We start from the raw sequence: 111386 nt of genomic DNA, 5'->3' as shown, positions 1-111386 counted from the left end.
TCAGAGACAGTACCCCGACGACTTGACCCCCCCGAACGGCATCTGCGCCTCATCGTGCACCGTCGGCCCGTTGACATGGCAGATCCCCGCTTCGATGCGCTGCGCCACGTTCCATGCGCGCGCCACGTCGCGGCCGAACACGGCGGACGACAAACCGAACTCGTTGTCGTTGGCCACGGCCACGGCCTCTTCGACGCCGTTCACGCGCACGACGGCCTTCACCGGGCCGAAGGATTCCTCGCGGTAGATGTCCATCGCGGGCGTGACGTGGTCGAGCACGGTGGCGGGCATCAGCGTGTTCTGCGCCTTGCCGCCGCACACGAGCACGGCGCCCTTGGCGAGGGCGTCGTCGATCAGCGCGTTGCAGCGCTTCACGGTGCTCATGTCGACGACCGAACCGAGCACCACGGGGCCTTCGCGCGGGTCGCCCAGCGGCAGGGCCTGCGCGCGGGCGGCGAACTTCGAAACGAATTCGTCGGCGACGGCGTTGTCGACCACGAGGCGCTCGGTCGACATGCAGATCTGCCCCGAGTTCGCGAACGAGCCGAAGATGGCCGCGTTCACGGCCGCGTCGATGTCGGCGTCGTCGAGCACCACGAAGGGTGCCTTGCCGCCGAGTTCGAGCACGGCGGGCTTCAGGTGGGTGGCGCAGGTCTGCGCGATGAGGCGACCGACGCGCGTGGAGCCCGTGAAGTTGACGCGCCGCACGGCGGGGTGCGCGACCATGGCCTCGACCACGGCGCCCGCATCGGCCGGCGCGTTGGTCACGAAGTTGACGGTGCCCTTGGGCAGGCCGGCCTCGGCCAGCGACTCGATGATGAGCGCATGTGTCTCGGGGCACAGCTCGGAGCCCTTGAGCACGACGGTGTTGCCGCAGGCCAGTGGCGTGGCGATGGCGCGGGTGGCGAGGATCACGGGCGCGTTCCAGGGCGCGATGCCCAGCACGACGCCTGCGGCCTGCCGCACGCCCATGGCGAGGCTGCCGGGCACGTCGGACGGAATGACCTCTCCGGCGATCTGCGTGGTGAGCGACGCGGCTTCGGTGAGGATGCCGGCCGCCAAGTGCACGTTGAAGCCGGCCCACAGCGCCGAGGCGCCGGTCTCGCGCGCCATGGCCTGCACGAAGGCGTCGGCGCGCGCCTCGAGCGCGTGCGCAGCCTTCAGCAGCAGCGCGCGGCGTTCGTTGGGGCCGGTTTTCGACCAGGTGGCGAAGGCGCGCTGTGCGGCCTCGACAGCGGCGACGGCGTCGGCCGGCGTGGCGGCGGGGGCGCGTGTCGCGATGCCGCCGTCCAGCGGGTTGCGGCGCTCGAAGGTGGCGCCGCCGGTGGCGGCGCGGCGTTCGCCGTCGATGAGCATGGAGATGTCGGTCATGGGTGTCCTTTGCAAGGAAGAAAAGAGGAGGAGGTGTGTGTTCAGGCCACGCCCAGGTAGGCCTGGCGCACGGCGTCGGAATGCAGCAGCGCCTGCGCCTCGCCCGAGGCGACCACGCGTCCGCGTTCGAGCACGTAGCCGCGATCGGCGGCTTGCAGGGCCTTGCGCACGTTCTGTTCGACCATGAGCACGGTCACGCCCTGCGATGCGATGCGGCGCACGATGGCGAGCAGTTCGTCGACCATGCGTGGTGCGAGGCCGAGCGAGGGTTCGTCGAGCATCAGCAGGCGCGGGCCGCTCATCAGGGCGCGCGCCACCGCGACCATCTGCTGCTCGCCGCCGCTCATGGTGCCGGCGAGTTGCGCGGCGCGTTCCTTCAAGCGCGGAAAGTCGTCGAAGGCGCGCGCGAGGCGCTCGGCGCGCAGCCTGGCGGGAATGAGCCAGCCGCCGAGTTCAAGGTTCTCGGTGACGGTCATCTGAGGGAAGAGCTGGCGCCCTTCGGCGACGAGTGCCAGGCCGCGCCGCACGCAGGCGGTGGCGTCGCCCGAGGGCAGCGGCGCGCCGTCGAGCGTGACCTCGCCGGTGCGCGGCAGCAGCCCGGCGAGCGCCTTGAGCAGCGTGGTCTTGCCCGCGCCGTTGGGGCCGAGCACGACGGTCACGCCGGGTGTCACGTCGAGGTCCAGCCCCTGGATGACCTGGAAGCCGTGGTAGCCGGCCGAGAGGCCGCGCACATTCAGTTGCGTGCCGCTCATGCCGTGGCCTCCATCTCGTCGCCCAGGTAGGCCTCGACCACCTCGGCATTGCGCACGACCTCGGCGGGTGTGCCATCGGCGATCTTGCGGCCCTGGTGCAGCACCAGCACGCGTTCGACGTACTTCAGCAGCGTGGCCACGGCGTGCTCGATCCACACGACTGTGAGGCCGTGCTCGTCGCGCAGGCGGCGGATGCGCCGTGCCATGACGTCGACCTCCGCCTCGGTCAGGCCGGCGGCCACTTCGTCGAGCAGCAGCACGCGCGGCCGCGTGCCCAGCGCCATGCCGATCTCCAGCAGCCGCTGCTGCGAGGGCGTGACGTCGGCCGCGATGTGCGTCGCGAGCGCACCCAGGCCCAGCATGTCGAGGATCTCGCCGGTCGTGCCGAGTCCGGGAATGGGCGCACGGTGGCGCCCTGCGAACTGCATGCCGAAGCGCACGTTGTCTTCGAGCGTCATGTCGGCCATCACGCGCGGCGTCTGGAAGGTGCGTGCGATGCCGTGGGCGGCGTACAGGTGGGGGCCGCGCCGCGTGAGATCGATGCCGTTCTCGACGCGCAGCGTGCCCGAGGTCGGCATCACCACGCCGGAGATGGCGTTGAAGAAGGTGGTCTTGCCCGCGCCGTTGGGGCCGATGATGCCGACGATCTCGCCCGCATGCAGCGTGGCGCTGACCGCATCGACCGCGGTGAGGCCGCCGAAGCGCACGGTGAGCTCGCGCGCCTCCAGCAGCAGGGCGCCGGTGGTGTGTGGCGTGCTCATGGCCGCGCGCCTCCCGTCTTCTTGCGCTGCCACAGCGACGCGAGGCCGTTGGGCAGGTACATCACGCACAGGATCAGCAGCAGGCCCAGCACCATCATGTAGCCGTAGGGCAACTGCAGCCGCAGGGTTTCCGACAGCAGGCTGAACACGATGGCCGCGGCCACCGGGCCGCCGATGCTGGCGGCGCCGCCGATCATCGCGATCAGCACGGTCTGGAAGCCGATGAAGGGGCTGAACATGGCAGCGGGTTCGATGTAGGTCCAGCGCACGGCCATCGCTGCGCCCACTGCGCCAGCGAAGGCGGCGGTGAGCGCGAAGCCGGCGATCTTCACGCGGCGCGTGTCCACGCCCAGCGTCTGCGCGCGCTGCTCGTCGGCGCCGATGCCGGACAGCGCGAGGCCGAAGCGGCTGCGCTTCACCAGCAGTGCGGTGGCGATGGCTGCGCCCGCGATCGCCAGCACCGTGAGGTACACCGTCTCGTTCGAGGGCACGACCGTGAGCACGCGGCCCACCGTGCCCGAGACCTGCTTCTCGACGAAGGTCACGGCATGGCGGATCAGCTCGGTCATGCCGAAGGTCAGCACCGCGAAGTAGGTGCCGCGCAGATGCAGCACGGCCGCGCCCATCAGCACCGCCACCGCGCTCGCGATGGCCGCGCCGCAGAGGATGACCAACGGCCAGGGCAGCACTTCGAGCAGCGTGGCGCTCGCATACGCGCCCAGGCCGAAGAAGGCCGAGGTCGCGAGCGAGAGGTAGCGCGTGGCGCCGCAGAACAGCGACCAGCTCGTGGCCAGCGCGATGTACATCAGGCAGCCGAGCGCGACCGAGGCGATGAAGTCGCTCGCGATCCACGGCACGGCGGCGGCCAGCGCGAGGCCGATGCACAGAGCCCACCACGGCTTGTTGTGAGAAAGGGAATTCATTTGCGGGAGAACAGTCCGTTGGGCCGCCAGATCAGCACGCCGATGAACACGGCATACGACAGCAGCATCTTGAGCGAGGGGCTCGTGTAGTGCATGCCCAGCGCTTCGACCACGCCCAGCAGCAGGCCGCCGACCAGGCTGCCCGCGATGCTGCCGAAGCCGCCTAGGGTGATGACGATCAGCGCCGTCACGGTGTAGGGCTCGCCCATCGAGGGCGAGATCTCGTAGGTCATCGACAGCAGCGCACCGGCCACGCCCGAGAGGCCGAGGCCGATGCCGAACATCAGCGGATGCAGCCGCTTGGTGTTGATGCCGACCAGTTGCGCGCCGGTGGGCGACTGCATCAGCGCGCGCACCGCCTTGCCCAGCAGCGTGAGCTTGAGCAGCGCGATGAGCACGAGGCTCAGCGCCAGCGCCACGCCGAACAGCATCAGCTTGTTGGCCGTAAAGCGCATCTCGCCCAGTTGCACCGGGTCGGCCAGGTAGTCGTAGCCGCGCAGGTCGCCGCCCCACACGAGCAGGGCGGTGTTCTGCACGAAGAACATCAGGCCGAAGCCGACCATGAGGCTGCGTGCCTCGAACACGTCGACGTTCGGCGCGCGCGCCGCCACCTGCCGGAAGCACAGCCAGTGCACCGCCATGCCCAGCGCCATCAGCACCGCGAAGGCCACCGGCATGAACAAGAGCGGCGAGATGCCCCAGGTGGTATGCGCCCACCACGTCGCGAAGGCGCCGAGCATCAGGAACTCGCCGTGCGAGATGTTCATGATGCGCATCAGCCCGTACTGCAGGTTCAGGCCGATGGCGACCAGCGCATAGATGCCGCCCGTGATCAATCCGCCGGCCAGAAGCTCGGCCCATCCAGAGAACGACACGTTGTTATTTCCAGGCCGGCTTGGGCATCAGTTGCGCGGTGGCGCGGTCTTTCGGCCACACCACTTCGAAGTCGCTGCCTTGCCACTGCGACACGGTGCCGGGGATCGACGCGTTCTCGCTGCCCTCGAAGCGGATCGGCCCGAGGATGGTCTTGAACTCGTTCTTCGCGATCTGCTCGCGCAGCGCCTTGCGGTCCAGCCCCACCTTTTCCACCGCCTGCTGCAGGATCTGCAGGCCCGCCCACGCATGGCCGCTGGCCCAACGGTCGGGCTCCTTGCCGAACTTCTTCGTGTGCGCGTCGAAGTAGGCCTTGGCCTCGGGGCTGGTCTTGCCGTTCCACGAGCCCATGCCGATCACGCCTTCGGTGTTGGCCGCCATCACGTTCTTGTAGAGCTGGAAGGCCGTGCCCACCGAGGCGTAGAAGTACTTCGGGTTGAAGCCCACCTCGCGCGCCTGGCGGCTCGCGAGGATGGTGTCCGGCGGGTAGGTGATGCCGATGAAGGCGTCGGGGCTCAGGTCCTTCATGGTGCGCAGCACGGGCGCGAGGTCCTTCACGCCGAGCGGGTAGCTCTTGCGGTCGAGCACCTGGATTTGCGTCTTCTTCAGTGCGTTGTTCAGCGCGGCGAAGTTCTCCAGGCCGAACAGGTCGTCCATGTAGACGATGGTGATGGTCTTCACGTTCTGCGCCACCAGCATGTCGACCACCGCGCCCATCATCTTGTCGGGCTGCTGCAGCAGCGAGAAGAAGAAGGGCAGGCGCATGTCGATCAGCTTGCGCGAGAGCGCCGTGGGCGCCAGCAGCGGGTAGCCGAAGCGGTTGGCCAGCGGCGCGACCGCGAAGTTGGCGCCCGACCCCCACGGCGGCAGCACGAGGTCGACCTTGTCGCTGCCCATGAGCTTCTCGAAGGTGCGCACGCAGGTTTCGGTCTCGCTGCGATCGTCGTAGCCGATCAGCTCGATGGGGCGTTTGGTGCCCTTCACCGAGAGCCCGCCCGCGGCGTTGACCTGCTCGGCCCACAGCAGGTAGTTGGGCTCCTGACTCACCTGCGCGCCCGCGGCCCAGGGGCCGGTGCGGGCGATGGCGTAGCCGATGCGTACGGGGGCGGCTTGCGCGAATAGTTGCGGTGCGACGGCGGCCGCGCCCAGCGCGGTGGCCGTGCCCTGGATCCAGTGGCGGCGAGTCGGGTGAAGCATGAGGGTCTCCTTCCGGGCATTGGTATGCGCCCGCTGACCGGGATCGTAGAAACGGACGCCTTTGGCCGCTGTGCCTGCCGCGCACAAAGCACTTGACGCAGCGTGCAGGCGCCTAGTGGTTAACCCGCAAATCCGAGGGCCTTCCGGGCACTCCACAATGCGCGGCACCGCGGCTGTGTGCTGCAATCTTTCGTCTTCACCGCTTTCGCTTCATGACCGCGTCCCTGCTCCTGTCCACCGACGAGATCCCGCCGAAGGAGCGCGGGCCGCTGTGGTGCGAGTGGGTGTGGCGCCACTTCGGCGGGCTGGGTTCCGACCTGTATGGCGACAGCGATTTCGACGGCCACCTCGCGGCCTCGCATGCGGGCGACGTGATCCTCACGCGGCTGGAGGCCAACCGGCATCGTGTCCTGCGCACCTCGGAGATGGCGCGCCTGAGCGATGCGGCCTACCTGAAGATCGTCGCGCCCTGGCAGGGCTCGGCCGAGGTCACGCAGCGTGGGCGCGCGGCGGCGGTGCGCGCGGGCGGCTGGACGCTGTACGACACCACGCTCGACTACACGGTGGCCAATCCCGAGCGCAGCGACCACCTCATCGTGATGCTGCCGAAAGACCAGATCGCCTCGCCCGCGCTGCCGCTGGGCGACCTCGTGGCGCGGCGCATCGGCGGCGACAGCGGCATCTCGCGCGTGGCCCTGGAGACCATGCGCAACACCTACCTGGAGCTGCCGAACATGAGCGAGGCGGCGGCGCGCGGCGCGGGCGAGCTGTTGATCCAACTCGTGCGTTTGTCGCTCATGGAGCTCGCGGGCCAGAGCACCGCGCAGACCCAGCGCGAGGCGCTGAAAGACCGCATCCACCGCCACGTGGCGCAGAACCTGCGCGACCCGGCGCTGTCGATCGACGGCATGGCGCTCGCACTGCGATGCAGCAAGCGCCTTTTGCACCAGGCTTTCGAGGGCGACGACGACACCCTCACCGGCTACATCCAGCACCAGCGGCTGGCCGCCAGCATCCGTGACCTGATCGACCCCGCGAACGCCGCGCGCTCGATCACCGACATCGCACTGGGCGCAGGCTTCGGCAACCTCTCGCACTTCAGCCGCGTGTTCCGCGCGCACACGGGCGGCAGCCCGAGCGAGTTCAGGCGGCAGGCGACGCTGCCGCGCTGACGACGCGCGCATGCGCGATATGCGCCGCGCCGGCGGGCCGCAGGCCGTTGCGTCCGACGGGGTCGTAGCGCGCCAGAGCTGCATGGCCGTCGAGGTCTTCGAGCAGGTCGAGTCCGGTGCCGCGCAGCAGCGCCGGCAGCGCTTGCGGATCGAAACCCGACAGGAACTCTTCACCCACGGCGGCCACGTCGCTGCGCAGTTTCTGGAAAGCCTCCGCGCCCTCAGACCCGGGGCGCAGCGCGGCCTCGTCGATGTAGGTGAAGACCAGTTCGCTGCCTGGTGCCGTGTGGGCGGTGCAGCTGGTGATGTCGCGTAGCGCGGCGAGGTTGGCCTCGCGCGTCAGGTACACCGTGACGCCGAGCCACGAGAAGAAGGTCGGCCGCGCGGCGTCGAAAGAGGAGCGCGCGAGCGCCGCGCCCAGGCTTTCCGTCGACAGGTCGGCCTCGACGAAATGCACCGATGCGGACGGCGGCACGCCGCAGGCCGCGAGGCACTGGCGCTTCAACTGCTGCGTAGCGGGGTGATCGACCTCGTAGATGTCCAGTCGATGTGCCCAGGCGGGGACACGGCACACGAAGCTGTCGAAGCCTGCGCCGATGAGCACATATTGCGCGATGCCGCGTGCGACCGCATCTTTCAGCGCGTCTTCCGTGTAGCGCGAGCGCAGGATCACGTCGGCATACGCGGCATTGGCGCGCATCGCGGCATCGAGCACGGCGTCCGGCGGCAGCGTGGCTGCCGCGGGGCCCAGCCGTTCCAGCGCGCGCTGGCGGAAGGCGGCACGCACGGTGTCGGGCACGAGGCGGTCGCCCCAGGTGTCGTCCAGCAGCGGGGCGGGATCGGCGCGCGAATGGACGGCGCGCATCAGCGAGGTGGCGAGGGCGGTGCGGCTGGCTTGCGAAGGATTCACGTATCGGGCTCCGGTGTGGCGGGACGCGAAGTGTCGGGCTGCGCGAGGCCTCTGTACAGTGCTGTTCGCGGGCCAAAGCCCTTTGCTGAAGACCGTGAAAAGCCGGGCGCGGCGATTGCGTTCGGTAGACTGGCGGCCAGATGTCCTCCTCCGAGCCTCCCAGTAGGTCGCTGGCCTGCGCCAGCTTTCCTTCGCCGCGTTGCGTCACGCATCCCGTCTTCGCCACGCACCGCCCTCCCGCTTTCTTCCCGTCGCCCGACATGGCTTGCCCCATGCCGGGCCGCACGCGCTTGCGCGCCTTCCTCCCATGATGGAACTGCTCACCGACCCGGCCGCCTGGATCGGTCTCCTGACGCTGGTCGTCCTGGAGATCGTGCTGGGCATTGACAACCTCATCTTCATCGCGATCCTTGCGGAGAAGCTGCCTCCGCACCAGCGCGACAAGGCGCGGCTCATCGGCCTGAGCCTGGCGCTGCTGATGCGGCTGGCGCTGCTGTCGATCGTCTCGTGGCTGGTCACGCTGACCACGCCGCTGTTCAGCGTGTTCGGCCAGGGTTTCTCGGGGCGCGACCTGATCCTGCTGCTGGGTGGCCTGTTCCTGCTGTTCAAGGCCACGGCCGAGCTGCACGAGCGGCTGGAGGGGGTGACGCACACACCGAGCGGCTCGACGGTCTACGCGAGCTTCGGGCTGGTCGTCGCGCAGATCGTGGTGCTCGACGCCGTGTTCTCGCTCGACGCGGTCATCACCGCCGTGGGCATGGTCGACGACCTGCCGGTGATGATGGCGGCCGTCATCATCTCCATCGTCATCATGCTGTGGGCCTCGAAGCCGCTCACGCGCTTCGTCAACGCGCACCCGACGGTGGTGGTGCTGTGCCTGAGCTTCCTGCTGATGATCGGCCTGAGCCTCGTGGCCGAGGGCCTGGGCTTCCACATTCCCAAGGGCTACCTGTACGGCGCCATCGGCTTCTCCGTGATGATCGAGGCGCTGAACCAGTGGGCCAAGCGCAATGCGCTGCGCCACGAGGCGCGCCGGCCGCTGCGCGAGCGCACGGCCGAGTCGGTGCTGCGGCTGCTCGGCGGCCGGGCCCCCGGGGAGCCGCTTCCTGCGGGTGACGCGGCTGGCGATACGCAGGCGGTGCCGGCCTTCGCCCTCGAGGAGCGCAACATGGTGAGCGGCGTGCTGTCGCTGGCCGAGCGCAACGTGCGCTCGGTGATGACGCCGCGCGCCGACATCTCGTGGGTCGACCTGAACGACGATCCCGAGGCCGTGCGCGAGCAACTGCTCGACACGCCGCACGGCATCTTCCCCGTGTGCCGTGGCTCGCTCGACGAGGTGGTCGGCGTGGCGCGCGCCAAGGACCTGCTGGGCCAGCTGCTGCGCCACGGCCGCATCGACGAGAGCGGCGGCCTGCGCGCGCCGATCTACGTGCCCGAATCGACCACGGCCATCCGCCTCATCGACACGCTGCGCGGTGCACGCGGGCAGCTCGCGCTGGTGAACGACGAGCACGGCACGCTCACCGGCGTGGTCACGCCCATCGACGTACTGGAGGCCATCGCGGGCGAGTTCCCCGACGAGGATGAGACGCTGGAGATCCAGCAGACCGCGCCCGACGCCTGGACCGTGTCCGGCAGTGCCGACCTGCACCTGCTGGAGCAGGCACTGCAGACTGACGGACTCGTGAGCGACGACGACAGCTACACCTCGGTGGCGGGCTTTCTGCTGGCGCGTTTCGGCGGGTTGCCGCCCGCGCAGGCGGCCTGGGTGCACGACGGGTACGATTTCGTCGTGACCGATGTCGATGCGCAGCGCATCCGCACGGTCGAAGTCCGTCGCCGTCCCGTGGACGAACCCGAAACCTGATCGAACGGTCTCTCCTCATGAACAACGCATCGCACCGCCGGCCCGTGCCGCTCGAGAAGGCCTACCGTCTGATGAACCACGGCCCGACCGTGCTCGTGAGCGCCGCGCACGACGGCCGGCGCAACATCATGGCCGCCGCCTGGGCGATGCCGCTGGATTTCGCGCCGCCCAAGGTGGCGGTCGTGCTCGACAAGAGCACCTGGACGCGCGTGCTGCTCGAAGGCGCGGGCAGCTTCGCGTTGCAGGTGCCCACGCGCGCGCAGCTCGACCTGACCGAGGCGCTGGGCAACAGCTCGGGCCGCGAGATCGCCGAGCGCGACGGCAGCGACAAGTTCGCCGCCTACGGCCTCTCGACCTTCGCAGGCGAGGCCACCGGTGCGCCGCTGCTCGAAGGCTGCGCGGCCTGGCTCGAATGCCGGCTGCTGCCCGAGGCGCACATCCAGGAACGCTACGACCTGTTCCTGGGCGAGGTGATCGCGGCGCAGGCCGATGCACGCGTGTTCTCGAGCGGGCGCTGGCACTTCGAGGGCCACGACGAGCTGCGCACGCTGCATCATGTGGCGGGCGGGCACTTCATCGTGGATGGCGACGCGGTCGATGCGCAGCCGCTGCCGCTGATGCACCAGAAGCCGCATGCCTGACCTGATGCAGATCTTCACCGTCGTGGGCTTCGGCCTCATGGGGCTGATGGCGGCGACGATGGTGTCGCTGGGCCTTGCCGCACTATGGACGTGGCGCGACTGGCCCGGTGCCGACTGGCTGACCGACCTCGCCGCGCGGCTGGCGATCCTGCAATGGGCGGTGGGGGGCTGCGTGCTGATCGCCGGCGGGCTCTTCGTGCTCGGGCTGGCCTTCTGGATGACCTTCCTCAGTGCCAAGCCGCTGCCGGGCACATGGGCCGGACTGGCTGGCTACGTGGCCATGCGGCTCTTCATGCTGGTGTTCGCGGGCTTCGTGATCTTCAAGGGCTGGAGCGTGCTGGCGGCCTGGCGGGGTGCGCAGAAGGAGACCGGGGCGGCGCCCGACGCCGGGCCCGGCGCTACAGCACGAAAGGAATGAAGCGCCGCGTGCCGCGCATGTACGCGCGGTAGTCGTCGCCGAAGTGCGCGATGCATTCCTTCTCGTCGCGCAGCGCCGTCAGGAACAGAAACAGCGTGGCCGCGAGCACCAGCGCGAGTGTGACCCAAGTGAACTGCTTGAGGAACGCGCCCCAGGCCAGCAGCATGAGCGCGGTGTACATCGGGTGGCGGATGTAGCGGAAGGCGCCGGTGGTCACCAGTGCCGAGGTCTTTTCGAAACCATAGAGCGCCGGGTCGTCGTTGCGCGCGTCGCTCGGCTTGCCCTGCGCCTTGAGCAGCCGCACCGCATGGATGGGCAGCCAGATCGACAGCGCCAGCAGCACGCACGAGATCAGCTGCGTGGCCGAGAGCGGATCGACATGCCACACCGGCAGGTTCAGCACGATCAGCACCAGCATGCATTCCCACGCGAAGAAGCGGTAGAAGCCGTGGGAGCCGGGCTGGCTCAGCGGGCCGCGCGACACGTACAGCAGCGCGGCCGTGCCGGCGACGAAGAGAAAGAGCTGGAACCAGAGGAGCATGGCGGCCGAATTTACACGGCCCGCGTGGCTCAGCCGGAGATCGAAAACCCGCCGTCGACCGGGATGGCGGTGCCGGTCACGTAGTCCGATGCGGGGCTTGCCAGGAACACGGCAGTGCCCGCGATGTCCGAGGGCTGGCCCCAGCGGCCGGCGGCGGCGCGGGCTTTCACGCGCTCGTACAGGCCCGGGATCTGGTTGCGCGCGCCGTCGGTCAGCTCGGTCTCGAACCAGCCGGGAAGGATGGCGTTGACCTGGATGTGGTCGGCTGCCCACGAGAGCGCGGTCGACTTGGTGAGCTGCACGATGCCGGCCTTGCTCGCCGCGTAGGCCGGCGCGTAGGGCGCGCCGAAGATCGACATCATCGAGCCGATGTTGATGATCTTGCCGCCGCCCGCGGCCTTCAGGTGCGGGTGCGCGGCGCGGCTGCACAGGAAGGCGCTGGTGAGGTTGGTGTCCATCACCTGGTGCCACTCGGCCAGCGCGAGCTGGTCGACCGGCTTGCGCACCGTGGTGCCGGCGTTGTTGACGAGGATGTCGAGCCGGCCGCAACGCGCCACGACCTCGTCGAAGGCCTGCTGCACCGAGGCTTCGTCGGTCACATCGAGCGCGAGGGCAAAGCTGTCGCTGCCCAAGGCCTTCAGCGATTCGACCGCGGCGGCCGATTTCTGTGCGTTGCGCGCCGCGACGATGACGCGGGCACCGGCTTTCGCCAGGCCCTGTGCCATGCCGAGGCCGATGCCGCCGTTGCCGCCGGTGACGAGTGCGACTTTGCCTGTGAGATCGAACATCAGGGTGTGGTGGGTTTCTTGGAGACGAGCGTCAGGATATCGTAGCTCGCGACCAGTTCGCCGAGCTGGTTCGTCACCTCCACGTCCCAGGCCACCACGCCCTGGCCCTGGCCGCTGGCGTCCTTCTTGTTTCGGTCGATCTTGCGCTTGCAGGTCAGGCGCGCCTGGATGGTGTCGCCGATGCCCACGGGCTTCACGAAGCGCAGCGTGTCCAGGCCGTAGTTGGCCAGCACCGGGCCGGGCGAGGGCGAGACGAACAGGCCCGCGGCGGCCGACAGCACGAAGTAGCCGTGCGCGATGCGCTTGCCGAAGGGCGATGCCTTGGCCGCCTCTTCGTCGAAGTGCATGTAGAAGTAGTCGCCCGAGATGCCGCCGAAGGCGACGATGTCGGCCTCGCCCACGGTGCGGCGGTGCGTGAGCAGCGAATCGCCGATCTGCAGTTCCTCGAAGTAACGGCGGAAGGGATGCACCTCGCTCTCGCGCAGCGCGGCGCCGCGCACGTGCTCACCGGTGACGGCCGCGAGCATGGTGGGCGAACCCTGCAGTGCGGCGCGCTGCAGGTAGTGCTTCACGGCGCGCAAGCCGCCGAGTTCTTCGCCGCCGCCCGCGCGGCCCGGGCCGCCGTGCTTCAGCGGCGGCAGCGGCGAGCCGTGGCCGGTCGATTCGGCGGCGGCCTCACGGTCGAGCACCAGCAGGCGGCCGTGCCATGCGGCGGCGACGGGGATCGCCTTGGCGGCGATGGCCGGATCGCGCGTGACGAGCGTGCCCACGAGGCTGCCCTTGCCGCGCGCGGCGAGCGCCAGCGCCTCGTCGATGCCGTCGTAGGGCATCAGCGTGCTGACGGGACCGAAGGCCTCGACGTCGTGCGCTGCATCGTGTTCGAGCGGCTTGCGGCTCAAGAGCAGCGTGGGCGCGAAGAACGCGCCGTCGGCCACGCCGTCGCCCACGGGCGAGAAGCCGTCGCGCGCGCCGTACACCAGCTCGGCGCCCTGCAGCAGCGTGGCGACGCGCTCGGCCACGTCGGCCTGCTGGTCGCGCGAGGCGAGGGCGCCCATGCGCACGTCTTCACGCAAGGGGTCACCGATGACGGTCTTGGCGAGGCGTGCGCGCAGCTTCTCGGCCACGGCATCGAGGTGCTGGCGCGGCACGATCGCGCGGCGGATCGCCGTGCACTTCTGGCCGGCCTTGATGGTCATCTCGCGCGCCACTTCCTTCACGAAGAGGTCGAACTCCTCGTCGTCGGGCGTGACGTCGGGCGCTAGGATCGCGCAGTTGAGCGAGTCGGCTTCGGCATTGAACGGGATCGACTGGCGCACGAGGTTCGGGTGCACGCGCAGCTTGGCAGCCGTGTCGGCCGAGCCGGTGAAGGTGACGACGTCGGGGCCTTCGAGGCGGTCGAGCAGGTCGCCCGTGCTGCCGATCACCAGCTGCAGCGCGCCCTCGGGCAGGATGCCAGACTGCACGATGAGCCGCACGGCCGCTTCGGTGAGGTAGCTGGTGGCCGTGGCCGGCTTGCCGATGCAGGGCATGCCGGCGAGGAAGCTGGGCGCGAACTTCTCGAGCAGGCCCCACACCGGGAAGTTGAAGGCGTTGATGTGCACCGCCACGCCGCCGCGCGGCACCAGGATGTGCGTGCCCGCGAAGCCGCCCTTCTTGCCGAGCGGGAAGGCCGGGCCTTCATGCACGAGGTTGCCCGAGGGCAGTTCGTTGGTGCCGATGCCGGCGTAGGCGCTGAGCGTGCCGGCGCCTCCTTCGATGTCGATCCAGCTGTCGGCGCGCGTGGCGCCGGTGTGGGCGGAGATCGCGTAGAGCGTCTCCTTGTTCGCCGCGAGGAACTTGGCCAGCGCCTTCAGCCGCTCGGCGCGCTGCTGGAAGTCGAGCTTCATCAGCGCCGGGATGCCGACGCGGCGCGCATGGGCCAGCGCCTCGGCGAAGTCGATGGCCTCGGCGTGCGTGCTCGCAACGGCCTGGCCGTTGACGGCGCTGCGCAGTTGCTGCGCGGCCTGCTGGCCGATCCAGCGGCCGGCGATGTAGCTTTGAAGGGTGGTCATGGCGCGTGTCCTTTGAAGAGGGAAGGCGCAGCGGCGAGGAGCGCGCGCTGCGCGGGAGTCATTTCTTGTTCCCGATGCCCAGGTAGGTATCGATGATTCGTTGGTCGTGCAGCAGCTCGCCGGCATCGCCTTCGAGCGCCACCGCGCCCATCTCGAGCACGTAGGCGCGGTCGGCCACCTGCAACGCGGCGCGGGCGTTCTGTTCCACCAGCAGCACCGACACGCCGTGCTTGCGCAGTTGCGACACCACGCGCAGCACCTCGCGCACCACCAGCGGGGCGAGGCCGAGCGAGGGCTCGTCGAGCATCAAGAGGCGCGGGCGCGCCATCAGCGCGCGACCGATGGCCAGCATCTGGCGCTCGCCGCCCGAGAGCGTGGAGGCCATCTGCGGACGGCGTTCCTTCAGGCGCGGGAAGATCTCGAAGATTTCATCCATGCGCGCGCGCTGGTCGCGCTTGCCCTTGCGCCATTGGTAGAAGCCGCCGAGCAGCAGGTTGTCTTCGACCGACATCTCGCCGAACAGCTCGCGCCGCTCGGGCACCAGCGCCACGCCGCGCGCCACCATGGTCTCGACGCCGGGGCGCGCGATGCGCTCGCCGTCGAGCGACAGCTTGCCGGTCGACACCAGCAGGCCCATGGCCGCGCACAGCAGCGTGGTCTTGCCTGCGCCGTTGGGGCCGATGACGGTGACGATCTCGCCTTCGTTCACGTGCAGGCGCACGCTGTGCACCGCCTCGACGGTGCGGTAGGCGACGCAGAAGTCTTCCAGTTGAAGGATGGGGTGGCTCATGACTTGGCGTCTTCCAGCAGTTCGTCGTCGGCGCCGCCGAGGTAGGCCTCGAGCACGCGTGGGTTGGCCTGCACTTCGGCCGGCGTGCCGGTGGCGATCACGGTGCCGAATTCGAGCACGGTGATGCGGTCGGCGAGGTTCATCACGAACTCCATGTCGTGCTCCACCACGAGGATGCCCAGGCCTTCGGCGCGCAGCTGGCCGAGCAGCTCGGAGAGCGCGCGCTTTTCCAGATGGCGCAGGCCGGCGGCGGGTTCGTCGAGCAGCAGCACCGAGGGCTGGCCGGCGAGCGCGCGTGCGATCTCGACCACGCGCTGCTGGCCCAGCGACAGCGAGGCGGCCGGCGTATCGGCATGCGCGCCGAGGCCGCAGCGCTCGATCTGCCTGCGTGCCTCGGCCATCAGCGCAGCTTCTTCGGCGCGGTCCAGCCGCAGCATCGCCGCGAGCCAGCCGCGCTTGGCGCGCAGGTGGGCACCCAGCGCCACGTTCTCGACCACGCTGCGCTGTCCCAGCAGGCGCACATGCTGGAAGGTGCGGCCCAGGCCGTGCGCCGCGAAGGCGCGCGAGGGGCGACCCGACATGACGTCGCCTTCGAGCCGCACATCGCCTGAAGTGGGGTCGTCCACGCCCGAGATCATGTTGAAGAAAGTGCTCTTGCCGGCGCCGTTGGGGCCGATCAGCGCGTGGATCTCGCCGGCCTTCAGCGTCATCGAGATCTCGTTGTTGGCGATGAGGCCGCCGAAGCGTTTGCTCACGGCGTCGGCCTGCAAGAGCAGCGTGCCCGCTGCCGGCAGCACGCGCTGGGCGAGCTGCGCTGTCGGGGCGGCTGCCGACGCTGCCGCGGGCGCCTTCGCCACCGGCCGCACCCAGCGGCTCACCAGCCGCGCCAGCGTCGGCCACAGGCCGTCGGCAAAGCGCTGCAGCACGAACAGCATCAGGAGGCCGAACACCACCACCTCGAAGTTGCCGCTGGTGCCCAGCAGCGCGGGCAGGATGTCCTGCAGCTTCTCTTTCAGCAGCGTGATCAGCGTGGCGCCGAGCACCGCGCCCCACAGATGGCCCGCGCCGCCGACCACCGCCATGAACAGCATCTCGATGCCGATGTTCAGGTTGAAGGGCGTCGGGTTCACGAAGCGCTGCATGTGCGCGTAGAGCCAGCCCGACACCGCCGCCAGCAGCGCGGCCAGCACGAACAGCTTGATGCGGTGGCGCGCCGTGTCGACGCCCATCGACTCGGCCATCAGCCGGCCGCCCTTGAGCGCGCGGATGGCGCGGCCTTCGCGCGAGTCGAGCAGGTTGTGCAGCGCCCACAGCGCCAGCAGCAGCACGGCCCAGATCACCACGCCGAGTGCGCGCGGCGAAGCCAGCGAGATGCCCGCGATCACCAGCGGCGGCACGCCCGTGATGCCGGTCTGGCCGCCCAGGAATTCCATGTTGCCGAGCAGGAAGTACAGGCTCAGGCCCCAGGCGATGGTGCACAGCGGCAGATAGTGGCCCGACAGCTTCAGCGTGACCGCGCCGAGCGCCCAGGCCAGCGCGAAGGTCAGCACCAGCCCGAGCAGCAGGCCGAGCCACGGCACCAGCGCCGAGCCTGCGATGCCGCCGAGCCAGCCCGCGGCCGTGGGCGAGGTGCAGATCCATGCGGTGGCGTACGCGCCCATGCCGACGAACGCGGCTTGGCCGAAGGAGGTCATGCCGCCCACGCCGGTCAGCATGACCAGACCAGCGGCCACCAGCGCATAGAGGCCGATGTTGCTGAGCACCGCGACCGTGAAGTCGGGCAGCCAGCCCCAGGCCAGCGCGAGCACGACGATGCACGCCAGCGTGAGCACGCGCGGCGTGACCAGCGGACGGCCCGTGTGTACGGTGGTGGTCGATGAAGTCGACGGCGCGCTCATTCCTCGTCCTCCACGTGGTGGCTGCGCAGCGAACGCCACCACAGCACCGGAATGATCAATGTGAAGACCAGCACTTCCTTGTACGCGCTGGCCCAGAACGAAGAGAAGGCCTCCAGCAGGCCGACCAGCAGTGCACCCGCAAGCGCCAGCGGATAGCTCGCGAGCCCGCCGACGATGGCGGCCACGAAACCCTTGAGGCCGATGAGAAAACCGGTGTCGTAATAGACCGTGGTGATCGGCGCGATCAGCAGGCCCGACACCGCGCCGATGAGCGCCGCGAGCGCAAAGCTCAGATCGCCCGACAGCTCGGTGGGAATGCCCGACAGGCGCGCGCCCACGCGGTTGATGGCCGTGGCGCGCAGCGCCTTGCCGACCATGGAGCGGCCGAAGAACCAGAACATCGCAACCACCAGCAGCAAGGTGACGCCCACGACGACGAGCGACTGGCCGCTCACGGGGATGCCGCCGATGTCGAAGCGCACGTCGGAGAACGGCGTGGTGCGCGAACCCTCGGCACCGAAGAAGAACAGGCCCAGGCCGACCAGCACGCCGTGCAGCGCGACCGAGACGATCAGCAGCATCAGCACCGTGGCATCGGCCAGCGGGCGATAGGCCAGGCGATAGAGCAGCGGACCCAGCGGCGCGATCAGCACCAGCGTGGTGACGGCCTGCATGGCCATCGAGGTGGGCTTGAAGCCCAGCACCAGCACCGCAGCGAGGGCGGGGAAGGCGACGCACCATGTGAAGGCCGAGCGCCAGTCGATCGTGGCGCCGCGCTTCCAGCGCCACACCTCGACCACCAGCGCCATGACGCCCAGCGCCACCAGCAGCCACAGCGTGGCCGGCGTGCGACCGCCCTGCAGCGCTGCCATCGAGAGCGCGCCGAAGGCGACGAACTCGCCCTGCGGGATGAAGATCACGCGCGTGACCGAAAACACCAGCACCAGCGCGAGCGCCATCAGTCCGTAGACCGCGCCGTTCACGATGCCGTCCTGCCCCAGCAACAGGGCAATCTGCAAGTCCATATGAAAACCTTCGGGCGTCGCCCGTGACTCAGTTCAGGAACACCGAGGAACCGGCTTTGCCGGGCCTCAGGTGTTGCCCCCGGTAGGGGGTGGGAGAAGCGACACGAAGTGCGCGGAGCCTGGGGGCGAGCTTAGGGTTGGTACTTCCAGGCGCCGTTTTCGATCTTCACCATCACGCGCGCGCGCTGGTCCAGGCCCAGGTGATCGGCCGCCGTCATGTTGAACACGCCGTGCGCGCCCGACACTTCCTTGGTCTGCTCCAGCGCATCGCGCAGTGCGGCGCGGAACTCGGGCGTGCCCGGCTGGGCCTTCTTCAGCGCGACCGGAACGGCCGAGCTCATCAGCAGGCCCGCGTCCCAGGCGTGCGCGCCGAAGGTCGAGACCGTGCCCTTGCCGTAGGCGGCTTCATAGGCGGCGACGTACGCGAGCGCGGACTTCTTCACCGGGTTGCTGGCAGGCAGCTGGTCGGCCACGAGCACCGGGCCGGCCGGCAGGAAGGTGCCTTCGACGTCCTTGCCGCCCACGCGCAGGAAGTCGGCATTGGCCACGCCGTGCGTCTGGTACATCTTGCCGGTGTAGCCGCGCTCCTTGAGCGTCTTCTGCGGCAGCGCGGCCGGCGTGCCGGAGCCGGCGACCAGCACCGCGTCGGGCTTGGCCGACATGAGCTTCAGGGCCTGGCCGGTGACCGAGGTGTCCGAGCGCGCATAGCGTTCGTTGGCCACGATCTTGATCTTCTTCAGGTCGGCGGCCTTCGCAAACTCTTGCGACCAGCCTTCGCCGTACGCGTCGGAGAAGCCGATGAAGCCCACGGTCTTCACGCCGTTGGCGGCCATGTGCTCGGCGATGGCCAGCGACATCATGATGTCGTTCTGCGGCGTCTTGAAGACCCACTTCTTCTTGGCGTCCATCGGCTCGATGATGCGCGCCGAGGCGGCCACCGAGATCATCGGCGTCTGCGCTTCGCTGGCCACGTCGATCATCGCGAGCGAGGCCGGCGTGGTGGTCGAGCCCAGGATCACGTCGACCTTGTTCTCGGCGATCAGCTTGCGCGTGTTGTTCACGGCGGCCGTGGTGTCGGAGGCATCGTCCAGCACGATGTAGTTGATCTTCTGCCCGCCGATGGTCTTGGGCATCAGCGAGATGGTGTTCTTCTCGGGGATGCCGAGCGAAGCCGCCGGTCCGGTGGCCGAGATGGTCACGCCGACGTTGACGTCGGCCCAGGCCGAGAGGGCCGTGGCGCACAGGGCGGCGATCAGCAGGGGCTTGAAGAATTTCATGGTTGGTTTGTCTCCGGGTTGAAATGAAAGCCGAGGGAAATGTCGTGCGCTCAACGCTCGTCGAAGGACAGCGTGACGCGGTCGGTCAGGGGGTGGGCCTGGCAAGTCAGCACGAATCCCGCGGCCACTTCATTCTTGTCGAGCGCGAAGTTTCTTTCCATGCGGACTTCCCCGTCCACGCACTTCGCGCGGCAGGTGCCGCACACGCCCGAGGTGCACGAGAACGGCACTTCGAGCCCGGCCGCCGAGGCCGCGTCGAGGATGCTGGGCTGACCTTCGGTGAAGGTGATCTCGCGCTGCAGGCCGTCGCGCACGATGGTCACGCGCGCCTGCTTGGCATCGCCCGGCTGCGCCTCGTGCACCACGGCGCCGACCTGGTTGGCGGAAGTGGCCGAGGGCAGCGCGACGCCGAAGCGCTCGATGTGGATGCGCTCCTCGGGCACGCCCGCGGCCAGCAGTGCGGCCTCGGCTTCGTCGTTCATCTGGAACGGGCCGCACACGTACACATGGTCGATCTGCGCGGCGGGCACCACCGAGGCCAGGAACTCGCCGATCTTCTCGCGGTTCATCACGCCGAAGCCCAGCGGCGAATCGGTGTGCTCGTCGGAGAACACATGCTGCAGCACGAGGCGCGTCATGTAGCGGTTCTTCAGGTCCTCGATTTCTTCCTTGAACATCGTGGACTGCAACTGGCGGTTGCCGTAGATCAGCGTGAAGCGGCTGTGCGGTTCGCGCGCGAGCACGGTCTTCATGATCGACAGGATCGGCGTGATGCCGCTACCGCCCGCGATGCCCACATGGTGGCGCGCGGACGCCGGCTCGATGGGCACGAAGAAGCGGCCTTGCGGCGCCATCACCTGCAGGCTGTCGCCGGGTTGCAGGTGCGCGTTGATCCAGTTGGAGAACACGCCGCCGCGCACCTTGCGCACGCCCACGCGCAGTTCGCCGTCGTCGATGCCGGCGCAGATCGAATAGGAGCGGCGCAGGTCCTGGCCGTCGATGTCATGGCGCAGCGTGAGGTACTGGCCCTGCGTGAAGCCGAAGACTTCCTGCAGGTCGGTCGGTACCTCGAACGAGACGATGACGGCCTCGTGCGTGTCGGGCTCGATGGCCTTCACGCGCAGGGGGTGGAAGAGGGTGCTCATCGTGGGTGTGCCTCAAATGGGCTTGAAATGTTCGAAAGGCTCGCGGCATGCGAGGCAGCGGTACAGCGCCTTGCATGCGGTGGAGCCGAAGGCCGAGAGCCGCTCGGTGCGCTCGCTGGCGCAGCGCGGGCAGGCGATGCGTTCGCCGGCGATGCGGCCGAAGAGCTTGATCGGCATGGCGGTGGTCGCGGCCTGCTCGGGCGTGAGGTGCGCGGGCGGTGCAATGCCGTAGGCCTTCAGCTTGGCGCGGCCTTCATCGCTGATCCAGTCGCTGGTCCAGGCGGGCGCGCGGCGCAGCGTGGCGCGGGCGCGGCCGAGGCCGGCGTTCTCGATGGCGGCCAGCACGTCGTGCTCGATGGCTTCGGTCGCGGGGCAGCCGGAGTAGGTCGGCGTGAGCACGACCTCCAGGCCGTCGTCGTGCTCGATCACCTCGCGCACGATGCCCAGGTCGCAGACCGACACGGCCGGCACCTCGGGGTCGGGCACGGTGTGCAGCACCGCCCAGGCCGCATCGACGCGCGAGGCCGTCACGGCGTCGGAGGTCACCACACGCCCCCGGGGAAGCTGCGCTGCAGGTGCTGCATCTCGGCCAGGATGTAGCCCATGTGCTCGCTGTGAACACCCTGCTTGCCGGTGCTGCGGAACGCGGCTTCCTTCGGCATGGCGAGGCCGGCGGCGTCGAGCACCTGCTGCATCTCGTCCATCCAGGCCTCGCGCAGTTCGCTCCAGGCCGGGCCGAGGCCGCTGGCGCTGGCTTGCGTTTCGACGTCGTCGCTCTCGAACAGCTCGGGCATGTAGAGCCACAGCTGCTTGAGCGCCTTCTCGGTGCGGCGGCGCGACTCGTCGGTGCCGTCGCCCAGTCGCACGACCCAGTCGGCCGAATGCTGCTGGTGGTAGCGCGCTTCCTTCAGCGCCTTGCCGGCGATGGCGGCCACCTCGGCGTCGCTCGATGCGGCCAGACGCTGCCACAGCAGCTTGAGCAGCGTGGCGACCATGGTGTTGCGCAGCACGGCGAAGGCGAAGTCGCCGCGCGGCAGTTCGACCAGCGTGAGGTTGAAGTAGTCGCGCTCTTCGCGCAGGTAGGCGAGCTGGTCTTCGTCGTGCGCGCGGTCGGCGCCTTCGAGCTGGCCGGCGTGCGTGAGCAGCGCGCGGGCCTGGCCGACGAGGTCGAGCGCGATGTTGGCCATCGCGATGTCTTCTTCGAGCACCGGTGCGTGGCCACACCATTCGCCCAGGCGCTGCGCGAGCACCAGGCAGGTGTCGCCGATGCGCAGCAGGTATTGCACGGCGGGCGTGCGGTTCAGTTCGATCGAGGCTTGCATGGCGCGGTGCTCACATGTGGTCGACGGACTTGGGCAGCTCGTAGAAGGTCGGATGGCGGTAGACCTTGTCTTCCGCCGGGTCGAAGAACATGTCCTTGTCGCCCGGGTCGCTGGCCACGATCTGGTCGGAGCGCACCACCCAGATGCTGCTGCCTTCCTGGCGGCGGGTGTAGACGTCGCGCGCCATCTGGATCGCCATCTTCGGATCGGCCGCGTGCAGGCTGCCGCAGTGCTTGTGGTCCAGGCCCGCCTTGCTGCGCACGAACACTTCCCACAGGGGCCACTCTTGTTTCACTTCGGTGCTCATGCTGCTTCCTTCAAAGGTTGTTTGTTGGCGTGGGCCATTGCGGCTTCGCGCACCCAGGCGCCGTCGTCCCAGGCGTCGACGCGGGCCTGCAGGCGTTCGCGGTTGCAGGGGCCGTCGCCGCCGATCACGCGCCAGAATTCGCTCCAGTCGATGACGCCGAAGTCATGCGCCTGGCGCTCTTCGTTCCACTTCAGGTCGGGGTCGGGCAGGGTCACGCCCAGGATCGCGGCTTGCTCGACGGTGGCGTCGATGAACTTCTGGCGCAGCTCGTCGTTGCTGAAGCGCTTGATGCCCCAGCGCATCGATTGCGCGGAGTTGGGCGACTGGTCGTCCGGCGGGCCGAACATCATGATCGAGGGCCACCACCAGCGGTTGACGGCGTCCTGCACCATGGCCTTCTGCGCGTCGGTGCCTTGTTTCATCATCGTCAGCAGAGCTTCGTAGCCCTGGCGCTGGTGGAAGCTCTCTTCGCGGCAGATGCGGATCATGGCGCGCGCATACGGCGCGTACGAGCAGCGGCAGATCGGCACCTGGTTCATGATGGCCGCGCCGTCGACCAGCCAGCCGATGGTGCCCATGTCGGCCCAGGTCAGCGTGGGGTAGTTGAAGATCGAGCTGTACTTGGCCTTGCCCGTGTGCAGCGCGTCGAACATCTGGTCGCGCGAGGTGCCCAGCGTCTCGGCGGCGGCGTACAGGTACAGGCCGTGCCCGCCTTCGTCCTGCACCTTGGCCAGCAGGATGGCCTTGCGCTTGAGCGTGGGCGCGCGGCTGATCCAGTTGCCTTCGGGCAGCATGCCGACGATTTCCGAGTGCGCGTGCTGGCTGATCTGGCGCACGAGCGTCTTGCGGTAGTGCTCGGGCATCCAGTCTTTCGCCTCGATGAAGTCGCCGGCGTCGATGCGGGCGTCGAAGCGTTCCTCGAGACGCATCTCGTCGGCGGAGCGCACGGCCTTCTGCTTGCCGTCGCCTGCGTCCTTGCCCATCGTGTCCATGGCCTGGGTGTACATGTGCGTGTCCTTTCGGTGCGATGTGTGGGGCGGGGCGGCTCAGCGCGGGCGCGTGTCGATCACGCGGCGGGCCTTGCCGGTCTGGGTGCGTTCCATCTCGTCGGGGCCGTGCACGACGACGCGCGTGGAGATGCCGATGAGCGTCTTGACGCGGTGCTGCACCCAGTCGGAGATGGCCGTGCGGTCGGCCGCGGCGGCCTCGTGCGGCGTGAGCTCGCAGTGGATCTCGACCTGGTCGAGCTTGTCGGCGCGGCTCACGTGCACCTGGTACAGGCCCGAGAGCGCCTGGTGCGCGAGCACGATCTCTTCCACCTGCGTGGGGAAGACGTTGACGCCGCGGATGATCATCATGTCGTCGCTGCGACCGACGATCTTGCCCATGCGGCGGAACGCGCGCGAGGTGGGCGGCAACAGGCGCGTGAGGTCGCGCGTGCGGTAGCGCACGATCGGCATCGCCTCCTTGCTCAGCGAGGTGAAGACGAGCTCGCCCTCTTCGCCGTCGGCCTTCAGCTCACCGGTCTCGGGGTCGATGATCTCGGGGTAGAAGTGGTCTTCCCAGATGACGGGGCCGTCCTTGCTCTCGACGCATTCGCTGGCGACGCCCGGGCCCATCACTTCGGACAGGCCGTAGATGTCGACCGCGTCGATGCCGGCCTTGGCCTCGATGTCGCGGCGCATGGCTTCGGTCCACGGCTCGGCGCCGAAGATGCCGACCTTGAGCGAGCTGTCCTTCGCGTCCAGGCCCTGGCGCTCGAACTGCTCGATGATCACCTGCATGTAGCTGGGCGTGACCATGATGATGTTCGGCTTGAAGTCCTGGATGAGCTGCACCTGCTTCTCGGTCTGACCGCCGGACATCGGGATGACGGTGCAGCCCGCGCGCTCGGCGCCGTAGTGCGCGCCCAGGCCGCCGGTGAAGAGGCCGTAGCCGTAGGCCACGTGGATCATGTCGCCGGGTCGCCCGCCCGCCGCGCGGATCGAGCGCGCGACCAAGTCGGCCCAGGTGTCGATGTCGTTCTTCGTGTAGCCCACCACGGTCGGCTTGCCGGTGGTGCCCGACGATGCATGGATGCGCGCGACCTTCTCGCGCGGCACCGCGAACATGCCGAAGGGGTAGTTGTCGCGCAGGTCGGTCTTCACCGTGAAGGGGAACTTCGACAGGTCGGCCAGCGACTTCAGGTCGTCGGGGTGCACGCCCTTGGCATCGAAGGCCTGGCGGTAGTGCGGCACGTTGTCGTAGGCATTGCGCAGCGTGGCGCGCAGGCGCGTGAGCTGCAGCGCCGCGATCTCGTCGCGGCTGGCGGTTTCGATGGGGTCGAGGTCGCCGGGGGCGGGGTGTTTCACGGTCATGGTGGGGTGTCTCCTCAAGCCGGGACGGCCGGGCGGCCCTTGGCTGTGTACGAGCGGCCGCGGAACATCGCGATGCGCTCGCCGCGCTGGTTGGTGATTTCGGTGTCGTACACGCCGGTGCGTCCGGCCTTGGAGACTTCATGGCAGCGCGCGGTCAGCACGTCGCCTTCGCGCGCCGGAGCGATGAAGTCGATGGCGAAGCCCGAGGCCACGGTCAGCTCGTTGTACGAGTTGCAGGCGAAGGCGAAAGTGGAGTCGGCCAGCGTGGCCATGAAGCCGCCGTGGCAGATGGCGTGGCCGTTGAGCATGTCGGGGCGCACGCGCATTTCGAGCGTGGCCTGGCCGGGGCCGACCTCGACGATGCGCATGCCCAGGCCCTTGCTGGCGTTGTCGTTGGCGAACATGCCGTCGCGCACGAACTCGGCGGTCTGTTGCGGGGAGCGGGAAATCTCGGTCATGGCTCAGCGGTCCTTGAAGACGGGAGCGCGCTTGGCGCGGAAAGCCTCGACGCCTTCGCGGTAGTCGTCGGCGTTGCCCATGTCGCGTTGGATGCGTGCTTCCTCGGCAAGTGCCGCACCGAGGTCGAGGTTCTGCGCGGCGGCCATGGCCTCGCGGGTGGCGACCAGCGCGCGCGTGGGCATGCCGGCCAGGCGCGTGGCCAGCGCGGCGGCGGTGTCGGCCAGCGCCGCGTCGTCCACGCACTGCCAGATCAGGCCGATGCGCGCGGCTTCCTCGGCGGGCAGCTTGTCGCCCAGCATCGCGATGCCCAGTGCGCGCGCCGGACCCACGAGACGCGGCAGCAGCCAGGTGCCGCCGGTGTCGGGCACGAGGCCGATCTTGGTGAAGGCCTGGATGAAGCTGGCCGAGCGGCCGGCCACGACGAGGTCGCAGCACAGTGCGAGGTTGGCGCCCGCTCCGGCGGCAACCCCGTTCACGGCTGCGACCACCGGCACCGGCATCGAGCGCAGGCGGGCGACCAGCGGGCCGTAGTAGGCAGAGATGACATGGCCCAGGTCCTTGGGCGCGGCGCCCGGCGTGGGGTCGGGTGCGACCGACGGGTCGGCCAGGTCCTGCCCCGCGCAGAAGGCACGGCCCGCGCCGGTGAGCACCACGCAGCGCACGCTGTCGTCGGCGGCGGCCGACTCGAGGGCCGCCAGCAGCTCGGCGTGCAATTCCGTCGTGAAGCTGTTGAGCGCCGCGGGGCGGTTCAGGCTCAGCGTGCGGACGGCGCCAGCATTGCTGATGAGTACCAAAGGCTCAGTCATGCGTGTCTCTTTCATCCTTTGTGGGGGCGGTTCGGCATGCAAACACTATTGACCGACCGTTCGGTTGATTTTAGGATCGACCTCGATTCCGGCACAAGCGGGCTGTATTCAGGGCAAACCCTGAGATCCCCCAAAAGCCAGCCGAACCAGGACAAGGAGACATACCGAATGCCCAGCTATTCCATCGACGGCGTGATCCCCGTCGTCGACCCCAGCGCCTATGTGCATCCCACGGCCGTGCTGATTGGCGACGTCATCGTCGGCCCGCACTGTTACGTGGGCCCCTGCGCCAGCCTGCGCGGCGACTTCGGCCGCATCGTGCTGCAGGAAGGCTCGAACGTGCAGGACCACTGCTGCATCCATGGCTTTCCCGACAACGACACGGTGGTGGAGGTCAACGGCCACATCGGCCACGGCGCGATCCTGCACAGCTGCATCGTGCGGCGCGACGCGCTCGTGGGCATGAACGCGGTGGTGATGGACGAGGCCGAGGTGGGCGAGAAGGCCATCGTCGCGGCCTGCGCCTTCGTGCCCGCCGGCATGAAGGTGCCCGCGCGGTCGCTCGCGGCGGGCATTCCGGCCAAGGTGCGGCGCGAGCTCAGCGACGAGGAGATCGCCTGGAAGCTCGAAGGCACGCAGACCTACCAGGCGCTCACCGTGCGCAGCCTGGCCAGTCTGCACGAGGTGACGCCGCTGGCGCAGCCCGAAGCCGACCGGCCGCGCCTGCCTGCCACCGACGTGCGCTCGCTCATCGCCACCCGCCGCGGATAGCCCTGCGGCTTCGTGCAAGATCGCGGCTGCTTTTTTCTTGAAGCAACCGACAGACAACCCAGGAAGAAGACCCGATGCCGCGAGGAAGATCCGCCACCTATGACGACCAGCGCGAACTGATCCTCGCGCAGGCGGCCCAGCTGTTCGCCCGCCGTGGCTACCCCGCGACCTCGATGAACCAGGTCGCGGAGGCCTGCAACCTCTCGAAGGCCACGCTCTACCACTACTACAAGGACAAGAGCAGCCTGCTGATCAGCATCGCCGAGACGCACGTCTCCAAGCTCGCGGCGCTGGTGGCCGAGGAAGAGGCCAACCCCCACACCGACGAGGAGCGGCTGCGCCGCTTCATCTACCGCATCGTCGAGGAATACGCCGGCGCGCAGGACGCCCACCGCGTGCTGACCGACGATGTGCGCTTTCTCGAAGACGAAGATCGCGAGCGCGTGCTCGACCAGGAGCGCGCCGTGGTCGCGGGCTTTGCGCGCGCGGTGTCGGCGCTGCGCCCCGGCTCGCCGAGCGACGAACTCGCCAAGCCGCTGACCATGCTGCTGTTCGGCATGATCAACTGGATGTTCACCTGGATGAAGCCCGGTGGCCGGCTCGACCACGCGGCCATCGCGCCGATCGTGGCCGACCTGTTCCTGGGCGGCGTCGCGGCGGTGAAGCTGCCGCCCGCGCCGGCCAGTGCGGCGAGTGCCGGCGCTAAAGAATCCGGTTGAACCAGAGCAGCGAGAGCCCCGCCGATAGCAGCGTGAGCACCGCGGCGCCCAGCGCGAACAGCGCCGAGATTTCGGTTTCCTTCTTCTCCACGGTGAGCTTGGAGCTCAGCGTTTCGTAGACCTTCTTCAGGTCGCTCGCGGTGCCGGCGTAGAAGTACTCGGCCTGCGTCTTGTTGGCGATGGCCTTGAGCGTTTCCTCGTCGAGCCGCACGCGCATCGACCAGCCTTCGAAGCCGATGGTTTCGCCGTCCACCGTGCCCACGCCCACCGTGTAGATGCGCACGCCGCGGTCGGCCGCGGCCTTGGCCGCGTCGAGCGGGTCGACGCCGGTGGTGCGCTGGCCGTCGGTCAGCATGATGACGGCGGCCGAGGTGAACGAGCCGGGCGCCACGGGCGTGAACTCCTTGAGCTGCTTCTCGTTCTGGTCGATCGGGATGCCGCGCTGGCGGCTCGGCGCGCTGAACTGCGAGATGTCGATGCCCGCATCGGGGAACAGCGTGGCCAGCGACACCACGATGGCGTTGCCCGTGGCCGTGGCGCGCTGCAGCTGGAAGCTGTCGATGGCCGTCACGAGGTCGTCGTGGTTGGTGGTCGGCAACTGCGCCACCTGCGCGCTGCCCGCGAAGGCGACGATGCCCACCTTCACGTGGCGCGGCAGGTCCTTGATGAAGCTCTTGGCCGCCTCCTGCGCCGCCACGAGGCGGTTGGGCAGCACGTCGGCCGCGCGCATGCTGCCCGACACATCCATTGCCAGGATGATGGTCTGCTGGTTCGACGGCAGCACGACCACCGCCATCGGCCGCGCCGCCGCCACGAGCATGGCGGCCATCGCCAGCAGGAACAGCAGCGGCGGGATGTGGCGCCGCAGGCTCTGGCCCGGGCCCATGGCCTCGCGCACGATCGACAGGCTGGCGTAGCGCACCGCCATCTTCTTCTTGCGGCGGATCAGCCAGACATACAGGAGCACCAGCAGCGGCAAGGCCGCCAGCAGCCAGAGGAATTGAGGCCAGAGGAATGTCATGCCGCCACCATCGCCTTCCCGCCACCCGCCGCGACGCCCCGGACCCGGCGCTTGCGCAGGTCCGCGAATCGCACGATGGCTTCGACCAGGTCGTCGCTGGTCGAGAGTTCGAGGGCGTCGACGCCGGCCCGTGCCAGCGTGGCGCGCAGGGTGGTCTCGCGCTCGGCGGCCAGCCGCGCGAAGCGTTTGCGGAACCCCGCGTCATGGGTGTCGACCCACAGCTGCTCGCCGGTCTCGGCGTCGCGCAGCGGCACCAGGCCCAGGTCGGGCAGCTCGAGTTCGAGCGGATCGAAAAGACGCACTGCGACCACCTCGTGCCGCTGCACCAGCTGGCCCAGCGGGCGCTCCCAGCCGGGCTCGCTGAGAAAGTCGGACACCACGAACACGGTGGAGCGGCGCGGCATCAGCGCGGCGGCCGAGTTCAATAGGTCGGCCAGCCGCGTCATGCCTTTCTGCGCGGGCGTAGCCTTGGCTTCAGCCTGGTGGGCGCGCCTTTCCATCGCATGCAGCAGGTGCAGCACATGGCGGCGTCCGGTGCGCGGCGGGATCACGGCTTCGAGGTCGTGGCCGTAGACCAGCGCCCCGACGCGGTTGCCGTGCCGCGTGAGCAGCCGCGCGATCACGCCGACGAAGCCGGCCGAGATTTCGCGCTTGGCCTTCAGGCCCGAGCCGAAGTCGACCGAGCGGCTCAGGTCGAGCACGAACCACGCGGACATCTCGCGGTCTTCGGTGAACACGCGCACGTGCGGCGTCTGCAGCCGCGCGGTGACGTTCCAGTCGATGTGGCGCACGTCGTCGTGGTGCTGGTACTCGCGCAGGTCGGCCAGGTCCAGGCCACTGCCGCGCATCAGCGTGCGGTAGTCGCCCTGCAGCAGGCCGTCGAGCCGGCGGATCACGGTCCATTCGAGCCGGCGCAGCGCGCGTTCGGCCCCGCCGGCTTCGATGGCGAGCCGGTCGTCGTTCGCGGCCTCGGGGGCCTTACGCCACCAGCTTTTCATGTTCGAGGGGCTTGGGAGGAGCGGGCACGGCCTTCATGATCTTCTCGATCAGCCCGTCGGGCGTGAGCCCTTCGGACAGGCCTTCGTAGGACAGCGTCACGCGGTGGCGCAGCACGTCGGGCACCAGCGCGCTCATGTCTTCGGGCAGCGCGTAGCTGCGGCCGCGCAGCAATGCCAGGGCGCGCGCACCCTCGGTGAGGCTGATGCTCGCGCGCGGGCTGGCGCCGAAGGTGATGAAGCGGCGCAGGTCCTTCAGCCCGTGCTTCTCGGGCGTGCGCGTGGCCGACACCAGCTTCACCGCGTACTGGATCAGCGAGGGGTCGACGTACACGCGCCGCGCCTCGGCCTGCAGCTCGGCGAGCTGTTCGGTGGTGGCGACCGGCGTGGCCGAGACGGCCGGGCCGATCACGCGCTGCACGATGACGAACTCTTCCTCGTCGCTCGGGTAGTCGACCATCACCTTCATCATGAAGCGATCGACCTGCGCCTCGGGCAGCGGGTAGGTGCCCTCGGTTTCGATGGGGTTCTGCGTCGCCATCACGAGGAAGGGACGCGGCACCTTGTGCGTCTCGCCGGCGATGGTGACCTGGCGTTCCTGCATCACTTCGAGCAGCGCGCTCTGCACCTTGGCTGGCGCGCGGTTGATTTCGTCGGCCAGCAGCAGGTTGGCGAACACCGGGCCCAGCGAGGTGCTGAACTCGCCCGTCTTCTGGTTGTAGATGCGCGTGCCCACGAGGTCGGCCGGCACGAGGTCGGGCGTGAACTGGATGCGCTTGAACTGGCCGCGCACGGTGTCGGCCAGCGTCTTGATGGTGAGCGTCTTGGCCAGCCCCGGCACGCCCTCGACCAGCAGGTGGCCGCCCGCGAGCATCGCGACCATCACGCGCTCGAGGAAGCGGTCCTGGCCCACGACCACGCGCTTCACCTCGTAGAGGATCTGCTCCATCAGCTCGGCGGTGGCGGGGGCTGTCGAAAAGGTCGAAGGGGTCGGGTTCTCTGTGCTCATGCGAAGGGCTTTCGAAGAAGTCAGAAAGGTCAGAACGGTGGCGAGCCTGCCGCCGAGGCCGCGTTCTCGATCGGCACCGCGAAGCCGATGCCGATGAAGGTGCGCTGTTGCGTCGGGTTGAGGATGGCGGTGACGATGCCCAGCACCTCGCCGTCCATGTTGATGAGCGGACCGCCCGAGTTGCCGGGGTTGGCGGCGGCGTCGAACTGGATCAGGTTACCCAGTTCCTGCTTGCCCTCGGGCGAACGGAAGGAGCGCTTCAGGCCCGACACCACGCCCGACGACACCGAGGGCCCGATGCCGAACGGAAAGCCCACGGCGGCCACGGCATCGCCGGAGCGCAGGTCGGCGGTGGAGCGCATCACGGCGGGGATCAGGTCGTCGGGAATCTTCTGTGCCTGCAGCACCGCGAGGTCGTTCTCGGGCTGCACGCCGGTGATGACGGCCACCGCTTCGAGGCCGTCGGCGAAGGTGACCTTGATCTTCTCGGCGCCGGCGACCACGTGCAGGTTGGTGAGGATCACGCCCTTGTCGACGATCACCACGCCCGTGCCCACGCCACGCTCGACCTCGCCCGGCGTGCCGCCGTCGGCGGGCGCCTCGGGCGGCTTGCCCTTGGCCATGTTGCGGCCGCGCTTCTGGGTCTTGGCCTCGGGCGTGGTCTTCTCGGGGCCGTAGCCGACCACGCGCACGACGGAAGGCCGCACGATGTCGGCGGCCTTGGCGGCGGGCGAGGGCAGGGTGGCGGTCTGCAACGTGCGCAGCACGGCGGCGTCGATGTCCTTCTGCGTGAGCGCCTTGGCGCCGTGGCGCGGCGCCCAGTAGGCGCCCCCGGCGGCGATGGCGATGCAGGTGACGGTCAGCAGCGCGAAGGCGCGGCGCCCGGGTTGCCAGCGCGCGCGCGGTGCGGGAGCGGTGGCTTGCACAGTGTCGGCTTCGGGCACAGCCGCGGCATCCGCCGGCGACCCGGCCGCCGGTTCTGCGGCCGGCGGCAGCGTGCGGGGCGAGCGGCTGTAGAAGGCGGGCCTGCGCATCGAAGCACCTCCGGCAAAAAGGACGCTAGAAGGAGTTCACAGTAGCACGCTTTCCGCGCCTGTGCATCCCTTCGGGCATCATCGCGCGATGGCTGCGTTTGTCGATACCCACTGTCACCTCGATGCGCCCGAATTCGGTGCGGAGATGCCTGCGATCCGGGCCCGCGCGGCCGCGCGGGGCGTGTCGATGTGCGTCATCCCGGCGGTGGCGGCCTTCAATTTCGCGACCGTGCGCGAGCTGGCCCACGCGCAGGGCGACGCTTACGCGCTGGGCATCCACCCGCTGTGCACGGGCGAGGCGAGCGATGCCGACCTGGCAACGCTCGATGCCGAACTGGCCGCGCGACGCGGCGACCCGCGCCTGGTGGCGGTCGGCGAGATCGGGCTCGACTACTTCGTCGAAGGCCTGGACGCGGACAAACAGGAACGCTTCTTTCACACTCAGTTGCAACTGGCGCGCAAGCACGGGCTGCCCGTGCTCATCCATGTGCGCCGCTCGGTCGACAAGGTGCTCAAGCACCTGCGACAGACGGCGGGTGGCAGGCCGTGGCACGGCATTGCCCACGCGTTCAACGGCAGCGAGCAGCAGGCGCAGGCGTGCATCGACCTCGGACTCAAGCTGGGCTTCGGCGGTGCCGTGACCTTCGAGCGTGCGTTGCAGTTGCGCCGTCTTGCGACCACGTTGCCGATGGAGGCGCTGGTGATGGAAACCGATGCGCCCGACATCCAGCCGCACTGGCTCTACCGCACGCAGGCGCAGCGCGACGCCGGACAGGCGCAGGGCCGCAACGAGCCTGGCGAGTTGCCGCGCATCGCCGAGGTGGTGGCGCAATTGCGGGGCATCGACATCGAGTCGCTGGCTGAAAACACCACGCGCAATGCGGTGGCAGCGCTGCCGAAGCTCCAAAGTCTGCTGAACGTGTCGGAAGGGCGTCCGCCTCCCGCGTAGGTCAAGTTCCCGAGTTGCGCCAGCGCAGGCCATGGGGCCGTTTTTGATGTCATCCTTGAAGTTCGAAGTGACGTTGGTTGTCCAGTGGCACTGTCGTCACTCCGCACTTCACTCAAAAAAGGAGTCTTTCATGACCACATCTTTTGTTCGCACCCTGCCCGTCGCGCTCGCATTGGCGCTGGCCTCCATCGGTGTGTCGGCCGTTGCGCAAACCACTGCCGAGCCCACCACCACCGAGAAGGTGAAGGAAGCCGGCAAGGATGCCGTGAACGCCACCGAGCGCGGCGCCGAGAAGGCGTGGGACGCCACCAAGAGCACGACCAAGAAGGCCGTGAACGCCACCGAGAGTGGCGCAGAGAAGGCCTGGGATGCCACCAAGAGCGGCACCAAGAAGGCAGCCAACGCCACCGAGCGCGGCACCAAGAAGGCCTGGAACGCGACCAAGAACACCACGAAGAAGGCCACCAACGCCACCAAGAAGGCGGCCGTGAAGACCGGCGACGCAGTTGAAAACGCCGGCCACAAGACGGCCGACGGCATGCGCAGCGCCGGCAAGGCGATCGGCGAGAAGGTGCCGGGCACGGCCGAGAACGAAGCCGCGAAGAAGCCCTAAGCGGGCGCCGAACCCGACATGAAAAACCCGCTTCGGCGGGTTTTTTTATGGGAAGCGTCGTCGCCTTTAACGGCCTGCCTGTTCTGTAGCGCGCAGCAATTCGATCACCTGGTCCGCGAGCGCATCGGGGGACGCATGGGCGCCGTCGAGGCGTAGCTCCGGCCGTTCCGGTGCTTCATAGGGGGAGTCGATGCCCGTGAAGTCGGCGATCTCGCCTCGCCTTGCCTTCCGATACAGGGATTTCGGATCGCGCGCTTCCGCGATCTCGATCGGTGTATCGACATGAATCTCGAAAAATGCGCCCGCTGGAACGAGCGAGCGGGCCATCGCGCGAGCGCTGCGAAACGGCGAGATGAGCGCCACGATGACGGTCAGGCCCGCCGCGCGCATCAGTGCCGCGACCTCGGCAACCCGCCGGGTGCTTTCCATGCGGTCCGCATCGGTGAAGCCGAGGTCGCGGTTCAGGCCGCGCCGCATGTCATCGCCATCCAGCAGGACCGTGTGCCTGCCCAGCGCGTGAAGCCGGGTCTCGACCTTGCGCGCCACGGTCGACTTGCCCGCACCGGAGATGCCGGTGAGCCAGACGACGCAGGGCGTTGCGTCCTTCAGGCGCGCGTGTCCGGCGTTGTCCATGGCGGGCGGGTGTCGTGGTGCAGCGGAATGCGGGCGAGCACGCCATCGCCGTAAGCGGGGTAGAAGTCGAGGTCCCGGCGATGCACGTAGCCGATGAAGCAGTCGCACTTGAACCGGCTGCAAGGTCGCTCCTCCAGCATGCCGTCGAGGTCGTCGGCATAGAGGTTGCCCAGTCGCCGCGGGATGAAGTGGCACCTTTGCACTTCGCCGGAGCCATCGACGACGATGGCTTCGGAACCTGCGCGGCAGGCCTTTCCGCGTGACGGCCCGGGCGAGTGCTCGTGGACGAACCGGGGGTCGAGGGCATCGAGCCACTGCAGGTCCTGGGCCGCGTAGTAGCCCGGGCCACGCCTGTCGTAGGCGTTGAGCCAGAAGGGCGTCGTTTCAGGCAGTGCTGATTTCAGGGCGCGAATGGCCTCGTAGTGCTCGTGTCGGGCGACGACACCGACCGAATGGCCGATGCCCAGCATGGAAAGCTGCCGGGTCCGCTCGAGGAAGCGCTCCATGCGCGTCTGGTCGGGGTGATAGGTGCACCACAGGGAGATCTTGCCGGCCGGTGCCTCGGCAAGCCACGACAGCGGCCCCGCGAGGTTGGTCTGCAAGGCCACCTGGGACACATGCGGCATCGCCGCGAGCGTCAGCATCGCGTGGCGGTAATGGCGTCGCACCATGGCCTCGCCCCAGGGCGTGAACAGGACACGCAGAGGGCGGCTCTGCCCGCCCGCCCAGTCGACGAAGCGTGCCACCTCGGCGGCATCCCGCGCCAGCGTGGCGCGGGAGTCCCGCCGCTTGGCGAACGGGCAATAGCTGCAGCTGTAGTTGCAGCTCGACAGGCTTCCTCGGTAGAGAACGGTCAGCATGGCGCGTCCGGCATCAGGCGGCGCACGGCTGCCGATGCGAGCCAGGGGCCGATGGTGTCCGAATAGGAAACGCCCTGCGCGTTCAGCTGGAAAAGGCCCGCCTCATCCGTCGCGAGTTCCAGCGTCGTCAGTTCCTGCAGTTGCGGCAGGTCTTCGAGCACGGAGGCGCCGAAGCGCTGCGTGTAGGCGGCGTGCGACAGGCCGGGGTCTGTGAGCAGCGACTGGATCACGAAGCGCCGGCGTTGCTCGTCGCTGTCGAGTTCGAACCCGTAGCCGGCCTGCGCGAACTGTTCCTCGTCGCAGGCGATGAAGTCCTCGATGATGCTGCGCGTCGCGCTGCGCTGCACGGCGTAGCTGGACGAATAGTGAAAGCCGCGGGTGTAGGAGCGGGCACCGGCACCGAACCCCACCATGCCGTCGTCCTGGCAGCAGTAGACCGGGCCGCTGTCCCGGGGGGCATGTGGCGCGCGAAACATGCGCATCGAGACCTGCGTGTAGCCCGCGTCCAGCAGGCGTGCCCGTGCCGCGGCGTACAGCGCCTGCCGGAAATCCGCACCCTGGTCGGCCTTGCGGATCGCCATCTTCCCGAGCCCGGTCTGCTCGCGCACATAGAGCGGGTAGAGGTAGAGCTCTTCCGGCGCGAACGACAGCGCGCTCTCGATGGAGGACAGCCAGCTTTCCACCGTCTGGCCGTCGATGCCGTAGATCAGGTCAAGGTTCAGGACCGGAAAACCCGCCTCCCGGATCTGGCGGATGGCCTCGACGACCACGGCGTTCTGCTGCGGACGTGCCAGCGCGCGCACCTCGTGCTGCGCAAAGCTCTGGATACCCATGCTCACGCGTTGCACGCCCATCGTCCGGCACACGCGCATGCGGTCCGGCGTCACCGTCTCGGGCGAGACCTCGATGCCCGACGGTGTGGCCTGCAGGTCGATGCCGAGGATGCGCTCGGCAGCGACATACAGCCGTTCGAGCAGCGCGGCCGGGAGGTAGCTGGGCGTGCCGCCACCCACCGCCAGCCGTGCGAACCGGCGCTCGCCGAGGGCGCGGTCCATGGCCTGCATCTGCCGCACGACGGCATCGACATAGGACTCGACGAGCGTCTCGGCGGGCTGCGCCATCGCGAAGAGGTTGCAGAAGCCGCACCGCATCGTGCAGAAGGGCACGTGGATGTAGGCAAAGAGCGCGGAGCGATCTTCCGTGGCCCAGGCTGCGCGCAACGACCGGGAGGGCAACGCGCGGTAGGCGCTCTTGTGCGGGTAGCTGTACGAGTAGGCCTGGTAGGGCCCCTGCTGCAGCCATTCGGCGAGTGAGGCGGCTTTCAGCACGACGTCCCCAGGAAGAAGTGCGCGTACGGAACGGTCCACACGCACTCGTGGCCGATGCGGTGGCCGTGGAACCCGTCGTCGCCATAGGCCGTGCCGTGGTCGGAGCAGACGATCACGAAGGTGGGCCCGCGCGACGCGCATGCATCGAACAAGGGGGCCAGCGCGCCGTCCACGTAGCGCAATGCGGCGGCATGGGTCTCGATGGAGTCCTCGGCATGACCAGGGAGGTAGGCGCGATTCGGTGTATGGATCGACGACACGTTGATGAAGAGAAACACACGCTGCGCATCGGCACGCAGCCGCTGCACGGCCAGGTCCACCTGGCGCTCCGTGGACCGGCGATGCCCCACGCCCAGCGCGGGATTCCAATGGCTCTCGGCGAACATCCCGGGGAAGACGTTGCCCAGCGCGTTCTGCTTGTTGAAGAAACCCACGCCGCCGATGCAGACCGTGCGGTATCCGCGTGCGCCCAGGCCCTTGGGGATGTTTTCTTCGTCGAAGACGAAGGTGGTGCGCGCCGTGGTTTCGCTGCCGCGAAAGGCGGTGGCGAACAGCCGGGGGTGCGATCCCGGCGTGGCGGGCGTCGGCAGGTAGCCGGCAAAGAATGCGTGGTGGGCTGCGTAGGTGAAGTTGCCCGGCGTGTGGCGCTTCTCCCAGCCTTGCGGAGGCAGGTGCCGCGAGAGCACCGGCAGCTCGCCGCGCTCGAAGGCCGTTTGCGCCACGTCGTAGCGCAAGGTGTCGAGCGTGATCAGCACGATGTCGTGGGTGCCGACCACTTGGTTCATGTCGACGGTCCCGCTCATCGCATCGCGCCGTCGCCGAAGGCGGTGGCGTAGGTGTCCTTGCCTTGCCACAGCCAGCCCGGCAGCAGGTCGCCGAAGGCGTTGGCCTCCAGGACCCGCGCCTGCCCCTGGCGCACGACGAGATCGAACCCGATGACGTTGCTGTGCGGAAACACGCTCGCGGCGCGTTCGGCTGTGGCGGCGAGCGCCGTCTGGTCTTCGGGGGCGAGCACGCGGTCGGGATCGACGCGCTCGCTGTCCAGGTGGAGATTGGTCATCGGCCGTTGTCCCAGGCGCGCAACGCGATGCGCGACGCGGCCGCCGAAGGTCACCGCGCGCAGGTCGAAATGCCCCGCGCCGTGGCGCGGCTTGGGCAGCCAGGCCTCCGCGTAGGCGCCCTGGGCGCACACGAGGTCGACCACGCGGCGCACCTCGTCGTGCCGCGTGTAGCAGGACATGCGCTTGACGTTGAACAATCGCCCGTCCTCGTGAAGTTGCGCGGTCGTGGCGGCCTGCTGCTGCCCGCGGCGATTGCGCCGGAATGCGATCACACCGGACGCGGATGAACCGTAGCGGGCTTTCAGGAAAACGCGATCCAGGTCGCCCTGGTTCATCAGGGCCACCAGATGTTCGTAGTCACGCACCAGACCCAGCAGGGGCGCGGTCGGCACGGATCGCGACTGGAGTTGCTGCTGGCAATCCAGCTTGTCGGTCATCGCCAGGATCTCCGCGGGCGCGTTGACCGCCTGCACATGAGGCATCGCCGCGAGCATGTGCCCGAGGCGATGCATCGCCACGCTGAACCCTTCGAACCACGCATCCGCGTGCGCCAGCTCGCCCCGTTCGATGGGGACACAAGGTGCTCGGCCGAGGCGCTTGCACCCGATGTTCACGAGCGTCATGTGCACCCGTGCATCGTCCCCGGGCGGTTCGATCTTGAAGCGGCAGGGTTGCTGGAGGCGGTCTTCCAGCGCGTGCGCATCGGCCAGCCATTCGCGCCATTCGACAAGCCGTACGGCGGCGCCCGTCTCCCGGGCAGCGGCGAGCAAGCCTTGCGTGCGCTTGCTCGTCGCAACGCCCAGCACCACCCACGGGAGCATCGCCGGACGCCTACTCGCCAACCGCCACGTACCGGTAGCCTTCGTCGGGCTCCTGCGGATCGTCCAGGACGACTCCGGGGATGGCCGCGCGCAGTTGGGCCTGAACCGGTGCGCCGATGTAGTGGTGCGACAGGTCGAGGCGTTTGAGCGACGCGACATGAGGGCTCGCGAGCAAGGCCTTGGCGCCTTCGTCGCCGAGCGTGCCGAGCGACAGGTCGAGGGTTTCGAGGTCTGCGACCCAGCTTTCGGTCGCCAGCCAGGCAGCCACCTGGTCGGCGATCTCGGCATCGCGAAGCCCGAGGTGGCGCAGCTTGGGCGTGCGAAGTTTCTGCAGCAGGCGACGGAACAGATCGACGTCGCCCTCGAAGCCGTATTCGTCGGTGCCCAGCCACAGTTCGAGGCGCTCGAGCGATGGGAGCGTGGATTGCGCCAGGCCCTCGCTCACCTCGCGCGGCAAGCCGCCGGATTCGATCGTGAGCTCACGCAGCGCGGAATGGCTGAACGCGGGCAGCTGCAACGAGGTCGCACCGCGGATGCGCAGCACCTCGAGCTGGGGAAAGGCCTGCAGGAGGCGCTGGTAGTTCCCCTGGATGATCCAGGAAATCTCGCAGTCCTCGAAGGTCATGTCGCCGACGAAAAGCGCCTTGAGGTTCGCCAGTTCGGACGCCTGCTTGATCAGGACCTCGAACGCGTCGTCTGGGCCGGTGTCGTGGGGCTCGGACCAGGGCCCGAGGATCAGGGCGTCGAGGGAGGTCTTGTCGACCCTGGACAGGTATTCCTCGAGCAGGGCGCCCATCGAGCGGCCGTCGTCGTAGTCGAGGCACAGGCGGTGGACGATGCCGGCGCCGCCGGCCACGTCGCCACCTTGATAGTCCTGAACACTCTTGCCGAAAAACGTCTCGGTGCGTTCCGAGATGGTCATGCTTGCTCCCTCCGCCAGGATGTGTCGATGAAGCGCGGAGAATACCTGACGGGTCGGGCCGGCCCATGACGATTCGGTGGCTGTTTCCGGCGAAGTTGCCGGTCTTTCTTTCGGTGGGAGTGGTGCTGCTTTCGCCCCCTCGCTCGTCGAAGGTCGGGCAGGGTCAAGGCCCGCGGCTTCATGACGGTGGGCGGCGACGGTGCCAAGATGCAGCCCATGAATCCATCCGCCGCACCCGGCAGCCCGGTGCTCACAGGCCTCGCCCCCATCGTCGGCCCTTGCACCGCCGTGCTCATCCTCGGCAGCTTCCCCGGCGTCAAGTCGCTCGAGCGGCAGCAGTACTATGCGCATCCCCAAAATCAGTTCTGGAAGATCTTGCAAGCCCTCTGGCCCGACCCCCCGCTTCCGACGGGTGCAGACAGCTACCGCGCGCGCTGCGACTGGCTGCTTGATCGCGGCCTCGGCGTGTGGGACGTGTACGGCGCCTGCGAGCGCGAGGGCAGCCTCGACACGGCGATCCGTTCGGCGGTCGTGAACGACATCGCCGGCCTGCAACTGCCGAAGCTCGCGGCCATCGCCCACAACGGCGGCGAGAGCTTCAAGCACGCACGCCACACGCGCACCCTCGGGGTGCCTGTCTACTCGCTGCCTTCCACCAGCCCCGCCAATGCGTCGTGGTCCTTCGAGCGCAAGCTCGCGGCCTGGCGCGAGGTTTTCGTCGCCCACCACCTTCTCTGATGGCTTCTTCCGCTTCTTCTTCCAAGAAAACCCTCGTCCTGCCCGAAGTCAATTTTTCCGACTGGGGCGACATCCGCTACCTGCACCTGGGCACCGAATGGGTCCAGGGCTCGATGAAGCTCGACGCGCCGTTCGAGATCGAGCTCGAGTACGTGCAGCGGATGATGGCCTGGCTGCTGTTCGTCGACGGCAAGGGCGTGGGCAACCGCCACGCGATGCAGCTCGGCCTGGGCGCGGCCACGCTCACCAAGTTCAGCCGCAAGACGCTGCGCATGCGCACCACCGCCATCGAGCTGAACCCGCAGGTGGTCTCGGCCTGCCGCGGCTGGTTCAAGTTGCCGGCCGACGACCTGAAGCTGCGCGTGGTGATCGCCGATGCGGCCGAGGAAATCCGCAAGTCCGAATGGCACGGCACGGTCGATGCGCTGCAGGTCGACCTGTACGACCACGAAGCAGCCGCGCCGGTGCTCGACAGCGAAGACTTCTACGCCGACTGCCGCGCGCTGCTCACCGAAGATGGTTGCATGACGGTCAACCTCTTCGGCCGCTCGTCGAGCTACGAACGCAGCCTCGAGAAAATCGCCGCCGCCTTCGGTGCCGATGCCGTCTGGGCCTTCAAGCCGACGCGTGAAGGCAACACGGTGGTGCTGGCCCAGCGCACGCCGTCCCGCCCGAAGCGCGAGGTGCTTGCCGAGCGCGCCCAAACCATCCAGACTCGCTGGGGCCTGCCCGCGCCGAAGTGGTTGCGGGTCTTCAAGCCGATGACGCTTTCCCTCACCACCTGATCACCTGACCTCCGGTTCATGAGCGCTGTACCCGCCGCTGCTTCCGCCTCCGCCGCCCGCCACGAAGGGCCGCTCGACCTGCGTCGCCTGATCGAATGGCTCGCCACCGACGGCGTGATCTCGCCGATGGAGGCCAAGCGCACCATCGCGCGCTGTGCCCAGGCCGAGAGCCGGCAGGCGCCGCTGGTGCGCCTGGCCAACGTGGCCATGACACGCGAGGCCGACGGCAAGCCGCTCGACCTCGAATCGCTCACGCAGTGGCTCGCCGGCCGCGCCGGCCTGACCTACCTGCGCATCGATCCGCTCAAGGTCGACGTGGGCAAGGTGGCCGACACCATGAGCGCCGCTTACGCCGAGCGCCACAAGGTGCTGCCGGTGCAGGTGCTGGGCGGCGAGGTGGTGGTGGCCACGGCCGAGCCCTTTCTCACCGACTGGATCGCGGAAGTCGAGCGCCAGTCCAAGCGCACCGTGCGCCGCGTGGTCGCCAACCCGGCCGACATCCAGCGCTACACGGCGGAATTCTTCGCGCTCGCCAAGTCGGTGCGCGCGGCGCAGAAAGCCGGCGGCAACACCGGCGGTGCGAGCTTCGAGCAGCTGGTGGAGCTCGGCAAGAGCAACAAGCAGCTCGATGCCAACGACCAGAGCGTGGTGCAGGTGGTCGACTGGCTGTGGCAGTACGCCTTCGACCAGCGCGCCAGCGACATTCACCTGGAGCCCCGGCGCGAGCAGGGCGTGATCCGCTTTCGCATCGACGGCATCCTGCATCCCGCGTATCAAATGCCGATGGGCGTGATGAACGCGATGGTCGCGCGCATCAAGCTGCTGGGCCGCATGGACGTGGTCGAGAAGCGCCGCCCGCTCGACGGCCGCATCAAGACCCGCAACATGCGCGGCGACGAAGTCGAAATGCGCCTGTCGACCTTGCCGACCGCCTTCGGCGAGAAGATGGTGATGCGCATCTTCGACCCCGACACGGCCGTGAAGGACCTCGACGCGCTGGGCTTCGCGCAGCACGACGCGCAGCGCTGGGAGCAGCTCGTCACGCGGCCCAACGGCATCATCCTGGTGACCGGACCCACAGGCTCGGGCAAGACCACCACGTTGTACTCCACGCTCAAGCGCGTGGCGACCGAAGAGGTCAACGTGAGCACGGTGGAAGACCCGATCGAAATGATCGAGCCGTCGTTCAACCAGACGCAGGTGCAACCGCAGCTCGATTTCGGTTTCACCGAGGGCCTGCGCGCGCTGATGCGGCAGGACCCGGACATCATCATGGTCGGCGAAATCCGCGACCTCGCCACCGCCGAAATGGCGGTGCAGGCCGCGCTCACCGGCCACCTCGTGTTCAGCACGCTGCACACCAACGATGCGCCCAGCGCCATCACGCGGCTGATGGAACTGGGCGTGCCCTCGTACCTGATCACCGCGGTGATGCTGGGCGTGCTCGCGCAGCGGCTGGTGCGCACGCTGTGCCCGCATTGCAAGCAGCCCGACGACGCGGTCACGCGTGAAAGCCTCGAGGCCATCGTCAAGCCCTGGCAGATCACCGGCCCGGTGCGCGCCTACAAGCCGGTGGGCTGCGTCGATTGCCGCATGACGGGCTACATGGGGCGCATGGGCCTGTACGAACTGCTGAGCGTGACCGAGCCGTTCAAGGAGCAGGTCACCAAGGAGCCCAACCTCACGGGCCTGCGGCGCCAGGCCGTGATCGACGGCATGCGGCCGCTGCGCCTGGCCGGCGCGCTGCGCGTGGCCGAAGGTGTGACAACCATCGAAGAAGTGCTCAGCGCCACGCCTCCGCTCGAGTGACGCGATGAAGGCGCGCACAGCGCGCCGTCCTTTCTTTCCAGAAACGCCGTGGAACCGGCTTGGCCGGGCCACTGGTGTTGCCCCCTGCAAGGGGGTTGGCGAAGCGACACGAAGTGCGCGCAGCCTGGGGGTTAGGCATGAACTATTTCGGGTTATCCCTAGCCCTGCGGTTAGTGGAATCCACATCAGCCTGACCGGAGGCTGACTCGACAATCCCGCATCGAAATTGTTCGAGGAGACTGTTCGTGAAAATCAAAAGTCAGAAAGACTTTTTCTCGGGACTGATGTTCACCGTCGTGGGCGTGGCGTTCGCATGGGGCGCCACCACCTACAGCGTGGGCAGCGGCGCCCGCATGGGCCCGGGGTACTTCCCGCTGATGCTCGGCATCCTGATGGCCCTCATCGGCCTGGGGATCATGTTCAGCGGCCTGACCGTTGAAACGACCGACGGCGAAAAGATCGGCAAGTGGGCCTGGAAGCAGGTGGTGTTCATCCTGGGCGCCAACCTCGCATTCGGCATCCTGCTGGGCGGCCTGCCGAGCTTCGGCATTCCGGCCATGGGCATGATCATCGCGATCTACGCGCTCGTGATCATCTCGAGCCTCGCCGGCCACGAGTTCAAGCTGCCCACCGTGCTGGTGCTTGCCACCATCCTGGCCGTTGGCAGCTACGTCGCATTCATCTGGGCGCTCAAGCTGCAGATCCAGGTCTGGCCGACCTTCATCACCGGTTGAGAAGAAGAAAGCTGCTCACACCATGGAACTGTTTGAACACCTCTCGCTGGGTTTTGGCGTTGCCTTCACCTTCACGAACCTGCTGTACTGCCTGGTCGGCTGTATCCTGGGCACGCTGATCGGCGTGCTGCCGGGCATCGGCCCCGTCGCGACGATCGCGATGCTGCTGCCCGCCACGTACGCGCTGCCGCCTGTGTCGGCGCTGATCATGCTGGCCGGCATCTACTACGGCGCGCAATACGGTGGCTCGACCACCGCGATTCTGGTGAACCTGCCGGGCGAATCGTCGTCGGTGGTGACCGTGATCGACGGCTACCAGATGGCGCGCAAGGGCCGCGCAGGTCCGGCGCTCGCCGCGGCCGGCCTGGGCTCGTTCTTCGCAGGTTGCGTCGGCACCTTGATTCTTGCGGCCTTCGCGCCGCCGCTGACCGAACTGGCCTTCAAGTTCGGCCCCGCCGAATACTTCTCGCTGATGATCCTGGGCCTGATCGGCGCCGTGGTGCTGGCTTCGGGTTCGCTGCTCAAGGCGATCGCGATGATCGTGCTGGGCCTGCTGCTGGGTCTGGTGGGCACCGACGTGAACTCGGGCGTGGCGCGCTTCAGCTTCGACGTGCCTGAACTCACCGACGGCATCGGCTTCGTGGCCATCGCCATGGGCGTGTTCGGTTACGGCGAAATCATTGCCAACCTGTCGCGTCCGGACGAAGAGCGCGAAATCTTCACCGCCAAGGTCTCGGGCCTGTTCCCGACCAAGGAAGACTTCAAGCGCATGCTGCCCGCCGTGCTGCGCGGCACCGCGCTGGGTTCGTCGCTGGGCATCCTGCCCGGTGGCGGCGCGCTGCTGTCGGCCTTCGCGGCCTACACCATCGAGAAGAAGACCAAGCTGCATCCGGGCGAAGTGCCCTTCGGCAAGGGCAACATCCGCGGCGTGGCCGCGCCTGAAGCTGCCAACAACGCCGGTGCGCAGACCTCCTTCATTCCGCTGCTGACGCTGGGCATTCCGCCCAACGCGGTGATGGCGCTGATGGTGGGTGCGATGACGATCCACAACATCCAGCCCGGCCCGCAGGTGATGACCAGCAACCCGGAGCTCTTCTGGGGCCTGATCGCCTCGATGTGGCTCGGCAACGCGATGCTGGTGATCCTGAACCTGCCGCTGATCGGCATGTGGATCAAGCTGCTGTCGGTGCCCTACAAGTTCCTGTTCCCGGCGATCGTGCTGTTCTGCGCGATCGGCGTGTACTCGACCAACAACAACACCTGGGACATCTGGATGGTGGGCGTGTTCGGCTTCGTGGGCTACACCTTCTTCAAGCTCGGCTGCGAACCCGCGCCGTTGCTGCTGGGCTTTATCCTGGGGCCGATGATGGAAGAGAACCTGCGCCGTTCGCTGCTGCTGTCGCGCGGCGACTGGAGCGTGTTCGTCACGCGTCCGATCTCGGCCGGCCTGCTGATCGCTGCAGCGCTGCTGCTGATCATCGTGCTGCTTCCTGCCGTGAAGTCCAAGCGCGAAGAGGCCTTCGTCGAAGACTGATCGACGGCCCTGGCCTGCAAGTAGAAACGGCGCCCTCGGGCGCCGTTTTTCTTTGGAGGGATGCCTGGCCCTTATTTGCTGGCCAACGCGCTGAGCACCGCGACGGTCATCGCATGCACGCCGGTCTTGATCGACGGCTCCGGCACGGGTGCGAAGAAAGGCGAATGGTTGCGCGCGAGCGGCTTGCCGCCGGGCTGGGCGGAGGCCGCGATGTCGCGCGCATCGAGCACGCCGATCGTGAAATACATCGACGGCACGCCGGCGTTGATGAAGGCCGAGAAGTCTTCGCTGCCTGTCGATGGCGCAGTGGTCTGGACGACGTGCGCCGCGCCCAGCGCCTGCTTGAGGGCGGTGGCTGCGCGGGTCACGACGGCTTCGTCGTTGACCAGGGCTTCTCCGCCCGGCACCAGCTTGACCACGGGTTCGGGCGCGCCGCTCGTGGTGGCGGCGGCCATCGCCATGCGGCGCACGCCGTCCAGCAGCTTGTCGCGCACCTGCGGCTTGTAGGAGCGGATGGTGCCGCGCAGTGTGACCGTGTCGGGAATGATGTTGCCGGCGGTGCCGCCCTGGATGGCGCCGATGGTCACGACGCCGAACTCGGCCGGGTCTTTTTCGCGGCTCACCACGGTCTGCACGTCCGTCACGAAACGCGCGGCGATCACGATCGGGTCGATGGTCGTGTGCGGCCGCGAGCCGTGGCCGCCGCGTCCCCTGAAGACGATCTCCAGCGCATCGGAGTTGGAACTGCTGATGCCGATGCCGTAGCCGACGGTGCCGTGCGGCGTGGGTGCCGTGTGCAGCGCGAACGCGGCGTCGGGCTTGGGAAACCGCGTGAACAGTCCGTCCGCGAGCATCGCCTTGGCGCCCGACACGGTTTCTTCGGCGGGCTGGCCGATGAACATCAGCGTGCCCTTCCATTGGTCCTTGAGCGCGACCAGTGCGCGTGCGGTGCCGAGCCAACTGGCCATGTGGATGTCGTGGCCACAGCTGTGGGCCACGAAGCTGTCCCGACCGCCCCAGTCGGTGCGGGCCTGGCTGGCGTAGGGCAGACCGGTCTTCTCTTCCATCGGCAGGCCGTCCATGTCGGTGCGCACCATGACGACCGGTCCGGGGCCGTTGCGGTAGAGCGCGACGACGCCCGTGCCGCCGACCTTCTCGGTCACCTCGAAGCCGATGGCGCGCATCTCGGCGGCCAGCTTGGCGGCGGTGCGCGTTTCCTTGAATGCGAGTTCGGGGTGGGCGTGCAGGTCCTTGTAGAGGGTGTCGAGCCGGGGGTACATGCTCTCGACGAGCGACATGATTGCCGGGGCCTGCGCCGACGCGACGGGTTGGGCCTGCGCGCCAGCGCCGAAGGCGAGGAATGCGGCCGCGGCCAATGAGCGAAGGGCAAGGGTGGGTGCGTGGGTCAACATGGAATGAAGGCAGGGATGGGGAACCAGGGTCAGAAGATGTGCCGGATGCCGAAGTCGTAGCCCATGGCACTGCGCGGGCGCCAGCCGCTGGCAGCCAGGTAGCCTGGATAGGGCGCGTCGCTGCCGCTCGTCACGGAGCCGATGGCCTTGTCGTTCTGCCCGTTCTTGATGCGAACGCGCGCGAACGTGGCGTACAGCGCCGTGCGGCGGGACAGGTGGTGCACATAACCCAGCGCCCATTGGCTGGCGCTGGCACTCTGCGCCGCGTCGCTTGGCAGGCCGGTGTCGTCGGCCCGGTACTTCACGCGACCGAAAGAGGCGCGAATGAGCCCGGCGCCCACGGGCACCGTGGCGCCCACGAGGTAGCCGTTGTATTTGTCGGTGCGCTCCGGTGCCCAGGGCTGTGCCTGCGCGCGCCGGTGCCGCAGCTGCGACAGCTCGCCCAGCAGCTTGACCGGGCCGAAGTCGTAGGTGGCGCTCAGGCTGACGGTCTTCAGCCGGTCGTCGCCACCGGCATCGAGGGGCGGCTTGGCCGTGGCACCCGAGGGCAGGCGGTCCTTGTTGTCTTCGCCGAGTGCCAGTGCCACGTTGAGCGGTCCCTTCGCGTAGCCGAAGCGGCCACCCATGTAGCGCCCGCGTTCGTTCGTCGGCGTGAGGTCCGGGCTGTAGCGGATGTTCTCGGGCAAGGCGTACTGGACCTGCCCGTAGAAGCCGCCGAGATCCGGCGGCAGGAAGTAGCCGATGCTGTTGCTGGCACGCGCGTAGTTGTCGCCGGCGGCGACGCCGGCCGGTGCACCGCCGAGCAGGGTGGAGGAGGCGCTTTGAACCCGAGCCATCACCGAGAGGCCGACGCCCTGGATGGCGAACGGGTCGGCCAGCGAGTCGTTGCGGAAGATCGGCGTGTAGTCGCGGCCCAGCCGCACTTCGCCGAAGCCACCCGACAGACTCACCGTGGAGCGCTTGGCAAAAGCCGCAAGGCCTGTCTTGCCGTCGTCGTTGCTGATGTTCGACTCCAGCCAGAAGCTCGCTGCCAGGCCGCCGCCCAGGTCCTCCGTGCCCCGAAAGCCCAGGCTGCTGCCGCGGTAGCCGCCGCGTGACAGCGTGGTCTGGCTTTGCGTCACCCTCGGCACGGCGGCCGCAAGCCAGGCGGCGGAAGGGCGTCGCGGATCGAACGTCGGGCGGTATTCGCTGACGGTCTCGAAGTGACTGACGCCCGCGTCCACCACGCCGAAAAGCGTCACCGAGGACTGCGCCGACGCCGCGCCGGCAATGGCCAGCATGGCGAGGGCGAGCGGGTGCCGCTTCATCCGCATCGCGCGCGAGTCGAAGCCTGGGGCGCTGACATGAGCGCCCCCGAAGGGAAAGAAATTCAAGGGGAGGTCTCCTGTGCGCCACTTCTGTGTTCGAGTGGACTGGCGCGACTATCGAGCGGCAGGCCGCCCGGGAGGAAATACCGTTTGCTGATGCGAAGCCATCGCTATTTCTGATGGGCGGCGCGCGACGCGCTGCGCCGCGCGATGGCCGTGGCACGATTGATGCGATGGATTCATATATCTATCCGATAAATCCATTTCCCTTTTCAATGCCCCGCGTGTCCAATCCTGCGGCCACGTCGGACAAGGCGCGCTCCCGACACACCACCTCGCACACAATGAATTTCATGAAACGAACCACCCGCGCCGCGCTTGCCGCGGCTGCGCTGGTGCTGGCCGCGGCGCCCGCACTGGCCCAGAACTATCCGAACCGTCCGATCCGCCTGATCGTGCCGTTCCCGGCGGCCGGTGCCACCGACCTCTTCGCCCGCACGCTGGGGCAGAAGATGAGCGAGAAGCTCGGCGGCACGCTGGTGGTGGACAACAAGCCTGGTGCTGGCGGTGCCATCGGCTCCGACCTCGCGGCCAAGGCGCCGCCCGACGGCTACACGCTGTTGCTCGCGACCACGAGCACGCACGCCATCGGCCCGGCCATCACGCCGAAGCTGCCCTACGACACGGTGCGCGACTTCGCGCCCATCGCCCACGTGGGCGATGCGCCGAGCATCATGCTGGTGCCGGTCAACTCCCCCGCCAAGACGGTGCGCGAGTGGATCGACCACGCGAAGAAGAACCCCGGCAAGCTCAACTACGCATCGAGCGGCAACGGCACCATCGTGCAGCTCACGGCCGAGCTGTTCAAGGCGCAGGCCGGCGTGTTCGTCACGCACATTCCCTACCGCGGCACGGCGCTCGCGGTGCCCGATCTCATCAGCGGCAAGGTCGACGTGCTGTTCGACTCGCTGCCCACCGGTATGCCGCACGTGCGTGACGGCCGGCTGCGCGCACTGGGCGTGACTTCGCTCAAGCGCAGCCCGCTGGCTCCCGAGCTGCCGGCCATCGCCGACACGCTGCCGGGTTTCGAGTCGACCACCTGGTTCGGCTTCTACGGACCGAAGGGCCTGTCGCCGGACATCGTGGCGCGCGTGAACAAGGCCGCCAACGAGGCGCTGGCTGACCCCGAAGTGAAGGACAAGCTCGCCCGCCTGGGCATCGAGCCGGCGAACGCGGGCACGCCCGAGCAGTTCGCAAAGATGGTGGCCGTGGACGCCGCCAAGTGGAAAAAGATCGTCGTAGATCGCAAGATCACGAATGACTGATTAGGCTCGCCCCCAGGCTGCGCGCACTTCGTGTCGCTTCGCCAACCCCCTGCCGGGGGCAACACCTGCGGCCCGGCAAAGCCGGTTCCGCGGTGTTCTTGAATGGTTCACGTCGCCCTGAAAGCACTGTATGAAGTTTGATTACGCCAACCCCTACCTCTCGACCCGCCTGCCCGTCTTCGCGCGCAACGTGGTGGCCACCTCGCATCCGCTGGCCGCGCAGGCGGGCCTGCGCATCCTGCAGCAGGGCGGCAACGCGGTCGATGCGGCCATTGCCACGGCCGCCGTGATGACGCTGGTCGAGCCGGTGAGCAACGGCCTGGGCAGCGACGCCTTCTGCATCCTGTGGGACGGCAAGGAGCTGCACGGCCTTAACGCCTCGGGCCCCGCGCCCCAGGCCTGGACGCCCGAGTACTTCAAGGCCAAGTACGGCGCCGACGCCGCCACGCCGCCGATGCGCGGCATCGATTCGGTCACGGTGCCGGGCGCGGTGCGCGGCTGGGTCGCGATGAGCGACCGCTTCGGCAAGCTGCCCTTCGCCGACCTGATGGCACCTGCCATCGACATCGCCGAGCGCGGCTACCTCGTGCCGCCGGTGGTGCAGGGCAAGTGGGCGGCGGCCACGCCGATCCTGAAGTCGCAGCCGGGCTTTGCCCAGGCCTTCCTGCCCTGGGGCCGCGCGCCCGAGATCGGCGAGCTGTTCCGCTTCACCGCGGCGGCACGCGCGCTCAAGGCCATCGCCCGCACCAAGGGCGAGGCCTACTACAACGGCGAGATCGCCGAGGCGCTCGCGAAGTTCTCGAAGGAGCAGGGCGGTGCGCTCACCGTGGCCGACATGGCGGCCTACCAGCCCGAGTGGGTCACGCCGATCTCGCGCGACTACCGCGGCCACACGCTGCACGAGATTCCGCCGAACGGCCAGGGCATCGCGGCGCTGATCGCGCTGGGCATCCTCGAGAAGTTCGACATCGCCTCGCTGCCGGTCGACTCGGTGCAGTCGCAGCACCTGCAGATCGAGGCCATGAAGCTGGCCTTCGCCGACGTGTACCGCTACGTGTCCGAGCGCAAGACCATGGAAGTGACGACCGAGCAGATGCTCGACGACGCCTACCTGGCCTCGCGCGCGCGCCTGATCGACCTCAAGAAGGCGCAGGACTTCAAGGCCGGCAACCCGGTCAAGGGCGGCACCATCTACCTCACCGCGGCGGACGAGAGCGGCATGATGGTGAGCTTCATCCAGAGCAACTACATGGGCTTCGGCTCGGGCTGCGTCGAACCCGAGTTCGGCATCAGCCTGCAGAACCGCGGCCACGGCTTCAGCCTCAAGGCCGAGAGCCCGAACGTGGTGGCGCCGGGCAAGCGCCCGTTCCACACCATCATCCCGGCCTTCCTCACGAAGGACGGCCAGCCGGTGATGAGCTTCGGCGTGATGGGCGGCAACATGCAGCCGCAGGGCCACATGCAGACGCTGGTGCGCATGCTCGACTACGGCCAGGCGCCGCAGACCGCGTGTGACGCGCCGCGCTGGCGCTTCAACGCGGGGCTCGAGATCAACGTCGAGGCCGCGATGAAGGCCGAGACGGTACAGGGCCTGCGCGACCTCGGCCACCACCTCGAGGTGATCAACGACTCCTACCAGGACTTCGGTGCCGGCCAGTTCATCTGGCGCGCGGGCGAGCCCTCGGTGAAAGGCTACGTGGCCGCGAGCGACCCGCGCCGCGACGGCCTCGCTGCAGGCTATTGAGGATCAAGGGATGATCGGGGGATGAACAAAGCAGCCGCATCGGTCGGCATCCCCCCATCCGGACACGAGGGCGCGCGCAAGGGCTACGCCACCGGCCTCGTCCTTGCCACGCTGGGCGCCATCGCGTTCAGCGGCAAGGCCATCATCGTCAAGCTCGCGTACCGCTATGGCGTCGACGCCATCACGCTCATCATGCTGCGCATGCTCTTCGCGCTGCCGCTGTTCGCGGTGATGGCGTGGTGGGCCGGTCGGGGCAAGCCCTCGCTCACCACGCGCGACTGGCTCGGCATTCTCGGGCTCGGTTTCTCGGGCTACTACCTCGCGAGCTTTCTCGACTTTGCAGGGCTGGCCTACATCTCGGCCAGCTTCGAGCGGCTGATCCTGTACCTCAACCCCACGCTGGTGCTGTTCTTCGGCTGGCTGCTGTACCGGCGCCGCCCGACGCGTCCGCAGGTGATCGGCATGGTCGTGAGCTATGCCGGCGTGCTGCTGGTGTTCGGTCACGAGCTCTGGACCGGCGGCGACGGCAAGGGCGGCGGCGCGGCGGCATGGGGCGCGTTCCTCGTGTTCCTGAGCGCGGTGAGCTACGCGGGCTACCTTGTCTACAGCGGCGAGTTCGTCAAGCGGCTCGGGTCGCTGCGGCTCGTGGGCCTGGCCACCACCGTGGCTTGCGTGCTGTGCATCCTGCAGTTCGTGCTCACGCGGCCGGTGAGCGCTGCACTGACGGTCGCCCCCGAGGTGATCTGGCTGTCGGTGCTCAACGCCACGCTGTGCACGGCGGTGCCTGTCCTCATGGTGATGATGGCCATCGAGCGCATCGGCCCCGCCATTGCGGCGCAAACCGGCATGATCGGGCCCCTGTCGACCATCCTCATGGGGGTGGTCATACTGGGTGAGCCGTTCACCGCGTGGATCGCGGCCGGCACGGTGCTCGTCATCGCGGGCATCTTCGTTTTCACACGCAAGGGACGGTAGGTGTGGTGTCCCGCACATAGCTGCGCATGAAATCGCGCCTTTCACGCCAGGGCGGCGTTGCAAATCCTCGCGATACCTACGGGTATCGCTGCGGTTTGCGCCTTGCCCTGACGCGAAACGCATCGATTTCATTCTGCGCAGCTATGTGCGGGACACCACACCAGCCGTCCTTGCAGCATCGATCGATCGGTCGACTGGAGCAAACACATGGATCTGGGCATTGCAGGCAAGACCGCGCTGGTGTGCGGCGCGAGCAAGGGATTGGGCTACGGCTGCGCCGAGGCGCTGGTGCGCGAGGGCGTCAACGTGGTGATCGTGGCGCGCGGCGCCGAGGCGCTCGACGCGGCGGCCAAGCAACTGGCCGCCGTGGCCGGAAGTGCCGGCCCGTTCGTGAAGCATGTGGCCGCCGACATCACCACCGAAGCCGGCCGCGCGGCCGTGTTCGCACTGGGCCACGACTTCGACATCGTCGTCACCAACGCCGGCGGCCCGCCGCCCGGCGACTTCCGCAACTGGGACCGCGAAGCGTGGATCAAGGCGGTCGACGCCAACATGCTCACGCCGATCGAGCTCATCAAGGCCACGGTCGACGGCATGGCCCAGCGCGGCTTCGGTCGCATCGTCAACATCACGTCGAGCTCGGTGAAGTCGCCGATCGACATCCTGGGTTTGTCGAATGGCGCACGCAGCGGCCTCACGGGCTTCGTGGCCGGCGTGGCGCGCACCTCGGTGGCGGCGCAGGGCGTGACCATCAACAACCTGCTGCCGGGTTCCTTCGAGACCGACCGCCTCAAGGGCACGATGGCCGGCGCGGCGCAGAAGACGGGCCAGGATTTCGACACCGTGTGGGAAGCACGCAAGAAGAACATTCCGGCCAAGCGCTTCGGCACGCCGGCGGAGTTCGGCGCGATCTGCGCGTTCCTGTGCAGCATGCAGGCCGGCTACATGACCGGCCAGAACGTCCTGGCGGACGGCGGCGCCTACCCGGGCACCTATTGAGCTCACCCCCAGGCTTCGCGCACTTCGTGTCGCTTCGCCAACCCCCTGCCGGGGGCAACACCTGAGGCCCGGCAAAGCCGGTTCCTCGGTGTTCGCTTGAAGGGGCCGCTTCGTCCTCAGCGCCGCGACGACACCACGATCCCGCCGACGATCAGCACGAAGGCGGCGCCGTGGTACCAGTGCGGCGCCTCGCCCAGGAAGGCCGCCGACAGCACCGCCGCGAACAGCGGCGTGAGGTTCATGAAGATGCTCGCCGCCTGCGGGCCCGCGCGTTGCACGCCGGTGCCCCAGCAGCGGTAGGCCAGCACGGCGGGGCCGATGCCGATGAACAGCAGCGCGGCCACGAGGGGCCAGCCCAGGTCGATGTGGGCGTCGGTGAGCGTCCATTCGCCGGCGGCCAGCGCGGCCGACCACGCGAGTCCGAACACCAGCTGCGCCATCAGGAAGGCGGCCCAGTCGCTGCGCACGTTGGCCGGCTCGTGCGTGCGCGCCAGCAACCAGCTGTAGAAGGCCCAGGCGATGGTGCCCGCGATCATGTAGAGATCGCCCGGCACCAGCCGCAGCGCGAGCAGCTGCTGCCACTCGCCGCGGCTCAGGACCAGCAGCACGCCGAGCATCGACAGCAGCGCACCACCCACCGTGCGCCGGCTGGCGCGCGCGCCGAAGCACAGCGTGCCCACGGCCAGCATCCACAGCGGCAGGCTCGAGCCCACCAGCGTGACGTTGATCGGCGTGGAGGTCTGCAGCGCCAGGTACTGGAAGGCGTTGTACAGGCCGATGCCCAGCAGGCCCAGCAGCGCGTAATTGCGCCAGTGCGCCCACAGCGGGCTGCCGCGCCGCAGCACCCAGGCCGCCAGCGGCAGCAGCAGCACGAACGCGATCACCCAGCGCACGAAGTTCAGCGTCAGTGGCGACACCAGCGCGCGCACCAGCCGGCCGACCACCGCATTGCCGGCCCACAGCAGCGGCGGCACGGTGAGGAGCAGGGCGGTGAGGGGCGTGAGGCGGTGGTGCGATGCGGACGACATGGCCGCCGACTCTACCGGGCCCGCGCAGTGTCCGCTCTTCGCCCGTTCCGCCCGTTCCTCGTCGCGAAAAGGCCAAACGTGGCACGATGCCCATCCTTTCCCTTTTCCCCCTGCGTGGAGACAGCAACGATGTTGAGCAAAGCCGTCCGTATCGATCGCCATGGCGGTCCCGAGGAACTGAAGGTCGTCGAGGTCGAGGTGGGCGAGCCCGGCCCCGGCGAGATCCGCATCCGCCACAAGGCCGTGGGCCTGAACTTCATCGACACCTACCAGCGCACCGGCCTATACCCGTTCCAGATGCCGCTGCAGCTCGGCATGGAAGCCTCGGGCATCGTCGAGGCGGTGGGCGAGGGCGTGACGCACCTGAAGGCCGGCGACCGCGCCGCCTACGCGAGCCAGCCGCCTGGTGCCTACTGCGAGCTGCGCGTGATGCCTGCCAAGTGCGTGTGCAGGCTGCCCGACGACATCTCCTTCGAGACCGGCGCGGCCATGATGCTCAAGGGCCTCACCACCCAGTACCTGCTGAAGAAGACGCTGCCGGCCGAAGGCCTGCAACCCGGCGACTTCGTGCTGTTCCACGCGGCGGCCGGCGGTGTCGGCCTCATCGCCTGCCAGTGGGCCAAGGCGCTCGGCCTGCAGCTCATCGGCACCGCGGGCAGCGATGCCAAGTGCAAGCTCGCGCTGGCGCATGGCGCGGCGCACGCCATCAACTACAGCACCGAGAACTTCGCGGCGCGCGTGAAGGAGATCACCGGCGGCAAGGGCGTGAAGGTGGTGTACGACTCGGTCGGCAAGGACACCTTCGAAGGCTCCGTCGACAGCCTGCGCCCCTTCGGGCTGCTGGCGATCTTCGGCAACGGCTCGGGTCCGGTGCCGCCGGTCAACCTCGGCCTGCTGGCTTCGAAGGGTTCGCTGTACGTGACGCGCCCGACGCTGTTCACGCACATCGCCACGCGCGAGAGCACGCAGGCCATGGCCGACGATCTGTTCGCGGTGGTGCAAAGCGGCGCGGTGACGATCCCGATCGAGCAGCGCTACGCGCTGGCCGACGTGCAGCAGGCGCACCGCGACCTCGAGGCGCGCAAGACCACGGGCTGCACCATCCTCACGCTCTGAGCCCGACGGGGCGGGCCAGCGGGTGATGTCCTACGCGCGGTGGGGTGTCACACCTTCGACTTGTGGCGGGCGCAATTTGTAGCCTGCATCAGTGACCTCCACACCGTCCGCCATGACCACCGTCCGCGCCTTCATCGTCGAAGACAACCCCGCCCAGCGCGCCAGCCTGGCGGGCACGCTGCGCGAGATGGCGCGGGTCGATCCGGTCGGCCAGGCCGAGTCGGAGGCCGAGGGCACGCGCTGGCTTACGCACAACCCGGCGCTGTGGGACCTGGCCATCGTCGACCTGTTCCTGGGCGACGGCACCGGCTTTCAGGTGCTCGAGGCCTGCCGCAACCGCGACCCGATGCAGAAGATCGTCGTGCTGAGCAACCACGCCACGCCCGAGACGCGCCGCAAGTGCGCGCAACTCGGCGCCGACGCGGTGTTCGACAAGGCCACCGAGGTCGAGGACCTGATCGACTTCTGCGTGCGCGAGCGGCAGGAGCGCTTCTTCAGCGCGTTGCTGCCGGCGAAGCCGGCGGCGCCTCACTGAGCGCGGCCGTCTCGCGCACCATGCGCCAGACCCGCTGCGCGAGCGGCGACAGTTCGCGGTTGCGGCGCCGGATCAGCATGATCGCGCGCTGCACATTCGGCACCAGCGGACGCACCACCAGCCGCGCCAGTCCCTCGGGCGGCAGCGACAGGCCCGGCATCACGCTGATGCCGATGCCGGCCTCGACCATGCGGAACACGGTGGTCGCGTGGCCCAGCTGCTGCTTCACGTCGCAGCGTGCGCCGTGCCGCTCCAGCGCCTGGTCGATGAGGCGCCGGCTGCCCGAGGCGTGATCGAGCAGGACGAGCGGCTGACCGTCGAGCGCGGACCAGTTCACCGCGGCCTTCTGCGCCAGCCGGTGGCTGGGCAGCGTCACCACCATGAAGGGGTCGTCGAGGATCGACTCGCAGTGCAGGTCGTCGGCTTCGGAGGGCTCGATCACCACGCCGAAATCGACCTCGCCGCTGCGCACGCTGTCCATCACGTCCTGCTGGATGCGGTCGAGCAGCAGGAACTGGATGCCCGGCGCCTGCACCGCGCAGGCTGCGATGCAGTCGGGCATGAGGTTGGCCGAGAGCGTGGGGCTGCTCGCCACGCGCACCTTGCCGCCGCGTGCGCTGGCCAGGCCCGCCACGTCCTGCAGCGTCTGGTCGAGCTCGTCGAGCACCCGGTCGAGCCGGGCCGCGAACGACTGGCCGGCGTCGGTCAGCACCACCTCGCGCGTGGTGCGGTCGAGCAGCTTGAGGCCGAGCTGGGCTTCGAGCTCCGAGATCGACCGGCTCACCGCCGGCTGGCTCAGGCCCACCTGGTCACCGGCGCGGCTGAAGTTGCGGCCCTCGGCCACCGAGCGGAAGACGCGGAGTTGGCGAAGCGTGACGTTCATGCGTTCAAATCATATATCCATCCGATAAATCCATTTCTCTTTTGAATGGGCGGAAGGTCCAATGCAGGCCATGGCACGTTCACGCTTTCTCCCCGACAACTTCACGCTCACGCTCGTCGCGGTCGTCACCCTGGCCAGCCTGCTGCCCGCCAGCGGCCGCGTGGCGCATTTCTTCGAGGGCCTGACCACGGTCGCGATCGGGCTGCTGTTCTTCCTGCACGGCGCCAAGCTGTCGCGCGAGGCGATCCTGGCGGGCATCACGCATTGGCGGCTGCACCTGCTGGTGTTCGCCGCGACCTTCATCCTCTTCCCTCTGCTGGGGCTCGCGCTGCGGCCCGCACTGTCGCTGCTGGTGACGCCGCAGCTGTACACGGGTGTGCTGTTCCTTTGCGTGCTGCCGGCGACGGTGCAATCGGCCATTGCCTTCACGGCCATGGCGCGGGGGAACATGCCGGCTGCGATCTGCAGTGCGTCGGCTTCGACCCTGCTGGGCGTGTTCATCACGCCGGTGCTGGTGAGTCTTGTTGTCTTGCCTGAGGGTGGGGCGGTGGCGTCGTCTTCATCGCTCGATGCGATCGGGCGCATCTTGCTGCAGCTGCTGGTGCCGTTTGTGATCGGCCACCTGTCGCGTCCTTTGATTGGGAAGTGGATTCAGAAGCGCGCTGCGGTGCTGAAGTTCGTGGACCAGGGGTCGATTCTGTTGGTGGTCTATACGGCGTTCAGCGCGGCTGTGATTGAAGGGCTTTGGAAGCAGATTCCTGTGAGTGCGTTGTTGGGGTTGCTGTTGGTGTGTGGGGTGTTGCTGGCGTTGGCGTTGGGGGTGACGACGTTCCTGGCGCGGCGCTTCGGGTTCAATGTGGAGGACGAGATCACGATCGTTTTCTGTGGCTCGAAGAAGAGTCTGGCCAGTGGGATTCCTATGGCGAAGGTGTTGTTTGCTTCGCATGCCGTCGGGGCGATTGTTCTGCCTTTGATGTTGTTTCATCAGATGCAGTTGATGGTTTGTGCTGTGTTGGCGCAGCGGTATGCGCGTAGAGCTGTTGCAACGACTGCGGCTGGCTTGCAAGGGGCTAAGTAGGTTTGGTTTCCGGGGCCGGGTCTCGCCCCGGCGGGCGACTTACTTTCTTTTGCTTCGCCAAAAGAAAGTAAGCAAAGAAAAGGCGACCCCACTGTCTGCGACCCCTTCGCGTTGCTACGGGGCAACCTGCGGTGCTCGCGTTTCGCGGGGTCTCGCAGAACTCGCTTCGCTCAAACAGCTGCGATCCCTGATCCGCGAAACGCTGCGCTCCTCGGCGCAGCCAGAGGGGAGGGGGAGGGGACGGCCCATCGCTGCGCTCGGGCCGGTAGGGCCATCGCGTTGCTCGGCCCTGGACGATTCTTTGGGGGAGGCCCCAGGCCAAGCGAAGCGAAGGCCCGTGAGGTGTTGGAAGCCGAGCGAAGCGATGGCGAGTCCGGTTCCCCAATCCCTTCTGTATGCGCCGAGGAGCGCAGCGTTTCGCGGATCAGGGCTCGCCCTTGTTTGAGCGAAGCGAGTTTGGGCGAGACCCCGCGAAATGCGAGCACCGCAGGTTGCCCGTAGCGCAGCGAAGGGACGCAGACAGCAGGGTCGCCTTTCTTTTGCCTACTTTTCTTTGGCGAAGCAAAGAAAAGTAGGTCGGCCGCCGGGCCGAGACCCGGCCCCGGAAAGCAAACCGACTCAGCCCTCAATCTTCCCCAACCGCGATTCACGAAGCCGACTAGGCGCCAACGCCCCCGCCGACTCCAGAATCGGATAAGCAATAGAACAGATATGCGAATTGATCCGCTTCAAATCGCTGATCAAGTCGATGTGCAGCGAGCTCGTCTCAATGCTCAAGGTTGTCTGATCCGACAACCGATCCAGGTGAGTCGTCGCATAAGCCCGCTCCAGGTCCCGGAACCGCGCCTTCTCTTCCAGAAGCTTCTGCGCATCCCGCACATTCCCATTCAGGAACACGCTCATGCTCAACCGCAGGTTGGCAATGAGCCGCCCATGCAGCTCCACGATCTCCGCCATCCCCGCGGCTGAGAAGTTGCGCTGCGGCTTGATCTTCTTGTCCTCGATGTCGATGATCACGCGCTCGATGATGTCGCCGATCTGCTCCATGTTGATCGTGAAGCTGATGATGTCCGTCCAGCGCCGGCTTTCCTCTTCGCCCAGCGCCTCGCGCGAGATGCGCGTCATGTAGTACTTGATGGCCGAGTACAGCTCGTCCACCGTGTCGTCCAGCTGCCGCAGCTCCTGCGCCAGCCGCAGGTCGTTGTTGCGGATCACGTCGAGCGTGCCGATGAGCATGGTCTCGACGATGTCGGCCTGGTGCAGGGCCTCGCGCGCGGCATTCGAAATGGCGAGCGAGGGTGTCGACAGCGCCGAGGGGTCGAGGTGGTGCGGACGGCTGGTGCCCACGGGCTGCGGCGGCACGGGCAGCATGCGTGTCACGAGCTTGGCAACCCACTGCGTGAGGCCGATGAAGCCGATGCTGATCACGATGTTGAACGCCAGGTGGAACAGCACCACGCCGTGCGTCTGGTTGGGCAGCTCGGGCTGCACGTAGCGGATCCACAGGCCGACAAAGGGCGTGACCAGCGCGACGCCCAACGCCTTGAACAGCAGGTTGCCGACCGTGACCTGGCGCACCGACACCGCCGAGCGTGCGGTGGTCAGCACCGCCAGCAGGCCGCTGCCGAGGTTGGCACCGAGCACCAGGCCCAGGGCCACATCGAGCGGCACCACGTTCGAACTCGCCATGGCCGCCACCAGCAGCACCACCGCCAGGCTGGAGTACGCCACGATGGCCAGGGCGGCGCCGAGGGTGATCTCGAGCAGCACGTCGCTGGTGATGGACGCGAGCAGCGCGCGCACGGCCGGCGACGAGAAGAGCGGCTCGGTGGCCGCGACCACCAGCTGCAGCGCCAGCAGCATCAGCCCGAGCCCGATCAGCACCCGCCCCACCCGGCCCGCCACGGTGGCCGAGCGCGTGATGAACAGCACCACCCCCACGAAGATGAACATCGGCGAGAGCCAGGACAGGTCGGCCGAGAACAGCACCGAGATCAGCGCCGTGCCGATGTCGGCGCCCCGCATCACCGCCAGCGCGGCCGGCAGCGTGACCAGGCCCTGCCCGACGAAGGAGGAGGTCATCAGCGACGTGGCCGTGCTCGACTGCACGAGCGCCGTGACGCCGATGCCCGAGAGCGCGGCCGTGAAGCGGTTGCGCATGCTCTGCACGAGGATCTTGCGCAGGTTGGCGCCGAACACGCGCAGCACGCCGGTGCGCACGAGGTGCGTGCCCCACACCAGCAGGGCGACTGCCGCAAGCAGATTCAGGAGGTGCTTCATGGAGGGCGGATTCTGACCTTTCTCTTGTTTTCGTTTTGGTTCGTTTCGGCCCCATTCTGCACAAGTAGACGCTTCAGTCGATCAGGGCCCCGTTGTCGTGGAAAGGATAAGGGCCTTCGAAGGCGCCGGAGGCGGCCAGATGGGTGACGAGCCGGCCTCCTGCCGGGGACCAGGCATGCACCCGGAAGGCGGGCGGTTCCAGCGTCCAGGCCGAGGCGGCGTCGGGCGCCAGGTCGAGGCAGACCTGGTGGGCCTGCGCCGGCGAGGTCGAGGCGATGGTGCCGCCGAAGCGCACGTCGATGGCGCGGTGCAGGTGGCCGCAGATCACGCGCTCGACGTTCGTGTAGCGGCGCAGCAGGGCTTCGAGCGCGTCGGCGCCTTCCAGCAGGCCGATCTCGTCCATGTGGCCGATCAGCGTCTGGAAGGGCGGGTGGTGCATGGCGACGACCACGGGTTCGTGGCGGCAGGCATCGAGCTGGGCTTCGAGCCAGGCCAGGCGCCGCTCGCACAGCGTGCCGTGGCTGGCGCCGGGCACGCAGGTGTCGAGCGTGAGCAGCCGCAGCGCGCCGACGCGCACCGAGTACTGGACGAAACCGTGCGTGTCGGCACCCGTGCCCAGGTAGGCGTGGCCGGGGAAGCTGCGGCGCAGCTGGTCGCGGTCGTCGTGGTTGCCGGGCAGCAGGTAGACGGGCATCGTCAGCGGCGCCAGCAGGCGGGCCAGGTGCTCGTACTCGGCGGCGCGGCCGAAGTCGGTCAGGTCGCCGGTGATCACCACCGCGTCGGGCGGCTGGCGCAGCGCGAGCACCGATTGCACCGCGCGCGCGAGGTAGGGCGCGGTGTCGATGCGGCCGTAGGCCAGCCGGCCCGGTTCGCGGATGTGCAGGTCGGTCAGCTGGACCAGGAAGGTCGTGGGGTTGGTTGTGGTCGTCATGCGCGGGTCTCCTGCGACGTCATCAGGCGGTCGGCGGGGATGCGCAGGCCCACCGCGTCGCCCGGTCCGAAGGGGGTGTCGCGTCCCACGTCGGCCACCAGCACGGGCTGGTCCTGCACGCGCAGATGCAACTGCACGCGGTCACCGAGGAAGGTACGGCGTTCGACGGTGGCGTGTCCCCATCCGGTCGCGTCACCTGGAGGGGGCGCGCCGACCTCGATGTCTTCGGGCCGCACCAGCAGCGTCGCATGCTGCTGCCAGGGCGCGGGGCAGGGCAGGAACGAGCCTCCGAGTCGGACAACGCCCTGCGAGATGGCGTCGGCGCCGCGTTCGAGCCGGTTGACCCGGCCCAGGAACTCGGCCACGAAGGGATGCGCGGGCGAACGGTACAGGTCTTCGCCGCGGCCCACCTGCACGATGCGCCCGGCGCGCATCACCGCGAGCCGGTCGGCGATGGCCAGCGCTTCCTGCTGGTCGTGCGTGACGTGGATGGCCGTGATGTGCAGGCGGCGCAGCAGCTCGGCGAGTTCGTCGCGCAGCGACTCCTTGAGCTTGGCGTCGAGCGCGGCCAGCGGCTCGTCGAGCAGCAGCACGCGCGGGCGCACGGCCACGGCGCGCGCCAGGGCCACGCGCTGGCGCTGGCCGCCCGAGAGTTCGGCGGGACGCTTGCTCTCCAGCCCGCCCAGGCGCACGAGATCGACCAGCTCGCCCACGGCGCGCTTTTCTTCATCGGGCGACACGCCGCGGATGCGCAGGCCGTAGCCGATGTTGGCCGCCACCGTCATCTGCGGAAAGAGGGCGTAGCTCTGGAACACCATGCCCACGCCGCGGTGTTCGACCGGGCGCTGCGTGACGTCCTGGTCGCCGAACACGATGCGGCTGCCGGCGTCGGGCGCTTCCAGTCCCGCGATGAGGCGCAGCAGCGTGGTCTTGCCGCAGCCCGAGGGGCCGAGCAGCGCGAGCACTTCGCCGGCCTCCACGCGCAGGTCGGTGGAGTGCAGGCCGCGCGTGCCGTCGGCATAGGTCTTCGCGCAGTTCGAGATGTCGACGGGGATGCGTTCAAGTTCCATGGCGCTTTTGAATCAGATTGGCAAGGTACTGCAGACTCCACAGCACGGGAAGGATGACGGCGAAGAAGACCAGCGTGTAGGCCGAGCCGATCTCGATGCGCATCGAGGCGTAGCTGTCGGCCAGGCCCACGGGCAGCGTGCGCGTGAGCGGCGTGTGCAGCATCCAGGTGAGGTTGAACTCGCCCACGGAGAGCGTGAACACCATCAGGCTGCCGGCCACGATGGCGGGGAACACGGCGGGCACGAGGATGCCCATGAAGCGCTGGCGGAAGTTCGCGCCCAGCGAGCGCGCAGCCTCTTCCAGCGCGAGCAGGTCGTCGCGTTGGAAGGCCGAACTCACGGTGCGCACCATGAAGGGCAGCGTGAAGACGATGTGGCCCACGAGGATGAAGGCGAAGCTCTGGCGGAAGGCCGTGAGCTGGCCGTAGGCGAGGATCAGCGCGAGTGCCGTCGCCAGTCCCGGCACAGCGACCGGCAGCGTGAGCAACTCTTCGAAGATGCGCGCCGCGCGCGAACGGCTGCGCGCCAGTGCATAGGCGCAGGGCACGCCGAGCAGCACGGTGCACACGACGCAGGCCACGGCCAGCGCGAGCGACCAGCCGACGGTGCCGCCGTAGTTCTCCCACACCTCGCCGAGCCAGCGCAGCGTGAGGCCGCTCTTCAGTCCGGCGCTGTAGTTGTTGACGAGGCCCGCCATCACCGACAGCAGCATCGGCGCGATCATGAAGAGGCTCACGAGCACCGTGACGGCGAGCAGGAACGGGGCCCGGGGTTGCGAGGGTGTCTTCATCATCGGGCGATCGGGTTCGCGCCGAAGCGGCGTGCCACGAAGAGCACCAGCCAGGTCACGACGCCCAGCGAAATCGACAGCGACGCGGCGAGCGCGAAGTTGGCGTAGTTGGTGAACTCGTTGTAGATGGTGATCGGGATCACCTCGAACTTGCTGGCCAGCGTGAAGGCCGTGCCGAAGGCGCCCATCGAGGTGGCGAAAAGAATGGCGCCGCAGGCCAGTGTGGTGGGCGCGAGCTCGGGCATCCACACGTCGCGCGCCACGCGCAGCTTCGAAGCGCCGAGCGAGCGCGCCGCTTCTTCGAGCTGCGTGTTCATCGATTCGGCCGCGGCGGCATAGGTGGCAATGGCGCGCGGTAGCGAGAAATACAGATACGCCAGGAACAGACCGAGCAGGCCGTAGGCGAAGGTGATGCGCTCGCCGACGAGCGTGTCGCTCAGGTCGGCGATCACGCCCTGGCGTCCGCCGAGCAGGATCACGAAGAAACCGATGATCACGCCCGGGAACGACAGCGGCAGCGTGAGCAGCGACAGCAGCATGCGCTTGCCCGGGAAGGCATGGCGCGCGAGGTAGATGCCCACCGCCGCGCCCAGCACCAGCGTGGCCAGCGTCACCGCCACCGACAGCGCGACGGTGTTGGCCATGCTTTGCAGGTAGCGCGCATCGGTCAGCACCGCGAAGTAGGTGGCGGCGCCCTTGTCGGCCGGCAGCGCCAGCAGGCGCACCACCGGTAGCAGCCAGAAGGCCGCGAAGAAGACGGCCGCCGGCGCGACGCAGGCGAGCAGCCGCCAGCGCGGATTCCAGGCGTTGGAGGTGGTGGCTTGCGTCATCTCATGCCCTGCGGGTCAGCGCACTTCTTTCAGGTACTGGTCGGAGAAGGCGCGTTGCGCTTCGGCCATGCGGGCGTAGTCGACGGTCTTGGCGCGCGCGTAGTCGCTCGCGGGCAGGAACTGCGCCTCGATCTCCTTGGGCATGGCGCTGGCGCGCACCGGGCGCAAGTAGGCCTTGGCCCAGATCGCCTGGCCTTCGTCGGACAGCGTGAAGTCGAGCACCTTCTTCGCGTCGGCCGCGTGCGGCGCCTTGGCGACCAGGCTCATCACGTAGGGCACGGCCAGCGTGCCTTCGCTCGGGATGACGAAGGCGACGTTGGCCTTGTCCTTGTACTTGGCGCGGTAGGCGTTGAAGTCGTAGTCGAGCAGGATCGCGATCTCGCCCGAGAGCACGCGCGCGTACGAGGTCTGCTTCGGCACGATGGGCTCGTTCTTCTGCAGCGCCTTGAAGTAGTCGATGGCCGGCTTGAAGTTGTCGAGCGTGCCGCCGCGCGCTTGGTTCACCGCCACGGCACCCACGTAGCCTACGAAGGCCGAGGCCGGGTCGAGGTAGCCGATCAGGCCCTTGTACTCGGGCTTGAGCAGGTCGGCCCACGACTTGGGCACCGGCTTGCCCTTGAGCGCGTCGACGTTGACCATGAAGCCGAGCGTGCCCGAGTGGATGGTGAACCAGTGGCCGGCCGGGTCCTTCAGGCCGTCGGGGATGTCCTTCCAGGCGGCCGGCTTGTAGGGCTCGACCACGCCGTCCTTCGCGGCCTGCACCGCGAAGGTCACGCCCAGGTAGGTGATGTCGGCCACGGGGCTGGCCTTCTCGGCGACCAGCTGCGCGAGCGACTGGCCCGAGTTCTTGTTGTCGGCCGGCACGGTGATGCCCGTCCTGGCCTTGATGGCCTTCAGCTGGGTGCCCCAGTCGGCCCATTCGGTCGGGCAGTTGTAGCAAATGGCGGTCTGGGCCATGGCGCCGCTGGCAGCGACAAGGGCGGCAGCCAGCACGCCGAGGCGGGCGAATCGGTGGAAGCGAAGGGACATGGAAGAACTCCTGGAAGGGGTGGTGAGGTCGGGGTCAGGACACTGCGGCGTCGTTGTCTTCGCGCGCACTCGCGCACGACTCGCCGTCTCGGAAGGCATGGGGGAGCAGCAGGCTCGCGTCGGCCTGCAGCGTGCGGCCGCCGGCCATCGCCTGCACCAGCAGCTCGACGCTGTGGCGGCCGATGTCGCTGTTGGGCTGCGCGATGGTGGTGAGCGCGGGTGTGAGGTCTTCGCCGAGCGCAATCCCGTCGAAGCCGACCACGCTCAGGTCGTCGGGCACCGCGAGGCCGCTCAAATGTGCGGCGCGGATGCTGCGGATCGCGAGCAGGTCGTTCGAGCAGACCAGCGCCGTGGGACGCGTGCGCGGGCGCAGCTCGGCGCACAGCGCGTCGACGGCGGTCTCGACGAAGGGCACTTCAATGAGCGGCGGTGCGTCGAGGCCGGCCTCGGCCATGCCGCGCTGGTAGCCGCGGTAGCGCTGCTGCGCGCGGTCCGACGCGGCCAGTGTGCCGCTGACCATCGCGATGCGGCGGTGGCCCAGCAGCACGAGGCGCGTGACCGCATCGGCCACCGCGCCCTCGCTGTCTACCGACACGCAGGGGTGGTCGGAATGCCGGTTGTAGGCCAGCACGTAGGGCACGCCGGCGGTCTGCAGGCGCTGCAGCGCGGCCGACGTCGACGGGTTCGACACCACCAGGATCAGCCCGTCGACGTTGCCCGCCAGCAGCAGCTGGACCGCACGTTCTTCCTCGTCGAGCCTGTAGCCGGTGGTGACCGGCAGGATCGCGTAGCCGCCCGCGACGGCCGCCCGCGCAATGCCCTGCAGGCATTCGGCGAAGGTCGGGTTCAGCAGCGTGGGCAGCACCACGCCGAGCGTGCGGCTGCGCTGGGTGCGCAAGGTGCGGGCGCTGGCGTTGGGCAGGTAGTTGAGCTCGCGCGCCACCCGCTCCACCAGTTCGCGCGTGGCCGGCGTGACCTTGTCGGGGAAATTGAAGGCGCGCGACACCGTGGCCACGGAGACCCCGGCCTGGGCGGCTACGGCTTGAATGCTCATCGTGCGAGGTCCGTTGCGTGGTTCATGTAATCGATTACATTGGACCGGCGCAGTATGACTTCGCGATGACAGGGCGGGGAAGTGAGGAGAAACCCGCGGCCGCTGGCGCAGGGCATGCGCCAAGGAAGGCCAAAGAAAAAGGGGCCCGTGGGCCCCTCGCTGAGAACTGGCTTACTTGCCCCTGCGCACTCGCCGGATCTCGTCGACGATCAGGCAGATCGCGCCGAGTGTGATGGCACTGTCCGCTGCGTTGAACGCCGGGAAGTACCAGTTGCCCCAGTGGAAGCTCAGGAAGTCGACAACGTAGCCGTGCATCATCCGGTCGACCACGTTGCCGATGGCGCCGCCCAGGATGCAGGCCATGGCGAACGAGAAGAGCTTCTGGCCCGCGTGCGACCTCAGCATCCAGACGATGAAGATCGCCGCCGCCACGCCGATCGCCGTGAAGAACCAGCGCTGCCAGCCCGAGTGGTCGGCCAGGAACGAGAAGGCCGCGCCCGTGTTGTGCCAGCGCCCGACGTTGAAGAAGCTCGTCACGTAGGTCGAGTCGTAGAGCTTGTAGTAGCCCAGGATCAGCGTCTTGGTGAACTGGTCGATCAGCACGATGATCAGCGCCAGTGCCAGCCAGGGCCAGATGCTGGCCCCGCGCGAACGCGAGGCCGACGAGGCGGAACGGGCCGTCGCCATCAGGCCACGCTGCGCGATTCGCCCGCGCCGAACAGGTTGCTCGTGCAGCGGCCGCACAGGGTCGGGTGCGCCGCGTCGTGGCCCACGTCCTCGCGGTAGTGCCAGCAGCGTTCGCACTTGGGTGCGGTGCTGGGCGTGACCACAGTCGACAGGGTGTCGCCCGCCGCCAGCGCCACGGCCGAGGCAATGAACACGAACTTCAGGTCGTCGCCCAGCGAACCCAGCAGCGCGAAGTCGTCGGCTGGTGCATTCAGCTGCAGGTTGGCCTGCAGCGACGAGCCGACCTTGCCTTCGGCGCGCACGGCCTCGATGTCCTTGTTGACGCCGTCGCGGATCTCGCGGATGCGGCTCCACTTGGCGAGCAGCGCCTCGTCGGGTGCGGCGAACTGGCTGTAGGTCTGCGTGAAGATCGATTCGCCGGTCTTGCCGGTGCCCACGATCTTCCAGGCCTCTTCGGCCGTGAAGCTCAGGAAGGGCGCCATCCAGCGCAGCATGGCTTGCGAGATGTGCCACAGCGCCGTCTGCGCGCTGCGGCGCGCGAGCGAGCCCGGGGCCGTCGTGTACAAGCGGTCCTTCAGGATGTCCAGGTAGAAGCCGCCCAGGTCTTCCGAGCAGTAGATCTGCAGCTTGGCCACCACCGGATGGAACTCGTACACCTGGTAGTGCGCGAGGATCTCGGCCTGGAACTGCGCCGCGCGCGCGAGCGCGTAGCGGTCGATCTCGAACAGCTGGTCGAGCGGCACGGCATCTTTTGCGATGTCGAAGTCGCTGGTGTTCGCGAGCAGGAAGCGCAGCGTGTTGCGGATGCGGCGGTACGCGTCGACCACGCGCGCGAGGATCTTGTCGTCGCCCGCGATGTCGCCCGAGTAGTCGCTCGCCGCCACCCACAGGCGGATGATTTCCGAGCCCAGCTTGTTGCTGATTTCCTGCGGGTCGATGCCGTTCTTGAGCGACTTGCTCATCTTGATGCCCTTGGCATCCACCGTGAAGCCGTGCGTGAGCAGGCCCTTGTACGGCGCACGGTCTTCCAGCATGCAGGCGATCAGCAGCGACGAGTGGAACCACCCGCGGTGCTGGTCGTGGCCTTCGAGGTACAGGTCGGCCTCGGGGCCGGTCTCGTGGTGCACGTTCGGGTGGGTGCCGCGCAGCACGTGCGAGAAGGTCGAGCCCGAGTCGAACCACACCTCGAGGATGTCGGTGCTCTTGGTGTAGCTCGGTGCGTCTTCGGCGCCCAGGATGTCCTCGACCGTCACGCGGCTCCAAGCCTCGATGCCGCCCTTCTCGACGATGTCGGCGGCCTGGTCGAGGATCTCCATGGTGCGCGGGTGCAGCTCGCCCGAATCCTTGTGCAGGAAGAACGGGATCGGCACGCCCCAGCTGCGCTGGCGGCTGATGCACCAGTCGGGACGCCCGGCGATCATGTCGTGCAGGCGGGCCCGGCCGTTCTCGGGGTAGAAGCTGGTCTGCTCGATGGCGTCGAGCGCGGTCTGGCGCAGCGTCTTGGGCGCCTTGTCCTTGGTGAACACGCCTTCGCCTTCGTCCATGCGCACGAACCACTGCGCGGCCGCGCGGTAGATCACCGGCGTCTTGTGGCGCCAGCAGTGCGGATAGCTGTGGGTGATGGTCTCGGTGGTCAGCAGGCGGTTGGCATCGCGCAGCGCGGCGATGATCACCGGCACGGCCTTCCAGATGTTCTGGCCGCCGAACAGCGGGAAGTCGGGCGCGTAGCTGCCGTTGCCCTGCACCGGGTTCAGGATGTCGTCGTACGCCACGCCATGGGCGATGCAGGAGTTGAAGTCGTCGACGCCGTAGGCAGGCGAGGAGTGCACGAGGCCCGTGCCGTCGGTGGCGGTGGCGTAGTCGGCCAGGTAGATGGGCGACAGGCGCCGGTAGCCGGCGTCCACGTCGTACAGCGGGTGCTCGAATTCGAGCCCGCCGAGCGCCTCACCCTTGACCGTGGCCAGCACCTTGCCGTCCAGCGCATAGCGCGTCATGCACATCTCGACCAGCGAATTGGCCAGGATCAGCAGGCCGCGCTCGGTGTCGACCAGCGAGTACTCCAGCTCGGGGTTCAGGTTGATCGCCTGGTTGGCCGGGATGGTCCACGCGGTGGTGGTCCAGATCACGGCGAAGATGTCGCCGAGGATCGTGTGGTCGGTGCCGAAGGCCTTGAGCACCTTCTCGCGCTCGTGCGCCTTGAAGGCCACGTCGATGGTCTGGCTCTTCTTGTCGGCGTATTCGATCTCGAACTCGGCCAGCGAGGAGCCGCAGTCGAAGCACCAGTACACGGGCTTGAGGCCCCGGTACACGAAGCCACGCTCGATCACGCGCTTGAAGGCGCGCAGCTCGCCGGCCTCGTTGGCGAAGTCCATGGTCTTGTACGGATGGTCCCATTCGCCCAGCACGCCCAGGCGCTGGAAGTCGGCCATCTGCTGGGCGATCTGCTCGGTGGCGTAGGCGCGGCTCTTGGCCTGCATCTCGTCGCGGCTCAGGTTGCGGCCGAACTGCTTTTCGATGGCGTTCTCGATCGGCAGGCCGTGGCAGTCCCAGCCGGGCACGTACAGCGCGTCGAAGCCTTCGAGCTGGCGCGCCTTGGTGATCATGTCCTTCAAGATCTTGTTCACCGCGTGACCCATGTGGATCTGGCCGTTGGCGTAGGGCGGGCCGTCGTGCAGGATGAACTTGGGCGCGCCGTGGCGGGCGTCGCGCAGGCGGTGGTAACGGCCTTCGTCGTTCCATTCCTTCACCCAGCCCGGTTCGCGCTTGGGCAGGTCGCCGCGCATCGGGAAGGGGGTGTCGGGCAGGTTCAGCGTGGAACGGTAATCTTTGGGGGAAGCAGCGTCAGACATGGTGGGGTGCGGCGAAACAGAGGGGGCTTCGACAGGCTCAGCCCGAACTGCATATAGCGTCGGTGCGGAAGAGAAAGCCGTTCGCCCTGAGCTTGTCCAAGGGCGGCAGCACGGTGCCGTGCAGGGCTAAATTCGATCGCGCGTGGTCTGGCGATGGGTCTCGGCGTGGGTCGATGCGAAGAACGCGCGTGCGTCGCGGCCATCCTTCGCGATGCCCGCGGTGAGGGCTTCGAGGCTGGTGTAGCGCAATTCGTCGTGCAGTTTGTGCAGGAGTTCCACGCGCACGATTTTACCGTAGGCCCCTTCGGCCCCCAGATGGGAGGGCCACTCCAGGCAATGCGTCTCGAGCAGCACGCGTCCGCCGTTGACGTCGTTGGCGTCCAGCGAGGGCCGCACGCCGAGGTTGGCCACGCCGGGCAGCGGCTGGTCGGCCAGGCCGTGCACCAGCACCGCGAAGATGCCGCTGGCGGCGGGTTTCCAGTGCTTGAAGCGCAGGTTGAGGGTGCGGAAACCGTCGTCCTTGCCCGGCTGCGACGCGCCCAGCGCACGGCCCAGCTTGCGGCCATGAACCACGTGGCCCGAGATGGTGTACGGGCGCCCCAGCAGCGTGTGAGCGTCGGCCATGCGGCCCTCGGCCAGCGCCTCGCGCACGGCCGAGCTGGACACCCGCAGGCCGTGCACCTCGTAGCTGTTCATGCGCGCGACGTCGAAGCCGCGGGCCTCGCCGGCCGCGTCGAGCATGGCGTAGTCGCCGGCGCGCTTGGCACCGAAGCGGAAGTCGTCGCCCACCAGCACGTAGCGCGCGCCCAGGCCGTCGATCAGCACGTTCTGGATGAACGCCTCGGGCGACTGGGATGCCAACCGGCCGTCGAAGGGCAGCACGATGGTCTGGTCCACGCCGCAGGCCGCCAGCTCGGTCAGCTTGTCGCGCAGCGTGCCGATGCGGGCCGGGGCCAGGTCGGGCTTCTTGGTGACGGCGGCGAAATAGTCGCGCGGGTGCGGCTCGAAGGTCAGCACGCAACTGGGCAGCCCGCGATGGCGGGCCTCGGTCTGCAGCAGCGCCAGCATGGCCTGGTGGCCCCGGTGGACGCCGTCGAAATTCCCGATCGTGAGGGCGCAGGCCGGAGCTACGCCCGGGTGTCGGAAGCCGCGGAAAACCTGCATGGGAGATTATCTTTTTGATAGCGCCTGACGCCCGTCGAATGGGCAAATCAGGCCGATTTGTCACAAAGCCGGTATATTGTGACGCAGTGCGTGGGTTGGCGTGAGTCGCCGATGCACCCCGAGTCTCTGGTCTCTGCGTGGTTTTCTCGTTTCGAGGAGGCGTGTGTGAAGGTCTTGAAGCTGTCGGCCCAAGGGCTGCCCCAGTCATGGATTTCGCTGGAACAGGCGGTGATCCACTACGCGGCGGACGAAGTCCGTTGGGAAGTGGGTGCGCAGGTGGCCGTGTTCCGTGGCGGCCACAACGCGATCACGGGCGAGCAGTCGCAGATCGCGATCAACAGCATCATCGGCACCAAGGGCGTGCCGCGCATCAATCCCTTTGCGCAGCGCCCGGGCCTGACCAACAGCAAGCTGTTCTCGCGCGACCGCAACGTCTGCGCCTACTGCGGCGGCCATTTCCACGAAGACGAACTCACGCGCGAGCACATCATTCCGTTCGCGCAGCGCGGCATCGACACCTGGATGAACGTGGTCACGGCCTGCAAGCCCTGCAACCACCGCAAGAGCAGCCGCACGCCCGAGCAGGCGAACATGCCGCTGCTGTATGCGCCCTACGTGCCCAGCCTGTGGGAGGACTTCATCCTGCGCAACCGCCGCATCCTGGCGGACCAGATGGAGTTCCTGATGGCGCACCTGCCGCAGTCGTCCCGCTTGCACGACACCTGACGGGCAGGAAGCAGGCAGGAAACAGGCAGGAAGAAAAAAGGAGGCCTCGGCCTCCTTTGTCATTTCAGCCCTTCCAGGCCGGCGGCCGCTTCTCGATGAAGGCCTGCACGCCTTCCAGCGCGCTCTCGTCCATCATGTTGCAGGCCATGGTCTGGCTGGCGTCGGCCAGCGCGGCCTCGATGCCGGTCTCGAGCTGGCGATAGAACAGCGCCTTGCCCAGCGCAAGCGCCGTGCGGGGCTTGGCGACGATGCTGGCGACCAGCGCCTCGACCGCGGCGTCGAGCCCTTCCGGTGGCGCAACCCGGTTGACCAGGCCCTTTTCGCGTGCTTCTTCCGCGCCGATGAATTCACCGGTCACCAACATCTCGAAAGCTTCCTTGCGTCCGAGGTTGCGCGATAGCGTGACGCCCGGCGTGGCGCAGAACAGTCCCACGTTGACGCCGCTGACGGCGAAGCGGGCCTCGCTCGAAGCCACGGCCAGATCGCAGACCGCGACCAGCTGGCAGCCCGCCGCCGTCGCCAGGCCGTGCACGCGCGCGATCACTGGCACGGGCAGGCGCTGGATCGACAGCATCATCGCGCCGCACCGGTCGAACAGCTGCCGGTAGTAGTCGAGCGAGGGTTCGGCGCGCATTTCCTTCAGGTCGTGGCCCGCGCAGAAGGCCTTGCCGGCTGCGGCGATGACGACGGCGCGCACGGTCTCGTCGGCCGCGATGCCGGCCAATGCCTGTTCGAGCGCGCCCAGCATGCCTTCAGAGAGCGCGTTGAACGCGGCAGGGCGGTTCAGTGTCAGCGTGACCACGCCGCGTGCGTCGCGCGCCGAGAGGACAAAGGGGGAGTCGTTCATGGCGATGCGTTCCCGATCAGTAGGTCAGTTCCAGCACCGTGGTGTGCCCCTGCGCTGCAGGCCAGCTCTGGCCGGTGAGGCGCTCGCCGTTGAACTCGGCGCCGACCGCGCGTTGCGGCGCGCCGGCTGCGATGCGCACCCGCGAGGTCGACTGGCCCGCGCCCTTGGCCGGCACGCCGGGCGGCGGCGTCTGGCCGTCGAAGCGCATGGTGTCGCGCTGGGCGTCGAAGTACCCGCGCGGCCGAGAGAAGACGACCACCGCACCGGCGCCGCTCTCGGCCGGCGCGAGGCGCTCGGGCCGCAGGTTCACCACACGGCTGCTGCGCGCGAAGGGACTGCGGTAGATATGTGTGACGCCCTGATGGGGGACGTCGAGGACAAACTCGTAGGCAGCGCCGGCCTGCGCGTTGAACGGTCCCCAGCGGCCGTCGGCGCCGATGGTCTTCTGGTGGGCCGCCTCGCCGCGCCGTGCGCCCGTGGCCGGATCGACGGCGTAGACCGTGACCTGCGCGCCGGTCAGTGCAAGGTTGTCGGCGCCGATCGCGCGACCGTCGAGCACGGGCGCCGATTCGGGCGTCGCATCGGTGCTGCGCGGGGCCTCACCGGTGAGGAACTGCCAGGTCGCCGCGAAGGCCGCCGGCGAGAACGAGGTCTCGCGATGGTCGACGCGCGGCAGCACGAGGTTGGTCGCGCCCTTCAGCGCCGGCCCATCGAAGCCGATGTTCGTCGGCTGGCCCGGCGAGCCGATCCACAGGCCGTCGGGCTGGGCGTACTTGTCGTTGTTGTCCGAGCGCAGCGTGAGCCACTGCACGCCGGGCGTGACCTCGTCGCCATTCGGGCCCTTGGGGGCGTTGAGCTGTTGCATGAAGGCCGACAGGCCCGAGAACTCGTTGTTCTCGCGCAGGCCCTTCACCTTCCAGATGCCGTGCGCCGGGTTGCCGCCGAGCACCACATGGCTCACCACGGCCGCGCCGCCGCCGTTCTGCACGTAGTTGCGTATGGTGTTGCCGCCGCGCGAGTTGCCGATCAGCACGACCTTGGCCGCGCCCGTGGCCTTGAGCACCTTCTCGACCTCGGCGCGCAGGAACGCGGCCGACTCGGCGGTGGAGCTGCGCCCGGCCTGCGCAACGGCATCGTCGTCGCGGGCCAGCGGATAGGGCTGGTCGATCGCGAAGAGCCGCTCGCGCGGCCAGCCGTTCGACTCGAAGCGCCAGATCGTGGTCTGCCACAGCGCGGCGGAGTCGCCGTTGCCGTGCATGAAGACGATCGGCGGGCGTTCGGCGGAGGAAGAAGGGGCGGTGGCGCAGGCGGTCAGCAAGGTGACGGCTGCGGTTCCGGCAAGGGCCAAGGCAAGCAGGGTGCGACGGGAAGGCATGGCTGTCTCTCTCCTGGCTGGGGGCTTGGGCCCCAGAAGTGAAAACGCCCGCCGGCGCAAGGCGGGCGGGCGTTGGATGCTATAGAAAAACAGCCGTCAGGCGAAGACGCCGGCAGTGTCCTGCATGCGTGCCGATACCTCGCCGAGGTGGTGCAGCGTGTCGCCGAAGGTCAGCTCGAGCTGCGTGAGCTTGCGGAAGTAGTGGCTGCCGATGTACTCGTCGGTCACCCCGATGCCGCCGTGCAGCTGCACCGAGTTCGCTGCGACGTAGCGCATCGACACGCCCAGCTGGTACTTCGCGCGGGCCAGCGCCTGGCGGCGCTCGTCGGCCGGGGCGTTGAGCTTCAGGGTCGCGTAGTAGCTCATCGAGCGCGCGAGTTCGAGCTGCATCTTCATGTCGGCGACGCGGTGGCGCAGCGCCTGGAAGCTGGAGATGAGCACGCCGAACTGCTTGCGCTGGTTCAGGTAGTCGATCGTGACGTCGAGCGTCTTGTCGAGCACGCCGACCGCTTCGGCGCAGGTGGCGGCAATGCCGACATCGACCGCGTACTCGAGCGCGGCCAGGCCGTCGGTCGTGACCAGCGTGGCGTCGGCCTTGTCGAACACGACTTCGGCCGCGCGGCCGCCGTCCTGCGTGCCGTAGCCGCGCGCTTCGACGCCGCTGGCGCTGCGCTCGACCAGGAAGAGGGCGATCTTGCCGTCGACCTTGGCGGGCACGATGAAGGCATCGGCCTCGTCGCCCACGGGCACCACGCTCTTGGCGCCGGTCAGCGAATAACCGTTGCCCGACTTGGTGGCGGTGGCGTCGCACACGTCGAGGCGGTAGCGGGCCTTGCGCTCCTGGTAAGCCAGCACCACGATGGCCTGCCCGCCGGCGATGCGCGGCAGCCAGTTTTCCTTGGTGGCCGCATCGGCGTAGCCGCCGAGCACGGCGCCGGCGATCAGCGTCTGCGCGAAGGGCTCCAGTACGATGCCGCGACCCAGTTCTTCCATCACGACCATGCCGACCACCGGACCCATGCCCAGGCCGCCGTCGTCTTCGCCGATGTACAGACCGCCCAGGCCGAGCTCGGCCAGTTCGTCCCAGGCCTCGCGCGAGAAGCCGCCCTTGGCCTCGATGCCGCGGCGGCGCTCGAAGTCATAGCCCTTGTCGACCCATTTGCGAACGGCGTCGCGCAGCTGGTCCTGGTCTTCCGAAAAATTGAAATCCATGTTGGTGTCTCCTCAGCCCAGGACGGTTTGCGCCACGATGTTGCGCTGGACTTCGTTCGAGCCGCCGTAGATCGTGGTCTTGCGCATGTTGAAGAAGGTCGATGCCAGCGGAGCCAGCGCCGGGTTGCCACCGGGGAAGTTGCCCTGCCAGCCGGCTTCCATGGCTTCGCGGATCAGCGGCAGCGAATAGGGGCCGCCGGCCAGCATCATCAGTTCGGCGTAGCGCTGCTGGATCTCGCTGCCGCGGATCTTGAGCAGGCCGGCCACGTCGAGCGAGTTCTTGCCCGAGGTCGCGGCCGAGAGCACGCGCAGCACCATCATTTCGAGCGCGACGATGTCGACTTCGAGCTTGGCGATTTCGTCGCGGAAGCGCAGGTCGTCGTACACGCCTTCGCTCTTGGCGATGCGCTTGAGGCGTTCGAGTTCGCGCTTGGCGCGGTTCACGTCGGCGATGTTGGTGCGTTCGTGCGAGAGCAGGTGCTTGGCATAGGTCCAGCCCTTGTTCTCTTCGCCGATCAGGTTCTCGGCCGGCACTTCGACGTTGTCGAAGAACACTTCGTTCACCTCGACGCCGCCGTCGATCAGCTTGATCGGGCGCACGGTGACGCCGGGCGACTTCATGTCCAGCAGCAGGAAGCTGATGCCGGTCTGGGGCTTGCCTTCGTTGCTGGTGCGCACGAGGTTGAACATCCAGTCGCCGTGCTGGCCGAGCGTGGTCCAGGTCTTCTGGCCGTTGACGATGTACTTGTCGCCCTTGCGCTCGGCCTTGGTCTTGACCGAGGCCAGGTCGGAACCCGAGCCGGGTTCGCTGTAGCCCTGGCTCCACCAGACTTCGCCGCTGGCGATGCCGGGGAGGAAGCGCTTTTGCTGCTCGGCGTTGCCGAAGGCCATGATCACCGGGGCCACCATGACGGGGCCGAAGGGGATGATGCGCGGCGCGCCGGCCAGTGCGGTTTCTTCCTCGAAGAGGTGGCGCTGCACGGCGGTCCAGCCGGGGCCGCCGAATTCCTTGGGCCAGCCGTAGCCCAGCCAGCCCTTCTTGCCAAGGATCTTGGCCCAGCCTTGCAGATCGTCGCGCGTCAGTTCGAGCGCGTTGTGCACCTTGTGCGAAACCTCCTGGGGAAGGTTCTCTTTGACCCATGCGCGAACTTCTTCGCGGAACTTCTGTTCTTCGGGTGTGAAGCTCAAATCCATGCGTGCCTCGCTGTGTTGATCGGTCCACCGCAGACGCGGGGTGTCTCCGGAATTGCGAGTTTTAGCACGGTCGTGCTGCGATCCGGTGTCCGCGTCGCGACAAGCACGCCGGTGCATGGGGTTCGAAGGGCGTCGGCGGGGCACGGGATAATCCCGGCCTCCCATGAAGAACATCGTGATCCTGATTTCCGGCGGCGGCTCGAACATGGCGGCCATCGTGCGCGCCGCCGAGCGCGACCGCTGGGCCGAGCGCTTCGGCGCGCGCATTGCCGCCGTCATCAGCAACAAGGCGGAGGCCGGCGGGCTGGCGCTTGCCAAGGCGCATGGCATCGCCACCGCCGTGGTGCCGCACCAGTCCTTCGACAGCCGTGAGGCCTTCGACGCAGCGCTGGCCGAGGCGGTCGACGCCCATGCGCCGGCGCTGGTGGTGCTGGCGGGCTTCATGCGCATCCTGACACCGGGCTTCGTGGCGCGCTACGCGGGACGGCTGGTGAACATCCACCCCTCGCTGCTGCCGGCTTTTCCGGGGTTGCACACGCACCAGCGCGCCATCGAGGCGGGCTGCAAAGTGGCCGGGGTGACGGTGCACCAGGTCACGGCCGAACTCGACCACGGACCGATCCTCGCGCAGGCCGTGGTGCCGGTGCTGCCGGGCGACACGGCCGCCACGCTGGCCGGCCGAGTGCTGTCCCAGGAGCACCTGCTGTATCCGCGCGCCATCGCTGGATGGCTTGCGGATACATTGAGTCACAAAGCTTAAAGTTGTTTATATTCGCGGGTTTTCGGGAGCCAAGACTTTGAAAACCCAATCGCTACTGTTGACGTTGGCCGCTGCGGCCCTGCTGGCCGCCTGCGCTGCGCCGGCGCCCGCCCCGGCACCTGCTGCCGGAGCCGCCCCGGCACCCGCCGCGCCAGCGGAGCCCGTCTTCCAGTGCAACGCCGAGGGCGCCCGCTTTGCCGTGGGCCAGCAGGCAACGCCCCAGCTCGAGGCCGCCGCGCGTGCGCGTGCCGGCGCCGGCACGGTGCGGGTGCTCAAGCCCAACCAGGCGGTCACGATGGAACTCAACGCCGGACGGCTCAACATCAGCGTGGACGCGCGCGGCCGCGTCAAGGACGTTCACTGCGGCTGAGCGTCGATCGGGGTGAAGCGGCGTTGCGGCCGGCCATCGATCTCGATGGTTTCTTCGAACATCGCGGCGGGCCGGACCCACAGGCCGCGGGCACCGTAGAGAGCGCGGTACAGCGTCATCGGCTCCAGCGTCTCGCTGTGGCGGACGGTGCCGATCACGTCGTACTCGCCGCCCTTGTAGTGGCGGTAGCGACCCGGGGGCGTTTCGATCAGGGGAGGGAGGTCTTCGTCGTTCAACGGGGCACTTCTTTCTTCGGTAACAACTGTCGGATGTGTATTTGACGGGAGTCGGATGGACCGTGCGGATTTTGTTCACCTGGTTCGCCTGAGCGAGCACGCGAGTGCGGACGACAGCGCGCGCTACCGGCGTGGCGTCGCGGCGTTCGCCGCGCTCGGCTACCTCTGGGTGCTGGCCTGCCTCGGGCTGGCGGTGGGCATTGTGGCCTGGGTGGTCGTCTCGGTGGCCGAGGGGCGCTTCAACTTCACCCGGGGTTGGCTGCTCGTGTTTGCGCTGGGCCTGTTCTGGGCGACCTTGCGCGCGCTCTGGGTGCATTTCGACGAGCCCGACGGCGAGCCGCTGACGCGCGCCGACGCGCCCGGATTGTTCGAGGCGCTGGACCGCATCCGCGAGCGGATCAAGGGGCCGCCGGTGCACCGCGTCTACCTGGACGACAACTTCAACGCCAGCATCCGCCAGGTGCCGCGCTTCGGCCTGTTCGGCGGCGCGCTCAACTCGCTGAGCATCGGCTTGCCGCTGCTCATGATGCTGGACCGGCAGCGCCTGCTGTCGGTGCTGGCCCACGAATACGGACACCTGCGCGGCAACCACGGCCGGCTGAGCGCCTGGATCTACCGCACGCGGCTGTCGTGGCTGCGGCTCGATGCCAGCCTGCAGCGCGACGAGGGTGTGATGGCGCTGGTGTCGCAGGCTTTTTTCCGCTGGTACTTTCCGCGTTTTGCCGCCAAGACCTTCGCGCTGGCCCGCCAGGACGAGTACGAGGCCGACCGCATCTCGGGCCGGCTGCTTGGCACCGCGGTGGCCGCCGCCGCGCTCACCGAAATCGCCATCAAGGGCAACTGGTACGCCAGCGAGTTCTGGCCCTGGCACTGGGCGCGTGCCGAGCGCGAGCCGCTGCCGCCCGGGCCGTTCGCCGCCCTGCGGCAGCGCGCACGCACGCCGCCCAGCGAGGAGTTCGCGCGCCAGGCGCTGCGTGATGCGATGCGGCGCGTCAGCGACCTGGACGACACCCACCCGGTCCTGCGCGACCGTCTGGAAGCACTGAACCAGAAGCCGGCGCTGCCGACCTGGTCGCAGCGGCCTGCGCTCGACATGCTGGCCGACAAGCACAAGTGGATCTCCCATTTCGACAACGCCTGGCGCCGCGCCCACGCCGCCGACTGGAAGCAGCACCACGCGCACCGGTCGCGCATCCGGGAGCGCATCGCGGTGCTGGCGGCCCGGGGCGAACGCAATACGCCCGACGAAATGGTCGAGTGGGCCGACGCCGAGCGCCGGCTCGACCCGGCGTCGCCGGTGCGCGCGCGCTACGAAAGCGCGCTGCGGATCGCGCCGGATCACCCGGGCGCCTTGCGTGGGCTGGCCCAGATGCTGCCCGTGCGCGAGCGCGCCGAACGCCTGGCCGTGCTTGAGCGGCTGCACCAGTCGGGGGTGGCCAGCCGCTGGTGGGCGGCGAAGCACGCCGTCGCCTCGCTCGAGGACGCCGAGGCGGGGCCGCACGACGAGCAGGGGCTCAAGCTGTGGCGGGCACGGCTCAAGGAGGCGGAGGAGGCCGAGGCGCGTGCGTGGGAAGAGATCACCGACACGCCGTTCTTCAGCCAGATTTCGCGCCACGACCTGAACGACCACGAACTGGGCGAGTTGCGCGCCGACATCGTGCGCTGCCTGCCGGTGTCGCGGCTGTGGGTGGTGCGCAAGAACCTGCGCGAATTCGCCTGGCGACGGGCGTACATCGTGTTCGTCGAAGTGCCGGGGCTCGACGACGAGGACCGCTGGCACCTGTGTCGCGAGCTCGAGCAGACCCTGACCCTGCCGGGGGCGGCGCTCGTGCTCTGGGCCGGGCATTCGCCCACGCTGGAAGACATCGAGCGGCAGGCCTTCGGGACCGTCTGGGTGCGCGGCGCCTGAGGCGCGTCGGTCGCGAGTCCGGCCGGCTGAGACAATCGGGGCTATGCATCCCAAAGCCCTGTTGGAGGCCACCGCCGATCTGGTCGGCCTGGTCCTGAAATTCGATCACCCGGCCGATCAGGTCGTTTCGCGCTTTTTCCGCGACCACCGCGAGTTCGGCCCGCGCGAGCGCGCGACGCTTGCCGAGACTGTCTACACCGTGCTTCGCAAGAAGCTGCTGTTCGATCACCTGTCGCCCTCGGGCAGCGGTTCGAAGGAGCGCCGCATGGCGATCCTGGGCTTTCACGGCCCGCGCGACTTCCTGAAGAGCGCGCTCAACGACACCGAAAAGCGCTGGCTCGACAACTGCGATGCCGTCAAGCCCGACGACCTGCTCGAGCGCCATCGCCACAACCTGCCCGAATGGCTGGTCGCGCCGCTCAAGGCGCAACTGGGCGACGGCTTCTGGCCCATGGTCGACAGCCTGCAGCAGCCGGCGCCGCTCGACCTGCGCGTCAATGCGTTCACGGACAAGCGTGCTGAAGTGAAGGCGGAGCTTGCGAAGGCTGCTATCAAATCGGAAGCGACGCCGTTTTCGCCCTGGGGCCTGCGTATCGACGGCAAGCCGGCGTTGACCAAGCTCGACGCTTTCGCCCGTGGCGCCATCGAGGTGCAGGACGAAGGCTCCCAGCTGCTGGCGCTGGTGCTGGACGCCAAGCGCGGCGAAATGGTGGTCGACTTCTGCGCCGGCGCGGGCGGCAAGACCCTGGCCATCGGCGCAACCATGCGCAACACTGGCCGGCTCTACGCTTTCGACACCTCGGCCCACCGCCTCGACGCGCTCAAGCCGCGGCTGGCGCGCAGCAAGCTCTCGAACGTGCACCCGGCTGCGATCGCCCACGAGCGTGACGACCGGATCAAGCGCCTGGCCGGCAAGATCGACCGGGTGCTGGTCGACGCGCCCTGTTCGGGGCTCGGCACGCTGCGCCGCAACCCTGACCTCAAATGGCGGCAATCGGCCAAGTCGGTGGCCGAGCTGACGGTCAAGCAGACCGCCATCCTGCAAAGCGCGGCGCGGCTCGTGAAGTCGGGCGGCCGGCTGGTGTATGCCACCTGCAGCGTGTTGCCGGAGGAAAACGAGGCCATCGCCGAGGCTTTTGCCGCCGCCAACCCCGATTTCGTGCCCATGGATGCGGCGGAACTGCTCCAGGGGCTCAAGGTGGAGGGCGCCGAGGCCCTCTGCGCGGGCGGGGAAGACGGCCGTCGTTATCTGCGGTTGTGGCCTCACCGCCACGCCACGGACGGCTTTTTTGCCGCCGTGTGGAACCGTAAATAGAGCCAGGGCTCCAAACTAGGGTAAATCTGCGGTGTGACAGAAGGACAAAAGGCCTCGATTTGGCCCTGACATCCTAAAATAGCGGGTTACCTGAAGGCTGCACCTTCGTGTGGCCATGGAGTACCTGACTCAATGATGCTTCCTGACTCCGCCGTTCTGAACGCGGTCATCGAATGGCTCGGACACGGCCTGTGGGACATTGCCTGGTGGCAAGTCGTGCTGTACACGCTCGTCACCACGCACATCACGATCGCCGCGGTCACGATCTTTCTGCACCGCACGCAGACGCACAAGGCGATGGACCTGGGTCCGATCCCCTCGCACTTCTTCCGCTTCTGGCTGTGGATCGGCACCGGCATGGTGACGAAGGAATGGGTCGCCATTCACCGCAAACACCACGCGAAGTGCGAAACCGTCGACGACCCGCACAGCCCGCAGGTCAAGGGCATCGAGGAAGTGCTCTGGCGCGGCGCCGAGTTGTACCGTGCCGAGTCGAAGAACAAGGAAACGATGGAGCGCTACGGTCACGGCACGCCCGATGACTGGATCGAGCGCAACCTGTACACGCGCTACAGCTGGCAGGGTGTGGGCCTGATGCTGGTGATCAACCTCGCGCTGTTCGGCGCGCTCGGCATGGCCGTGTGGGCGGTCCAGATGCTCTGGATCCCGATCACCGCTGCCGGCATCATCAACGGCATTGGCCACTACTGGGGCTATCGCAACTTCGAGGCGGCCGACGCCAGCCGCAACATCATGCCCTGGGGCCTGATCATCGGTGGCGAAGAGCTGCACAACAACCACCACACCTACCCGACTTCGGCCAAGTTCTCGGTCAAGAAGTACGAGTTCGACATCGGCTGGATCTACATCCAGGTGTTCCAGAAGCTCGGCTGGGCCAAGGTCAAGAAGGTGCCGCCGAAGATGCTGATGGGCGACATCCAGCCCGTGGCCAACGAGAAGACGCTCGAGGCTGTCATTGCCAATCGCTACGAGGTGATGGCCGGCTACGCCCGCGAAATGCGCCGTGCGACCAGCGACGAAATCGCAGTGCTGAAAGCCAAGGGCGCCGACCTGTCGGTGCTCAAGGCGGCCAAGCGCTGGCTGCATCGCGACGACGACAAGGTGCCTGCCTCGGCGCGCACCCATCTGGTGCAGGCTCGTGCCGCGCACCCGGTGCTCGACAAGATGGTCACGATGCGCGAAGAGCTGCGTCAGCTCTGGCTCAACACCTCGCACTCGCGCGAGCAACTGGCGGCCGATCTGGCAGCCTGGTGCCATCGTGCGGAAGCCAGCGGCATTGCCGGCCTGCGCGAGTTCTCGACCCGCCTGCGCGCTGCGCGCGCCTGAGGAGGCTGGGTGGGCGGCGGCGCCCGCGCTGTCGCTCTGGCTCAATAAAAAAGCCGACCTGCAGGTCGGCTTTTTTGTGTCCGTCTTTTTGGCCTTCACCAATACGACGGGCAATAAAAAACCCGCTGGATGAACAGCGGGTTTTTCGAGGAGAGCAGGCTGAATTACTTCAGCTTGATTTCCTTGTATTCGACGTGCTTGCGCGCCTTGGGGTCGAACTTCATGATCGACATCTTTTCAGGCATCGTCTTCTTGTTCTTGCTGGTCGTATAGAAGTGGCCGGTACCCGCGGTGGATTCCAGCTTGATCTTTTCGCGTCCGCCTTTGCTCGTTGCCATGATTCAGCTCCTTAAGCTTGGCCGCGGGCACGCAGGTCTGCGAGCACGGCATCGATACCGTTCTTGTCGATCAGGCGCAGTGCAGCGCTCGAAACGCGCAGGCGAACCCAACGGTTTTCGGTCTCGACCCAGAAACGGCGGTATTGCAGGTTCGGCAGGAACCGGCGCTTGGTTTTGTTGTTGGCGTGGGAAACGTTGTTTCCGACCATCGGGCCTTTGCCCGTTACGTCGCATACGCGTGCCATGTGGACACTCTTTCTTGAACAGCTGGCACCGGCGCAATCGTGGAGATTGCAGGGTGTTTTGCAGCTTGACCTCGCCAGAAACGGGTGGCGGTACCCCGGTTTTGCCGCAACCCGACTCCCGCTGGGAGCTGGACCCTATTTCGGCAAAGCCTCGGATTATAGCCCTTTCAGGACCGACTGGGCGGCTGAACTGCAGATGCGGAGAGACGGGCTCCGCTGAGCTGGCCCCCGCCCTGCAGTAGAAGGTGTCAGTGCTCTTCGAGGAAGCGCTGCGCGTCGAGGGCGGCCATGCAGCCCGTGCCGGCGCTCGTGATGGCTTGGCGGTAGATGTTGTCCTGCACGTCGCCGGCTGCGAACACACCGGGCACGCTGGTCATCGTCGCGAAGCCCTTCAGGCCTGAGCGGGTCACGATGTAGTTGTCCTTCATTTCCAGCTGGCCCTGGAAGATGTCGGTGTTCGGGTGGTGGCCGATCGCGATGAAGCAGCCCTTGAGCTCGATCTGTTCAGTCGCGCCCGTCTGTGTGTTCTTGATGCGGATGCCCGTCACGCCCGTGTCGTCGCCGAGCACCTGGTCGAGTTCGCTGTGCAGCTTCAGCTCGATCTTGCCTTCGGCCACTTTTTCCATGACCTTGTCGATCAGGATGGGCTCGGCGCGGAACTTGTCGCGGCGATGCACAAGCGTCACTTTATTTGCAATGTTGGAAAGGTACAGCGCTTCCTCGACGGCCGTGTTGCCGCCGCCGATCACGCAGACCTCCTGCTCGCGGTAGAAGAAACCGTCGCAGGTCGCGCAGGCAGAGACGCCGCGGCCCATGAACTTTTCTTCAGAGTCCAGGCCCAGGTACTTGGCCGATGCGCCCGTGGCGATGATCAGCGAGTCGCAGGTGTAGGTGCCGCTGTCGCCCGTGAGCGTGAACGGGCGCTTGCTCAGGTCGACCTTGTTGATGTGGTCGAACACGATCTGCGTCTTGAAGCGTTCGGCGTGCTCGAGAAAGCGCTGCATCAGCTCCGGACCCTGCACGCCGTGCACGTCGGCCGGCCAGTTGTCGACCTCGGTCGTGGTCATGAGCTGACCGCCCTGCGCGATGCCGGTGATGAGCAAGGGCTGGAGGTTGGCGCGTGCGGCGTAGACGGCGGCGGTGTAGCCGGCCGGGCCGGAGCCCAGAATGAGAACCTTGGCGTGTTGGGATGCAGACATGGGTAGAAAACCTAGGATGGACGCTGCGTCAGCGTGTACATTTTCAGGGTGGTAGCGATACGTGGGGAGTATCACCGCCCGGTTCAACACCGGGTGCACGGTGTTTTCAATGCGCGCGATTGTAGTAATCCATGGGCCCAGCATCTGGATCGACGCCCGCGCGCTGTTTCAGGGATTGATTAATGTCGATGCTGTCCAACCTTGAATTGCTTCGGCGCGTTCCACTGTTCGCGTCGTTGACGGCCTCGCAGTCCGCAAGCATTGCGGATGCGATCATCAAGAAGCGCTTCAAACGCGCCGAGGTCGTCGTGGAGCAAGGCAAGAAATCCGATGCGCTGTACATCATCCTGACCGGCCGCGCCCGCGTCACGAGCGCTGACAGCCGCGGCCGCGAGGTGATCCTGGCCACGCTGCATCCCGGCGACTATCTCGGCGAGATGAGCCTGATCGACGACGAGCCGCATTCGGCCACCGTGCGCACCGAGATCCAGTGCGACGTGCTCATGCTGGGTCGCGACGCCTTCGCGCGTTGCCTGCCCGAGAACTCCTCGATGGCCTACAACATCATGCGCGGCCTTGTGCAGCGCCTGCGTCATGCCGACCGCAAGATCGAATCGCTGGCGCTGATGGACGTGTACGGTCGCGTGGCCCGCGCACTGCTCGAGTTCGCCAGCCAGGACGGCATGGGCAACCTCAAGGTGCGCGACAAGATCTCTCGCCAGGACCTGGCCAAGATGGTCGGCGCGTCGCGCGAAATGGTGAGCCGCGTGATGAAGGACCTGGAAGAGCGTGGTTTCGTGCAGTCACAGGAAGACGGCTCGGTGATCATCAAGGACCGGCTCCTGACACTGACCTGAGCCCATAGGCCGGGCCTTTCGGCGGCCTCGGCCTTTTGTTGTAGTGTTCGGGCGGCCGGCCTCCGTTTTTCGGGTCGGGCGCTGTGCTTTTCATGACCTATTCGCTTCATACGCTTCAATCGTCCTCTTCTTCTTCCGCTGCCGAAGGGCAACCCGTGCGCCTGCGCGCCCTGCGCTTCGCCCACGAAATCACCTTGATCGCCGGGTTTGCAGTCCTCCTGTTCTGGCTGCTGGCGATGCTGAGCTTCACTCCGTCCGATGCCGCCTGGTCGACGTCGGGCACGGGCGGTGAAATCAAGAACTGGGGCGGCCGCATCGGCGCCTGGCTGGCCGATGGCAGCTATTTCCTTGCCGGCTATTCCGTCTGGTGGTGCCTCGCGGCGGGCTTGCGTGCGTGGCTCTCGTCGCTGGCCGGTTGGCTGCGCGGCGGCGAACCGACGCCGGCCGTCGAACAGCCCCCGCGTGGTCGCTTCAACCGCAGCCGGCTCGCTTTCTGGTTTGGCCTCGTCCTGCTGTTGTGCGCGAGCGCGGTGCTCGAATGGTCGCGCCTGTACCGGCTCGAATCGCACCTGCCGGGTTCGGGCGGCGGCGCCCTGGGTTACCTCGTGGGGCCGGCGAGCGTGCGCTGGCTGGGCTTCACAGGTTCGGCGCTGTTGGCCATCGCAGGTGGCGTGATCGGCTCGGCGCTGGTGTTCCGCTTTTCCTGGAGCCAGATCGCCGAGCGCATCGGCGCGCGCGTCTATTCGCTGTTCGAGTCGCGCCGTGAGAAGCGCGAGATGGCGGCTGACATCGCCATGGGCAAGCAGGCTGCGCGCGAACGCGCCGGCGACGAAGAAGAAGTGCCGGCTCCGCGCACCAAGAAAACGCGTGCCAGCAGGGAGCCCGCGTTCGGCGATGCCGCCGGCCCCCTGGAGCCGAGCTTCGACGACGAGGACGACAGCCCCATCGATCCGCCACCCGCGCGTCGCCCTGCATCGCCCCCGGTGCAGATCGAGCCCGCGATGACCGGCGTGCCTTTGAGCGACCGCGTCGTCAAGGAACGCCAGAAGCCGCTCTTCAAGGAACTGCCCGACAGCAAGCTGCCGCAGGTCGACCTGCTCGATGCGGCGCAGGCGCGCCAGGAAACCGTCTCCGCCGACACGCTCGAGATGACCTCGCGCATGATCGAAAAGAAGCTCAAGGACTTCGGCGTCGAAGTGCGCGTGGTGCTCGCCTCGCCCGGCCCGGTGATCACGCGCTACGAGATCGAGCCCGCCACCGGCGTCAAGGGCTCGCAGATCGTCAACCTCGCGAAGGACCTTGCGCGTTCGCTCTCGCTGGTGTCGATCCGCGTGGTCGAGACCATTCCCGGCAAGAACTACATGGCGCTCGAGCTGCCGAACGCCAAGCGCCAGTCGATCAAGCTCAGTGAAATCCTGGGCTCGCAGGTCTACAACGAAGGCAAGTCCATGCTCACGATGGGCCTGGGCAAGGACATCATCGGCAACCCCGTGGTGGCCGATCTCGCGAAGATGCCGCACGTGCTGGTGGCCGGTACCACCGGCTCGGGCAAGTCGGTCGGTATCAACGCGATGATTCTTTCGCTGCTCTACAAGGCCGAGGCACGCGACGTTCGCCTGCTCATGATTGACCCGAAGATGCTCGAAATGTCGGTCTACGAAGGCATTCCGCACCTGCTGGCGCCCGTGGTCACCGACATGCGCCAGGCCGCGCACGGCCTGAACTGGTGCGTGGCCGAGATGGAGCGTCGCTACAAGCTCATGAGCAAGCTCGGCGTGCGCAACCTAGCCGGCTACAACACCAAGATCGACGAGGCGAAGGCGCGCGAGGAGTTCATCTACAACCCCTTCAGCCTCACGCCCGACGATCCGGAGCCGCTGCGTCGCGAACCGCACATCGTCGTGGTGATCGACGAACTGGCCGACCTGATGATGGTCGTCGGCAAGAAGATCGAAGAGCTCATTGCCCGCCTTGCGCAGAAGGCGCGCGCGGCCGGCATCCACCTCATCCTTGCCACGCAGCGCCCCAGCGTCGACGTGATCACCGGCCTCATCAAGGCCAACATCCCGACCCGTATTGCTTTCTCGGTGGGCTCGAAGATCGACAGCCGCACGATCCTGGACCAGATGGGCGCCGAGGCACTGCTGGGCATGGGCGACATGCTCTACATGGCCAGCGGCACGGGCCTGCCGATCCGCGTGCACGGCGCGTTCGTGAGCGACGAGGAAGTGCACCGCGTGGTGGCCTACCTCAAGAGCCAGGGCGAGCCCGACTACATCGAGGGTGTGCTCGAAGGCGGCACGGTCGATGGCGACGGTGACGGCGACCTGCTCGGCGGCGGTGGCGACGGCGAAAAGGACCCGATGTACGACCAGGCGGTCGAGGTCGTGCTCAAGAACCGCAAGGCCAGCATCTCGCTGGTGCAGCGCCACCTGAAGATCGGCTACAACCGCGCCGCGCGCCTTGTCGAAGACATGGAAAAGGCCGGGCTCGTGAGCGCGATGAGCGGCAGCGGCCAGCGCGAGATCCTGGTGCCCGCGCGTCAGGCGGAGTGAACCGCCGGCGCGCCACCGACGACAACCATCATCATTGCTGCAGGGCCGGTTACGTGCTGAGAGGCAATTTGCAAACGCGCACTGGCGCTGCTGCAAATCTTCATGAAAGCCTACAGATGCCGGCATCTGCTGCGCGTAGTGTCGATGGGCATCGCAGCAACGTTTTTCCGAGGAACCCCCCATGAAGAAAACCCGCCTCTGGCTGCTTGCCGGCCTGTTCTGCACGGTGGCCGGCAGTGCCTGGGCCGACGGGCTCGAGAGCCTCGAAGCCTTCGTGAAGACGGTCAAGTCCGGCCGCGCCGAATTCACCCAGACCGTGACGGCCCCGCCGCGCGAGGGCCAGCCGGGTCGCGTGAAGACCTCGACCGGTACCTTCGAATTCCATCGCCCCGGCAAATTCAAGTTCGACTATCGCAAGCCCTTTGCCCAGAGCATCGTGGCCGACGGCAAGACGCTCTGGCTCTACGACGCCGACCTGAACCAGGTCACGCAGCGTACCCAGGCGCAGGCGCTGGGCTCGACGCCCGCCGCGTTGATTGCCTCCGCTACCGACCTGCGTGCCCTGCAGGCTGATTTCGCGCTGGAAGCCGCGCCCGAGCGCGACGGCTTGCAGTGGGTCAAGGCCACGCCGAAGAACAAGGACGGCCAGTTGCAGAACGTGCTGGTCGGTTTCCAGGGGGACGCGCTGGCGGCCCTCGAAATCCTGGACAGCTTCGGCCAGCGCTCGGTGCTCAAGTTCAGCAAGGTCGAGGTGAACCCGGCGCTGCCCGCCAGCACCTTCGAGTTCAAGGCGCCCGCAGGCGCCGACGTGCTCAAGCAGTAATTTCAAGCAAGACAGCTTCCGGTTTGGCCACGCGCACTCACCAGCCCCTTGCCGAGCGCCTGCGTCCCAAGACGCTCGGCGAAGTGATCGGCCAGCAGCACCTGCTCGGTCCGGGCATGTCGCTGCGCATCGCCTTCGAGTCGGGCCAGCCGCACTCCTGCATCCTCTGGGGCCCGCCGGGCACCGGCAAGACCACCATCGCGCGGCTCATGGCCGATGCGTTCGATGCGCAGTTCCTGAGCATCAGTGCGGTGCTGGGCGGCGTGAAGGACATCCGCGAGGCGGTCGAGCAGGCCACGCTGGCGCGCGACGGGCTCACGCAGCAGCGCACGATCGTCTTCGTGGACGAGGTGCACCGCTTCAACAAGAGCCAGCAGGACGCGTTCCTGCCGCACGTCGAGTCGGGCCTTTTCACCTTCATCGGCGCGACCACCGAGAACCCGTCGTTCGAGGTCAATTCGGCCTTGCTGTCGCGGGCGGCGGTGTACGTGCTGCAGTCGCTCAACGAGGGCGATCTCAAGCAGATCGTCGCCAAGGCGCAGTCGATCCAGGCGGTTCCGGCCATCGACGAGGCGGCCATCGACCGCCTGGTGGCCTACGCGGACGGCGATGCGCGCCGCCTGCTCAACACCCTCGAGACCCTGGCCGTCGCGGCCGGCGCCGAAAAGCTCACGAACATCAGCGACGAGTGGCTGCTGCGCGTGCTCGGCGAGCGCATGCGGCGCTACGACAAGGGCGGCGAGCAGTTCTACGACACCATCAGCGCGCTGCACAAATCGGTGCGCGGCAGCGATCCCGATGCCGCGCTGTATTGGTTCGTGCGCATGCTCGACGGCGGCGCCGACCCGCGCTACATGGCGCGGCGCCTCGTGCGCATGGCCAGCGAAGACATCGGGCTGGCCGATCCGCGCGCGCTGCGCCTGGCGCTCGACGCGGCTGAGGTCTACGAGCGGCTGGGCACGCCCGAAGGCGAGCTGGCGTTGGCCGAGTGCGTGGTCTACCTGGCCATCGCACCCAAGTCGAACGCGGTCTACAAGGCCTACAACGCGGTGCGCGCCCTGGTGAAGAAGGACACCACGCGCCCGGTGCCGATGCACCTGCGCAATGCGCCCACCAAGCTCATGAAAGAGCTCGACTACGGCAAGGGTTACCGCTACGCGCACGACGAGGAGGGCGGTTTCGCCGCCGGCGAGCGCTACCTGCCCGAGGGCCTGGAAGGCCAGGTTTTCTATGAGCCGGTCGAGCGCGGACTCGAAATCCGCATCGGCGAAAAGCTGCGCGAATTGCGCCGCCGAAACGCTGAAAAAGACGATTGATACTGTGTTGCAACATGCGCCCACGCGACGCATGACCTCAAGCGCATACAGCATGAGGTGAGCGGGTAAACCCCGGTCATCCCGCCCCAAAACCGCACCGGGGCGTGACTAAAATCCCGCCCACCAAATCTGCCGGCGACACATGTTGGCTGGTTTTTTGCTTGTCAAGCCAGTGGCGCCAAACCGGTGCCTCGGTAGGTGAATGGCACCCGCAAGGTGCAACACATAGGGAATCGCGTTATGGAAATATTGCTGCAGCAGATCATCAACGGTCTGGTTCTCGGCAGCATGTATGCCTTGATAGCCTTGGGCTACACCATGGTGTACGGCATCATCAATCTGATCAATTTTGCGCACGGTGAAGTGCTGATGGTGGGGGCGCTCACGAGCTGGACCATCATCGGGCTCATGAAGGACGGAATGCCCAACACACCGGGCTGGCTGATCCTCCTCATCGCCTTGATCATTGCCTGCATCGTTGCGGCAACCCTCAACTTCGTGATCGAGAAAGTGGCCTACCGGCCGCTGCGCAACAGCCCCAAGCTCGCACCGCTCATCACCGCCATCGGCGTGTCGATCCTGCTGCAGACGCTGGCCATGATCATCTGGAAGCCGACCAACAAGGCTTATCCCAACCTGCTGCCGACCGACCCCATCCACGTGGGCGGCGCCGTGATCTCGCCCACGCAGGTGATGATCCTCAGCGTCACGGCGTTCTCGCTCGTGGTGCTGATGTGGCTGGTCAACTACACCAAGCTCGGCCGCGCGATGCGCGCCACCGCCGAGAACCCGCGCGTCGCGGCGCTCATGGGCATCCGGCCCGACATGGTCATCTCGGCCACCTTCATCATCGGCGCCGTGCTCGCGGCCATCGCCGGTGTGATGTACGCCTCCAACTACGGCATCGCGCAACACGCGATGGGCTTCCTGCCCGGCCTCAAGGCCTTCACCGCGGCCGTGTTCGGCGGCATCGGCAACCTGGCCGGCGCAGTGGTCGGCGGCATCCTGCTGGGCCTCATCGAGGCCATCGGCTCCGGCTACATCGGCACCCTCACGGGTGGCGTGCTGGGCAGCAACTACAGCGACATCTTCGCTTTCATCGTGCTGATCGTGATGCTCACGCTGCGGCCTTCGGGTCTGCTCGGCGAGCGCGTGGCGGACCGGGCCTGAGGAGCAGCACACCATGAAGAACAGCAAGAACCTCGCGCTCTACACCCTCGGCGTGATCGCCGTGCTGGCGCTGCCGATCCTGTTGCAGAGCCAGGGCAATGCCTGGGTGCGCATCGCCGACATCGCATTGCTCTACGTGATGCTCGCGCTCGGCCTGAACATCGTGGTCGGTTATGCCGGCCTGCTCGACCTGGGCTATGTGGCCTTCTTTGCAGTCGGCGCGTACCTGTTCGCGCTGATGGGCTCCTCGCACCTGTCGGACACCTTTCCGTGGTTCAAGGCGATGTTCCCGAACGGGCTGCACACCTCGCTGCTGATCGTGATTCCGCTTGCGCTGGTGGTGGCCGGGTTGCTCGGCGCGCTGCTGGGTGCGCCCACGCTGAAGCTGCGCGGCGACTACCTCGCCATCGTGACGCTCGGCTTCGGTGAAATCATCCGGGTGTTCCTGAACAACCTCGACCAGCCGATCAACATCACCAACGGGCCGAAGGGCATCACGGCCATCGACTCCATCAAGTTCTGGGGACTCGACCTGGGCAAGTCCTGGAAGTTCGACGGCTTCACGATCTCCTCGGTCACGCTGTACTACTACCTGTTCCTGGCGCTCGTGGTGGCCACCATCATCATTTCGCACCGGCTGCAGATCTCGCGCATCGGCCGTGCCTGGATGGCCATCCGCGAAGATGAAATCGCTGCCAAGGCGATGGGCATCAACACCCGCAACATGAAGCTGCTGGCCTTCGGCATGGGCGCGAGCTTCGGCGGCGTGTCGGGTGCGATGTTCGCGGCCTTCCAAGGCTTCGTGTCGCCCGAGTCCTTCAGCCTGATGGAGTCGGTGATGATCGTTGCCATGGTGGTGCTCGGCGGCATCGGGCACCTGCCCGGCGTCATCCTGGGCGCGGTGCTGCTGGCCGCGCTGCCCGAAGTGCTGCGCTACGTGGCCGGTCCGCTGCAGGCGATGACCGATGGCCGGCTCGACGCGTCCATCCTGCGCCAGCTGTTCATCGCGCTGGCCATGATCGTCATCATGCTGATGCGTCCGCGCGGCCTGTGGCCCTCGCCGGAGCATGGCAAGACGCTGACCAAGAAGAACGGCGCGCCCGTCGACCCGACCCATGCGGCCGTGGCGCCCGGAACGCTGCAGACCCACGCACCGGGCGTCGACTCGCCCGCTGACGAAGTGCCGGGTGCGGCATCGCGTCCCATGTCCATCAATCCGTGAGCCGAGGAAATACAGACATGACGACAGACACCATCCTCGACGTTCGCGGCATCTCCAAACGCTTCGGCGGGCTGCAGGCCCTCTCGGACGTGGGCATCACCATCAAGCGCGGCCAGGTCTACGGACTCATCGGCCCCAACGGCGCCGGCAAGACGACCTTCTTCAACGTGATCACCGGGCTGTACACGCCCGACAGCGGCACCTTCGAGCTGGCCGGCAAGCCCTACCAGCCGACGGCCGTGCACGAAGTGGCCAAGGCCGGCATCGCGCGCACCTTCCAGAACATCCGCCTCTTCGCCGAAATGACGGCACTGGAGAACGTGATGGTCGGGCGCCACATCCGCACGCACTCCGGCGTGTTCGGCGCCATGCTGCGCACCAAGGGCTTCAAGGCCGAAGAGGCCGCCATCGCCAAGCGCGCGCAGGAGCTGCTCGACTACGTGGGCATCGGCAAGTTCGCCGACTACAAGGCGCGCACGCTGAGCTACGGCGACCAGCGTCGCCTCGAGATCGCCCGCGCACTGGCCACCGACCCCCAGCTCATCGCGCTGGACGAGCCGGCCGCCGGCATGAACTCGACCGAGAAGGTCCTGCTGCGCGAACTGATCGACCGCATCCGCAAGGACAACCGCACGATCCTGATCATCGAACACGACGTCAAGCTCATCATGGGCCTGTGCGACCGCGTCACCGTGCTCGACTACGGCAAGCAGATTGCCGAGGGCAGCCCGGTCGAGGTACAGAAGAATGAAAAGGTGATCGAGGCTTACCTCGGCACCGGAGGACACTGAGATGAGCACCGCAGAAGCAACGATGGCAACCGCGACGGCACCGGCCGCCGCCAAGGCAGCGGGCAAGAACCTGCTCAAGGTCCGCGGCCTCAAGGTGGGCTACGGCGGCATCCAGGCCGTGAAGGGCGTCGATTTCGACGTGTTCGAGGGCGAGCTGGTCTCGCTCATCGGCTCCAACGGCGCCGGCAAGACCACCACCATGAAGGCCATCACCGGCACGCTGCCGGCGGGCGCGGGCGATATCGAGTTCCTGGGCCGCAGCATCAAGGGCCGCGGCGCCTGGGACCTGGTGGGCGAGGGCCTCGTGATGGTGCCCGAAGGCCGCGGCGTGTTTACGCGCATGACGATCACCGAGAACCTGCAGATCGGCGCCTACATCCGCAGCGACAAGGCCGAGATCGCGAGCGACATGGAGCGCGTGTTCGTGACCTTCCCGCGCCTGCGCGAGCGCAAGGACCAGCTGGCCGGCACGATGTCGGGCGGCGAACAGCAGATGCTGGCCATGGGCCGCGCTCTCATGGCGCGCCCGAAGGTGCTGCTGCTGGACGAACCCACCATGGGCCTGTCGCCGATCATGTGCGACAAGATCTTCGAAGTGGTGCAGACCGTGGCCGAACAAGGCGTGACCATCCTGCTGGTGGAGCAGAACGCCAACCGCGCGCTGCAGCTGGCCGACCGTGGCTACGTCATGGAGTCGGGCCTCATCACGATGAACGGCGACGCCAAGGAACTGCTGCGCGATCCGCGCGTGCGCGCCGCCTACCTCGGCGAGTAAGCACCGGCAAGCACTGAACGGCCAGCACCGCAGCGCGCGGTGGCTGGCCGTTTTTCCTTTTCCCCTCTGCTTATCCCATCATCGCGGCGGCGGCCTTGATCGCCTCGCGGATGCGGCCGTAGGTGCCGCAGCGGCACACGTTCTCGATGGCGTCGATGTCGGCATCCGTCGGGGTGCGCGTGCGGCGCAGCAGGTCTACCGCCGCCATGATCTGGCCCGGTTGGCAGAAGCCGCACTGCGGCACATCGAGGTTCATCCAGGCCTGCTGCACCGGGTGCAGCGTGTTGCCGTTGGCCAGGCCTTCGATGGTCGTCACCTGACGGCCGCGCACGTCGGACACGCGCACCGAGCAGGTCGTCACGGCCTTGCCGTCCACGTGGCAGGTGCAGGCCTTGCACACGTTGATGCCGCAGCCGTACTTCGGGCCGGTGATGCCGAGCTTGTCACGCAGCACCCACAGCAGCGCCAGGTCGTCGGGCGCCTCGACATCGACGTGCTGGCCGTTCACCTTGAAAGATTGCACTGGCATGGTGGTTCTCCTCAGGCGGGGATCGGAACGTTGACGGGCGTGGGCAGCTTGCCCGGCGGGATCGGCGTGAAGTCGACCGGGAAGTTCAGCGGGAAGCTGCGCGGCTTGATGCCGGTGGCGCGCCCGTAGGCGTTGGCGATCGCGCCTGAACTGGCCGACAGCCCGACCTCGCCGAGACCGCCGATGGCCTCGCCGCTGGCCGGCATGATGATGATCTTCACGTCCTTCGGGTAGTTCTTCATGCGCGAGAAGTGGTACTGAGAATAGCTGCCCTCCAGCGGCAGGCCGTTCTGGATGTGCAGGCCCGCGGTGAGCACCAGCGCGATCGACTCGCACAGGCCGCCCTGCAGCTGCGCCTCGATGCCTGATGGATTGATCGGCGTGCCGACGTCGATGGCGATGGTCGCGCGCACCACCTTCGCGGCCGAAGGCACGCGTGCGTCGATTTCGACGATGCAGGCGGTGAACGACTTCGACTCCTGGTGCACGCCCACGCCCTGCGCGAAGCCCGCCGGCATCGCCTTGCCCCACTGCGCGGCTTCCGCCACGGCCTTCAGCACTGCGCGGGCGCGCGGCAGGCGCAGGTACTCGAGCCGGAAGGCGACCGGGTCCTTGCGCGCCGCCTTGGCCATCTCGTCGACCAGGATCTCTTCCACCAGCCGCGCGGGCTGGATGTGCACCGAGCGGTACGAGCAGGTGTTCATGTCCATCGGCACCGGCGTCAGCAGCTTGGTCGTGACGCCGAAGTTGTACGGCGAGGTGACCATGGTCTTGAACATGATCTGCTCGATCGCGAAGTTGCCCACCGTCTGCGGAAAGGCGTTGGGCAGCGCGATGACGGCGGCTTCGAGCATGTTGCCGAAGCCGTGGCGCGTGTCCAGGCGCACGCTGGCGATGCGCTGTTCAAAAGAGATCACCTGGCCCAGCAGCATCGTGGCGCGCGCCTTCTGGTAGATCGGCGGACGGATGCGCGTGTGGCGCATGTCGTCGGTGCGGTGGTACATCAGGCGGCAGGGGCGTCCGAGCGCCTTCGACACCTGGATCGCCTGCAGCACCGGGTCCCAGAACAGGCGGCGCCCGAAGGAGCCACCCGAAGGTACGGCATGCACCACGACCTTGCTGAGCGGCAGGCCCAGCTCCGCGGCCACGGCCTGCTGCGTGACGATGGGGCTCTGCAGGCCGGCCCAGATTTCGGCGCGATCGGCTCGCACGTCGGCAATCGCACATTCGACTTCCATCGGGCAGTGCGCGGCCGGCGCGAACTCGAACTCGGCCTCGACCGTCAGCGCACCCAGCGGCGGCAGCGCAAAGGGCAGCAGCGACGACTTCAGCTTGCGCATGATGGTGGTGTTCGACTCGCCGTCGAGCGGGCCGGCGGCCCACGTCACGTCGAGTGCGTTCACCGCGGCCCAGGCCTGTCCGAAGGTCTCGGCCATCACGGCCACGCCCGGCGGCGTCGGCGTGATGCCGTTGGTGGCGGGGATCGGCACCACGCCGATCACGCCCGGCATGCCCATCACCGTGTTCATGTTGTTGATGCTGACGAACTTGCCGTTGATGGTCGGCGGGCGCCGCACCATCGTCGGCTTGGCGCCGGGCACCGCTTGGTCGAGCGTGAACTTCTTGCGGCCAGTGACGATGTCCAGTGCGTCGAGCCGGGTCACGCGCTGGCCGACCACCGAGGGCGTGGAGCCCGAGAGCAGACCGCCCAGGCCTCCCAGCGTCGGCATGCCGGCATGCATCGATCGCACGCTCGACGAGCCGCCGGTGAGCTGGTTCCAGATCAGTTCGGGGCTGGCGTCGGCCGACGTGACCTCGATCGCGCTCAGCGGCAGGCGCATCTTGTCCGCCAGCATCATCGCGGTCGCCGTGGCGATGCCCTGGCCTACTTCGAGGCGCGGCAGTGCAAGCCGCACGCGGCCGTTGCCGGTGTTCGTCACCTTCACCAGCGCCATGGTCGGCAGCGACGTCAGCGTGACTGCGTCGCCGATATCGATCAGGTCGGTGGTGTCGGGTGGTGTCATCGGCAGCAGCGCGGCGACCGCCGAGGCGGGCGCGGTGAGGGCGCCCAGTCCTACTAATCCGGCTGCGGCCGACGCCAGCGGCGCGGCGGTTGCATAGCCGAGCACGTCGCGGCGGCGCAGGCCGTGCGCATCCCCGTCGTCCGGTCCGCGCACGGGGCGCGGGTCCTTGTTCGAACGCTTCATCGTTGTCTCCTTGTTGTTTGGCGAACGCGGATGACTGTGGCACCATCGCCGCGCCGAGGATGTCGTTGGAAAGACATTTCTTACGGACCCCCGCCGACCGGCGCCTGCGACGGATCGGCTGATGCGATGTCACGAGGGAAGACAGCAGGAGGCGCGATGTCGAACGCGTTGGAGAACATGCTCCGAGAGAGCTTGTGGGCGCGTGCGCTCACGGACGACGAACTCGATCGCGTCGTGCAGGAGTCGCACGAGCGCGTGGTCCCGGCCGGCGGCTTCGTGGTGCGGCGTGGCGAGCCCGCCGATCACTGGATTGGCGTGATGGACGGCCTGCTCAAGATGTCGGTGTCGCTGCCCGATGGACGCATCTCCACATTCACCGGTGTGACCGCCGGCGGCTGGAGCGGCGAAGGTTCGCTGATCACGCCCGGATGCTGGCGCTACGACGGCGTGGCGGTGCGGCCGACGCGCGTGGCCTGCATCCCTCGGCAGACGTTCGAGCGCCTCCTGGCCTCGAACATCGAGTTCAATCGGTTTCTGTTGTTACACATCAATGCGCGACTGAGCCTCTTCATCGGCCTGATGGAATTCGACCGGCTGCTGGGGCCGGACGCGCGCGTGGCGCGCTGCCTGGCCAGCCTGTTCGATCCGATCCTCTATCCGAGCGCCAACCGTTTCGTGCGCTTGAGCCAGGACGAGATCGGGTTGCTGTCGGCGGTATCGCGCCAGCGTGCCAACCGTGCGCTGCATGCCTTGCAGCGCGACGGGCTGTTGCGCGTGGAGCACGGCGGTGTCGAAGTGCTCGACCTCGCGGGGTTGCGCTCGTACCAGGGCGAGGCGGCTGTGGCGTCCACGGGCGAAAAGGAAGCGCCGCCCCTGGACGACCTCGTCAGTCCACCTTCGCCCCTGTGGCCTTGACCACCTTCTCGTACTTGCCCAGTTCGCTCTTCATGAAGGCGCCGAACTGTTCCGGCGAATTGCCGACGGGCTCGGCCAGCATCGCGGCGAAACGCGTCTTCGTTTCCGGCGTGTTCAGCGCGTCGACGAAGGCCCGATTCAGCTTCACGACCACGTCGTGCGGCGTGCCGGCCGGCGCGACGAGGCCCCACCAGGTGTCGATCGAGAAGCCCTTGAGCGTGTCGGCCACGGGCGGCACGTCGGGCAGGGCGCTGCTGCGCTGCAGCGTCGTGACCGCGATCGCCTTCAGCTTGCCCGAGCGGATGTTCGGCGCGGCCGTGGCGAGGTTGTCGAAGTTGAAGTCGACCTGTCCCGACAGCAGCGCCAGCTGCGCCGGGTTGCCGCCGTTGTACGGAATGTGCAGCGCGAAGATGCCCGCTTCCTTCTTGAACAGTTCGCCCGCGAGGTGGCCGGCGCTGCCGTTGCCGCCGCTGCCGTAGTTGAGCTTGGCGGGGTTGGCCTTGGCGTAGCGGATGAGGTCGGGCAGCGTCTGGATGTTCAGTCGCCTGGCCGTGTCGGCGTTCATCACCAGCACGTTGGGCACGCGCACCATCTGCGTGATCGGCGCGAAGTCGGTCGCGGCGTTGAACGGGATCTTGCTGTAGAGCCACGGATTCACGGCGTTCGTGGCGGTGGCCGCGATGCCGATGGTGAGGCCGTCCGGCGCTGCCTTGGCGACGAAGTCGGCGCCGATGTTGCCGCCCGCACCGGGCTTGTTGTCGATGATGACCGGGCCGCCCAGCGTGTCCTTCACGCGCTCGGCCAGGATGCGCGCGGTGTTGTCGATCGGGCCGCCGGCCGCGTAGGGCACGACGAGGCGGATCGGGCGTTGCTGCTGCTGCGCGGATGCGAGGCCGGTGCCGAGCGCGGCGGCTGCGGCGATCACGGTCAGGAGGAAGTGTCTCGTCTTCATGTTGTTCTGCGGAAAGGAAAGAGGGTGCGAAGGCTCAGGGAATTGCCTTGTCGGCTTCGGTGGTGAAGGCGTCGGCGAAGAATTCTTCTTCGGGCAGGCCCGCCAGTGCCACGTAGTCGCGCTTGGCCGAATCGACCACGATCGGCGCGCCGCAGGCGTACACCTGATGGCCCGACAGATCGGTGAAGTCTTCCAGCACGGCCTGGTGCACGAAGCCGGTGCGGCCGGTCCAGTTGTCTTCCGGCGTGGCGTTCGACACCACGGGCACGTAGCGCAGGTTCGGCATCTCGGCCAGCTGCTCGCGCAGCCAGCCGTCCATGTAGAGGTCTTCGGGGCGGCGCCCGCCCCAGTAGACCGCCGCGGGGCGCTCGATGCCCTTGAACTTCATGTGCTCGATCAGCGCCTTGATCGGCGCGAAGCCCGTGCCCGAGGCCAGCAGGATCATCGGCTTGTCGGAGTCCTCGCGCAGGAAGAAGCTGCCGAACGGGCCTTCGATGCGCAGGATTTCCTTTTCCTTCATCGTGCCGAAGACGTGGTCGGTGAACTTGCCGCCCGGCAGGTGGCGCAGGTGCAGCTCGAGGCCCGTGCCGGGCACGGCCACCGTGTGCGGCGCGTTCGCCATCGAGTAGCTGCGGCGCGCGCCGTCGCGCAGGATGAACTCGACGTACTGGCCTGCGTAGAACTGCAGCGGCTCGCCGGCCGGCAGTTGCAGGCGCAGCTGGATCACGTCGTGCGACTGGCGCGTGAGCGCCATCACGCGCACCGGCATCTTGCGGATCGGCAACGCGCCGGCCTCGGTGACCTGGCGCGATTCGAGCACCACGTCGCTGGTCGGGTGGGCGCAGCAGGTCAGCACATAGCCGGCGATCTGTTCTTCCGCGCTCAGGGCCTTGCTCTGGTGCGGGCCGAGCGTGACCTCGCCCGACAGCTTCTTGCACTTGCAGGAACCGCAGGCGCCGTCCTTGCAGCCGTAGGGCAGGCCGATGCCCTGGCGGATGCCGGCGGCGAGGATGGTCTCGTCGCCCTGGACCACGAAGTGGCGCCCGCTGGGTTCGACGGTGATGGAAAAGCCCGCTTCGTGCGGCGCTGTGGAAGTCATCGGTATTCTTCGGGGGTGAACTTCCCGGCTGCTTGCGGCCGGGATCAACTGAATTGAGACAGGAAACCGGATTTTGCCTTCAATCAATAGTCCCTCCGGCGCACTGCCGGCCCGGTTCCGGCGCGAGCGCCTGCTGATCGTCGGCTGCGGCGACGTCGGCCAGCGCGTGGCGCGCGACCTGCGTGGGCGCGTGCAGCTGGTGGCGCTCACGTCTTCGGCCGAGCGCGTGGCGGCGCTGCGCGCGGCCGGTATCCGGCCTTTGGTGGGCAACCTGGACGACGCCGCCACCCTGCGCCGGCTGGCGGGCATCGCCACCCGCGTGCTGCACCTGGCACCGCCCGCGCGCGACGGTGGGGCCGCCTGGTGGCGCGACCAGCGCACCGCCGCGCTGGCGCACGCACTGCGGCTGCGCTCGCTGCCGTCGACGCTGGTCTACGGCTCGACCAGCGGTGTCTACGGCGACTGTGGCGGCGCGCGCGTGAGCGAAACACGCAGCGTGCGGCCCGACACCCCACGTTCGCACCGGCGTGTCGATGCCGAGCGCGCCGTGCGCTGGTTCGGCCGCAGCACGGGCGTGCGCGCCAGCATCCTGCGCATCCCGGGCATCTACGCGCCCGACCGCGAGAACGGCACGCCGCGCGCCCGCCTGCAGCGCGGCACGCCCGTGCTGCGGCGCGAGGATGACGTCTACACCAGCCATATCCACGCCGACGACCTCGCGCGCGCCTGCGAAGCGGCGCTGTTCCGTGGCCGGCCGCAGCGCGTGGTGCACGCGTCGGACGACACCGAGCTGCGCATGGGCGACTACTTCGACCTGGCCGCCGATCTCTACGGCATGGCCCGCCCGCCGCGCGTGGCGCGCGACGAGGCCGAGCGGCAACTGCCGCTGCAACTGCTGAGCTTCATGGGCGAATCGCGCCGGCTGGACAACACGCGGCTCAAGCGCGAGCTGCGCGTGCGGCTGGCGCATCCGACCGTGCATACCGGCCTGCAGCCCGCGGAAGCTTGAAAGGCGCAACCCCGTGAGCAAGCAAAGCGTTCGCATCCCCGACGGCCACCCGACCTTCGGCTCGACGGCCGTCTTCGACACCTTCAAGTACGCGCCGGGCGTCAAGGCCGGCGGCCTGCTGTTCGTGGCGGGGCAGGTGGGCCTGCGCGCCGACGGCAGCGTGCCGGACACGGCTCTGGAGCAAGCCGACTGGGCCTTCCGCAGGCTCGGTGTCGTGCTGGAAAGCGCGGGCCTCGGTTTCGCCGACCTGGTGGAGATCGTGAGCTACCACGTGGACGTCGACAGCGAACTGGCCGGCTTTCGCGAGGTGAAGGACCGCTACATCACCGAGGACTTCCCGGCCTGGACGATCCTCGGCGTGGCAGCCCTGGCGCGGCCGGCGCTGCGGGTGGAGATTCGCGCAGTGGCGGCCTTCAAGACGCCCTGAGCGACCAGCACCCTCCGCGTTCCTACCGGCCGTCGAGGCGCGCCTTGTTGAGGCACGCATTCAGCAAGGCGTTCTCATGGTGGGGATCGTGCCGGCTCCTGTCGTTGACATAGCCGTTGGCGCGCGACGCCGCCTCGTCCATCAGGCCCTTGTAGTTCCGGCGCAGATCGTCCGGCGGGAGTTTCAGTACGCCGTGCGCCTGCTGCGTGGCCTTCTCCATCATTTCCTTCTGCCAGGCCGCCGCGGACAAGCCACCGCCCGTGCGTCGGAACACCCGGTCGGCTTCCACCTGGGCCGAATAGAAGGCGTCGCCGGCGGCCCTGATTTCCCGCGAGCAAGCCGCGATGAGGGACTCGACGGAAGAATTGCCGCGAACCGGTCCTGCACCTGACGCGACGCCGGGCGTCGGCGTTGGCGGTGTCACCGGGCGCTGCACCGTCGTGCTGTCGCTCTGGCCGGAGGCCGAATCGCAATTCTTCGCGCCCGAAGACCTGCACTCCGCGACAAGCCTCACGTATTCCTGCTGATAGACCTTGCGCGTGGCCGCGCGATCTTCCGCTGTCAGGTTGCCGCAGTTGCGGTCGAGGTACTCGATCATCGTGTAGTTGTGGACCCTGTCCGCGCTGGGACCGGAGGCCTGCAAGGCGCGTTGCTGGAGTGCCTTGCATTCTTCGGCGGAGGCGCGGGTTCGCGTGGACGACGCCGCGTTGCCGGCCTTCGCGTCCTTCTCGGAGAAGCAGTAGCCCCTGTAGCCCGCGCCTTCCACATACCGCCATCTGCCCGTGCCCCGGTGCTTGGTCGAGCAGGCCCACCAGTGCACGGTGCCGTGAAGGATGTTGCCTTCCTTCTTGCCGGGGCCCAGCGTACTGAGGCCGCCGTTGGGGCAACGGAAGGCGTCGGAGCCGTCGAAGAAGTTCTTGGTCTGCTGCGGGTTCTCGACGCAGAAGCCCACGTCGACGCTGTAGCTGCACTTGTTGAACAGCGTGTTGTCCTTGCCCGTGACGCAATGGCTGTCGGTGCCGTCACCGCCCGCAGCCTGTGCGTGCGCGGCGTTGCCGAACAAAAGGCTCGCCGTGATCAGTGCGCGAATGATCCACATGTTCTTTCTCCTCTCCTGCGGTTGTCTGTGTCCGGCTGCGTGTTCATGAAAGGGCATCACAACAGCCAGACCTCGGTGCCGTCGGAGGCCACCATGACGCCCGGCGAGCCGTCGGAAATCTCGATGGGCACGCCCATGTGCGTGGCGGGATCGAGGTCTTTTTCAAGGGTGTGGCTGAGCAGGGCCACGTCGCGCAGATAGTCCTCGTGCAGCAGGGGACTGAGGACGAATTTCTCGGGGTAGGCGCGCGTTGCGCGCAGATGGTCCGACAGCTTCTCGCTCATGTCGTAGTAGAGGATCAAGGGGGTGGCGGTCATGTGGGATCACCCTCTCTTCCGCATGCGGTCACCGGTGGGCTTGGGGTACGCACCGGCGCCCTCCCGACTGCACCGCGTTGCAGGCGCTCTCCGCGGCCGCGTACTGCTGTTGGCGCAGCTTCCGTTCGGCCTCGATCTGTGCGGGTGTCACGCCGGACTCGGTGGGGCAACCGGCGGCGATCATGTCCAGCACCGTCTTCGTCATGAACATCACCGTCTCCTGGCTGGCGGTGATGGATGCATTGGGCGGAACCCGGGCCGTGATGACCGACTGCTTCATGGCCTCGCAGGCCTGGGCGGAAAGGCGCCCGCCCGCGGGCCGGGCGGGTGCGGCGGTGCCCCCTGTCGAGGCCGAACTGCCGCCCGTTGAGGCGCCGCCACCGGATTCGCCCGACATCTGGCGTGCGGCCGTGGTGGCCAGCGGGTGATCGGGGAAGCGGCTCATCAGGGCGCGTTGCACTTCGCGGGCGCGTGCGCGGTCGCCCTGGGCGGTCAGTTCGTCGGCACGCGCGAAGAGCTGGCCGGGGTTCATCGTCTGCAGGCTGGCGCGGAACTGCTGTTCGGCCTGGGCGGCCAGCTCCTGCTTGCGCTGCCTTTCGGCCTCGGCCGCCAACCGGGTCTTCTCGGCTTCGGCCCGCGCGGCGGTTTCGCGGTCGCGCGGCAGGTTGATCTCGGTCCGGTTGCCTTCGGCGTCGATGCGGGCGCCGACCGACAGCACCCCGTTCTCGTAACGGCCTTCCTCGGCCAGTGTCCCGTCGGCGCGGTATTCACGCCCCTGGGCGTGCTTGCTGTCCAGGCGAAGCCCTTCGAACCGCACGCCGTCGCCGCGGATGTAGGTCCCCTGGAACGAGCGGTCCTTGCCCCAGGTGCCGGACTGCGTGGCACCGTTGCTGAAGGTGTACAGGCCCTGTCCGTCACGCTTGCCCTCGGCCAGCTCGCCAACGTAGCGACTCCCGTTCGGTGCGTACAGGATGTCGCCGGGGCCATTCATCCGGCCGCCGCTGAAGCGGCCGCGTTGTATCTCGCCATCGGAAAAGATGCGTGTGCCGTTGCCGTCGAGCTGGCCGTCCTTGGTTTGCCCGTAGTAGACCCAGGTCGTGTTGGACGTGCCCTTGCCCGACAGCGTGTCGCCGGTGCCCACATCGCGCACCCGGGCCCCGATTTCCTTCGACAGCCGTTGCGGCGCCTCCAGGCCGCCGAGCTTGCGCTCGTTCTCGCGGTCTTCGCCCTCCAGCGTCGCGGTGAACACCGCATCGGGCGTGATTTCCTTGCGATAGCCGAACAGCAAGGTGCGCGTGCCCTCGCCGATGGCGGCCTGCAAGCGCTCCAGGTAGCCCTTGGCGCGCGCGCAGGTCTTCTGCACGTTCAGTACGAAGCGACACCCCACGTGCGCGGCGCACAGGTCGGCCTGGGTGATGGTGGCTTTGTCCTTCAGCTCGCTGCAATTCGCGATCTCGGGATTGACCTGGGCCAGCGCCACGGAGGGGAGGGCCAGCACACAGACCGACAGGGCCATGGCCGACAAGAGGTTGCGCGCGGTGATTCCCTTTGTCATGACGGCTCCTGGATACGGGGACCCGCCAAATTTAGATGCGCCATCTGCAAACCAAATACCGCATTCATGGGAGTCCACCGGAATCGGTGGGTTGCCACAGTGGTGAAAGGGAATTGATCGTGCTACGGTGAATCCACTTTCTGCTCGCGCCAATCATCAATCCGGGTGCCACGCTTGTACCTAGTACTGCGAGGTGCCACATGGATGGCGAGGCGTTCACATACGCCGGCAGGTCGGGCCCGTGGGTCTGTACCATCTCCCGAACCTATCTGGACGGTGGCGTGCTCTACGCCGTTGCGGACATCGCCTGCCGAGGCGAGCAGCGCTGCAAGATCGCGCTGAGTCTGGGTCGCACGCCAGATCCCGACAGCATTGAAATCGTCAAGGCAAAGTGCCTGGAGTGGATCGAGCAGGCAGAAGCACGCCTGGATGCAGAAGAGCCCATGACGCGGCGCTGACAAGAAGCAGCACGCAGACAGCGCGCCTCAGAAGGCCGTCGGATGCCCGGCGCTGTCGGTCTCCGACACCTTGAAGCGCGCCAGCTCGGCGCGCAGCCAGCTGCCCGCCTTGCCGAGCGGGCGCGCCTTGTTCCACAGCAGGTCGACGCCCAGCAGCCAGTCGGTGTGCGGGTAGGCGCCCAGCTGCAGTTCCACCAGGTCGCCGTCGGCCAGTTCGCGCCGCACCAGCATGCGCGGCAGCGTGGCCCAGCCGAGGCCGGCGCGTGTCATCTCGAGCAGTGCGAGGTAGCTCTCGGCGCGCCAGCAGTGCGTGGCGTCGAGGTATTCGGTAGTGGGCAGCCGCTCGCTATGGGCGCTGAAGGCGAGCCGGCGGTGTTGGCGCAGGTCGCTGAAGTTGACCGTGGACAGCGCCGCCAGCGGGTGCCCGCGCGCGGCCACGTGCGCCATCACCAGCTTGCCCATCTGCACGAAGTCCAGCTCGCGCGCATAGCCCGGTTGCGCGAAGCCGATGCCCAGTTGCGCCTCGCCCTCGCGCACCAGCGCGCTCACGTCGCCGTGCAGCGGATGCCGCACTTCGAGGTCGACATGCGGAAAGCGCTCGGCGAAGGCGGCAAATGCGGGCATCAGCACGTTGTAGGGAATCTCGATGGCCAGCGTCAGGCCGGGTTCGACCGATTCCGACAGGCTCTGCGCATGCCCCTCCAGTGCCAGGCAGCGGTCCAGCACGCCGTGGGCCTCGCGCAGCAGGCGGCGGCCGGCCTCGGTCAGCGTGGGGATCTTGGTCGCACGGTCGAACAGTGCCACGCCCAGGTCGACCTCGAGGTTGCCGATGGCCGCGCTCACCGTCGACTGGGTCTTGCCGAGCTGACGCGCCGCCGCCGAGAAAGAGCCGGCACGCGCCACGGCGACAAAGGTCTCGAGCTGCTCCAGTGAATAGCGCACGGCGTTCGTCTTCCATCGAAAAAAACGATGAATACTAACTTTGGCTCCCGATGCAGGCCATCGATCATCCGTCCCGTCCGACGCCAGGCGACAGGCAGCGAGACAGACACACAGACCTACAACGCGGAGACTTGCGATGAACCCCTCTTCCGGCGTCCACCCCGTGGACGAAGTGCTGCCCCCGCAGCAGATGGCAACCTACGGCCTGCAGCATGTGCTGGTGCTCTATGCGGGTGCGGTGGCGGTGCCGTTGATCCTGGGCAGCGCGCTCGGGCTTACGCAGGCGCAGATCGTGACGCTCATCAACGCCAACCTGCTGACCTCCGGCATCGCCACGCTGATCCAGACCCTGGGCTTCTGGAAATTCGGCGCCCGGCTGCCGCTGGTGCAGGCCTGCTCGTTCATCGCGCTGGCGCCGATGATCATGATCGGCAAGGAATACGGCCTGCCTCACGTGTTCGGCGCCGTCATCGCGGGCGGCGCGATCACGGTGCTGCTGGCGCCGGCCATCAGTCGGCTGCTGCGCTTCTTTCCGCCGGTGGTGATCGGCAGCCTGATCACCGTGATCGGCATCTCGCTGATGCCGGCGGCCGCCATCTGGCTGGGCGGGGGCAACCCGGATGCGGCCGACTTCGGCAGCGTGCCGAATTTGCTGCTCGGCCTGGTGACCATCGCCATCACGCTGTTCGTCTACGCCCGCTTCAGCGGCTTCGTCGGCAATCTCGCGGTGCTGCTGGGGCTGGTGGCGGGCACGGCCATTGCGGCGGCGTTCGGGCTCACCGACTTCGTGCAGGTGGGCCATGCGGCGTGGTTCGAGGTGAGTGCGCCCTTCGCCTTCGGTCTGCCCGCGTTCGGGCTGACGCCGATCCTCATCATGACGCTCGCGATGATGGTCATCATGGCCGAGACCACCGGCAACTGCCTGGCCATCGGGCAGATCGTCGGACGCCCCTCGACCCAGGCGACGCTGGGCAACGCCTTCCGCGCCGACGGGCTCTCGACCATGATCGGTGGCGTCTTCAACAGCTTTCCCTACAACGCCTTCACGCAGAACACCGGGCTCATCGCACTGTCGGGCATCAAGAGCCGCTACGTGGTGGCCTCGGCCGGCGCGATCATGGTGCTGATGGGCATGTTCCCCAAGCTGGGCGCACTGATCGCTTCGGTGCCGCGGCCCGTGCTCGGCGGCTGCGCGATCGTGATGTTCGGCATGACGACCGTGGCGGGCATCCAGGAGCTTTCGCGCGTGCGCTTCGAGGGCACGCGCAACGCCATCATCGTGGCGGTGTCGGTGAGCGTGGGCGTGCTGCCGATGTCGTTCCCGGCGCTGTTCGCGCACGCCAGCGGCCCGTTGCGGCTGGTGCTCGAAAGCGGCATCTTCCTGGCTGCGATCACGGCGGTGCTGCTCAACCTGCTGTTGAACCGGGGCACGGCGCTGGCCGATGAAGAGGCGCATGCCGCCGTGGCGCGCTGACCCGTCTCGCTTTTTTCCTTTTTCTTTTCCTTCTGAAGAGCTTTCACTGCAATGAACACCACCCCCACGCCAGCTTCCCTCTCGCCGCGCGACCTCGAACTGCTGCGCATGACGATCGCGCTGTCTGACGAATCGAAGGCGCGCGGCCGGCATCCTTTCGCTGCGCTGGTGGCCGATGAGCACGGCGAGGTCGTCGTCACCGCCGGCAACAACTCGATGCCGCCCGAAGGCGACCCCACGCAGCACGCCGAACTGGTCGCGGCCGCGCAGGCGGCGCGGCGCCTGACGCCGGAACAGCTGGCGCGCTGCACGCTGTTCACCAGCGCCGAGCCCTGCTGCATGTGCGCCGGCGCGATCTACTGGACGAACATCGGCCGCGTGGTCTATGCGCTGTCGGAACACGCATTGCTCGGCCTGACCGGCGACCACCCGGAAAACCCGACCTTCTCGCTGCCCTGCCGCGAGGTGTTCGTGCGCGGACAGCGGCATGTGGAGGTGGTCGGGCCGTTGCTCGAGGACGAGGCGGCGGCTCCGCACCGGGGGTTCTGGAACGCCGGGCACTGAGAGCGGCGCTGGCATCAGAGAGGAGAGGGTGGCATGGGGTTCTGCGCCAAGGTGTGAGCCTACGATGCGCCTATTGCTATCGTTGCGATAGCTGGAAGCCAATGGTGCCCGGGGCCGGAATCGAACCGGCACACCTTTCGGTGGGGGATTTTGAGTCCCCTGCGTCTACCAATTTCGCCACCCGGGCAGGGTTCTGAACGAAGCCCAAAATTATGGCACAGTGGCTGGCATGAATTATCCGACGATCGAAGATGCCATCGGCAAGACCCCTCTGGTTGCCCTGCAACGCATTCATGCGGCCGAAAACGCCAAGCGCGGCAACGTGATTCTCGGGAAGCTCGAAGGCAACAACCCAGCGGGTTCGGTCAAGGATCGGCCGGCGCTGTCGATGATCAAGCGGGCCGAGGAGCGTGGCGAGATCAAGCCCGGCGACACGCTGATCGAAGCCACCTCGGGCAACACCGGCATCGCGCTGGCGATGGCCGCGGCCATCAAGGGCTACCGCATGGTGCTGATCATGCCGGAGGACCTGTCCATCGAGCGGGCCCAGACCATGAAGGCCTTCGGCGCCGAGCTCGTGCTCACGCCCAAGAGCGGCGGCATGGAATACGCGCGCGACCTGGCCGAGCAGATGGTGGCGCAGGGCAAGGGCCGCGTGCTCGACCAGTTCGCCAACCCCGACAACCCGCGCATCCATTACGAGACCACCGGCCCCGAGATCTGGACCGACACGCACGGCAAGATCACGCACTTCGTGAGCGCCATGGGCACCACGGGCACCATCACCGGTGTCTCGCGCTACCTCAAGGAAAAGAACCCGGCGGTCCGCATCGTCGGTGCGCAGCCGGCCGAAGGCTCGCGCATTCCCGGCATCCGCAAGTGGCCGACCGAGTACCTGCCGAAGATCTACGACCCGAGCCGCGTCGACGAAGAAATCAGCGTGAGCCAGGACGACGCCGAGGACATGTGCCGGCGCCTCGCGCGCGAAGAAGGCATCTTCGGCGGCATCTCGGCGGCCGGCGCGCTGTGGGCGGCCATCGAGGTGTCGAAGAAGGTCGAGAACGCGACCATCGTCTTCGTGGTGTGCGACCGCGGCGATCGCTACCTCTCCACCGGCGTTTTCCCCGCCTGATCCCGCCATCCTGCTGCGGCGCCCATCGGGCGCCGCAAGCCCGAGAACAAGAACACAAGAACCGAGACCCTCATGCCCCACCCCAAGTTTTGCCAGGCCTGCGCCACCCCGCTCGAATGGATCGCGTTGATGGAAGACGGCGGCCCCAAGGAGCGCCTGCGCTGCCCGAACTGCGGCCACACGCACTGGAACAACCCCACGCCCGTGCTCGCGGCCATCGTCGAGTACCGGGGGCAGGTGCTGCTCGCGCGCAATGCGGCCTGGCCGGCCAAGATGTATGCGCTCATCACCGGCTTCATGGAGGCCGGCGAAACGCCTGAAGGTGGCATCGCGCGCGAGGTGAAGGAAGAAACCAACCTGGACGTCAGCGCCACCAAGCTGGTCGGCGTGTATGACTTCCAGCGCATGAACCAGATCATCATCGCGTACCACGTGGTGGCCGATGGCGAGGTGCAGCTCTCGCCCGAACTGGTGGACTACCGCCTCTACGACCTGCCCGACCTGAAGTGCTGGCCCGCCGGCACCGGCTATGCGCTGGCCGACTGGCTGCGCACGCGCGGGCACGAGCCGGTGTTCTTCACGACGGCCGAGAACGAGGCTCGCCGCCGCGGGCTCGACCTGCCGCCCGAGGAGCCGAAGCATGGAAGTTGACCGCGAAATCGACACGCGAGGCCTCAACTGCCCGCTGCCGATCCTGAAGGCGAAGAAGTCGCTCAACGACATGGCGAGTGGCCAGCTGTTGAAGGTGGTCTCGACCGATCCGGGCTCGGTGCGCGACTTCCAGGCCTTTGCGCGCCAGACGGGCAATGAGCTGATGGCGCAGGAGACCGTGGGCAGCGACTTCATTCACGTGCTGAAGCGGCGATAGCGCCAACAGCGACCGCCAAAAAAAGGGGCCCCGCGGCCCCTTTTTTCTTGTGCGTCCCGATGCGCCTCAGAGCTTCAGGCTCTTGAGGTAGTCGCGGAACTGCTCGCCCACTTCGGGGTGCGCCAGCGCCAGTTCCACCGAGGCCTGCAGGAAGCCTTCCTTGCTGCCGCAGTCGTAGCGGATGCCCTTGTACGAGTAGGCGTAGACCGATTCCTTCTTCATCAGCGCCGCGATGCCGTCGGTCAGCTGGATCTCGCCGCCCGCGCCCTTGGGCTGGTTGCGGATCTCGTCGAACACGCCGGGCGTGAGGATGTAGCGGCCGGCCACGCCCAGGCGCGAGGGCGCTTCTTCGGGCTTGGGCTTCTCGACCATGCGGCTGACCTTCACGAGGCCGTCTTCCACGGTCTCGCCGGCCACGATGCCGTAGCGCTTGACGTGCTCCAGCGGCACTTCCTGCACGGCCAGCACCGAGGCGTGCAGGCGCGCGAAGGCTTCGGTCATCTGCGCGAGCACCGGCTGGCCATCGACGGGGCCGACCATCAGGTCGTCGGCCAGCAGCACGGCGAAGGGCTCGTTGCCCACCAGGTGTTCGGCGCACAGCACGGCGTGGCCCAGGCCCAGCATGCGCGGCTGACGCACATACGAGCAGGTCATGTCGTCGGGCGACACCGAACGGGCGATCTCGAGCAGCGCGTTCTTGCCGCTGGCTTCGAGCTGGCTTTCGAGTTCGTAAGCGGTGTCGTAGTGATCTTCGATCGCGCGCTTGTTGCGCCCGGTCACAAAAATCATGTCGCGGATGCCCGCGGCATAGGCTTCTTCGACGGCGTACTGGATCAGCGGCTTGTCGACCACCGGCAGCATCTCCTTGGGCTGCGCCTTGGTGGCTGGCAGAAAGCGGGTGCCGAAGCCTGCAACAGGGAATACGGCCTTGCGAATGCGCGTCGGGGAAGAAGTGGACATGGGCGGTTCAGTGTCGTTTCGATCGGGGAGAAAAGGGGAGGAGGAAGGGGCTTGGCGGCGCGAAGCCGAAAGCCCATCCTAAACCCCGCCCCCCGGGGGTGTCTGTCAGCCGAGGCGCACAAGCTGGTCGCGCAGGCGCTCCAGTGTGGCGGTGAAATCGACCAGGCGCGTGCGCTCCTGTTCGATCACGGCGGGCGGGGCCTTGGCCACGAAGGCCTCGTTACCCAGCTTGCCGTGCACCTTGGCAATTTCGCCCTCGATGCGCGCGATTTCCTTGCCGATGCGCAGCTTCTCCGCCGCCTTGTCGATCTCCATGTGCAGGCACAGGCGCGCTGCGCCCACCACCGCGACGGGCGCCGCTTCGGCCGCGGCTTGCCACGAGGCCTCGTCGTCGAACACCTTCACTTCCTTGAGCTTGGCCAGCGCCTGCAGCACCGGGGCCGCCTCGCGCAGGAAGGCCGCGCCTTCGGCGTCGTCGGCCACCGCGTACAGCGGCAGACGCGTGGCGGGCGACACGTTCATCTCGCCGCGCAGCGTGCGGCAGGCGTCGACCAGCGCCTTCAGCCGCGCCACGTAGGCCTCGGCCGCCTCGTCGATCTTCTCGGGCTGGCTCTGCGGATAGGCCGCGATCATGATCGACGCGCCTTCGCGGCCCGCGACCTTCGAGACCTTCTGCCACAGCTCTTCGGTGATGAAGGGAATGATCGGGTGCGCCAGGCGCAGCAGCGCTTCGAGCACGCGGATCAACGTGCGGCGCGTGGCGCGCTTCTGCGCATCGTCGCCGGTCTGGATCTGCACCTTGGCAATTTCAAGGTACCAGTCGCAGAACTCGTCCCAGGCGAACTGGTAGATCGCGTTGGCGACGTTGTCCAGGCGGTATTCCTCGAAGCCCTTGGCCACCTCGGCCTCGACGCGCTGCAGCTGCGAGACGATCCAGAAGTCGGCGCGGCTGAACTTCAGGTAGCCGTGCGCCTTGCCGCCGACCTTGCAGTCTTCCTTGGTGTGCTCCAGCAGGCCGCAGTCCTGGCCTTCGCAGTTCATCAGCACGAAGCGCGTGGCGTTCCACAGCTTGTTGCAGAAGTTGCGATAGCCCTCGCAGCGCTTCGAGTCGAAGTTGATGCTGCGGCCGAGCGAGGCCAGCGAGGCAAAAGTGAAGCGCAGTGCATCGGCGCCGAAGGCCGGGATGCCGTCGGGGAATTCCTTCTGCGTGTTCTTGCGCACGGCCGGCGCCGTCTCGGGCTTGCGCAGGCCCTGCGTGCGCTTCTCGAGCAGCTCTGGCAGCTGGATGCCGTCGATCAGGTCGACCGGGTCGAGCACGTTGCCTTCGGACTTGCTCATCTTCTTGCCGTGGGCGTCGCGCACCAGGCCGTGCATGTACACGTCCTTGAACGGCACGGTGCCCAGGAAGTGCTTGGTCATCATGATCATCCGGGCGACCCAGAAGAAGATGATGTCGTAGCCCGTGACCAGCACGGTCGAGGGCAGGTACAGCGCGAGGTCCTGCGTCTTCTCGGGCCAGCCCAGCGAAGAGAAGGGCACCAGTGCCGACGAGTACCAGGTGTCGAGCACGTCTTCGTCGCGCGTGAGCGTCTTGCCCGGCGCCTTGGCCTGTGCCTCGGCTTCGGACTCGGCCACGTACACGTTGCCGTCTTCGTCGTACCAGGCCGGGATCTGGTGGCCCCACCAGAGCTGGCGCGAGATCGTCCAGTCCTGGATGTTCTCCATCCAGTGGTTGTAGGTGTTGACCCAGTTCTCGGGCACGAAGCGCACCTCGCCGGACTTGACCACGTCGATGGCCTTCTGCGCGATCGTCTGGCCGTCGGCGCCGGGGCGCGTCATGGCCACGTACCACTGGTCGGTGAGCATCGGCTCGACCACGGCGCCCGACCGTGCGCAGCGCGGCACCATGAGGCGGTGCTTCTTCACCTCGACCAGCAGGCCCAGCGCATCCAGGTCGGCCACGATCGCCTTGCGAACCACGAAGCGGTCCATGCCGCGGTACTTCTCGGGCGCGTTGTCGTTGATGGTCGCCTCGAGCGTGAGGATGCCGATCACCTCGAGCTTGTGGCGCTGGCCGACTGCGTAGTCGTTGTAGTCGTGCGCGGGCGTGACCTTGACCACGCCGGTGCCGAATTCCTTGTCGACGTAGTCGTCGGCAATGATGGGGATCAGGCGGTCCACCAGCGGCAGCTTCACGCGCTGGCCGATGAGGTGCTTGTAGCGCTCGTCTTCGGGGTGGACCATCACGGCCGTGTCGCCGAGCATGGTCTCGGGGCGCGTGGTGGCCACAGTGAGTGTGCCGCTGCCGTCTTCGAGCGGGTAGGCGATGTGCCAGAGCGAGCCGTCTTCTTCCTCGCTCTCGACTTCGAGGTCGCTCACCGAGGTCTTGAGCACCGGGTCCCAGTTGCCCAGGCGCTTGCCGCGGTAGATCAGGCCTTCTTCATACAGCTTCACGAAGGTGTGCGTCACGACCTTGGAGAGGTCGTCGTCCATCGTGAAGTATTCGCGGCTCCAGTCGACCGTGTCGCCCATGCGGCGCATCTGCTGGGTGATGGTGCTGCCCGACTTTTCCTTCCACTCCCACACGCGCGCGACGAAGTTCTTGCGGCCCAGGTCATGGCGGCCGATCTTCTGTTCCTGCAGCTGGCGCTCCACCACGATCTGGGTCGCGATGCCCGCGTGGTCGGTGCCCGGCACCCACAGCGTGTTGGCGCCCTTCATGCGGTGGTAGCGCGTGAGGCTGTCCATGATCGTCTGGTTGAACGCATGGCCCATGTGCAGCGTGCCCGTCACGTTGGGCGGCGGCAGCTGGATCGCGAACGACTCGGCGCCTTCCTTGGGCTTCTGCGTGCCGCGGAAACCCGCCTTGGCGTAGCCGCGCTGCTCCCATTCCGGGCCCCAGTGCGCCTCGATGGCGGCGGGTTCGAACGATTTGGACAGGCTCTCGAGGCCGGGCTGGGAGGTAGGTTCGCTCATGGGGAATGCAAAACGGCACCCTCGGGTGCCGTTGGTGACAGGGTGGGACGACCCGGGATTTTACCGGGGCCGCTTTCTGTTCGCGGAACACCGCGGAACCGGCTTCGCCGGGCCGCTGGCGTTGCCCCCTGTGGGGGGTGGAGAAGCGACACGAAGTGCGCGTAGCCTGGGGGTGGGCCTATCCCATAATCGACCGATGCTGTTCCTGCTTTCCCCCGCGAAGTCGCTCGACTACGACACCCCCGTCC

Annotated in this window: 106 protein-coding genes, 1 tRNA gene and 1 pseudogene; 43 read left to right on the top strand and 65 right to left on the bottom strand. The window is 67.7% G+C overall.

What is annotated here, in order from left to right; genetic code table 11:
• The 6 genes from D3H34_RS18155 to D3H34_RS18130 are packed head-to-tail and all read right to left on the bottom strand — an operon-like array spanning position 1 to position 5877.
• Entirely contained in the window at positions 1-1371 is a 1371-nt protein-coding gene (locus D3H34_RS18155; RefSeq protein ID WP_119555456.1) for an aldehyde dehydrogenase, read from the bottom strand.
• A gap of 41 nt (positions 1372-1412) precedes the next feature.
• A complete protein-coding gene (locus D3H34_RS18150; protein ID WP_119555454.1) occupies positions 1413-2123 on the bottom strand; it encodes an ABC transporter ATP-binding protein in 711 nt (236 codons plus the stop codon).
• Positions 2120-2884: an ABC transporter ATP-binding protein gene (locus tag D3H34_RS18145; protein WP_119555452.1), complete on the bottom strand. Its 765-nt coding sequence runs from the start codon at positions 2882-2884 to the stop codon at positions 2120-2122. Before D3H34_RS18145 ends, D3H34_RS18150 begins: the two co-directional genes overlap by 4 nt.
• Complete coding sequence (locus D3H34_RS18140; RefSeq protein ID WP_119555450.1) at positions 2881-3807, bottom strand: branched-chain amino acid ABC transporter permease; 927 nt, start codon at positions 3805-3807, stop codon at positions 2881-2883. Before D3H34_RS18140 ends, D3H34_RS18145 begins: the two co-directional genes overlap by 4 nt.
• Positions 3804-4682: a branched-chain amino acid ABC transporter permease gene (locus tag D3H34_RS18135; RefSeq protein WP_119555448.1), complete on the bottom strand. Its 879-nt coding sequence runs from the start codon at positions 4680-4682 to the stop codon at positions 3804-3806. The genes D3H34_RS18140 and D3H34_RS18135 overlap by 4 nt, the downstream gene beginning before the upstream one ends.
• Before the next feature lie 4 nt (positions 4683-4686).
• A complete protein-coding gene (locus tag D3H34_RS18130) occupies positions 4687-5877 on the bottom strand; it encodes an amino acid ABC transporter substrate-binding protein (RefSeq protein WP_119555446.1) in 1191 nt (396 codons plus the stop codon).
• Between the two features lie 212 nt (positions 5878-6089).
• On the opposite strand from D3H34_RS18130, the gene D3H34_RS18125 reads away from it, so the two are divergent.
• The gene (locus D3H34_RS18125; protein ID WP_119555444.1) at positions 6090-7049 is read left to right on the top strand and encodes an AraC-like ligand-binding domain-containing protein; all 960 of its coding nucleotides are present in this window, start codon (positions 6090-6092) and stop codon (positions 7047-7049) included.
• On the opposite strand, the gene D3H34_RS18120 is transcribed toward D3H34_RS18125, so the two are convergent.
• Positions 7021-7959: a class I SAM-dependent methyltransferase gene (locus D3H34_RS18120; RefSeq protein WP_119555442.1), complete on the bottom strand. Its 939-nt coding sequence runs from the start codon at positions 7957-7959 to the stop codon at positions 7021-7023. The two genes, D3H34_RS18125 and D3H34_RS18120, sit on opposite strands and share 29 nt — an antisense overlap.
• A 310-nt stretch (positions 7960-8269) precedes the next feature.
• Between D3H34_RS18120 and D3H34_RS18115 the strand changes: the two genes are divergently transcribed.
• The 3 genes from D3H34_RS18115 to D3H34_RS18105 are packed head-to-tail and all read left to right on the top strand — an operon-like array spanning position 8270 to position 10885.
• Positions 8270-9826: a TerC family protein gene (locus D3H34_RS18115; protein ID WP_119555474.1), complete on the top strand. Its 1557-nt coding sequence runs from the start codon at positions 8270-8272 to the stop codon at positions 9824-9826.
• Positions 9827-9843: 17 nt separating this feature from the next.
• Entirely contained in the window at positions 9844-10467 is a 624-nt protein-coding gene (locus tag D3H34_RS18110) for a flavin reductase family protein (protein WP_119555441.1), read from the top strand.
• A complete protein-coding gene (locus tag D3H34_RS18105) occupies positions 10460-10885 on the top strand; it encodes a hypothetical protein (RefSeq protein ID WP_119555439.1) in 426 nt (141 codons plus the stop codon). Before D3H34_RS18110 ends, D3H34_RS18105 begins: the two co-directional genes overlap by 8 nt.
• Here D3H34_RS18105 and D3H34_RS18100 read toward each other — a convergent pair.
• The 15 genes from D3H34_RS18100 to D3H34_RS18030 all read right to left on the bottom strand — a co-directional run bounded on the left by D3H34_RS18100 (position 10866) and on the right by D3H34_RS18030 (position 25651).
• A complete protein-coding gene (locus tag D3H34_RS18100; protein WP_119555437.1) occupies positions 10866-11426 on the bottom strand; it encodes a methyltransferase family protein in 561 nt (186 codons plus the stop codon). The two genes, D3H34_RS18105 and D3H34_RS18100, sit on opposite strands and share 20 nt — an antisense overlap.
• A gap of 29 nt (positions 11427-11455) precedes the next feature.
• The gene (locus D3H34_RS18095) at positions 11456-12214 is read right to left on the bottom strand and encodes an SDR family NAD(P)-dependent oxidoreductase (protein ID WP_119555435.1); all 759 of its coding nucleotides are present in this window, start codon (positions 12212-12214) and stop codon (positions 11456-11458) included.
• Positions 12214-14265: a phenylacetic acid degradation bifunctional protein PaaZ gene (gene paaZ, locus D3H34_RS18090; protein WP_119555433.1), complete on the bottom strand. Its 2052-nt coding sequence runs from the start codon at positions 14263-14265 to the stop codon at positions 12214-12216. The genes D3H34_RS18095 and paaZ overlap by 1 nt, the downstream gene beginning before the upstream one ends.
• A gap of 58 nt (positions 14266-14323) precedes the next feature.
• Positions 14324-15055, bottom strand: coding sequence for an ABC transporter ATP-binding protein (locus D3H34_RS18085; RefSeq protein ID WP_119555431.1), 732 nt, complete (start codon positions 15053-15055; stop codon positions 14324-14326).
• A complete protein-coding gene (locus D3H34_RS18080) occupies positions 15052-16953 on the bottom strand; it encodes a branched-chain amino acid ABC transporter ATP-binding protein/permease (protein ID WP_119555429.1) in 1902 nt (633 codons plus the stop codon). The genes D3H34_RS18085 and D3H34_RS18080 overlap by 4 nt, the downstream gene beginning before the upstream one ends.
• The gene (locus D3H34_RS18075) at positions 16950-17978 is read right to left on the bottom strand and encodes a branched-chain amino acid ABC transporter permease (protein ID WP_119555427.1); all 1029 of its coding nucleotides are present in this window, start codon (positions 17976-17978) and stop codon (positions 16950-16952) included. Before D3H34_RS18075 ends, D3H34_RS18080 begins: the two co-directional genes overlap by 4 nt.
• Positions 17979-18109: 131 nt before the next feature.
• Positions 18110-19255 (bottom strand): ABC transporter substrate-binding protein, encoded by a 1146-nt coding sequence (locus D3H34_RS18070; protein ID WP_119555425.1) that lies wholly within the window; start codon positions 19253-19255, stop codon positions 18110-18112.
• A gap of 50 nt (positions 19256-19305) precedes the next feature.
• Positions 19306-20400, bottom strand: a complete 1095-nt coding sequence (gene paaE, locus D3H34_RS18065) for a 1,2-phenylacetyl-CoA epoxidase subunit PaaE (protein WP_119555423.1) — start codon at positions 20398-20400, stop codon at positions 19306-19308.
• Between the two features lie 12 nt (positions 20401-20412).
• The gene (paaD, locus tag D3H34_RS18060; RefSeq protein WP_119555472.1) at positions 20413-20946 is read right to left on the bottom strand and encodes a 1,2-phenylacetyl-CoA epoxidase subunit PaaD; all 534 of its coding nucleotides are present in this window, start codon (positions 20944-20946) and stop codon (positions 20413-20415) included.
• On the bottom strand, positions 20943-21722 hold the full coding sequence (gene paaC / locus D3H34_RS18055; RefSeq protein ID WP_119555421.1) for a 1,2-phenylacetyl-CoA epoxidase subunit PaaC: 780 nt from the start codon (positions 21720-21722) through the stop codon (positions 20943-20945). The genes paaD and paaC overlap by 4 nt, the downstream gene beginning before the upstream one ends.
• A gap of 10 nt (positions 21723-21732) precedes the next feature.
• A complete protein-coding gene (gene paaB / locus D3H34_RS18050; RefSeq protein ID WP_119555419.1) occupies positions 21733-22029 on the bottom strand; it encodes a 1,2-phenylacetyl-CoA epoxidase subunit PaaB in 297 nt (98 codons plus the stop codon).
• Complete coding sequence (gene paaA / locus D3H34_RS18045) at positions 22026-23036, bottom strand: 1,2-phenylacetyl-CoA epoxidase subunit PaaA (RefSeq protein WP_119555417.1); 1011 nt, start codon at positions 23034-23036, stop codon at positions 22026-22028. The genes paaB and paaA overlap by 4 nt, the downstream gene beginning before the upstream one ends.
• 39 nt (positions 23037-23075) lie before the next feature.
• Complete coding sequence (gene paaK, locus D3H34_RS18040) at positions 23076-24386, bottom strand: phenylacetate--CoA ligase PaaK (RefSeq protein ID WP_119555415.1); 1311 nt, start codon at positions 24384-24386, stop codon at positions 23076-23078.
• A 14-nt stretch (positions 24387-24400) separates the two neighbouring features.
• Complete coding sequence (paaI, locus tag D3H34_RS18035; protein ID WP_119555414.1) at positions 24401-24844, bottom strand: hydroxyphenylacetyl-CoA thioesterase PaaI; 444 nt, start codon at positions 24842-24844, stop codon at positions 24401-24403.
• A 3-nt stretch (positions 24845-24847) separates the two neighbouring features.
• Positions 24848-25651 (bottom strand): enoyl-CoA hydratase-related protein, encoded by an 804-nt coding sequence (locus tag D3H34_RS18030; protein WP_119555412.1) that lies wholly within the window; start codon positions 25649-25651, stop codon positions 24848-24850.
• A gap of 168 nt (positions 25652-25819) precedes the next feature.
• Between D3H34_RS18030 and D3H34_RS18025 the strand changes: the two genes are divergently transcribed.
• Both D3H34_RS18025 and D3H34_RS18020 read left to right on the top strand, forming a co-directional pair.
• The gene (locus D3H34_RS18025; RefSeq protein WP_119555410.1) at positions 25820-26422 is read left to right on the top strand and encodes a phenylacetic acid degradation protein PaaY; all 603 of its coding nucleotides are present in this window, start codon (positions 25820-25822) and stop codon (positions 26420-26422) included.
• Between the two features lie 74 nt (positions 26423-26496).
• Positions 26497-27141 carry a TetR/AcrR family transcriptional regulator gene (locus tag D3H34_RS18020; RefSeq protein ID WP_119555408.1) on the top strand — a complete coding sequence of 215 codons (645 nt, stop codon included), beginning with the start codon at positions 26497-26499 and terminating at the stop codon, positions 27139-27141.
• Here the strand turns inward: D3H34_RS18020 and D3H34_RS18015 are convergent.
• Genes D3H34_RS18015 through D3H34_RS18000 form a run of 4 tightly spaced genes read right to left on the bottom strand, consistent with a single transcriptional unit; the run spans position 27125 to position 31200 of the window.
• Complete coding sequence (locus D3H34_RS18015; RefSeq protein ID WP_119555406.1) at positions 27125-28162, bottom strand: VWA domain-containing protein; 1038 nt, start codon at positions 28160-28162, stop codon at positions 27125-27127. The two genes, D3H34_RS18020 and D3H34_RS18015, sit on opposite strands and share 17 nt — an antisense overlap.
• Positions 28159-29160, bottom strand: a complete 1002-nt coding sequence (locus D3H34_RS18010; protein ID WP_119555404.1) for a DUF58 domain-containing protein — start codon at positions 29158-29160, stop codon at positions 28159-28161. The genes D3H34_RS18015 and D3H34_RS18010 overlap by 4 nt, the downstream gene beginning before the upstream one ends.
• Positions 29141-30166 carry an AAA family ATPase gene (locus D3H34_RS18005; protein ID WP_119555402.1) on the bottom strand — a complete coding sequence of 342 codons (1026 nt, stop codon included), beginning with the start codon at positions 30164-30166 and terminating at the stop codon, positions 29141-29143. Before D3H34_RS18005 ends, D3H34_RS18010 begins: the two co-directional genes overlap by 20 nt.
• Positions 30167-30195: 29 nt before the next feature.
• On the bottom strand, positions 30196-31200 hold the full coding sequence (locus tag D3H34_RS18000; RefSeq protein ID WP_119555400.1) for a S1C family serine protease: 1005 nt from the start codon (positions 31198-31200) through the stop codon (positions 30196-30198).
• Positions 31201-31288: 88 nt separating this feature from the next.
• On the opposite strand from D3H34_RS18000, the gene D3H34_RS17995 reads away from it, so the two are divergent.
• The gene (locus D3H34_RS17995) at positions 31289-32149 is read left to right on the top strand and encodes a TatD family hydrolase (RefSeq protein ID WP_119555470.1); all 861 of its coding nucleotides are present in this window, start codon (positions 31289-31291) and stop codon (positions 32147-32149) included.
• A gap of 130 nt (positions 32150-32279) precedes the next feature.
• Positions 32280-32762 carry a hypothetical protein gene (locus D3H34_RS17990; protein WP_119555398.1) on the top strand — a complete coding sequence of 161 codons (483 nt, stop codon included), beginning with the start codon at positions 32280-32282 and terminating at the stop codon, positions 32760-32762.
• A gap of 66 nt (positions 32763-32828) precedes the next feature.
• On the opposite strand, the pseudogene cysC reads toward D3H34_RS17990, so the two are convergent.
• From cysC to D3H34_RS17960, 6 genes and pseudogenes are all read right to left on the bottom strand, one after another.
• Positions 32829-33395, bottom strand: a pseudogene (gene cysC / locus D3H34_RS17985) (adenylyl-sulfate kinase); the annotation flags it as partial.
• Positions 33368-34255: an STM4011 family radical SAM protein gene (locus D3H34_RS17980; RefSeq protein WP_119555394.1), complete on the bottom strand. Its 888-nt coding sequence runs from the start codon at positions 34253-34255 to the stop codon at positions 33368-33370. The pseudogene cysC and the gene D3H34_RS17980, both read right to left, overlap by 28 nt.
• Positions 34249-35583 (bottom strand): STM4012 family radical SAM protein, encoded by a 1335-nt coding sequence (locus D3H34_RS17975; protein WP_205736749.1) that lies wholly within the window; start codon positions 35581-35583, stop codon positions 34249-34251. Before D3H34_RS17975 ends, D3H34_RS17980 begins: the two co-directional genes overlap by 7 nt.
• On the bottom strand, positions 35577-36368 hold the full coding sequence (locus D3H34_RS17970; RefSeq protein ID WP_119555466.1) for an STM4013/SEN3800 family hydrolase: 792 nt from the start codon (positions 36366-36368) through the stop codon (positions 35577-35579). The genes D3H34_RS17975 and D3H34_RS17970 overlap by 7 nt, the downstream gene beginning before the upstream one ends.
• 14 nt (positions 36369-36382) lie before the next feature.
• A complete protein-coding gene (locus D3H34_RS17965; protein WP_119555392.1) occupies positions 36383-37465 on the bottom strand; it encodes an STM4014 family protein in 1083 nt (360 codons plus the stop codon).
• Between the two features lie 10 nt (positions 37466-37475).
• The gene (locus D3H34_RS17960) at positions 37476-38387 is read right to left on the bottom strand and encodes an STM4015 family protein (RefSeq protein ID WP_119555390.1); all 912 of its coding nucleotides are present in this window, start codon (positions 38385-38387) and stop codon (positions 37476-37478) included.
• Positions 38388-38603: 216 nt separating this feature from the next.
• Here D3H34_RS17960 and D3H34_RS17955 point away from each other — a divergent pair, with 216 nt between their 5' ends.
• The 5 genes from D3H34_RS17955 (at position 38604) to D3H34_RS17930 (ending at position 43987) form a co-directional block, all read left to right on the top strand.
• Positions 38604-39125 (top strand): DNA-deoxyinosine glycosylase, encoded by a 522-nt coding sequence (locus D3H34_RS17955; RefSeq protein ID WP_119555464.1) that lies wholly within the window; start codon positions 38604-38606, stop codon positions 39123-39125.
• Positions 39125-39910: a class I SAM-dependent methyltransferase gene (locus tag D3H34_RS17950; RefSeq protein ID WP_119555388.1), complete on the top strand. Its 786-nt coding sequence runs from the start codon at positions 39125-39127 to the stop codon at positions 39908-39910. Before D3H34_RS17955 ends, D3H34_RS17950 begins: the two co-directional genes overlap by 1 nt.
• Before the next feature lie 18 nt (positions 39911-39928).
• Entirely contained in the window at positions 39929-41719 is a 1791-nt protein-coding gene (tfpB, locus tag D3H34_RS17945; RefSeq protein ID WP_119555386.1) for a type IV pilus assembly ATPase TfpB, read from the top strand.
• A gap of 245 nt (positions 41720-41964) precedes the next feature.
• Positions 41965-42453, top strand: a complete 489-nt coding sequence (locus D3H34_RS17935; protein ID WP_119555384.1) for a tripartite tricarboxylate transporter TctB family protein — start codon at positions 41965-41967, stop codon at positions 42451-42453.
• A gap of 22 nt (positions 42454-42475) precedes the next feature.
• The gene (locus D3H34_RS17930) at positions 42476-43987 is read left to right on the top strand and encodes a tripartite tricarboxylate transporter permease (RefSeq protein ID WP_119555382.1); all 1512 of its coding nucleotides are present in this window, start codon (positions 42476-42478) and stop codon (positions 43985-43987) included.
• Between the two features lie 71 nt (positions 43988-44058).
• On the opposite strand, the gene D3H34_RS17925 is transcribed toward D3H34_RS17930, so the two are convergent.
• Together D3H34_RS17925 and D3H34_RS17920 are read right to left on the bottom strand one after the other, a co-directional pair.
• The gene (locus tag D3H34_RS17925; protein WP_119555380.1) at positions 44059-45399 is read right to left on the bottom strand and encodes an amidohydrolase; all 1341 of its coding nucleotides are present in this window, start codon (positions 45397-45399) and stop codon (positions 44059-44061) included.
• A 29-nt stretch (positions 45400-45428) separates the two neighbouring features.
• Positions 45429-46706, bottom strand: coding sequence for a porin (locus tag D3H34_RS17920; RefSeq protein WP_119555462.1), 1278 nt, complete (start codon positions 46704-46706; stop codon positions 45429-45431).
• Between the two features lie 353 nt (positions 46707-47059).
• Between D3H34_RS17920 and D3H34_RS17915 the strand changes: the two genes are divergently transcribed.
• The 4 genes from D3H34_RS17915 to D3H34_RS17900 all read left to right on the top strand — a co-directional run bounded on the left by D3H34_RS17915 (position 47060) and on the right by D3H34_RS17900 (position 51749).
• Complete coding sequence (locus D3H34_RS17915) at positions 47060-48031, top strand: Bug family tripartite tricarboxylate transporter substrate binding protein (protein WP_119555378.1); 972 nt, start codon at positions 47060-47062, stop codon at positions 48029-48031.
• 130 nt (positions 48032-48161) lie between these two features.
• Positions 48162-49775, top strand: coding sequence for a gamma-glutamyltransferase family protein (locus D3H34_RS17910; protein WP_119555377.1), 1614 nt, complete (start codon positions 48162-48164; stop codon positions 49773-49775).
• A 21-nt stretch (positions 49776-49796) separates the two neighbouring features.
• Positions 49797-50750: a DMT family transporter gene (locus tag D3H34_RS17905; RefSeq protein WP_119555375.1), complete on the top strand. Its 954-nt coding sequence runs from the start codon at positions 49797-49799 to the stop codon at positions 50748-50750.
• A gap of 207 nt (positions 50751-50957) precedes the next feature.
• Positions 50958-51749 (top strand): SDR family oxidoreductase, encoded by a 792-nt coding sequence (locus D3H34_RS17900; protein WP_119555373.1) that lies wholly within the window; start codon positions 50958-50960, stop codon positions 51747-51749.
• Between the two features lie 116 nt (positions 51750-51865).
• On the opposite strand, the gene D3H34_RS17895 is transcribed toward D3H34_RS17900, so the two are convergent.
• Positions 51866-52777 carry a DMT family transporter gene (locus tag D3H34_RS17895; protein WP_119555371.1) on the bottom strand — a complete coding sequence of 304 codons (912 nt, stop codon included), beginning with the start codon at positions 52775-52777 and terminating at the stop codon, positions 51866-51868.
• A gap of 129 nt (positions 52778-52906) precedes the next feature.
• On the opposite strand from D3H34_RS17895, the gene D3H34_RS17890 reads away from it, so the two are divergent.
• Positions 52907-53893 carry a quinone oxidoreductase family protein gene (locus D3H34_RS17890; protein ID WP_119555369.1) on the top strand — a complete coding sequence of 329 codons (987 nt, stop codon included), beginning with the start codon at positions 52907-52909 and terminating at the stop codon, positions 53891-53893.
• A gap of 112 nt (positions 53894-54005) precedes the next feature.
• Positions 54006-54428, top strand: a complete 423-nt coding sequence (locus tag D3H34_RS17885; RefSeq protein ID WP_119555367.1) for a response regulator — start codon at positions 54006-54008, stop codon at positions 54426-54428.
• On the opposite strand, the gene D3H34_RS17880 is transcribed toward D3H34_RS17885, so the two are convergent.
• Positions 54388-55311 (bottom strand): LysR family transcriptional regulator, encoded by a 924-nt coding sequence (locus tag D3H34_RS17880; protein WP_119555365.1) that lies wholly within the window; start codon positions 55309-55311, stop codon positions 54388-54390. The genes D3H34_RS17885 and D3H34_RS17880 overlap by 41 nt on opposite strands.
• Before the next feature lie 70 nt (positions 55312-55381).
• Between D3H34_RS17880 and D3H34_RS17875 the strand changes: the two genes are divergently transcribed.
• Positions 55382-56389 carry a bile acid:sodium symporter family protein gene (locus D3H34_RS17875; protein ID WP_119555460.1) on the top strand — a complete coding sequence of 336 codons (1008 nt, stop codon included), beginning with the start codon at positions 55382-55384 and terminating at the stop codon, positions 56387-56389.
• 618 nt (positions 56390-57007) lie between these two features.
• Here D3H34_RS17875 and D3H34_RS17860 read toward each other — a convergent pair.
• The 10 genes from D3H34_RS17860 to D3H34_RS17815 form a co-directional block, all read right to left on the bottom strand.
• On the bottom strand, positions 57008-58669 hold the full coding sequence (locus D3H34_RS17860; RefSeq protein ID WP_119555359.1) for a Na/Pi cotransporter family protein: 1662 nt from the start codon (positions 58667-58669) through the stop codon (positions 57008-57010).
• Positions 58670-58742: 73 nt separating this feature from the next.
• Positions 58743-59600, bottom strand: a complete 858-nt coding sequence (locus D3H34_RS17855) for a phosphodiesterase (RefSeq protein WP_119555357.1) — start codon at positions 59598-59600, stop codon at positions 58743-58745.
• The gene (locus D3H34_RS17850) at positions 59597-60670 is read right to left on the bottom strand and encodes an ABC transporter ATP-binding protein (RefSeq protein WP_119555355.1); all 1074 of its coding nucleotides are present in this window, start codon (positions 60668-60670) and stop codon (positions 59597-59599) included. The genes D3H34_RS17855 and D3H34_RS17850 overlap by 4 nt, the downstream gene beginning before the upstream one ends.
• A complete protein-coding gene (locus tag D3H34_RS17845) occupies positions 60660-61460 on the bottom strand; it encodes an ABC transporter permease (RefSeq protein WP_119555353.1) in 801 nt (266 codons plus the stop codon). The genes D3H34_RS17850 and D3H34_RS17845 overlap by 11 nt, the downstream gene beginning before the upstream one ends.
• Positions 61460-62290, bottom strand: a complete 831-nt coding sequence (locus D3H34_RS17840; RefSeq protein WP_119555351.1) for an ABC transporter permease — start codon at positions 62288-62290, stop codon at positions 61460-61462. The genes D3H34_RS17845 and D3H34_RS17840 overlap by 1 nt, the downstream gene beginning before the upstream one ends.
• A gap of 15 nt (positions 62291-62305) precedes the next feature.
• Entirely contained in the window at positions 62306-63319 is a 1014-nt protein-coding gene (locus D3H34_RS17835) for an ABC transporter substrate-binding protein (RefSeq protein WP_119555349.1), read from the bottom strand.
• 34 nt (positions 63320-63353) lie between these two features.
• Positions 63354-64373 carry a LacI family DNA-binding transcriptional regulator gene (locus D3H34_RS17830; RefSeq protein WP_119555347.1) on the bottom strand — a complete coding sequence of 340 codons (1020 nt, stop codon included), beginning with the start codon at positions 64371-64373 and terminating at the stop codon, positions 63354-63356.
• Between the two features lie 171 nt (positions 64374-64544).
• Positions 64545-65060, bottom strand: coding sequence for a signal peptidase II (gene lspA / locus D3H34_RS17825; protein WP_119555345.1), 516 nt, complete (start codon positions 65058-65060; stop codon positions 64545-64547).
• A complete protein-coding gene (gene ileS, locus D3H34_RS17820) occupies positions 65060-67909 on the bottom strand; it encodes an isoleucine--tRNA ligase (protein WP_119555343.1) in 2850 nt (949 codons plus the stop codon). The genes lspA and ileS overlap by 1 nt, the downstream gene beginning before the upstream one ends.
• A gap of 126 nt (positions 67910-68035) precedes the next feature.
• The gene (locus D3H34_RS17815) at positions 68036-69073 is read right to left on the bottom strand and encodes a bifunctional riboflavin kinase/FAD synthetase (RefSeq protein ID WP_119555341.1); all 1038 of its coding nucleotides are present in this window, start codon (positions 69071-69073) and stop codon (positions 68036-68038) included.
• A gap of 165 nt (positions 69074-69238) precedes the next feature.
• Between D3H34_RS17815 and D3H34_RS17810 the strand changes: the two genes are divergently transcribed.
• Positions 69239-69799: an HNH endonuclease gene (locus D3H34_RS17810; RefSeq protein ID WP_119555339.1), complete on the top strand. Its 561-nt coding sequence runs from the start codon at positions 69239-69241 to the stop codon at positions 69797-69799.
• Between the two features lie 64 nt (positions 69800-69863).
• Here the strand turns inward: D3H34_RS17810 and D3H34_RS17805 are convergent, their stop codons facing one another.
• The 4 genes from D3H34_RS17805 to D3H34_RS17790 form a co-directional block, all read right to left on the bottom strand.
• Complete coding sequence (locus D3H34_RS17805) at positions 69864-70646, bottom strand: enoyl-CoA hydratase (RefSeq protein ID WP_119555337.1); 783 nt, start codon at positions 70644-70646, stop codon at positions 69864-69866.
• A 16-nt stretch (positions 70647-70662) separates the two neighbouring features.
• Complete coding sequence (locus D3H34_RS17800) at positions 70663-72021, bottom strand: alpha/beta fold hydrolase (RefSeq protein WP_119555335.1); 1359 nt, start codon at positions 72019-72021, stop codon at positions 70663-70665.
• A 96-nt stretch (positions 72022-72117) separates the two neighbouring features.
• Positions 72118-73233 (bottom strand): acyl-CoA dehydrogenase family protein, encoded by a 1116-nt coding sequence (locus D3H34_RS17795; RefSeq protein ID WP_119555333.1) that lies wholly within the window; start codon positions 73231-73233, stop codon positions 72118-72120.
• Positions 73234-73245: 12 nt separating this feature from the next.
• Positions 73246-74427, bottom strand: a complete 1182-nt coding sequence (locus tag D3H34_RS17790; RefSeq protein WP_119555331.1) for an acyl-CoA dehydrogenase family protein — start codon at positions 74425-74427, stop codon at positions 73246-73248.
• A 163-nt stretch (positions 74428-74590) separates the two neighbouring features.
• On the opposite strand from D3H34_RS17790, the gene purN reads away from it, so the two are divergent.
• Complete coding sequence (purN, locus tag D3H34_RS17785) at positions 74591-75187, top strand: phosphoribosylglycinamide formyltransferase (protein ID WP_119555329.1); 597 nt, start codon at positions 74591-74593, stop codon at positions 75185-75187.
• 37 nt (positions 75188-75224) lie between these two features.
• On the top strand, positions 75225-75557 hold the full coding sequence (locus tag D3H34_RS17780; protein WP_119555327.1) for an I78 family peptidase inhibitor: 333 nt from the start codon (positions 75225-75227) through the stop codon (positions 75555-75557).
• Here D3H34_RS17780 and D3H34_RS17775 read toward each other — a convergent pair.
• Positions 75545-75793, bottom strand: coding sequence for a DUF1653 domain-containing protein (locus tag D3H34_RS17775; protein ID WP_062483076.1), 249 nt, complete (start codon positions 75791-75793; stop codon positions 75545-75547). The genes D3H34_RS17780 and D3H34_RS17775 overlap by 13 nt on opposite strands.
• Positions 75794-75848: 55 nt before the next feature.
• On the opposite strand from D3H34_RS17775, the gene D3H34_RS17770 reads away from it, so the two are divergent.
• The 3 genes from D3H34_RS17770 (at position 75849) to D3H34_RS17760 (ending at position 80364) form a co-directional block, all read left to right on the top strand.
• Complete coding sequence (locus D3H34_RS17770; RefSeq protein WP_119555325.1) at positions 75849-77702, top strand: M48 family metallopeptidase; 1854 nt, start codon at positions 75849-75851, stop codon at positions 77700-77702.
• A 43-nt stretch (positions 77703-77745) separates the two neighbouring features.
• A complete protein-coding gene (locus D3H34_RS17765) occupies positions 77746-79017 on the top strand; it encodes an RsmB/NOP family class I SAM-dependent RNA methyltransferase (RefSeq protein WP_119555323.1) in 1272 nt (423 codons plus the stop codon).
• A gap of 132 nt (positions 79018-79149) precedes the next feature.
• Positions 79150-80364, top strand: coding sequence for a DesA family fatty acid desaturase (locus D3H34_RS17760; RefSeq protein WP_119555321.1), 1215 nt, complete (start codon positions 79150-79152; stop codon positions 80362-80364).
• Positions 80365-80528: 164 nt separating this feature from the next.
• On the opposite strand, the gene rpmG is transcribed toward D3H34_RS17760, so the two are convergent.
• The 3 genes from rpmG to trxB all read right to left on the bottom strand — a co-directional run bounded on the left by rpmG (position 80529) and on the right by trxB (position 82146).
• The gene (gene rpmG / locus D3H34_RS17755) at positions 80529-80702 is read right to left on the bottom strand and encodes a 50S ribosomal protein L33 (protein ID WP_007830291.1); all 174 of its coding nucleotides are present in this window, start codon (positions 80700-80702) and stop codon (positions 80529-80531) included.
• An 11-nt stretch (positions 80703-80713) separates the two neighbouring features.
• Positions 80714-80947, bottom strand: a complete 234-nt coding sequence (gene rpmB / locus D3H34_RS17750) for a 50S ribosomal protein L28 (protein ID WP_007830293.1) — start codon at positions 80945-80947, stop codon at positions 80714-80716.
• Positions 80948-81195: 248 nt separating this feature from the next.
• On the bottom strand, positions 81196-82146 hold the full coding sequence (trxB, locus tag D3H34_RS17745) for a thioredoxin-disulfide reductase (RefSeq protein WP_119555319.1): 951 nt from the start codon (positions 82144-82146) through the stop codon (positions 81196-81198).
• Between the two features lie 182 nt (positions 82147-82328).
• On the opposite strand from trxB, the gene D3H34_RS17740 reads away from it, so the two are divergent.
• From D3H34_RS17740 to D3H34_RS17705, 8 genes are all read left to right on the top strand, one after another.
• A complete protein-coding gene (locus tag D3H34_RS17740) occupies positions 82329-83003 on the top strand; it encodes a Crp/Fnr family transcriptional regulator (protein WP_062481025.1) in 675 nt (224 codons plus the stop codon).
• A gap of 92 nt (positions 83004-83095) precedes the next feature.
• Positions 83096-85558 (top strand): DNA translocase FtsK, encoded by a 2463-nt coding sequence (locus D3H34_RS17735; protein WP_119555317.1) that lies wholly within the window; start codon positions 83096-83098, stop codon positions 85556-85558.
• A gap of 181 nt (positions 85559-85739) precedes the next feature.
• On the top strand, positions 85740-86381 hold the full coding sequence (gene lolA, locus D3H34_RS17730) for an outer membrane lipoprotein periplasmic chaperone LolA (protein ID WP_119555315.1): 642 nt from the start codon (positions 85740-85742) through the stop codon (positions 86379-86381).
• A 23-nt stretch (positions 86382-86404) separates the two neighbouring features.
• Positions 86405-87697 carry a replication-associated recombination protein A gene (locus D3H34_RS17725; RefSeq protein ID WP_119555314.1) on the top strand — a complete coding sequence of 431 codons (1293 nt, stop codon included), beginning with the start codon at positions 86405-86407 and terminating at the stop codon, positions 87695-87697.
• Positions 87698-87937: 240 nt separating this feature from the next.
• Positions 87938-88867 carry a branched-chain amino acid ABC transporter permease gene (locus tag D3H34_RS17720; RefSeq protein ID WP_119555312.1) on the top strand — a complete coding sequence of 310 codons (930 nt, stop codon included), beginning with the start codon at positions 87938-87940 and terminating at the stop codon, positions 88865-88867.
• Positions 88868-88880: 13 nt separating this feature from the next.
• The gene (locus D3H34_RS17715) at positions 88881-90089 is read left to right on the top strand and encodes an ABC transporter permease subunit (RefSeq protein ID WP_119555310.1); all 1209 of its coding nucleotides are present in this window, start codon (positions 88881-88883) and stop codon (positions 90087-90089) included.
• A gap of 17 nt (positions 90090-90106) precedes the next feature.
• A complete protein-coding gene (locus tag D3H34_RS17710; protein WP_119555308.1) occupies positions 90107-90880 on the top strand; it encodes an ABC transporter ATP-binding protein in 774 nt (257 codons plus the stop codon).
• Between the two features lie 22 nt (positions 90881-90902).
• On the top strand, positions 90903-91655 hold the full coding sequence (locus D3H34_RS17705; RefSeq protein ID WP_119555458.1) for an ABC transporter ATP-binding protein: 753 nt from the start codon (positions 90903-90905) through the stop codon (positions 91653-91655).
• A gap of 70 nt (positions 91656-91725) precedes the next feature.
• Here D3H34_RS17705 and D3H34_RS17700 read toward each other — a convergent pair whose 3' ends face one another.
• Together D3H34_RS17700 and D3H34_RS17695 are read right to left on the bottom strand one after the other, a co-directional pair.
• Positions 91726-92184, bottom strand: a complete 459-nt coding sequence (locus tag D3H34_RS17700; RefSeq protein ID WP_119555306.1) for a (2Fe-2S)-binding protein — start codon at positions 92182-92184, stop codon at positions 91726-91728.
• An 11-nt stretch (positions 92185-92195) separates the two neighbouring features.
• Positions 92196-94391, bottom strand: a complete 2196-nt coding sequence (locus D3H34_RS17695; protein ID WP_119555304.1) for a xanthine dehydrogenase family protein molybdopterin-binding subunit — start codon at positions 94389-94391, stop codon at positions 92196-92198.
• Between the two features lie 156 nt (positions 94392-94547).
• Between D3H34_RS17695 and D3H34_RS17690 the strand changes: the two genes are divergently transcribed.
• Entirely contained in the window at positions 94548-95306 is a 759-nt protein-coding gene (locus tag D3H34_RS17690; RefSeq protein WP_119555302.1) for a Crp/Fnr family transcriptional regulator, read from the top strand.
• On the opposite strand, the gene D3H34_RS17685 is transcribed toward D3H34_RS17690, so the two are convergent.
• Entirely contained in the window at positions 95278-96258 is a 981-nt protein-coding gene (locus D3H34_RS17685) for a Bug family tripartite tricarboxylate transporter substrate binding protein (RefSeq protein WP_119555300.1), read from the bottom strand. The two genes, D3H34_RS17690 and D3H34_RS17685, sit on opposite strands and share 29 nt — an antisense overlap.
• Before the next feature lie 34 nt (positions 96259-96292).
• Positions 96293-97357, bottom strand: coding sequence for a CDP-6-deoxy-delta-3,4-glucoseen reductase (locus D3H34_RS17680; protein WP_119555298.1), 1065 nt, complete (start codon positions 97355-97357; stop codon positions 96293-96295).
• A gap of 73 nt (positions 97358-97430) precedes the next feature.
• Between D3H34_RS17680 and D3H34_RS17675 the strand changes: the two genes are divergently transcribed.
• Positions 97431-98366 carry an SDR family oxidoreductase gene (locus D3H34_RS17675; protein ID WP_119555296.1) on the top strand — a complete coding sequence of 312 codons (936 nt, stop codon included), beginning with the start codon at positions 97431-97433 and terminating at the stop codon, positions 98364-98366.
• Between the two features lie 13 nt (positions 98367-98379).
• Entirely contained in the window at positions 98380-98793 is a 414-nt protein-coding gene (locus D3H34_RS17670) for a RidA family protein (protein ID WP_119555294.1), read from the top strand.
• 22 nt (positions 98794-98815) lie between these two features.
• On the opposite strand, the gene D3H34_RS17665 is transcribed toward D3H34_RS17670, so the two are convergent.
• From D3H34_RS17665 to D3H34_RS17655, 3 genes are read right to left on the bottom strand one after another with little or no spacing between them, the layout of a single operon-like run.
• Positions 98816-99892: a hypothetical protein gene (locus tag D3H34_RS17665; RefSeq protein ID WP_119555292.1), complete on the bottom strand. Its 1077-nt coding sequence runs from the start codon at positions 99890-99892 to the stop codon at positions 98816-98818.
• Positions 99893-99948: 56 nt separating this feature from the next.
• Positions 99949-100209, bottom strand: a complete 261-nt coding sequence (locus D3H34_RS17660; RefSeq protein ID WP_119555290.1) for a hypothetical protein — start codon at positions 100207-100209, stop codon at positions 99949-99951.
• 28 nt (positions 100210-100237) lie between these two features.
• Positions 100238-101764 carry a hypothetical protein gene (locus D3H34_RS17655; protein WP_119555288.1) on the bottom strand — a complete coding sequence of 509 codons (1527 nt, stop codon included), beginning with the start codon at positions 101762-101764 and terminating at the stop codon, positions 100238-100240.
• A gap of 281 nt (positions 101765-102045) precedes the next feature.
• On the opposite strand from D3H34_RS17655, the gene D3H34_RS34290 reads away from it, so the two are divergent.
• Positions 102046-102222: a hypothetical protein gene (locus D3H34_RS34290; protein ID WP_167481233.1), complete on the top strand. Its 177-nt coding sequence runs from the start codon at positions 102046-102048 to the stop codon at positions 102220-102222.
• A 27-nt stretch (positions 102223-102249) separates the two neighbouring features.
• Here D3H34_RS34290 and D3H34_RS17645 read toward each other — a convergent pair whose 3' ends face one another.
• Complete coding sequence (locus D3H34_RS17645; protein ID WP_119555284.1) at positions 102250-103164, bottom strand: LysR family transcriptional regulator; 915 nt, start codon at positions 103162-103164, stop codon at positions 102250-102252.
• 136 nt (positions 103165-103300) lie between these two features.
• On the opposite strand from D3H34_RS17645, the gene D3H34_RS17640 reads away from it, so the two are divergent.
• Entirely contained in the window at positions 103301-104638 is a 1338-nt protein-coding gene (locus D3H34_RS17640; protein ID WP_119555282.1) for a nucleobase:cation symporter-2 family protein, read from the top strand.
• 51 nt (positions 104639-104689) lie between these two features.
• Positions 104690-105202 carry a nucleoside deaminase gene (locus tag D3H34_RS17635; RefSeq protein ID WP_119555280.1) on the top strand — a complete coding sequence of 171 codons (513 nt, stop codon included), beginning with the start codon at positions 104690-104692 and terminating at the stop codon, positions 105200-105202.
• 102 nt (positions 105203-105304) lie between these two features.
• Here D3H34_RS17635 and D3H34_RS17630 read toward each other — a convergent pair.
• A tRNA-Leu gene (locus tag D3H34_RS17630) sits at positions 105305-105389 on the bottom strand.
• 42 nt (positions 105390-105431) lie between these two features.
• On the opposite strand from D3H34_RS17630, the gene cysM reads away from it, so the two are divergent.
• The 3 genes from cysM (at position 105432) to D3H34_RS17615 (ending at position 107202) form a co-directional block, all read left to right on the top strand.
• Positions 105432-106334 carry a cysteine synthase CysM gene (cysM, locus tag D3H34_RS17625; RefSeq protein ID WP_119555278.1) on the top strand — a complete coding sequence of 301 codons (903 nt, stop codon included), beginning with the start codon at positions 105432-105434 and terminating at the stop codon, positions 106332-106334.
• A 72-nt stretch (positions 106335-106406) separates the two neighbouring features.
• Positions 106407-106985 carry an NUDIX domain-containing protein gene (locus D3H34_RS17620; RefSeq protein WP_119555276.1) on the top strand — a complete coding sequence of 193 codons (579 nt, stop codon included), beginning with the start codon at positions 106407-106409 and terminating at the stop codon, positions 106983-106985.
• Positions 106975-107202, top strand: a complete 228-nt coding sequence (locus D3H34_RS17615; RefSeq protein ID WP_119555274.1) for a sulfurtransferase TusA family protein — start codon at positions 106975-106977, stop codon at positions 107200-107202. Before D3H34_RS17620 ends, D3H34_RS17615 begins: the two co-directional genes overlap by 11 nt.
• A gap of 66 nt (positions 107203-107268) precedes the next feature.
• Here the strand turns inward: D3H34_RS17615 and galU are convergent, their stop codons facing one another.
• On the bottom strand, positions 107269-108162 hold the full coding sequence (gene galU, locus D3H34_RS17610) for a UTP--glucose-1-phosphate uridylyltransferase GalU (RefSeq protein ID WP_119555272.1): 894 nt from the start codon (positions 108160-108162) through the stop codon (positions 107269-107271).
• A gap of 105 nt (positions 108163-108267) precedes the next feature.
• Positions 108268-111138, bottom strand: coding sequence for a valine--tRNA ligase (locus tag D3H34_RS17605; protein WP_119555270.1), 2871 nt, complete (start codon positions 111136-111138; stop codon positions 108268-108270).
• Positions 111139-111386: the final 248 nt, after the last annotated feature.

The organism is Acidovorax cavernicola, from assembly GCF_003581445.1.
The sequence above is the reverse complement of the archived record's forward strand: the minus strand, read 5'-3'. Positions and strand labels throughout refer to the sequence as shown.

Excerpts from the sequence above, each read along its gene's own strand:
- D3H34_RS18155 (WP_119555456.1), bottom strand. The coding sequence starts at position 1,371 with ATGACCGACATCTCCATGCTCATCGACGGCGAACGCCGCGCCGCCACC.
- D3H34_RS18150 (WP_119555454.1), bottom strand. The coding sequence starts at position 2,123 with ATGAGCGGCACGCAACTGAATGTGCGCGGCCTCTCGGCCGGCTACCAC.
- D3H34_RS18145 (WP_119555452.1), bottom strand. The coding sequence starts at position 2,884 with ATGAGCACGCCACACACCACCGGCGCCCTGCTGCTGGAGGCGCGCGAG.
- D3H34_RS18140 (WP_119555450.1), bottom strand. The coding sequence starts at position 3,807 with ATGAATTCCCTTTCTCACAACAAGCCGTGGTGGGCTCTGTGCATCGGC.
- D3H34_RS18130 (WP_119555446.1), bottom strand. The coding sequence starts at position 5,877 with ATGCTTCACCCGACTCGCCGCCACTGGATCCAGGGCACGGCCACCGCG.
- D3H34_RS18125 (WP_119555444.1), top strand. The coding sequence starts at position 6,090 with ATGACCGCGTCCCTGCTCCTGTCCACCGACGAGATCCCGCCGAAGGAG.
- D3H34_RS18115 (WP_119555474.1), top strand. The coding sequence starts at position 8,270 with ATGGAACTGCTCACCGACCCGGCCGCCTGGATCGGTCTCCTGACGCTG.
- D3H34_RS18110 (WP_119555441.1), top strand. The coding sequence starts at position 9,844 with ATGAACAACGCATCGCACCGCCGGCCCGTGCCGCTCGAGAAGGCCTAC.
- D3H34_RS18105 (WP_119555439.1), top strand. The coding sequence starts at position 10,460 with ATGCCTGACCTGATGCAGATCTTCACCGTCGTGGGCTTCGGCCTCATG.
- D3H34_RS18100 (WP_119555437.1), bottom strand. The coding sequence starts at position 11,426 with ATGCTCCTCTGGTTCCAGCTCTTTCTCTTCGTCGCCGGCACGGCCGCG.
- D3H34_RS18095 (WP_119555435.1), bottom strand. The coding sequence starts at position 12,214 with ATGTTCGATCTCACAGGCAAAGTCGCACTCGTCACCGGCGGCAACGGC.
- paaZ (WP_119555433.1), bottom strand. The coding sequence starts at position 14,265 with ATGACCACCCTTCAAAGCTACATCGCCGGCCGCTGGATCGGCCAGCAG.
- D3H34_RS18085 (WP_119555431.1), bottom strand. The coding sequence starts at position 15,055 with ATGAGCCACCCCATCCTTCAACTGGAAGACTTCTGCGTCGCCTACCGC.
- D3H34_RS18080 (WP_119555429.1), bottom strand. The coding sequence starts at position 16,953 with ATGAGCGCGCCGTCGACTTCATCGACCACCACCGTACACACGGGCCGT.
- D3H34_RS18075 (WP_119555427.1), bottom strand. The coding sequence starts at position 17,978 with ATGGACTTGCAGATTGCCCTGTTGCTGGGGCAGGACGGCATCGTGAAC.
- D3H34_RS18070 (WP_119555425.1), bottom strand. The coding sequence starts at position 19,255 with ATGAAATTCTTCAAGCCCCTGCTGATCGCCGCCCTGTGCGCCACGGCC.
- paaE (WP_119555423.1), bottom strand. The coding sequence starts at position 20,400 with ATGAGCACCCTCTTCCACCCCCTGCGCGTGAAGGCCATCGAGCCCGAC.
- paaC (WP_119555421.1), bottom strand. The coding sequence starts at position 21,722 with ATGCAAGCCTCGATCGAACTGAACCGCACGCCCGCCGTGCAATACCTG.
- paaB (WP_119555419.1), bottom strand. The coding sequence starts at position 22,029 with ATGAGCACCGAAGTGAAACAAGAGTGGCCCCTGTGGGAAGTGTTCGTG.
- paaA (WP_119555417.1), bottom strand. The coding sequence starts at position 23,036 with ATGTACACCCAGGCCATGGACACGATGGGCAAGGACGCAGGCGACGGC.
- paaK (WP_119555415.1), bottom strand. The coding sequence starts at position 24,386 with ATGACCGTGAAACACCCCGCCCCCGGCGACCTCGACCCCATCGAAACC.
- paaI (WP_119555414.1), bottom strand. The coding sequence starts at position 24,844 with ATGACCGAGATTTCCCGCTCCCCGCAACAGACCGCCGAGTTCGTGCGC.
- D3H34_RS18030 (WP_119555412.1), bottom strand. The coding sequence starts at position 25,651 with ATGACTGAGCCTTTGGTACTCATCAGCAATGCTGGCGCCGTCCGCACG.
- D3H34_RS18025 (WP_119555410.1), top strand. The coding sequence starts at position 25,820 with ATGCCCAGCTATTCCATCGACGGCGTGATCCCCGTCGTCGACCCCAGC.
- D3H34_RS18020 (WP_119555408.1), top strand. The coding sequence starts at position 26,497 with ATGCCGCGAGGAAGATCCGCCACCTATGACGACCAGCGCGAACTGATC.
- D3H34_RS18015 (WP_119555406.1), bottom strand. The coding sequence starts at position 28,162 with ATGACATTCCTCTGGCCTCAATTCCTCTGGCTGCTGGCGGCCTTGCCG.
- D3H34_RS18010 (WP_119555404.1), bottom strand. The coding sequence starts at position 29,160 with ATGAAAAGCTGGTGGCGTAAGGCCCCCGAGGCCGCGAACGACGACCGG.
- D3H34_RS18005 (WP_119555402.1), bottom strand. The coding sequence starts at position 30,166 with ATGAGCACAGAGAACCCGACCCCTTCGACCTTTTCGACAGCCCCCGCC.
- D3H34_RS18000 (WP_119555400.1), bottom strand. The coding sequence starts at position 31,200 with ATGCGCAGGCCCGCCTTCTACAGCCGCTCGCCCCGCACGCTGCCGCCG.
- D3H34_RS17995 (WP_119555470.1), top strand. The coding sequence starts at position 31,289 with ATGGCTGCGTTTGTCGATACCCACTGTCACCTCGATGCGCCCGAATTC.
- D3H34_RS17990 (WP_119555398.1), top strand. The coding sequence starts at position 32,280 with ATGACCACATCTTTTGTTCGCACCCTGCCCGTCGCGCTCGCATTGGCG.
- D3H34_RS17980 (WP_119555394.1), bottom strand. The coding sequence starts at position 34,255 with ATGCTGACCGTTCTCTACCGAGGAAGCCTGTCGAGCTGCAACTACAGC.
- D3H34_RS17970 (WP_119555466.1), bottom strand. The coding sequence starts at position 36,368 with ATGAACCAAGTGGTCGGCACCCACGACATCGTGCTGATCACGCTCGAC.
- D3H34_RS17965 (WP_119555392.1), bottom strand. The coding sequence starts at position 37,465 with ATGCTCCCGTGGGTGGTGCTGGGCGTTGCGACGAGCAAGCGCACGCAA.
- D3H34_RS17960 (WP_119555390.1), bottom strand. The coding sequence starts at position 38,387 with ATGACCATCTCGGAACGCACCGAGACGTTTTTCGGCAAGAGTGTTCAG.
- D3H34_RS17955 (WP_119555464.1), top strand. The coding sequence starts at position 38,604 with ATGAATCCATCCGCCGCACCCGGCAGCCCGGTGCTCACAGGCCTCGCC.
- D3H34_RS17950 (WP_119555388.1), top strand. The coding sequence starts at position 39,125 with ATGGCTTCTTCCGCTTCTTCTTCCAAGAAAACCCTCGTCCTGCCCGAA.
- tfpB (WP_119555386.1), top strand. The coding sequence starts at position 39,929 with ATGAGCGCTGTACCCGCCGCTGCTTCCGCCTCCGCCGCCCGCCACGAA.
- D3H34_RS17930 (WP_119555382.1), top strand. The coding sequence starts at position 42,476 with ATGGAACTGTTTGAACACCTCTCGCTGGGTTTTGGCGTTGCCTTCACC.
- D3H34_RS17925 (WP_119555380.1), bottom strand. The coding sequence starts at position 45,399 with ATGTTGACCCACGCACCCACCCTTGCCCTTCGCTCATTGGCCGCGGCC.
- D3H34_RS17920 (WP_119555462.1), bottom strand. The coding sequence starts at position 46,706 with ATGAAGCGGCACCCGCTCGCCCTCGCCATGCTGGCCATTGCCGGCGCG.
- D3H34_RS17915 (WP_119555378.1), top strand. The coding sequence starts at position 47,060 with ATGAAACGAACCACCCGCGCCGCGCTTGCCGCGGCTGCGCTGGTGCTG.
- D3H34_RS17910 (WP_119555377.1), top strand. The coding sequence starts at position 48,162 with ATGAAGTTTGATTACGCCAACCCCTACCTCTCGACCCGCCTGCCCGTC.
- D3H34_RS17905 (WP_119555375.1), top strand. The coding sequence starts at position 49,797 with ATGAACAAAGCAGCCGCATCGGTCGGCATCCCCCCATCCGGACACGAG.
- D3H34_RS17900 (WP_119555373.1), top strand. The coding sequence starts at position 50,958 with ATGGATCTGGGCATTGCAGGCAAGACCGCGCTGGTGTGCGGCGCGAGC.
- D3H34_RS17895 (WP_119555371.1), bottom strand. The coding sequence starts at position 52,777 with ATGTCGTCCGCATCGCACCACCGCCTCACGCCCCTCACCGCCCTGCTC.
- D3H34_RS17890 (WP_119555369.1), top strand. The coding sequence starts at position 52,907 with ATGTTGAGCAAAGCCGTCCGTATCGATCGCCATGGCGGTCCCGAGGAA.
- D3H34_RS17885 (WP_119555367.1), top strand. The coding sequence starts at position 54,006 with ATGACCACCGTCCGCGCCTTCATCGTCGAAGACAACCCCGCCCAGCGC.
- D3H34_RS17880 (WP_119555365.1), bottom strand. The coding sequence starts at position 55,311 with ATGAACGTCACGCTTCGCCAACTCCGCGTCTTCCGCTCGGTGGCCGAG.
- D3H34_RS17875 (WP_119555460.1), top strand. The coding sequence starts at position 55,382 with ATGGCACGTTCACGCTTTCTCCCCGACAACTTCACGCTCACGCTCGTC.
- D3H34_RS17860 (WP_119555359.1), bottom strand. The coding sequence starts at position 58,669 with ATGAAGCACCTCCTGAATCTGCTTGCGGCAGTCGCCCTGCTGGTGTGG.
- D3H34_RS17855 (WP_119555357.1), bottom strand. The coding sequence starts at position 59,600 with ATGACGACCACAACCAACCCCACGACCTTCCTGGTCCAGCTGACCGAC.
- D3H34_RS17850 (WP_119555355.1), bottom strand. The coding sequence starts at position 60,670 with ATGGAACTTGAACGCATCCCCGTCGACATCTCGAACTGCGCGAAGACC.
- D3H34_RS17845 (WP_119555353.1), bottom strand. The coding sequence starts at position 61,460 with ATGAAGACACCCTCGCAACCCCGGGCCCCGTTCCTGCTCGCCGTCACG.
- D3H34_RS17840 (WP_119555351.1), bottom strand. The coding sequence starts at position 62,290 with ATGACGCAAGCCACCACCTCCAACGCCTGGAATCCGCGCTGGCGGCTG.
- D3H34_RS17835 (WP_119555349.1), bottom strand. The coding sequence starts at position 63,319 with ATGTCCCTTCGCTTCCACCGATTCGCCCGCCTCGGCGTGCTGGCTGCC.
- D3H34_RS17830 (WP_119555347.1), bottom strand. The coding sequence starts at position 64,373 with ATGAGCATTCAAGCCGTAGCCGCCCAGGCCGGGGTCTCCGTGGCCACG.
- lspA (WP_119555345.1), bottom strand. The coding sequence starts at position 65,060 with ATGGCGACGGCCCGTTCCGCCTCGTCGGCCTCGCGTTCGCGCGGGGCC.
- ileS (WP_119555343.1), bottom strand. The coding sequence starts at position 67,909 with ATGTCTGACGCTGCTTCCCCCAAAGATTACCGTTCCACGCTGAACCTG.
- D3H34_RS17815 (WP_119555341.1), bottom strand. The coding sequence starts at position 69,073 with ATGCAGGTTTTCCGCGGCTTCCGACACCCGGGCGTAGCTCCGGCCTGC.
- D3H34_RS17805 (WP_119555337.1), bottom strand. The coding sequence starts at position 70,646 with ATGAACGACTCCCCCTTTGTCCTCTCGGCGCGCGACGCACGCGGCGTG.
- D3H34_RS17800 (WP_119555335.1), bottom strand. The coding sequence starts at position 72,021 with ATGCCTTCCCGTCGCACCCTGCTTGCCTTGGCCCTTGCCGGAACCGCA.
- D3H34_RS17795 (WP_119555333.1), bottom strand. The coding sequence starts at position 73,233 with ATGGATTTCAATTTTTCGGAAGACCAGGACCAGCTGCGCGACGCCGTT.
- D3H34_RS17790 (WP_119555331.1), bottom strand. The coding sequence starts at position 74,427 with ATGGATTTGAGCTTCACACCCGAAGAACAGAAGTTCCGCGAAGAAGTT.
- purN (WP_119555329.1), top strand. The coding sequence starts at position 74,591 with ATGAAGAACATCGTGATCCTGATTTCCGGCGGCGGCTCGAACATGGCG.
- D3H34_RS17770 (WP_119555325.1), top strand. The coding sequence starts at position 75,849 with ATGGACCGTGCGGATTTTGTTCACCTGGTTCGCCTGAGCGAGCACGCG.
- D3H34_RS17765 (WP_119555323.1), top strand. The coding sequence starts at position 77,746 with ATGCATCCCAAAGCCCTGTTGGAGGCCACCGCCGATCTGGTCGGCCTG.
- D3H34_RS17760 (WP_119555321.1), top strand. The coding sequence starts at position 79,150 with ATGATGCTTCCTGACTCCGCCGTTCTGAACGCGGTCATCGAATGGCTC.
- rpmG (WP_007830291.1), bottom strand. The coding sequence starts at position 80,702 with ATGGCAACGAGCAAAGGCGGACGCGAAAAGATCAAGCTGGAATCCACC.
- rpmB (WP_007830293.1), bottom strand. The coding sequence starts at position 80,947 with ATGGCACGCGTATGCGACGTAACGGGCAAAGGCCCGATGGTCGGAAAC.
- trxB (WP_119555319.1), bottom strand. The coding sequence starts at position 82,146 with ATGTCTGCATCCCAACACGCCAAGGTTCTCATTCTGGGCTCCGGCCCG.
- D3H34_RS17740 (WP_062481025.1), top strand. The coding sequence starts at position 82,329 with ATGTCGATGCTGTCCAACCTTGAATTGCTTCGGCGCGTTCCACTGTTC.
- D3H34_RS17735 (WP_119555317.1), top strand. The coding sequence starts at position 83,096 with ATGACCTATTCGCTTCATACGCTTCAATCGTCCTCTTCTTCTTCCGCT.
- lolA (WP_119555315.1), top strand. The coding sequence starts at position 85,740 with ATGAAGAAAACCCGCCTCTGGCTGCTTGCCGGCCTGTTCTGCACGGTG.
- D3H34_RS17720 (WP_119555312.1), top strand. The coding sequence starts at position 87,938 with ATGGAAATATTGCTGCAGCAGATCATCAACGGTCTGGTTCTCGGCAGC.
- D3H34_RS17715 (WP_119555310.1), top strand. The coding sequence starts at position 88,881 with ATGAAGAACAGCAAGAACCTCGCGCTCTACACCCTCGGCGTGATCGCC.
- D3H34_RS17710 (WP_119555308.1), top strand. The coding sequence starts at position 90,107 with ATGACGACAGACACCATCCTCGACGTTCGCGGCATCTCCAAACGCTTC.
- D3H34_RS17705 (WP_119555458.1), top strand. The coding sequence starts at position 90,903 with ATGGCAACCGCGACGGCACCGGCCGCCGCCAAGGCAGCGGGCAAGAAC.
- D3H34_RS17700 (WP_119555306.1), bottom strand. The coding sequence starts at position 92,184 with ATGCCAGTGCAATCTTTCAAGGTGAACGGCCAGCACGTCGATGTCGAG.
- D3H34_RS17695 (WP_119555304.1), bottom strand. The coding sequence starts at position 94,391 with ATGAAGCGTTCGAACAAGGACCCGCGCCCCGTGCGCGGACCGGACGAC.
- D3H34_RS17690 (WP_119555302.1), top strand. The coding sequence starts at position 94,548 with ATGTCGAACGCGTTGGAGAACATGCTCCGAGAGAGCTTGTGGGCGCGT.
- D3H34_RS17685 (WP_119555300.1), bottom strand. The coding sequence starts at position 96,258 with ATGAAGACGAGACACTTCCTCCTGACCGTGATCGCCGCAGCCGCCGCG.
- D3H34_RS17680 (WP_119555298.1), bottom strand. The coding sequence starts at position 97,357 with ATGACTTCCACAGCGCCGCACGAAGCGGGCTTTTCCATCACCGTCGAA.
- D3H34_RS17665 (WP_119555292.1), bottom strand. The coding sequence starts at position 99,892 with ATGTGGATCATTCGCGCACTGATCACGGCGAGCCTTTTGTTCGGCAAC.
- D3H34_RS17660 (WP_119555290.1), bottom strand. The coding sequence starts at position 100,209 with ATGACCGCCACCCCCTTGATCCTCTACTACGACATGAGCGAGAAGCTG.
- D3H34_RS17655 (WP_119555288.1), bottom strand. The coding sequence starts at position 101,764 with ATGACAAAGGGAATCACCGCGCGCAACCTCTTGTCGGCCATGGCCCTG.
- D3H34_RS17640 (WP_119555282.1), top strand. The coding sequence starts at position 103,301 with ATGAACCCCTCTTCCGGCGTCCACCCCGTGGACGAAGTGCTGCCCCCG.
- D3H34_RS17635 (WP_119555280.1), top strand. The coding sequence starts at position 104,690 with ATGAACACCACCCCCACGCCAGCTTCCCTCTCGCCGCGCGACCTCGAA.
- cysM (WP_119555278.1), top strand. The coding sequence starts at position 105,432 with ATGAATTATCCGACGATCGAAGATGCCATCGGCAAGACCCCTCTGGTT.
- D3H34_RS17620 (WP_119555276.1), top strand. The coding sequence starts at position 106,407 with ATGCCCCACCCCAAGTTTTGCCAGGCCTGCGCCACCCCGCTCGAATGG.
- D3H34_RS17615 (WP_119555274.1), top strand. The coding sequence starts at position 106,975 with ATGGAAGTTGACCGCGAAATCGACACGCGAGGCCTCAACTGCCCGCTG.
- galU (WP_119555272.1), bottom strand. The coding sequence starts at position 108,162 with ATGTCCACTTCTTCCCCGACGCGCATTCGCAAGGCCGTATTCCCTGTT.
- D3H34_RS17605 (WP_119555270.1), bottom strand. The coding sequence starts at position 111,138 with ATGAGCGAACCTACCTCCCAGCCCGGCCTCGAGAGCCTGTCCAAATCG.